Annotated in this window: 88 protein-coding genes and 4 tRNA genes (1 of these 92 only partly in view); 29 read left to right on the top strand and 63 right to left on the bottom strand. The window is 59.1% G+C overall.

All coding sequences use genetic code 11. From position 1 onward, the window contains the following. The 4 genes from CKW23_RS02045 to CKW23_RS02030 all read right to left on the bottom strand — a co-directional run. Positions 1-1,121, bottom strand: the 5' portion of a protein-coding gene (locus CKW23_RS02045) for a DUF3488 and transglutaminase-like domain-containing protein (RefSeq protein WP_025260598.1). 880 nt of this gene lie to the left of the window's left edge; only the first 1,121 of its 2,001 coding nucleotides appear in the window; its start codon is at positions 1,119-1,121; the stop codon falls past the left edge of the window. After that, positions 1,118-2,074, bottom strand: coding sequence for a DUF58 domain-containing protein (locus CKW23_RS02040; protein WP_025260599.1), 957 nt, complete (start codon positions 2,072-2,074; stop codon positions 1,118-1,120). Before CKW23_RS02040 ends, CKW23_RS02045 begins: the two co-directional genes overlap by 4 nt. After that, the gene (locus CKW23_RS02035; RefSeq protein WP_025260600.1) at positions 2,071-2,988 is read right to left on the bottom strand and encodes a MoxR family ATPase; all 918 of its coding nucleotides are present in this window, start codon (positions 2,986-2,988) and stop codon (positions 2,071-2,073) included. Before CKW23_RS02035 ends, CKW23_RS02040 begins: the two co-directional genes overlap by 4 nt. A gap of 185 nt (positions 2,989-3,173) precedes the next feature. Continuing rightward, the gene (locus CKW23_RS02030; protein WP_025260601.1) at positions 3,174-3,452 is read right to left on the bottom strand and encodes a hypothetical protein; all 279 of its coding nucleotides are present in this window, start codon (positions 3,450-3,452) and stop codon (positions 3,174-3,176) included. Positions 3,453-3,591: 139 nt separating this feature from the next. On the opposite strand from CKW23_RS02030, the gene CKW23_RS02025 reads away from it, so the two are divergent. Beyond that, positions 3,592-4,632, top strand: a complete 1,041-nt coding sequence (locus tag CKW23_RS02025) for a patatin-like phospholipase family protein (protein WP_025260602.1) — start codon at positions 3,592-3,594, stop codon at positions 4,630-4,632. 84 nt (positions 4,633-4,716) lie between these two features. On the opposite strand, the gene CKW23_RS02020 is transcribed toward CKW23_RS02025, so the two are convergent. The 6 genes from CKW23_RS02020 to kdpF all read right to left on the bottom strand — a co-directional run bounded on the left by CKW23_RS02020 (position 4,717) and on the right by kdpF (position 12,696). Further along, positions 4,717-5,406, bottom strand: a complete 690-nt coding sequence (locus CKW23_RS02020) for a response regulator (RefSeq protein WP_025260603.1) — start codon at positions 5,404-5,406, stop codon at positions 4,717-4,719. Between the two features lie 55 nt (positions 5,407-5,461). Then, entirely contained in the window at positions 5,462-8,116 is a 2,655-nt protein-coding gene (locus CKW23_RS02015) for a sensor histidine kinase KdpD (RefSeq protein ID WP_025260604.1), read from the bottom strand. A gap of 16 nt (positions 8,117-8,132) precedes the next feature. Then, the gene (kdpC, locus tag CKW23_RS02010) at positions 8,133-8,705 is read right to left on the bottom strand and encodes a potassium-transporting ATPase subunit KdpC (protein WP_025260605.1); all 573 of its coding nucleotides are present in this window, start codon (positions 8,703-8,705) and stop codon (positions 8,133-8,135) included. A 121-nt stretch (positions 8,706-8,826) separates the two neighbouring features. Further along, entirely contained in the window at positions 8,827-10,893 is a 2,067-nt protein-coding gene (gene kdpB / locus CKW23_RS02005) for a potassium-transporting ATPase subunit KdpB (RefSeq protein ID WP_025260606.1), read from the bottom strand. Between the two features lie 10 nt (positions 10,894-10,903). Continuing rightward, positions 10,904-12,598 (bottom strand): potassium-transporting ATPase subunit KdpA, encoded by a 1,695-nt coding sequence (gene kdpA / locus CKW23_RS02000; protein ID WP_095066941.1) that lies wholly within the window; start codon positions 12,596-12,598, stop codon positions 10,904-10,906. Positions 12,599-12,606: 8 nt separating this feature from the next. After that, complete coding sequence (gene kdpF / locus CKW23_RS01995) at positions 12,607-12,696, bottom strand: K(+)-transporting ATPase subunit F (RefSeq protein WP_074569008.1); 90 nt, start codon at positions 12,694-12,696, stop codon at positions 12,607-12,609. 315 nt (positions 12,697-13,011) lie between these two features. Between kdpF and CKW23_RS01990 the strand changes: the two genes are divergently transcribed. The 3 genes from CKW23_RS01990 (at position 13,012) to xopAW (ending at position 15,661) form a co-directional block, all read left to right on the top strand. Continuing rightward, positions 13,012-13,761, top strand: coding sequence for a response regulator (locus tag CKW23_RS01990; protein WP_095066940.1), 750 nt, complete (start codon positions 13,012-13,014; stop codon positions 13,759-13,761). Continuing rightward, positions 13,758-14,798 (top strand): cell wall metabolism sensor histidine kinase WalK, encoded by a 1,041-nt coding sequence (locus CKW23_RS01985; RefSeq protein ID WP_095066939.1) that lies wholly within the window; start codon positions 13,758-13,760, stop codon positions 14,796-14,798. Before CKW23_RS01990 ends, CKW23_RS01985 begins: the two co-directional genes overlap by 4 nt. Before the next feature lie 113 nt (positions 14,799-14,911). Continuing rightward, a complete protein-coding gene (gene xopAW / locus CKW23_RS01980; RefSeq protein WP_095066938.1) occupies positions 14,912-15,661 on the top strand; it encodes an EF-hand domain-containing protein in 750 nt (249 codons plus the stop codon). A gap of 257 nt (positions 15,662-15,918) precedes the next feature. On the opposite strand, the gene CKW23_RS01975 is transcribed toward xopAW, so the two are convergent. Then, the gene (locus tag CKW23_RS01975) at positions 15,919-16,410 is read right to left on the bottom strand and encodes a hypothetical protein (RefSeq protein ID WP_095066937.1); all 492 of its coding nucleotides are present in this window, start codon (positions 16,408-16,410) and stop codon (positions 15,919-15,921) included. Between the two features lie 438 nt (positions 16,411-16,848). On the opposite strand from CKW23_RS01975, the gene CKW23_RS01970 reads away from it, so the two are divergent. The 3 genes from CKW23_RS01970 to CKW23_RS01960 are packed head-to-tail and all read left to right on the top strand — an operon-like array spanning position 16,849 to position 20,538. Beyond that, a complete protein-coding gene (locus tag CKW23_RS01970) occupies positions 16,849-18,054 on the top strand; it encodes an ABC-three component system protein (RefSeq protein ID WP_095066936.1) in 1,206 nt (401 codons plus the stop codon). Continuing rightward, positions 18,051-18,557, top strand: coding sequence for a three component ABC system middle component (locus tag CKW23_RS01965; RefSeq protein ID WP_095066935.1), 507 nt, complete (start codon positions 18,051-18,053; stop codon positions 18,555-18,557). Before CKW23_RS01970 ends, CKW23_RS01965 begins: the two co-directional genes overlap by 4 nt. Continuing rightward, positions 18,541-20,538: a DUF3732 domain-containing protein gene (locus CKW23_RS01960; RefSeq protein WP_095066934.1), complete on the top strand. Its 1,998-nt coding sequence runs from the start codon at positions 18,541-18,543 to the stop codon at positions 20,536-20,538. The genes CKW23_RS01965 and CKW23_RS01960 overlap by 17 nt, the downstream gene beginning before the upstream one ends. Positions 20,539-20,703: 165 nt before the next feature. Here CKW23_RS01960 and CKW23_RS01955 read toward each other — a convergent pair whose 3' ends face one another. The 8 genes from CKW23_RS01955 to CKW23_RS01920 form a co-directional block, all read right to left on the bottom strand. Next, entirely contained in the window at positions 20,704-21,756 is a 1,053-nt protein-coding gene (locus CKW23_RS01955) for an AI-2E family transporter (RefSeq protein ID WP_025260611.1), read from the bottom strand. A gap of 47 nt (positions 21,757-21,803) precedes the next feature. Then, entirely contained in the window at positions 21,804-22,622 is an 819-nt protein-coding gene (locus CKW23_RS01950) for a DUF4892 domain-containing protein (RefSeq protein WP_025260612.1), read from the bottom strand. A 139-nt stretch (positions 22,623-22,761) separates the two neighbouring features. Beyond that, the gene (locus CKW23_RS01945) at positions 22,762-23,616 is read right to left on the bottom strand and encodes an alpha/beta hydrolase (RefSeq protein ID WP_025260613.1); all 855 of its coding nucleotides are present in this window, start codon (positions 23,614-23,616) and stop codon (positions 22,762-22,764) included. After that, positions 23,613-24,422: an alpha/beta fold hydrolase gene (locus CKW23_RS01940; RefSeq protein ID WP_025260614.1), complete on the bottom strand. Its 810-nt coding sequence runs from the start codon at positions 24,420-24,422 to the stop codon at positions 23,613-23,615. Before CKW23_RS01940 ends, CKW23_RS01945 begins: the two co-directional genes overlap by 4 nt. 121 nt (positions 24,423-24,543) lie before the next feature. Next, positions 24,544-24,987: a hotdog fold thioesterase gene (locus CKW23_RS01935; protein WP_095066933.1), complete on the bottom strand. Its 444-nt coding sequence runs from the start codon at positions 24,985-24,987 to the stop codon at positions 24,544-24,546. 133 nt (positions 24,988-25,120) lie between these two features. Next, positions 25,121-25,576 (bottom strand): phosphohistidine phosphatase SixA, encoded by a 456-nt coding sequence (gene sixA, locus CKW23_RS01930; RefSeq protein WP_025260616.1) that lies wholly within the window; start codon positions 25,574-25,576, stop codon positions 25,121-25,123. Then, positions 25,573-25,917 carry a DUF4389 domain-containing protein gene (locus CKW23_RS01925; RefSeq protein ID WP_025260617.1) on the bottom strand — a complete coding sequence of 115 codons (345 nt, stop codon included), beginning with the start codon at positions 25,915-25,917 and terminating at the stop codon, positions 25,573-25,575. Before CKW23_RS01925 ends, sixA begins: the two co-directional genes overlap by 4 nt. A 25-nt stretch (positions 25,918-25,942) precedes the next feature. Further along, entirely contained in the window at positions 25,943-26,968 is a 1,026-nt protein-coding gene (locus CKW23_RS01920) for an NAD(P)H-dependent glycerol-3-phosphate dehydrogenase (protein WP_025260618.1), read from the bottom strand. A 305-nt stretch (positions 26,969-27,273) separates the two neighbouring features. Here CKW23_RS01920 and CKW23_RS01915 point away from each other — a divergent pair, with 305 nt between their 5' ends. The 4 genes from CKW23_RS01915 (at position 27,274) to CKW23_RS01895 (ending at position 32,098) form a co-directional block, all read left to right on the top strand. Beyond that, positions 27,274-29,175 carry an ATP-binding protein gene (locus tag CKW23_RS01915; RefSeq protein WP_025260619.1) on the top strand — a complete coding sequence of 634 codons (1,902 nt, stop codon included), beginning with the start codon at positions 27,274-27,276 and terminating at the stop codon, positions 29,173-29,175. Between the two features lie 222 nt (positions 29,176-29,397). Then, positions 29,398-29,913 carry a 3-hydroxyacyl-[acyl-carrier-protein] dehydratase FabA gene (fabA, locus tag CKW23_RS01905; protein ID WP_025260620.1) on the top strand — a complete coding sequence of 172 codons (516 nt, stop codon included), beginning with the start codon at positions 29,398-29,400 and terminating at the stop codon, positions 29,911-29,913. Between the two features lie 10 nt (positions 29,914-29,923). Further along, positions 29,924-31,144 carry a beta-ketoacyl-ACP synthase I gene (fabB, locus tag CKW23_RS01900; protein ID WP_025260621.1) on the top strand — a complete coding sequence of 407 codons (1,221 nt, stop codon included), beginning with the start codon at positions 29,924-29,926 and terminating at the stop codon, positions 31,142-31,144. 99 nt (positions 31,145-31,243) lie between these two features. Beyond that, positions 31,244-32,098, top strand: a complete 855-nt coding sequence (locus tag CKW23_RS01895; protein WP_025260622.1) for a pirin family protein — start codon at positions 31,244-31,246, stop codon at positions 32,096-32,098. 71 nt (positions 32,099-32,169) lie between these two features. Here the strand turns inward: CKW23_RS01895 and CKW23_RS01890 are convergent, their stop codons facing one another. Together CKW23_RS01890 and htpG are read right to left on the bottom strand one after the other, a co-directional pair. Next, positions 32,170-32,898, bottom strand: coding sequence for a dienelactone hydrolase family protein (locus CKW23_RS01890; RefSeq protein ID WP_095066932.1), 729 nt, complete (start codon positions 32,896-32,898; stop codon positions 32,170-32,172). 82 nt (positions 32,899-32,980) lie between these two features. Further along, positions 32,981-34,888 (bottom strand): molecular chaperone HtpG, encoded by a 1,908-nt coding sequence (gene htpG, locus CKW23_RS01885; RefSeq protein WP_095066931.1) that lies wholly within the window; start codon positions 34,886-34,888, stop codon positions 32,981-32,983. A 356-nt stretch (positions 34,889-35,244) separates the two neighbouring features. On the opposite strand from htpG, the gene CKW23_RS01875 reads away from it, so the two are divergent. After that, a complete protein-coding gene (locus CKW23_RS01875) occupies positions 35,245-35,502 on the top strand; it encodes a hypothetical protein (protein ID WP_025260626.1) in 258 nt (85 codons plus the stop codon). A 109-nt stretch (positions 35,503-35,611) separates the two neighbouring features. Here the strand turns inward: CKW23_RS01875 and brnQ are convergent, their stop codons facing one another. The 10 genes from brnQ to sdhC form a co-directional block, all read right to left on the bottom strand. Beyond that, entirely contained in the window at positions 35,612-36,925 is a 1,314-nt protein-coding gene (brnQ, locus tag CKW23_RS01870; protein WP_025260627.1) for a branched-chain amino acid transport system II carrier protein, read from the bottom strand. A gap of 353 nt (positions 36,926-37,278) precedes the next feature. Continuing rightward, positions 37,279-38,163: a succinate--CoA ligase subunit alpha gene (sucD, locus tag CKW23_RS01865; protein ID WP_025260628.1), complete on the bottom strand. Its 885-nt coding sequence runs from the start codon at positions 38,161-38,163 to the stop codon at positions 37,279-37,281. Beyond that, a complete protein-coding gene (gene sucC / locus CKW23_RS01860) occupies positions 38,163-39,329 on the bottom strand; it encodes an ADP-forming succinate--CoA ligase subunit beta (protein WP_025260629.1) in 1,167 nt (388 codons plus the stop codon). The genes sucD and sucC overlap by 1 nt, the downstream gene beginning before the upstream one ends. 208 nt (positions 39,330-39,537) lie before the next feature. Continuing rightward, a complete protein-coding gene (gene lpdA, locus CKW23_RS01855) occupies positions 39,538-40,974 on the bottom strand; it encodes a dihydrolipoyl dehydrogenase (protein WP_095066930.1) in 1,437 nt (478 codons plus the stop codon). A gap of 169 nt (positions 40,975-41,143) precedes the next feature. Beyond that, positions 41,144-42,376 carry a 2-oxoglutarate dehydrogenase complex dihydrolipoyllysine-residue succinyltransferase gene (odhB, locus tag CKW23_RS01850; protein WP_095066929.1) on the bottom strand — a complete coding sequence of 411 codons (1,233 nt, stop codon included), beginning with the start codon at positions 42,374-42,376 and terminating at the stop codon, positions 41,144-41,146. A gap of 41 nt (positions 42,377-42,417) precedes the next feature. Then, positions 42,418-45,249 (bottom strand): 2-oxoglutarate dehydrogenase E1 component, encoded by a 2,832-nt coding sequence (locus CKW23_RS01845; protein WP_025260632.1) that lies wholly within the window; start codon positions 45,247-45,249, stop codon positions 42,418-42,420. A 259-nt stretch (positions 45,250-45,508) separates the two neighbouring features. Then, positions 45,509-46,213, bottom strand: coding sequence for a succinate dehydrogenase iron-sulfur subunit (locus CKW23_RS01840; protein ID WP_025260633.1), 705 nt, complete (start codon positions 46,211-46,213; stop codon positions 45,509-45,511). A gap of 11 nt (positions 46,214-46,224) precedes the next feature. Beyond that, a complete protein-coding gene (gene sdhA, locus CKW23_RS01835; RefSeq protein WP_025260634.1) occupies positions 46,225-47,997 on the bottom strand; it encodes a succinate dehydrogenase flavoprotein subunit in 1,773 nt (590 codons plus the stop codon). A 3-nt stretch (positions 47,998-48,000) separates the two neighbouring features. Beyond that, positions 48,001-48,369, bottom strand: a complete 369-nt coding sequence (sdhD, locus tag CKW23_RS01830) for a succinate dehydrogenase, hydrophobic membrane anchor protein (protein WP_025260635.1) — start codon at positions 48,367-48,369, stop codon at positions 48,001-48,003. Then, complete coding sequence (sdhC, locus tag CKW23_RS01825; protein ID WP_025260636.1) at positions 48,363-48,737, bottom strand: succinate dehydrogenase, cytochrome b556 subunit; 375 nt, start codon at positions 48,735-48,737, stop codon at positions 48,363-48,365. The genes sdhD and sdhC overlap by 7 nt, the downstream gene beginning before the upstream one ends. A gap of 364 nt (positions 48,738-49,101) precedes the next feature. Between sdhC and gltA the strand changes: the two genes are divergently transcribed. Beyond that, positions 49,102-50,391 carry a citrate synthase gene (gene gltA, locus CKW23_RS01820; RefSeq protein ID WP_025260637.1) on the top strand — a complete coding sequence of 430 codons (1,290 nt, stop codon included), beginning with the start codon at positions 49,102-49,104 and terminating at the stop codon, positions 50,389-50,391. A 59-nt stretch (positions 50,392-50,450) separates the two neighbouring features. Here gltA and CKW23_RS01815 read toward each other — a convergent pair whose 3' ends face one another. From CKW23_RS01815 to CKW23_RS01775, 9 genes are all read right to left on the bottom strand, one after another. Further along, positions 50,451-51,056 carry an START domain-containing protein gene (locus CKW23_RS01815; RefSeq protein ID WP_095066928.1) on the bottom strand — a complete coding sequence of 202 codons (606 nt, stop codon included), beginning with the start codon at positions 51,054-51,056 and terminating at the stop codon, positions 50,451-50,453. 71 nt (positions 51,057-51,127) lie between these two features. After that, complete coding sequence (locus tag CKW23_RS01810; protein WP_025260639.1) at positions 51,128-51,385, bottom strand: YkgJ family cysteine cluster protein; 258 nt, start codon at positions 51,383-51,385, stop codon at positions 51,128-51,130. 89 nt (positions 51,386-51,474) lie between these two features. Next, positions 51,475-52,125: a translation initiation factor 2 gene (locus CKW23_RS01805; RefSeq protein ID WP_074569012.1), complete on the bottom strand. Its 651-nt coding sequence runs from the start codon at positions 52,123-52,125 to the stop codon at positions 51,475-51,477. A gap of 98 nt (positions 52,126-52,223) precedes the next feature. Continuing rightward, a complete protein-coding gene (locus CKW23_RS01800; protein ID WP_025260641.1) occupies positions 52,224-53,663 on the bottom strand; it encodes a PLP-dependent aminotransferase family protein in 1,440 nt (479 codons plus the stop codon). A gap of 219 nt (positions 53,664-53,882) precedes the next feature. After that, positions 53,883-54,698: an OmpA family protein gene (locus CKW23_RS01795; protein ID WP_025260642.1), complete on the bottom strand. Its 816-nt coding sequence runs from the start codon at positions 54,696-54,698 to the stop codon at positions 53,883-53,885. Then, positions 54,695-55,048: a DUF4398 domain-containing protein gene (locus CKW23_RS01790; RefSeq protein WP_025260643.1), complete on the bottom strand. Its 354-nt coding sequence runs from the start codon at positions 55,046-55,048 to the stop codon at positions 54,695-54,697. Before CKW23_RS01790 ends, CKW23_RS01795 begins: the two co-directional genes overlap by 4 nt. Positions 55,049-55,058: 10 nt before the next feature. Further along, positions 55,059-55,889 (bottom strand): ABC transporter substrate-binding protein, encoded by an 831-nt coding sequence (locus CKW23_RS01785; RefSeq protein WP_095066927.1) that lies wholly within the window; start codon positions 55,887-55,889, stop codon positions 55,059-55,061. A gap of 103 nt (positions 55,890-55,992) precedes the next feature. Continuing rightward, positions 55,993-56,922 carry an electron transfer flavoprotein subunit alpha/FixB family protein gene (locus CKW23_RS01780; protein ID WP_025260645.1) on the bottom strand — a complete coding sequence of 310 codons (930 nt, stop codon included), beginning with the start codon at positions 56,920-56,922 and terminating at the stop codon, positions 55,993-55,995. After that, positions 56,923-57,672 carry an electron transfer flavoprotein subunit beta/FixA family protein gene (locus tag CKW23_RS01775; protein WP_025260646.1) on the bottom strand — a complete coding sequence of 250 codons (750 nt, stop codon included), beginning with the start codon at positions 57,670-57,672 and terminating at the stop codon, positions 56,923-56,925. It lies immediately after the preceding gene. Between the two features lie 519 nt (positions 57,673-58,191). Here CKW23_RS01775 and CKW23_RS01770 point away from each other — a divergent pair. Continuing rightward, positions 58,192-59,847 (top strand): electron transfer flavoprotein-ubiquinone oxidoreductase, encoded by a 1,656-nt coding sequence (locus CKW23_RS01770; RefSeq protein ID WP_095066926.1) that lies wholly within the window; start codon positions 58,192-58,194, stop codon positions 59,845-59,847. A 64-nt stretch (positions 59,848-59,911) separates the two neighbouring features. On the opposite strand, the gene CKW23_RS01765 is transcribed toward CKW23_RS01770, so the two are convergent. Further along, a complete protein-coding gene (locus tag CKW23_RS01765; protein WP_095066925.1) occupies positions 59,912-60,817 on the bottom strand; it encodes an AraC family transcriptional regulator in 906 nt (301 codons plus the stop codon). Positions 60,818-60,994: 177 nt separating this feature from the next. Here CKW23_RS01765 and CKW23_RS01760 point away from each other — a divergent pair, with 177 nt between their 5' ends. Continuing rightward, positions 60,995-62,047: an NAD(P)-dependent alcohol dehydrogenase gene (locus CKW23_RS01760; protein ID WP_025260649.1), complete on the top strand. Its 1,053-nt coding sequence runs from the start codon at positions 60,995-60,997 to the stop codon at positions 62,045-62,047. 46 nt (positions 62,048-62,093) lie between these two features. Here CKW23_RS01760 and CKW23_RS01755 read toward each other — a convergent pair whose 3' ends face one another. From CKW23_RS01755 to CKW23_RS01735, 5 genes are all read right to left on the bottom strand, one after another. Next, complete coding sequence (locus tag CKW23_RS01755) at positions 62,094-62,903, bottom strand: IclR family transcriptional regulator (RefSeq protein ID WP_095066924.1); 810 nt, start codon at positions 62,901-62,903, stop codon at positions 62,094-62,096. Positions 62,904-62,968: 65 nt separating this feature from the next. After that, positions 62,969-64,279, bottom strand: coding sequence for an MFS transporter (locus tag CKW23_RS01750; RefSeq protein WP_025260651.1), 1,311 nt, complete (start codon positions 64,277-64,279; stop codon positions 62,969-62,971). A gap of 93 nt (positions 64,280-64,372) precedes the next feature. Next, a complete protein-coding gene (gene dgoD, locus CKW23_RS01745; RefSeq protein WP_025260652.1) occupies positions 64,373-65,521 on the bottom strand; it encodes a galactonate dehydratase in 1,149 nt (382 codons plus the stop codon). Positions 65,522-65,572: 51 nt separating this feature from the next. Beyond that, positions 65,573-66,199, bottom strand: a complete 627-nt coding sequence (locus CKW23_RS01740; RefSeq protein ID WP_095066923.1) for a 2-dehydro-3-deoxy-6-phosphogalactonate aldolase — start codon at positions 66,197-66,199, stop codon at positions 65,573-65,575. Between the two features lies 1 nt (position 66,200). Beyond that, complete coding sequence (locus CKW23_RS01735; protein WP_025260654.1) at positions 66,201-67,205, bottom strand: 2-dehydro-3-deoxygalactonokinase; 1,005 nt, start codon at positions 67,203-67,205, stop codon at positions 66,201-66,203. 288 nt (positions 67,206-67,493) lie between these two features. On the opposite strand from CKW23_RS01735, the gene CKW23_RS01730 reads away from it, so the two are divergent. Next, complete coding sequence (locus CKW23_RS01730) at positions 67,494-68,660, top strand: acyltransferase (RefSeq protein ID WP_095066922.1); 1,167 nt, start codon at positions 67,494-67,496, stop codon at positions 68,658-68,660. Between the two features lie 57 nt (positions 68,661-68,717). Here CKW23_RS01730 and asd read toward each other — a convergent pair whose 3' ends face one another. From asd to leuC, 4 genes are all read right to left on the bottom strand, one after another. Beyond that, positions 68,718-69,830, bottom strand: coding sequence for an aspartate-semialdehyde dehydrogenase (gene asd / locus CKW23_RS01725; protein WP_095066921.1), 1,113 nt, complete (start codon positions 69,828-69,830; stop codon positions 68,718-68,720). A gap of 75 nt (positions 69,831-69,905) precedes the next feature. Further along, positions 69,906-70,988 carry a 3-isopropylmalate dehydrogenase gene (gene leuB, locus CKW23_RS01720; RefSeq protein ID WP_095066920.1) on the bottom strand — a complete coding sequence of 361 codons (1,083 nt, stop codon included), beginning with the start codon at positions 70,986-70,988 and terminating at the stop codon, positions 69,906-69,908. 111 nt (positions 70,989-71,099) lie between these two features. After that, positions 71,100-71,741 (bottom strand): 3-isopropylmalate dehydratase small subunit, encoded by a 642-nt coding sequence (gene leuD / locus CKW23_RS01715; protein WP_095066919.1) that lies wholly within the window; start codon positions 71,739-71,741, stop codon positions 71,100-71,102. 10 nt (positions 71,742-71,751) lie between these two features. Then, positions 71,752-73,176, bottom strand: a complete 1,425-nt coding sequence (gene leuC, locus CKW23_RS01710) for a 3-isopropylmalate dehydratase large subunit (RefSeq protein ID WP_095066918.1) — start codon at positions 73,174-73,176, stop codon at positions 71,752-71,754. A gap of 149 nt (positions 73,177-73,325) precedes the next feature. Here leuC and CKW23_RS01705 point away from each other — a divergent pair, with 149 nt between their 5' ends. Then, entirely contained in the window at positions 73,326-74,195 is an 870-nt protein-coding gene (locus tag CKW23_RS01705; RefSeq protein ID WP_095066917.1) for a LysR family transcriptional regulator, read from the top strand. Positions 74,196-74,302: 107 nt separating this feature from the next. Continuing rightward, positions 74,303-76,477 (top strand): bifunctional diguanylate cyclase/phosphodiesterase, encoded by a 2,175-nt coding sequence (locus CKW23_RS01700; RefSeq protein WP_095066916.1) that lies wholly within the window; start codon positions 74,303-74,305, stop codon positions 76,475-76,477. 41 nt (positions 76,478-76,518) lie between these two features. Here the strand turns inward: CKW23_RS01700 and CKW23_RS01695 are convergent, their stop codons facing one another. The 10 genes from CKW23_RS01695 to uvrB all read right to left on the bottom strand — a co-directional run bounded on the left by CKW23_RS01695 (position 76,519) and on the right by uvrB (position 83,608). Then, positions 76,519-76,962 (bottom strand): Hsp20 family protein, encoded by a 444-nt coding sequence (locus CKW23_RS01695; protein ID WP_025260662.1) that lies wholly within the window; start codon positions 76,960-76,962, stop codon positions 76,519-76,521. Between the two features lie 111 nt (positions 76,963-77,073). Further along, positions 77,074-78,033: a tRNA-dihydrouridine synthase gene (locus CKW23_RS01690; protein WP_025260663.1), complete on the bottom strand. Its 960-nt coding sequence runs from the start codon at positions 78,031-78,033 to the stop codon at positions 77,074-77,076. A gap of 29 nt (positions 78,034-78,062) precedes the next feature. Then, positions 78,063-78,521 (bottom strand): thioesterase family protein, encoded by a 459-nt coding sequence (locus tag CKW23_RS01685; protein WP_095066915.1) that lies wholly within the window; start codon positions 78,519-78,521, stop codon positions 78,063-78,065. Positions 78,522-78,574: 53 nt separating this feature from the next. Continuing rightward, positions 78,575-79,114, bottom strand: coding sequence for a TetR/AcrR family transcriptional regulator (locus CKW23_RS01680; protein WP_095066914.1), 540 nt, complete (start codon positions 79,112-79,114; stop codon positions 78,575-78,577). A gap of 200 nt (positions 79,115-79,314) precedes the next feature. Continuing rightward, positions 79,315-79,390, bottom strand: a tRNA-Glu gene (locus tag CKW23_RS01675). A 45-nt stretch (positions 79,391-79,435) separates the two neighbouring features. After that, positions 79,436-79,511, bottom strand: a tRNA-Ala gene (locus CKW23_RS01670). Between the two features lie 52 nt (positions 79,512-79,563). After that, positions 79,564-79,639: transfer RNA gene (locus tag CKW23_RS01665), tRNA-Glu, on the bottom strand. An 85-nt stretch (positions 79,640-79,724) separates the two neighbouring features. After that, positions 79,725-79,800 (bottom strand) — tRNA-Ala (locus CKW23_RS01660). A 179-nt stretch (positions 79,801-79,979) separates the two neighbouring features. Continuing rightward, a complete protein-coding gene (gltX, locus tag CKW23_RS01655) occupies positions 79,980-81,461 on the bottom strand; it encodes a glutamate--tRNA ligase (RefSeq protein WP_025260666.1) in 1,482 nt (493 codons plus the stop codon). 131 nt (positions 81,462-81,592) lie between these two features. Beyond that, entirely contained in the window at positions 81,593-83,608 is a 2,016-nt protein-coding gene (gene uvrB / locus CKW23_RS01650) for an excinuclease ABC subunit UvrB (protein ID WP_095066913.1), read from the bottom strand. 356 nt (positions 83,609-83,964) lie between these two features. Between uvrB and CKW23_RS01645 the strand changes: the two genes are divergently transcribed. The 5 genes from CKW23_RS01645 (at position 83,965) to CKW23_RS01625 (ending at position 90,519) form a co-directional block, all read left to right on the top strand. Beyond that, entirely contained in the window at positions 83,965-85,161 is a 1,197-nt protein-coding gene (locus CKW23_RS01645; RefSeq protein WP_095066912.1) for an amino acid aminotransferase, read from the top strand. Positions 85,162-85,352: 191 nt separating this feature from the next. Continuing rightward, positions 85,353-85,769 (top strand): hypothetical protein, encoded by a 417-nt coding sequence (locus CKW23_RS01640; protein ID WP_095066911.1) that lies wholly within the window; start codon positions 85,353-85,355, stop codon positions 85,767-85,769. A 201-nt stretch (positions 85,770-85,970) separates the two neighbouring features. Further along, positions 85,971-87,143 (top strand): efflux RND transporter periplasmic adaptor subunit, encoded by a 1,173-nt coding sequence (locus tag CKW23_RS01635; protein ID WP_095066910.1) that lies wholly within the window; start codon positions 85,971-85,973, stop codon positions 87,141-87,143. Beyond that, on the top strand, positions 87,144-89,117 hold the full coding sequence (locus tag CKW23_RS01630) for a MacB family efflux pump subunit (protein WP_095066909.1): 1,974 nt from the start codon (positions 87,144-87,146) through the stop codon (positions 89,115-89,117). A gap of 7 nt (positions 89,118-89,124) precedes the next feature. Beyond that, positions 89,125-90,519 (top strand): efflux transporter outer membrane subunit, encoded by a 1,395-nt coding sequence (locus CKW23_RS01625; protein ID WP_095066908.1) that lies wholly within the window; start codon positions 89,125-89,127, stop codon positions 90,517-90,519. Positions 90,520-90,665: 146 nt separating this feature from the next. Here the strand turns inward: CKW23_RS01625 and CKW23_RS01620 are convergent, their stop codons facing one another. Next, positions 90,666-92,309: a PvdJ/PvdD/PvdP-like protein gene (locus CKW23_RS01620; RefSeq protein ID WP_095066907.1), complete on the bottom strand. Its 1,644-nt coding sequence runs from the start codon at positions 92,307-92,309 to the stop codon at positions 90,666-90,668. Between the two features lie 183 nt (positions 92,310-92,492). Between CKW23_RS01620 and pvdM the strand changes: the two genes are divergently transcribed. The 6 genes from pvdM (at position 92,493) to CKW23_RS01585 (ending at position 103,151) form a co-directional block, all read left to right on the top strand. Next, a complete protein-coding gene (gene pvdM / locus CKW23_RS01615; RefSeq protein ID WP_095066906.1) occupies positions 92,493-93,836 on the top strand; it encodes a pyoverdine-tailoring dipeptidase-like protein PvdM in 1,344 nt (447 codons plus the stop codon). Positions 93,837-93,878: 42 nt separating this feature from the next. Next, on the top strand, positions 93,879-95,159 hold the full coding sequence (locus CKW23_RS01610; RefSeq protein ID WP_095066905.1) for an aminotransferase class V-fold PLP-dependent enzyme: 1,281 nt from the start codon (positions 93,879-93,881) through the stop codon (positions 95,157-95,159). A gap of 41 nt (positions 95,160-95,200) precedes the next feature. Further along, positions 95,201-96,061 carry a formylglycine-generating enzyme family protein gene (locus CKW23_RS01605; RefSeq protein WP_371856538.1) on the top strand — a complete coding sequence of 287 codons (861 nt, stop codon included), beginning with the start codon at positions 95,201-95,203 and terminating at the stop codon, positions 96,059-96,061. A gap of 42 nt (positions 96,062-96,103) precedes the next feature. Continuing rightward, positions 96,104-97,768, top strand: a complete 1,665-nt coding sequence (locus CKW23_RS01600; RefSeq protein WP_095066904.1) for a cyclic peptide export ABC transporter — start codon at positions 96,104-96,106, stop codon at positions 97,766-97,768. Between the two features lie 307 nt (positions 97,769-98,075). Further along, positions 98,076-100,514, top strand: a complete 2,439-nt coding sequence (locus CKW23_RS01590; protein ID WP_371856537.1) for a TonB-dependent siderophore receptor — start codon at positions 98,076-98,078, stop codon at positions 100,512-100,514. Between the two features lie 312 nt (positions 100,515-100,826). Next, on the top strand, positions 100,827-103,151 hold the full coding sequence (locus CKW23_RS01585; protein ID WP_236249367.1) for a TonB-dependent siderophore receptor: 2,325 nt from the start codon (positions 100,827-100,829) through the stop codon (positions 103,149-103,151). A 63-nt stretch (positions 103,152-103,214) separates the two neighbouring features. On the opposite strand, the gene CKW23_RS01580 is transcribed toward CKW23_RS01585, so the two are convergent. Both CKW23_RS01580 and CKW23_RS01575 read right to left on the bottom strand, forming a co-directional pair. Next, a complete protein-coding gene (locus tag CKW23_RS01580) occupies positions 103,215-111,842 on the bottom strand; it encodes a non-ribosomal peptide synthetase (protein WP_095066901.1) in 8,628 nt (2,875 codons plus the stop codon). A gap of 1 nt (position 111,843) precedes the next feature. Beyond that, positions 111,844-115,343: non-ribosomal peptide synthetase (locus tag CKW23_RS01575; protein ID WP_143498877.1), on the bottom strand; the 3,500-nt coding region annotated here is incomplete at its 5' end.

Genomic DNA, 115,343 nt, shown 5'->3' with positions numbered 1-115,343 from the left:
GCTTCCACCAGCGCATCGGGTTTTGGGTAGCGGCGCAACAAGTCCCTGGCCCATTGCCGGGCTTGTTCATTCCCCTTGGCAGGCAATTGCAGGTCCTGGCGCTGAATGTTTTCGGTCAGTTGCGCATCACGAACCGCCTGTGGCCATGAGGTCACGGCGAACATCATGGACTGATCGACAGGCCGCCTGCGCTGCAAACGGAAATCGCTCATCTGGCGCACCTCGGCCAGGGTCGTTTCGCCAACATCGAGAATCGGCAGCCACGGACGCCCACTGGGTTCCATGACAATGCTGTAGGCGATTGCATCCCCGCGTTTTTGCCACTGCGGCACCTGCACCGTCTGGGCGCGCAACGATTGCGACCAGCGACGACCATCGAACTGCTCAAGGGTCAGGCTGCGCCAGTACAACTGATTACGCGCCGGCACAGCCCCCTCGAAACTGGCGCGAAACACCAGGGCTGGCGATTTGCTCAATTCCGTCAGGTCACCCGGCGACATGCTGTCGGACAGGCCGGTCACGCCCTTGTTGCTCGGCTGCGGCAGCGCCCATAACGGATCGAGACGCGGAAAGAACAGAAACAGCAGCAACATCAGCGGCACGGCCTGGGCTATAAGTTTGAAACTCAGTTTCAGGCTGTTGACGGGCTTGCTGGCCAGATCCGATTGTTGCAGGCCGATCAGCGATGCCAGCAAGGCGGCAATGGGCAACAGGCTCAATAGCGCCCAGAGCAGGTTGTCCTCGAACAGATAACCCACTACCACGCAAAAGAATCCCAAAAAAATCAGCACCAACGCATCGCGCCGGGTCTGCATCTCCAGCATCTTGAGCACAAAGGCGGCAATCAGCAACGCGGCCCCGGCATCAAGCCCCACCAGACTGCCCCGCGCCAGGTACACACCACCAGCCGTCCCCACCAACAGGCCTGACTTGACCCAGTTGCCCGGCATGCGGGCCCGCATGCGCATGACTTGCACACGCCAGGTCATGCACCCCAGCCACAGCAGGATGATGGATACCGGCAGATGGGTGATGAACGGCAGGATGACCAGAGCCTGGGCCAGTAACAGCCAGATCAGGCCTGGACGCGGAACGGGTTGTCCGAGGCTGACGTTGTTCATGAGCGATTGCCGAACAGTGCCAGCTGGCGCAGGCAGGTTTCGCGATGAGCATCGCTGCTGTCCACCGCCGACAGGAAACCCGGCAAACGCAAGGCAAAGGGCTGCTGACGCTGTGACAGTTCCAACACCCAGTAACACAGACGCGACAAACGCTCCTCGATGTCGCCCCCCAACGCCATGAAATCCAGGCACAGCTCATGGCCGCTCAAATCAGTGAAGTCCTTGACCAGCAGGCCCTGGCCTCGGGAATACGCCTTCCAGTGCAGGCGTCGGCGGTTATCGCCGGGCTGATAGCTGCGCAATCCCTGATAATCATCAACCCCCGCGCCCTGAGTCGCCTGGCCATCGTCCTGGGCATGAGGCTGCACGCCCTGAAGCAGCGGCATCGCACCGGCTATCGGACGGGGATAAATCAATACGGTCTGCTCCAGATCCAGCCAGCTCCAGGCCCGGAAAATCCCCAGGGGAAACACGCTCTCGACACGCAATCGGGGAGCGCGCAGCCAGCCACGGGTTTCGGCGGGCAGTGTCAGCTCCACCTCCGTCAAGCCTTCGGCAGTCACATCGCCAGGCTGCAGTGCTTGCGCATTCCAGCCAAGCCCGAGGGCCTGATGGGCATGGCCGGCACTTTCCAGTCGCAGGCGCAACTGCACCGGCTCACCGACAAACACCGAACGCGCCAGACCGGCACTGAGCACCAGCCCGCCAAGATTGCGGTAGGTATGCAGGATGGCCAGTATCCCCACCGACAACAGCAGAAAGGTCAAGCCATAAGCCAGGCTGTTCTGGTAATTGATGGAAACCAGCAGCATCAGGAACACCACAAGCACGAACGTCGCGCCGGTACGGGTCGGCAGGATGAAAATACGCCGATGATCCAGCTTGATTCGCGCCGCCGGGGGAATCCGTCGCCCCAGCCAGCGCTGCCAGAGCGGTTTGAGCTGTTGGATCAAAGCACCGGCACCTCACGAAGCAACCACTGCACCAGTGCCCCGCCACCATGACCGGTCGGGTCGCTGCGCTCGCGCAGACGATGACCCACCACGGACGGCAACACCGCCTGCACATCTTCGGGGATCACATAATCGCGGCCCAGCAACAAGGCCCAGGCCCGCGCCGCCGAAACAATCGCCAGGCTGGCCCGGGGCGAAAGCCCGTAGGCGAACTGCGGCTGGCTTCGAGTCGCGTCCACCAGACGCAAGACATAATCCACCAGCGCATCGCTGACCCGCACCTGCCGGGCCTGGGCCTGCAACAGACCCAGTTCGGCATGGTTGAGTATCGGTTGCAGACGCGGCATCAGTTCGCGTCGGGATTGCCCCAGCAGCAAGGCTTTTTCAGCCGCCTTGGCGGGATACCCCATGGAAATGCGCATCAGGAAACGATCCAGCTGCGACTCGGGCAAGGCAAAAGTGCCGCCGGAACTGAACGGGTTCTGGGTCGCTATCACAAAGAACGGATCGGGCAACAGCCGCGTCGCGCCCTCGATGGAAACCTGCCCTTCTTCCATCGCTTCCAGCAAGGCACTCTGGCTCTTGGGCGTCGCCCGGTTGATTTCGTCGGCCAGTACCAGTTCAGCGAAGATCGGCCCCGGATGAAAGGTGAACTGCCCGGTATCACGATCGAACACTGATGTGCCCAGAATATCGCCGGGCAACAGGTCCGAGGTGAACTGGATACGCTGATAGCTCAAGCCCAGGATCCGGGCCAGAGCATGGCTGAGGGTGGTCTTGCCCATGCCCGGCAAGTCCTCGATCAACAGATGACCGCCCCCCAGCAGGCACGTCATTGCCAGACGCACCTGCCCTTCCTTGCCCAGCACCACTTCGTTTATGGCACTGAGACATGCATCGAGTTTTCTGCCCATCTGAAAGCCTCTCCAGCCGACTGCCTATAAAGCCATTGGGACTGCAAACGATGCCATCACGCATAACCACTTTAAGGTTAGCGTAGGCCTTTTCGCCAGAGGAGAGAGGAGAATTGCTTTTGGAGGTGTGGGGTTCGCGAATGAATTCGCCCCTACCGGGAGCCAATTCATTCGCGAAGGCCGGATCAGCGACCGGCGCGGGACTCGCGAATATAAAAGCGTGCTTTCTCGGCCTTTTGCGTACAACCTTCAAACGCCTCGAATTGCTGCTGAGTCTTGGCACCGGTCAGGAGCGACAGCGCCTTGGAGTAACTGACCGTACCGGCAAAACCTTCGGCCTTGGCCAGATCCAGCTCCTGCCAAGCGCTGTCGAGCTGACTGGCGCAGCTGTCCCGGTATCCGGTCTTGCCGGCACAACCTGCAAGGACCACGATGAACAATGGCAAACAGATCCAGGCTTTCATGGGGTGTTACCTCAGACGTGAAAAATAGAGTGTGCGGCTTTGACGATGCTGGCCACTAAAAGTGCCGTAAGCAACTGTTTTCATTGCATGGCATTCTGCATTACCCGGTCATGGATCGATACCTGTCAGGAGCATTCTGATGAAAAAACGAATAGCACTGGTGCTGGGCTCCGGCGGAGCTCGTGGTTATGCCCATATCGGCGTGATCGAAGAGCTGGAACGGCGCAATTATGAAATTTCCTGCATTGCAGGCTGCTCGATGGGCGCTGTAGTGGGTGGTATCTATGCTGCTGGCAAGCTGGAGCAGTATCGCAAATGGATCGAAAGCCTCGATTACCTGGATGTATTGAGGCTGGTGGACGTGAGTTTCCGGCTGGGGGCGATTCGTGGCGAGAAGGTTTTCGGACACATTCGCGATATCGTCGGCGAGATCAATATCGAAGACCTGCGCATTCCCTACACGGCTGTGGCGACCGACCTCACGAACCAGCAAGAGATATGGTTTCAGGAAGGCTGCCTGCATCAGGCCATGCGCGCCTCGGCAGCGATTCCCAGCCTGTTTACCCCGGTCATGCAGGGAGGCCGGATGCTGGTAGATGGCGGATTGCTCAACCCGCTGCCTATCGTGCCGGTGGTTTCCAGCCACTGCGATCTGATCGTGGCGATCAACCTCAACGCCACCAATCAGCAGCAGTATCAGCTACCGACGATTGAGCGCCCGCCGGCCGTGAAAAAACGTGTCGACTCGCTGATCAGCTCACTGGGCTCGCGCCTGCCGTTCCGGCGCAAGCTCGAAGCTGTCGAGGGAGGATCGAGCAGCCTGAAACCTGCAGCAGCGCTTATCGAAAACCCTTGGCTGGGCGAAGAATCCGCCGACCCGCTGGGCCAGCAACCCGCCGCCGCACCTCAGGCCACCGGCGCCCCGAAATCGGCCAGCGGCTCAGTCATTATCGACAATGTAGGGCCGGCCTCGTTGCTGGACCTGATCAACCAGAGTTTCGAGGTGATGCAGACGTCCCTGGCGCAATACAAGATCGCCGGTTATCCGCCGGACATTCTGATCAACGTTCCAAAACGGGTCTGCCGGTTCTTCGAGTTTTACAAGGCACCGGAACTGATCGCGCTGGGCCGTGAGATTGCCAGGGATACGCTGGATCGGTATGAAAGTGAGCATGAGTAGGAACGAATTCATTCGCGAGACGGCATTTCAGGCGCTGCATGTTCTTTGAGTGTACCGGCCTCTCGCGAATGAACTGGCTCCAGGTCAGCCGCCCATCAAGCGGTATCCGACCCCCGCCTCGGTCACGATAAATCGCGGGGCGGCAGGGTCATCGGCCAGTTTCTGTCGCAGGTGCCCTACCACAATCCGCAAATAGTGGCTGTCCTCGGTATGAGTCGGCCCCCAGATATCCTTGAGCAATTGCTGCTGGGTGATGACCCGTCCCGGATAGCGCGCCAGTTGCGCCAGCACCGCGTACTCTTTGCGGGTCAGCGACACCTCGACGCCCTCAAGCAACACACGCCGATAGGCAAGGTCCACCGTCAACGGGCCGATATTGACTGCCGCTTCCGGCTTATCGCCAACCGGCACCTGACGCAATAACGCACGAACCCTGGCCAGGAATTCCTGGATACCGAACGGTTTGGTCACATAATCATTGGCCCCGGCATCCAGCGCCTGGACCTTCTGCACTTCACTGGCCCGTACGGAAAGCACCAGCACCGGCACACTCGACCACTCGCGAAACTCGCTCAGCACCTGTTGACCGTCCATATCCGGCAAACCCAGGTCGAGCACCAGCAAGTCAGGCTTGCTCAGCGCCGCCTGGCTCAAGCCGTCGGTGCCGGTTGCCGCTTCAAGTACTTTGTACCCCTGCGAGACGAGGCTGATGCGCAAGAACTTGCGAATCTGCGGCTCGTCGTCGATCACCAGAATGGTCGCGGTCTGACTCATGATATCCCTGGGTGTTCAATGGCCGAGTGGGCCATAAGCCTAACGTAAAGCGTCCTCAAGACAACGATTCCGTTTCTGCTTCCGGCTGGGCTTGCAGTGGCAGGTGCAAGGTGATGCTGGTGCCCTGCCCGTCAATGCCCGCGCCGACGCTGACCCGTCCGCCATGGGCACCGACCATGCCTTGACAGATCGCCAGCCCCAGCCCCGTGCCCTGCCCGCCACGATCCCCTCGGGCGGCGGTGTAGAACATGTCGAAAATCTTCGACCGCTCGCTCTCGGGAATCCCCGGACCTTCATCGCTGACAGCAAATATCAGTTCGCCGTTCTCGACGGTGACCGCCATCTGCAGACGGCCATTGAGTGGCGAAAAGCGCGCCGCGTTTTCCAGCACATTGACCAGCGCCTGCTCGATCAGCGCCGCATGCACATACAACAGCGGCAGTTCGGCAGATACCTGGGCCTCGACCTGCAACGGCGCCATCACGGCACGCAAACGGCTGAGTGCGCTGCCGACGATATCACCGGGCGATACCCAGTCCCGTGCCAGCTTAAGGGCACCGTGCCCCAGGCGGGTCATGTCCAGCAGGTTCTGAATGTAGCGATCCAGACGCTCGGCCTCGTCCCGGGTGCCTTCCAGCAGTTCACGACGGTCCTCCAGAGAAATGGCCTCGCCCAGCGCCAGCAGGCTGTCGATGCTGCCGCGCATGGACGTCAGGGGCGTGCGCAAATCATGAGATACCGACGCCAGCAAGGCACTGCGCAACTGCTCGGTTTCCCCATGCAAGCGTGCTGCTTCAAGATCCTCGGCCAGCCGCGCACGGGCCAGCGCCTGGGCCAGTGGCTGGCTGAGCGCGATCAACAGACGGCGACGCTGGGCAGTGAATTCCTGGCCGTCGCGAGGACACACGCCCAGCAAGGCCAGCGGCCCGTTTTCACCGGACAATGGCCACCACCACCAACGACCGGACGGCAAGGTGCCGGTGCCGTAGCCCGCCGCCTGATCGTGCTGCCAGGCCCAGTCTGCCGCCGCACGCTCCGATTCGGACAGTGGCGCAATATCGTCGCTGAGTTTCCAGCCGCCCTGCCCGTCGCGGTCCAGCAGGCAGACTTGCAGCTCCTGCCAGCCATTCAAATGATGTTCGGCGGCGCTGAGCACGGCCTGACGATCCGTCGCGGCAGTCATCTTGCGGGACAGGTCCAGCAATTCGCTGGTCTGTTCCTGAGTATCGCGCAAGGCTTCCAGTTGCCGACGCTGGCGGGCCGCCAGATTACCGGTCAGGGCAGACATCAGCAGAAAGAACAGCAAGGTCAGCACGTCTTCTTCGCGCTGGATGATCAGGGAAAAACTCGGCGGCATGAACAGAAAGTCATAAGCCAGGAACGACAACACCGAACAGGCCAGCGCCGGGCCCACGCTGGTGCGTATCGCCACCAGCAGGACAGCCGCCAGAAACACCAGCGAGATATTCGGCAGATCCAGTACGTTCGACACCGCCCAGGCCACGGCACTGGCCAGTACGGTCGCAATCAGGGCCAGGAAATAATCGAACCATGGCGCAGGCCGGGACGAGCGAACCCGTGGCTGATCCGGCAATGGCTCGCTGTCCAGCACACTGATTTCAAGGCCATGGGCCTCACGCAAAAGACGCTCGGCAACCCCGCCGCCGAACAGCCGCCGACGCAGGCGCGGCTGCGACTGGCCAACCAGAACCACGCTGGCCCGGCGCTCGGCCGCATGCTGAATCAGGGTTCTGGCCACTTCACCTGCACGCAGTTGCACCACTTCCCCTCCCAGCCGTTCGGCCAGTTGCTGGGCTCGCTGCAAACGGGCGCGGGACTGTTCGTCGAAAGGCCGGCCATTGTCGACATGCACCAGCGTCCAGGGCAAATGCCGACGCTGGGCAACACGGCTGGCATGACGAACCAGACGCTCGGCATGGATGTCGCCATCCACACACACCAGCAACCGACCGCGCACAGCAGGCGCGTCCTGCCCCAACTGGCGGTAGCCTTGGGCGAGGTCATTATCGACCTGTGCCGCAGCCGTCTGCATCGCCAGTTCGCGCAAGGCCGTAAGGTTGGTCTGGGTAAAGAACGCATCGATGGCCGCCCGCGCCTGTTCCGGCACATAGACCTTGCCGTCGCGCAGGCGCTCCAGCAGTTCACGGGGCGGCAGGTCAATCAGCACCAACTCATAGGCTTCCTGCAACACCCAGTCGGGCAGGGTTTCCCGGACCTGCACGCCGGTAATCCCGCGCACCTGATCGTTGAGGCTTTCCAGATGCTGGACATTGACAGTGGTGTAGACATTGATGCCCGCCGCCAGCAGCTCCTGAATGTCCTGCCAGCGTTTCGCGTGGCGACTGCCCGGCGCATTGCTGTGGGCCAGCTCGTCCACCAGCGCCAGTTCCGGGCGCTGTTTGAGCAGGCCATCGAGGTCCATCTCTTCCAGGGTCACGCCACGGTATTGCGAGCGCAGCAGAGGCTGTTGCGGCAGACCGCCCAGCAATGCCTCGGTTTCTGCGCGACCATGGGTTTCAACCACACCTGCCAGCACCTTCACGCCCTGACGCAACTGGCCATGGGCAGCCTGCAGCATGGCGTAGGTCTTGCCGACGCCAGGCGCAGCGCCCAGAAACACTTTCAAACGCCCACGCCCGGCTCTGGGCATATCGGCTAACAAGGCATCGGCACGGCCGGAATCACTCATGGTTGTTACTACTCACTCAAAGTTGTGCCTGGCGTTGCGCAGACGTTAACTGATTCAGGGCACGATTCAAGTCCAGCACATTAACCACGGGCGGGCCAATCAGGGATCGCTCGGTGTTGGCCTCGATCAAGGCCTGAACCTGCTCCAGCGGCAACTTGCGCGCCGCCGCGACCCGTGCAGCCTGATAGGTAACGGAGGACGGCGGCAGGTGCGGATCCAGGCCGCTGCCTGAAGTTGTCAGCAAGGCCAGCGGCACTGCGCCCTGCCCTGCAACGGCCAGTTTGGCGGCCTCTTCGGTGACACGGGTCGCCAGGGCCGGATTACTCGGCGCCAGGTTGCTCGCGCTGCTGGAAACCGTGGCGAAGGCGCCGGCTGAGGGACGCGACTGGAACCATTCATCGCCGCTGAAGGCCTGGGCAATCAGCTCCGAGCCTTGCACTTTGCCGCTGGCGTCGTAAACCAGACTGCCATTGGCCTGCTCGGGGAAAGCCACCTGAGCCACACCGGTCACCGCCAATGGATAAGCCACACCGGTCAGCACAGTCATCAACACAATCAGGCTCAAGGCCGGACGCAATACAGTGGACATCATCAGTTCCTCATAGAGAATTGCAACACTTCATGCAGGAGCGAACTTGTTCGCGAAAGCGGTATTCCATAGAGCCTCTGTCTTTCGCGAATGAATTCGCTCCTACACATTGGGTCCGGTTTTACACCAGCCCCAATCCAACCAGCAGCATGTCGATCAGCTTGATCCCCACGAACGGCACGATGATGCCGCCCACCCCATAGATCAGCAGGTTGCGGCGCAGCAGATGAGCCGCGCTGGCGGCCTGGACTCGTACGCCGCGCAGGGCCAGCGGGATCAGCAGCACGATAATCAAGGCGTTGAAGACGATGGCCGAGACAATCGCGCTTTGCGGGCTGGCCAGTTGCATGATGTTCAGCACGCCCAGTTGCGGGTAGATCGCAGCGAACAGGGCCGGCAGGATCGCGAAGTATTTGGCGATATCGTTGGCGATGGAAAAGGTTGTCAGCGCCCCGCGGGTCACCAGCAGTTCCTTGCCGATCTGCACCACATCCAGCAACTTGGTCGGATCGCTGTCCAGATCGACCATGTTCGCTGCTTCCCGCGCCGCCTGGGTGCCGTCGTTCATCGCCATGCCGACGTCCGCCTGAGCCAGTGCAGGCGCATCGTTGGCACCGTCGCCACACATGGCAACCAGCCGCCCTTCGTTCTGCTCGGCGCGAATACGCTCCAGCTTCTTCTCCGGCGTCGCTTCAGCCAGCACATCGTCCACACCGGCTTCGGCGGCAATCGCCGCAGCGGTCAGCGGGTTGTCGCCCGTGACCATCACGGTGCGAATGCCCAGTTTGCGCAGTTCGGCAAAACGCTCGCGGATGCCAGGCTTGACCACGTCCTTGAGGTGGATGGCGCCCAGCAGTTTCTTGTCGACACACACCAGCAATGGCGTACCGCCAGTCTTGGCGATCTTGTCGATTTCCCGGGCCAGAGCCTCAGGCAGGTCGCGACGTTGCAGATCCACAAAGGCCAGCAATGAATCCACGGCACCCTTGCGGTACTGGTGACCTTGATAATCCACGCCGGACAAACGGGTTTCTGCGCTGAAAGGCACAGCCGTCAGTTGCGAAGGTTTTGGCTCGCTGATCGGGTGCAGGTTACGCAGGTATTCGACGATGGATTTACCTTCAGCCGTGTCATCAGCCAGGGACGCCAGCAAGGCGCCGTCGCTCATCTCTTTGGCCGTGACACCCGTCGCGGAATACAGCGCGCTGCAACGACGGTTACCAAAGGTGATGGTGCCGGTCTTGTCCAGCAGCAGCACGTGCACATCACCGGCAGCCTCCACGGCACGGCCGGACTTGGCGATGACATTGAGGCGCACCAGCCGGTCCATGCCCGCGATACCGATGGCCGACAATAAGCCGCCGATGGTGGTAGGAATCAGAGTCACCAGCAGCGCTACCAGAAACACCAGCGGCAGGCTGCCACCGGCAAAGTGGGCGAACGGCTGCAAGGTCACGACCACCAGCAGGAAGATCAGGGTCAGGCCGATCAGCAGGATATCCAGCGCCACTTCGTTGGGCGTTTTCTGACGTTTTGCACCTTCGACCAGGGCAATCATGCGGTCCAGGGTCGATTCGCCGGGGTTGGTGCTGATCTGTATCAGCAGCCAGTCGGACACCAGCCGGGTGTTGCCGGTCACCGCCGAACGGTCGCCGCCAGACTCACGGATGACCGGCGCCGATTCACCGGTAATCGCCGCTTCGTTGACCGCTGCAATACCTTCGATGACTTCGCCGTCACCGGGGATCATTTCCCCGGCCTCGACGCGCACCACGTCGCCTTTGCGCAAGGCGCTGGCATTGACCATGCTGAACGCGCCAGACTCATCGCGACGCCGCGCCTTGAGCCCTTCACTGCCCGCCTTTAGACTGTCGGCTCGCGCCTTGCCGCGCCCTTCGGCCAAGGCTTCGGCAAAGTTGGCAAACAACACGGTGAACCACAGCCACAGGGCGATCTGCAACGCAACGCCGATCGGTACAGCCGGGTCGGGAATCAGGCATAGAACCGTGGTCAGGATGGCGGTCAGTTCCACCACCAGCATCACCGGCGAGCGGGCCAGTTGACGAGGGTCGAGCTTGACGAAGGCTTGCACCAGCGCACCGCGCCAAAGCGACGAGAAACTGGTTTTTGCCGGATCGGCCACTGCTGGCGCTTCAGACGGCTTTGTCACAGGAATCTGCATATTCATCATCGGCTCCTCAGAAGCCCAGGCTCAAATGTTCGGCAATCGGCCCAAGTGCCAGGGTTGGCAGGAAGGTCAGGCCACCGACCAGCAAAATGGTCACAGTCAGCAAAGTCACGAACAGCGGGCCATGGGTCGGGAAGCTGTTGATACCCTGTGGCGCGGCCTTTTTCATCGCCAGGCTGCCCGCCAGTGCCAGAACCGGCACGATGTAGCCGAAACGTCCCAGGAACATCGCCACGCTGAGCATCAGGTTGTGGAAAACGGTATTGGCACTGAAGCCACCGAACGCCGAGCCGTTGTTGGCCGTGGCCGAGGTGTAGGCGTACAGCAACTGGCTGAAGCCATGGGGGCCGGGGTTGCTCACCGAGGCCAGCGGCCCTGGCAGACTGGCAGCCACGGCACCGAGCACCAGCACGCCGACAGGCATGACCAACAGGGTCGCGACCAGCAGGCGGATTTCTGTCGCTTGCAGCTTCTTGCCAAGGTATTCCGGGGTGCGGCCAATCATCAGGCCGGCCAAGAAGACGGCGATCAACACGTTGAGCAACATGCCGTTGAGGCCGACACCGACGCCGCCGAAGATCACCTCACCGACCATCATGTTGACCAGCGCGACCATGCCGGTCAGCGGGTTGAGGCTGTCATGCATGGCGTTGACCGAGCCGTTCGACGCGGCAGTGGTCGCTGTCGCCCAGAGCACGGTAGCGGTGGTGCCAAAACGGCTTTCCTTGCCTTCCAGCGGCGCGGTCTGCTCGACACCTGCAATATTCAGCGCCGGGTTGGGCTGATACTCGGCCCACAGCGAAACAGCACCGCCGATCAGCAGCATGATCAGCATGCAGGCCATGATTGCGCGGCTCTGGCGCATGTCCTTGACGTAATGGCCGAAGGTGAACACAAGTGCAGCCGGAATCAGCAGGATCGACACCAGTTGCAGCAGGTTGCTCAAGGCAGTCGGGTTCTCGAACGGATGCGCCGAGTTCACGCCAAAGAAGCCACCACCGTTGGTACCCAGTTGCTTGATCGCGATCTGGCTGGCGGCAGGCCCCATGGGCAGGCTTTGGTCAGCGCCTTGCAGGGTGACGGCATCGATGTAGTGGGCAAAACTTTGTGGCACTCCCTGCCAGACCAGCAACAAGGCCAGCACGATGCACAGCGGCAACAGGCCGTATAGAGTGACGCGGGTCATGTCGGTCCAGAAGTTGCCGAGACTTTCGGTCGAGCGACGGCTGATGCCGCGACAGAACGCCAGCAGCACAGCAATACCGGTGGCGGCGCTGACAAAGTTCTGCACGGTCAGGCCGACCATCTGGCTCAGGTAACTCAGCGAAGCTTCACCGCTGTAGCTCTGCCAGTTGGTATTGGTGACGAAACTCATCGCGGTGTTGAACGCCAGCGACCACTCCAGACCCGGCAACTGCTGCGGGTTGAGCGGCAAGGCGCCCTGCCCCAGCAACATGGCGAACAGCAGCACGAAGCCGGCCAGGTTGAACGCCAGCAAAGCCCACAAGTAGGCTTTCCAGTTCTGTTCGACCTTGGGGTCGATGCCTGACAGTCGATAGCAGATATTCTCTACCGGCCTCAGCACCGGGCTGAGCCAGGTGCGCTCGCCTTCAACGACCCGATAGTAGAAACGCCCCAGCAAAGGCGCGGGCAACACGACCAGTACCAGAAAAGCCAGAATCAGCAGATAGTCATAACTGTGCATGGCAGCTCCTAGTTCCGGCCTGCGCGTAGCAGCGCAACCAGCAAGTAAATGAACAGCCCGACTGCCAACAGCAGTGACACCCCATCCAGAACGCTCATCAAGATTCTCCGTCGCTACGGCGGTTGCCGCTTGGGAGCAATTGTCCTCAGGAGGGCTGTAAAGGAACGAGAGCGACAGGTAACGAGGGGCGTAAAGACGGCGTAAAGAATGACCCGTGCCCCGTCTGGAGTAGGAGCGAATTTATTCGCGAGACGGGTTTTGAGGATTTGTACCAACTTGAATACATTCACGACATGCCCACGACATTCTGCCGCGACACCCTTTCGCCGCGCCCCGTGGCGAAGTAGCATGACGGGAGCGTTGATCCTCAACAGCGGCCAGTGATGGCGGCATCACAAGGCAGCAGTCGCACTATGCAACCCATTCCAGACAGCAACACCGATCAATCTTCATCCGAACAGCGCTGGAACACCCGTGCCTTGATCGTCGATGACGACGTGGCCATTCGTGAACTGCTCTGCGATTACCTGTCCCGTTTCAATATCCAGTCCAGAGGCGTCACCGATGGCACGCAGATGCGTCAGGCCCTGACCGAGGAAACCTTCGATGTCGTGGTGCTGGACCTGATGCTGCCCGGCGAAGACGGTCTGTCGCTGTGCCGCTGGCTGCGCAGCACTTCGGATATTCCGATCCTGATGCTCACCGCCCGCTGCGAACCCACTGACCGTATCATCGGCCTTGAACTGGGTGCCGACGACTATATGGCCAAGCCCTTCGAGCCTCGCGAACTGGTAGCCCGCATCCAGACGGTCTTGCGCCGTGTGCGTGACGAACGCAGCGAACAGCGCACCACCGTTCGCTTCGATGCATGGCGACTCAACAGTGTCCTGCGCCAGTTGATTGCTGCCGATGGCCTGGTGGTGCCGCTCTCCAACGCCGAGTTCCGCCTGCTGCGGGTATTTCTGGAACGTCCGCATCGCGTGCTCAGCCGTGAACAACTGCTCGATGCCGCCCGTGGTCGCTCCATCGAAGCCTTCGACCGCAGCATCGATCTGCTGGTCTCGCGTCTGCGCCAGAAACTGGGGGACGACCCCAAGAACCCCCAACTGATCAAGACGGTACGCGGCGAAGGCTACCTCTTCGATGCCAAGGAACTCGCTTGATAAGATCAGCCGATACACTCTTCGCACGACTTTTTGGCGGCGCGCTGATTGCGATCCTGCTGGGGCATGTACTGGCATTTATCTGGTTCACCCAATACGGTCCACCGCCTCCACCGCGGGAAGCACCACCCGCGGCGCAGCAGCAGGCCAATGACATTCCTCAGGATCGTGAGCGCCGCAAACCCTCATTCTGGCGTGGCCCGCTGACCGTCGTGGGCTTTCAGTTGGTCACTCTGGTGATCGCCGCCTGGTTCGGGGCCAAAGCCCTGAGCCGTCCCGTGCAGCGCATGAGCGAAGCAGCCGAGCGCCTGAGCGAAAACCTCGACAGCCCGCCTCTGGAGCTCACCGGCCCTCTGGAGGCGCGCAATGCCGCACATGCCTTCAATCTGATGCAGCAGAAAATACGCGAACAGATGCAGCAACGCGGACGCATGCTGGCAGCTGTCTCCCACGACCTGCGCACACCGCTGTCGCGCCTCAAGCTGCGCGTCGAAAAGATCGATGACCTCAAACTGCACGACCAGATGACTCAGGATCTGGACGACATGATCAACATGCTCGACGCGACCCTGAGCTACCTCAACGAGCATCGCAAGAGCGAAGAACTGCAACAGCTGGACCTGCAGGCACTGATCGAATCACTGGCCGAGAACGCGCAGGACAATGGCGACGACGTGCAGTACCAGGGCCAGTGCAAGCCACTCAGGATCCAGCCCATGGCGCTGCGCTCCTGCCTGCATAACCTCATCGACAATGCCCTGCGCTATGCAGGCAGTGTGCACATCGCTATCGAGGATCAGCCCGGTCGCGTGAAGATCTCGGTCATCGATCATGGGCCGGGCATAGCACCCGAGTTTCACGAGACGGTTTTCGAGCCCTTCTATCGACTGGAAGGCTCGCGCAATCGCAACTCCGGTGGTGTCGGCATGGGCATGACCATCGCACGGGAAGCGGCCTTGCGCATGGGCGGTGAGCTGTATCTGGCCCAGACGCCGGGCGGCGGCCTGACGGTAGTGCTTGATCTGCCGCGGGCCTGACGAGCGCGTATCCCACCCGATACAAATCCCACATCCCCACGACAACTGCCGCCCCGAGGCTTCATAAGCCGATGTACCGCCATCGGCTCTATAAACCTCAGGGAGTCAGTCCAATGATCAGTGGCATCAGCAGCAGTTATTCGAGCTACACCAGCTCGACCAGTTTGACTTCAGGCACCAACAGCAAGAAATTTCAGGAAGAGTTACTGGCAAAGCTCGATACCGACGGTGATGGCAGCATCAACAAGGAAGAACTGAGCTCGGCGCTTTCTTCCGACAAGAAAGACGGGATTACCGTCAGCCTGAGCGAAGCGTTCAGCAGCCTGGACAGTAACGATGATGACAGCCTGGATGCCGATGAACTGGCAGCGCTGACTCCACCGCCGCCTCCACCCGCCACGGACCTGGCAGAAGACCTGCTCAGCTCGCTGGACACTGACGGCGACGGTTCGATCAACAGCGACGAGCTGACCACCGGCCTCACCAATACAGGCAGCACGGCCGACAGCACTAAAGTGTTCGATGCACTGGATACCAACGAAGACGGCACCGTCAGCCTTGAAGAACTGACCGCCAGCCTGCAACCTCAGCAGCCACCCGCCGGCCCGCCGCCAGCACAGAATGCCAATGTCAGCAGCACCGACAGCGCCGCCCTGTTCAGCGCTCTGGATACCGACAGTGACGACAGCATCAGCGCCACCGAACTGGCCACTGCCCTGAGCCAGAGCAACAGCAATAGCGAGCAGACCAATGCCAATCAAATGGCCGCCCAGGCCTTGAGCAAGATGATTGCTGCATTGGGTGAGCGTTATGACACCGAAGGCAGCAAGCCTATCGGCAAATACCTCGATACCGCTGCCTGACCGGGAGACCGCCGCTGACCAGTGTCATGCGGCGGGATCTTTTAGCGGTGATTCTTGATGATTCGCTCGCCTGCGACCCAGTCGGTCAACAGGCTGTAGGCAACCGCCAGTAGCGTCGGCCCGATGAACAGGCCGATGAAACCATGTATTCCGTTTTTTTGGCGAACTGGGAGATACGTGGCGGGTGATGATCGTGTTAACCCGCTGCTCACTAATGGGATTTTGATTGGTCCGTATCAAGCGTCATAAAGGGCAATCTATCGTTTCTGATACTGGCTGAATGTGTAAGTGACCGCAAGGAATAACACCATACCGATCACATCAGCCACGAAATTCTGGTACGCCTGGGTGAACGGAATTCCGTTGGTGATGGGGTCATTCCACATCTCATTGCCCATTGATAATGCGAGGACATACAGCACCCCCATAACAGGCTTCCAACTGACACCCACCTTGAAGTCTCGAACAGTCGAGTGCCCTACCGTACGAAGGAGGGCCAGCGGCCAAGCATACAAGGGCACCGCAAAGATGCGATTGACTGTTTGCCTCAGGTCAAGCAATTGGATATCCGAACGCTCGCAGGAGAGGTAACTCAGGACGAAGGGGAATGTAAAGCCGAACAGGACATGACAAACGTTGTAATTCCAAGCGATGACGTCGAACAAGCAAACCTGGATGTACAGGTAAGACAGGCTGATAGTGGAGAAAATCAGCCCTGGTAAAAAAATGTTGCTTCGTTTCAATCGCATACGTAGTTCTCCCCAGACCGAAGATGGCCTGACTAAGACATTACAGGGATTTCAAAGCAGGGCAAGCCAAAGTAGCCTGTCGATTTCTTGGGGACAAAGTTGGAGAGGCGTCAGTTGCTGAGATGCACATCCACCCTCGCCGGGGACATTGTGATTCGCAAGCCTTGGGCGAAGTAATTACATTACTGGGCAAACCAGCCCTCAACTCTGATCAGCCGTATCCAGTCGAAGTATCCATATTGAGGGAGCTACAAGCCTATAGCTATCTCTGCTGAGGGTATTTCGAACAACCTTCTACTTCAAATACGGCCATCTGCCACACTCAAAGCTATGGCCAAATGACATCTTCACCGGTACATTTCTCTCTCTGTTGCTCCATAGAACAAGGAATGGGGCTCGGCCCCGCCGTTATACGGGCATGGACTGAGAGATAGAAGGATGAAAGATCCAGATGCTAGCCCCAGCGCAGCGGGGTATGGCTACCAATACGAACGCGCACTGTTCCGCATCTTCACGGCACCCAACGCGCAGACCAGATTCGGCATTGAAACGGCTGATGATGTTGAAGAGATCAGCCAGACAGAGACAGGTTCTCGGCGTGTGTCAGAGCAAGCGAAGCTCTCTGTCCAACCTCGCAAAAACCCACTGCAAGACAGCAGTAAAAACCTGTGGAATACACTCCGCATCTGGTTGAATGGGTTGGCGGCTGCTCGAAAAGAGCATGAGGAATTGCAGTTTCTCCTCGTCACGAACCGCGTGCTTAAGAAAGGCACGCTGGCCATGCGGCTTTCTGATGCACTTTCAAAGCAAGATGTGGCAGACGCGGTCGTTGCGCTTCGAACACATGCCGGCGGCATGACAGGCAAGCCTGGCGAGATCGCTCAGGATGTCATCGCCTACTCCGACGCCGACTTGGCATTTCTGATAGAGCACATGTCCATTGAGGACGGCCAGCTCAATGCCCAGATGAAGCAGCGCGTAATCGCATCCCTCCACCTCCCCGAGGATGCGGTGGCGAATGCTGAGGACATATACCATGGTCTGGTCGGTTTCCTGTTCGACCGCTGCCAAAAGACCTGGGTAGCCCGAAAGCCTTTCTGGACAACCGCTCAGCCTTACTACAACAAGCGCCAAACGCTCGTTGAAGCGTTCATGAATGGCCCTTGGGAACCTCTGCCCTTCGAGAAAACCGAGTTCGCAGAGTGGGCCGAGAAAATCGACCCTGCGGACATGCTTTTCGTGGAGCAACTCAACAAAATCAACATGCCGAAAAAACTGCTGATGAAGCAATTCGGCTTCTACTGTGCCGCCTACTCTGAGCGCATCCGCCTTCTGGAGTCAGGTGGAGTTCTGGCCAAGGACTTTGATTTGGCTGAGCGTGTGCTTAGTGACCGTTGGGAGGCGATCAACGACCGCCACCAGTTGGACAACATGACATCGCTGGATGGCTACGGCACTGCTGATTACAGATCTGTGATGACCAAAACCTTGTTTCCAGAAACCTTTCCCATGAAGGTGGGACGGGTTAACTCCACGGCTCAGTACCTGTTCAGCGGCACCTATCACAGGATGGCCAACGCTGATGGAACACATTCGCCCATCCATTGGCACCGTGACGCACCGACCTCGGAGGATGAGTCATGAGTGGGGCGTATCTGGATCATCAATTGATCCACAACTCGTCATTGGCCTGCTTTCTCCTGACGCATTTCATAGTCGAATACCAAGAGGCAGGGCTTGGGCAAACCCCGGATCTACCGAAATTGATGTTGGTGCTGCCCCTGGTGTGGAATCAGCGCTCACGCGACGCGTTGAGCAAGCGCACCAGCCGCTCCACCCTGGGTGCAGTGTTCAGGGAGATCCCGGTGTTGAAAATTGATCTGCAGCGAAGGGTGTCCGCCCATGCGGCTACCACCCTGCAAGGGCTCAATCTCGCCGTCTCTTCGCGTCTGGTTGGAAAGATCGGTCCCAAGGGAAGTGAAACCAGCTTCCAAGTCTTGGTCGATCGTTGGCCACGAGGCATCAAGAACACCATCCCCTCGGCCATGCTGCAGACCACTGAGAAACTGGCGAAGTGGTTTGCCACCGACACGACAGAAAATCTGTACAAGCTCTTGTTTGGGATTCCCAATGAAATTCACGATTGACGCAGTCATCCTCTGGCCTCGCTGCCCTGGCTTGGAGCCACGAGTCATTCCCTTTCAAGACGGGAAGATCAACATCATTTACGGGCTGAGCGGCACCGGCAAGTCGTCAATTGTTCACATCATTGACTACGTGCTGGGCGCGACCAAGTGTCAGATTCCCATCGGCATCATCCGCGACACAGTCGATTGGTTCGGGATGAAGATACGCCTTCTCGATACGACCTACATCGTCGCGCGACGCACTCCGGGAAACTCCCAAGGCTCCAACGAGCTTTTCATGCTGGAGGTCGACGATGAACAGATCCCGGACTCCGTTTACCGTACCCATTCCTTGGGGCAGTACAAAGCCGCCTTCGATGGCATGGTTCGGGTCAGTGACCTCCCCCATTCAGATGAGGAAGAGCCGTCCAGCTTCGATCGCCGCAGCTCCTATCGCGACATGGCAGCGTTCAACTTCCTCCCTCAGCACATCGTGGCAAACCCCAACACCCTGTTCTTCAAAACTGACTCATTTGCTCACAAGGAGCGCCTGACGCGAGCCATGCCCTACGCGCTCGGCATGGTGGATGCAAACTACATCATGAATGAGCGGCGTCGCGATGAAGCACAGCGCGAGCAGGAACGGCTACGTAAACAGCTAGCAGTCCACGATGCGGCCAAGGCGAGCCATTACGCTGACGTCGACCAACTATTTGATCGCTGCATTCAGTTGGGCCTGCTTGAGCGCACCAGTACCCAAGGCGCTCAGAAAGTCGAACTGCTCAAGAAGGTCGTCATCGCTACCCATGAAGGTCGGCTTGAGCAGACACTCTTGGAACCTCAACGACTGCATATCTCAGAAAAGCTGAAGGTGGTCATCGAGGAAGTCGGGAAGCAACAACGTATCGTTGACGAATTTGATGCCCAGATCGATGGCTTCGACCACCTAGCGCGTAACAGCAAGCGATTCGTCGCAGCAATTGATACTGAGAAGTCCCATGTCATTGGGCTCGACTGGCTCAAGCAGAGCGTCTCTGAAGGTGGGCACTGCGTCGCCTGCGGCTCGTTCACCAACGCCTTGCCTATGGTGATCGAGAACCTGGAAGAGAAGGTCAAGAAGGTCACCCGGATTTCGGACGCGCTCAAGGACAACCCCGTTGTCGACAAGCAACTGGCAACGCTGAAACGGCAGCGCGCCAAAGAGGAACGTGAGCTGTCGCGTTTGATGCGAGAGCAGGCTCGCTTGATCCAAGAGAATGAGCGTACCCGAAATGCCATTGGCCAAATCTACTATGTGGCAGGCGAGATCAGTCGACTGATCAAACAACTGGACGGCTCTGAAGCGGACGAAGGTCTGAAGAAGCGCATGACCGAGTTGGAAAGCCTGATTCGGCATTACAACTTCCAGATGTCGTTGACCGACATGGCTGAGCAAGAGCGCAAGGTGGATGCCCAGTTAGCCCCGATGTTCGAGGACTATGCGGATCAGTTCGGCTTGAACGGAACGCCTGGCTCTGAGATTTATCTGGACAGGAAAGAGCTCACGCTTCGCTTCGATTCTCACGGCCAGCGGGATTTCCTCTGGGAAATCGGAAGTGGTGCGAACTGGATGGGTTACCACATCGCGACGTTCCTCGGCATTCATGAATACCTGTCGAAGGAGGAGAATCGCAAGCTCCCACCTTTCAGCTTCATCGTGATCGACCAGCCGAGCCAGGTCTATTTCCCAAGCAATACCGGTGGCATCAATGCATTGGATGCAGGTTTCGAAGCGGTGAATCAAGCCCGGCCAGCGGATGTCGTTGCCACGCGCCGAATCTTCGAAGTCTTGGCTGAAGGCCTCAAGCGTGCAGGCCATTTCATCCAGATCATTGTCCTTGAACATGCGGGTCCGGACATCTGGGGGCAGGTCGCTGACACCGTTCCCGTAGCGGCTTGGGAGACCAAGGACGATGGGCTCATTCCTGCCCACTGGATCCACCGACACAATGACTTAGCGTAGGTACGCTTGGCCATTTGTGCTGCCAGGGTAAACTGGTCAAGTCCCGGAGGTCTAAGCGCCTGCGCGCCGGTTGTTCGCAGCCCTGACGGCACGACTGACAAGCAGGCCGCGCGCGCACCTCAATAGCCTCCCCTCATCTTCGCTCGAAAACATTTCGTACAGAGCCTAACGGTGATTCTTGATGATTCGCTCGCCTGCGACCCAGTCGGTCAACAGGCTGTAGGCAACCGCCAGTAGTGTCGGCCCGATGAACAGACCGATAAAACCGAACGCCAGCAAACCGCCAAATACTCCCAGCAGCACGATCACCAACGGCAGGTTGCCGCCACGGCTGATCAGGTACGGCTTGAGCACGTTGTCCACGCCACTGATGATGAAGGTGCCCCACAGGCCGAGAAATACCGCCATGCCGTATTCACCCTGCCAGACCAGCCAGGCAGTGGCCGGGATCCACACCAGTGGCGGCCCCATGGGAATCAGGCTGAACAGGAAGGTCAGGATCCCCAGCACCAGCGCACCGGGAATACCCGCGATCAGGAAACCGATCAGGGCCAGGATGGCCTGGGCTGCGGCGGTGCCGATCACGCCATTGACCACTCGCTGTACGGTAGCGGCAACCAGATCCAGATAATACGGAGCCCGGTCACCGATCAGACGCTCCAGCAGGCTGAGCACGAAGGCCGCCAGCCTCGGACCGTCACGATAGAAGAAAAACGCGAACACGATGCTCAGGCTCAGCTCGAGAATGCCGCCTCCAATCTGTGCGCTGCGGGCCAGCAGCCAGTTGCCGACTTCCCCCAGATAAGGCCTGGCAGCAGTAATCAATGCCGCACCTTGCTGATCGATGGTGTTCCACATACCGACCAGCCGCTCGCCCACCAACGGAATCCCCGCCAGCCAAACCGGAGGATCGGGCAGCCCGTCGACCTGAACATCCTTGATGAACGCCGTTGCATCCCGCACATGATCGGCGAGGTTGAACCCCAGCCACACCAGCGGCGCGGCCACCAGTAGCAGCCAGCACAGACTCATCACCAGAGCGGCCAGCGATTCGCGGCCCTTGAACCAGTGAGTCAGCAAACGCATCAGCGGCCAGCTGGCAAACGCCAGCACAGCACCCCAGACCAGTGCAGACCAGAACGGGGCCATTACCCAGAGACAGGCACCCAATAGCACCAACAACAGGATCTGCACCAGCAGGCGGTCGTTATTGAACATGGAGGACACCTATGAAAACGAGAAAGCGAACGGCTTGTACAGAGAGACTAGCGGATCACTTCGATCACAAGCCCTGCCTTATCGACACTGCCCGTCTCCAATCGTGCCGTGCGCACGCCCTTGGCAACCAGTGCTTCGCGCCATGCATCGGCATGGACGCCCGAAACCGTGGCACGCAAGGTGCTGTCCAGATTCAGGCCACGAGACAGTAAAGTGACCCAGCGCTCCTCGGGCTCGCCACCAAGCCGTGGCAGATCCAGCCTGCCGGTGCTTCTGAGCTGGCGCAGCAAGGTAGCGGACGTCGGCAGCAATTCGCCCAGAGGTGCGGCAGCCGTGAATTGCTCGACATGCAGGTAAGCGCGGCGATTGCCGCGAGTGATGCCATACAGGGCCACCAGGGTTTCGCTATCAGGCTCGGCCAGTCTCAGCAGCAGATAGGCTTGCCTGTCATCGGCACCATAAAGCTTGGAGTTGCCAAAAACATCATTGGCCCACAGGCTGCTTTCGCCGCAATCGCGGGCCTGACACCAGAACAACAACTCGGCGCCCTTCTGCTGCAAGGCTTCACGGGCAGCCGTGAAGGCTTCATCGGACGTGTGTTCGACAGGTAACTGGTAGGTAACCGAGGTAAGGCTGCCACGGGTGTTGACCTGACCGTCAAAACGCAACTGGCCGCTGATCTTGCGGATCGACCCCATCGGGTAGACACGTTCCAGCTCGGCAGCAGGCCGGTAATCGACTATTTCCGCGTCAGCCAGACGCGGCACGATGCTCAGATCGTGGCTGTCCGGCACATCCGCGGCAGACACCAGAGCGCTGAACAGTGAAGCTCCCAGCATGACAAATGGAGCACAGGATAAACGCATGGATGCTCTCATCAACTTGCAAAGGATGAAATGGAATGGACAACGTCGCCACTGAGGCGAATATACAAGGCAATAGGTTGGTCCATCATGACTGACTCCTGTTTCGATCCTTGCAGCGTCGACAGTTGCCTGATGCAAGTCAAGGCGCAGCGAAGAAGCGATTGAAACAGTCTGCAACAGAGCCTGCGCCCTCTTCGTCATTCAAGTGCAGATGATGCCCGCCAGGCAAGCTCTTGACCTGAAATGGCAGCCCTGACAACAGTTCCCGATTTCGGGCCAGCATTCCGTCTTCAGCCATTACCAATTGTGTCGGACACTTGATTCCAGCGACAAAGTTCATGGCCTTCTGGTGACTGAAGCGCATGGCCGAGGGCAAGGTCAGGCGACTGTCGCTGCGCCAGGTGTAACCGCCGGGCACCGGCATCAGTCCACGCTGGGCCAGCAATTGCGCCGCTTCACGACTGACGGCCACCATGCCTTTCATACGCACCTCTACTGCGCGGTCCTGATCCGGATACACCGGCTTTTGCTTGCCGGGCAAGGCCAGTTGCGCCTCGATGGCCATGCGCATGCGATTCACTGCCTCATCGGCTTCGCCGGTCAGCGGCAGCAACCCGTCGATCAGGGCCAGACGCTGCACTCGTTCAGGCATCGAAGCCGCCAGAATCACCGAAATGATTGCCCCCAACGAATGCCCCAGCAGGGAAAAGCGCTGCCAGCCCAACTGCTCAGCCACCTGCAGCACATCAACTACATAATCAGCCAGATTGTAGCTCGCCCCTGCCGGACGATGATCGGAGTGACCATGGCCTGCCAGGTCCAGCGCCACGATGCGCAGGCCTTCAAGCCGCGGTGCGAGCCGGGCAAAGCTGTTGGCGTTATCGAGCCAGCCGTGCAAGGCGATCACCGGCTGCCCGTCTTCAGGTCCGAACAGATGAGCGGCCAGTTCGATATGCCCCAGACTCAGGCGAACTTCTTCTACTGCATGGCTCATGGGCCAGTGACCTCAATGCGTCGGGCGTCCCAACGGGTAAACAATGACTTGAGCATCTGCGCTGTTTCGGTGGGCCGCTCCAGGGGAAACATGTGCCCACCTGGCATCGACAGGTATTCACCGTCCCGCAGACGCCTGGCCTGATAACCATGATGAGGCAATACCACCCGGCTGTGCTTGCCGCGCACCATGGCCAGTGGCACGCTGAGTTGTCGTGACGGCTTGGGGCTGGTGTGCGGAATACTGCGATAGATGCTGATTTCCGTGGCCGCATCGAAACGTAGACGCAACTGTTCGCCATCGGCTTGCAGGCCATGCTGCAGATAGGCATCGAAACAGTCCGGATCGAAACGGCGGAACAGCGTCTTGCTGGCGAAATAATCACGGGCTGCTTCAGCATTGCTGAACGCTTCGCGACGCCCCAGGGTACGGCCTGCGGGCGTGATGCGATCGATGAAACCGAAACGCTTGGCGGCGCGAATCATCCATTGATCCACCAGGCTCAGGACCGGCGAATCGAGCATCACCACACCTCGATACAACTCCGGGCAGCGCAATGCCGCATGAAAGTGCAGCACACCACCCAGTGAATGCCCGACACCCCAGACTGGCGCCGGTTGTTCGCGCAAATGGTGGATCAGTTCATCCACCAGATTCAGCCAGTTGTCATCGACCGGGAAACGAGGGTCGTGGGCATGCTGTTCCAGATGGGCAACCGAGTACTCCGGTGCCAGCGCGGAGAACAACTTGCCGTAGGTCGCCGACGGAAAACCGTTGGCGTGAGCAAAGAAGATATGTTGCGACATGCCGACGCACTCGATGGCCGAATATGTGGCGATTGTGCGCACCCCGCCAGGGCTACGGCAACGATTGGAAGTGCCATCGAAGGTGACACTCCGGCCATAAAATTGGCCGGAGTGTCGGCATTCAACGTGCAGGCGGTTCCTGTCCATGGGGAACGACCGCGACGGTCAGGCGGGAGATGCAGCACAGCTTGCCCTCCTCGTTGCTGATGCGGATATCCCAGACATGGGTCGTGCGACCGAGATGAACAGGACGTACTACGCCCGTTACACGGCCACTTCGCACGCCACGCAGGTGGTTGGCGTTGACCTCCAGCCCCACGCAAAAGAACTTGCTGCTGTCGACCACCAGAAAACTGGCCATGGACCCAAGGGATTCCGCCAGCACCACCGACGCCCCGCCATGCAGCAGGCCGAAAGGCTGATGGGTACGCTGATCGACCACCATGCTGCCGGTCAGGGAATCTTCGGTAAACGAGTCGAGGCGAATATCCAGTACTTCGCCAATGGTGTTCTTCTGGCCTGCATTGAGGCTTTCGAGATTGGGGGTTTCACGCCATATGGTCATGCCTGATCCTTTTTATAGATGCACTCAATCATGCTGTAGGTACCGTCTTTGCCCCGCCGCAAGCACGCTCCCTCCTGCAACTCCGCGGGAGGAAGCGTGCTTGCGACGGCGGTAAGAACCACACAGCCGTAATTCAAACGTGGCGGACACTCAACAGTGTCATGCCGCCAGCCGTTGCAAATTCGCCTTCCAGCTCGGCAAGGCTGGCGGTGCTCATGGGTTGGGCATGTTGATAGCTGCCGTGCGCCAGCAAACCGATCAAGGCGCCAACCAGAGGCTGGTGACTGACCAACAGGACGTCATCGTCAGCCTGAAGATCAAGGTGACTCAGGACCTGACGGGGATCGCTGTCGGGTGTCAGCCAGGGCACGGTCACAATCGGCTCACTGAACCCTAGCGCATGACGAACCAGCTCGGCAGTCTGTTGCGCCCGCACGTAAGGGCTGGCCACGATTCGTTGCAGCGGCTTGCCTTGCAGATGCGCAGCGCTCTTTAGCACCTCTTCGCGGCCATGGGCGGTCAGCTCACGCTCAGCATCGCTGCGCGCCCGGGATTGCGCCTCTCCATGGCGCAGTACCCAGACCTTCACAGTTTTGGCTCTTCATCACGCACCGGATGCGGTGCAGGATCGACACGATGCGCAGCCTCGCCATCCGGAGCACGCGGCGTCGGCCAGTCGGCGAATGGCCAGGGCTTCTGGTCGCTGTGAAAGGTCCCGAAACGGCCGATCTGCGCCAGAAACTGGCTCAGGCTGTCACCGAAGTTCATCAGGCTGCCACTGGGTGCGCCATAAATCAGGCGATAGACCAACTGCACCAGCACGACACCTGCCAGGACAATCTCCGCGACCTGCCAGGCGATGACGAATAGCAGCATCCACAGAATGCGCAACAGAATCGACTCGTTCTTCTGGATTTTGGATTCGTTCAAGCTCTTCTCCCTGATGAAATGGAATTCAGTTGAAACCCGTGGTGGAAATGAAATCGACGTCTGTCTTGGGCTCTGCGCGCATCAGCGCTTCGATGACCTGATTGAGCGTACGACCTTCAAAAAGAATTGCATGCAGGCCCGCGACCAACGGCATATAGACCTGAACCTGCTGCGCCTTGACCTTGAGCACCTTGAGGGTGTTCACGCCCTCGGCCACTTCACCCAGCCGGCTCACCGCTTCGTCCAGAGTCAACCCCTGGCCCAGAGCGAAACCCACCTGATAGTTACGGCTCTTGGGCGAGGAACAGGTCACGATCAGGTCGCCGACACCGGCAAGTCCCAGAAACGTCATGGGGTTCGCACCCTGGCTGACCGCAAAGCGGGTCATTTCGGCCAGTGCGCGGGTAATCAGCATGCTCTTGGTGTTTTCCCCCATGCCCAGCGCCACGGCCATGCCGGCAATGATTGCATAGACATTCTTGAGGGCGCCGCCCAGCTCCACACCGAAGCGGTCGTTACTGGCATAGACCCGAAAGGTACGACCATGCAACGCCGCCTGAACCCGCTGGCACAGTTCTTCGTCTTCACTGGCGACCACCGTCGCAGTCAGCGCATCTTCGGCGATTTCCCGGGCCAGGTTTGGACCGGACAACACACCGATGCGGGCATCGGGAACGATTTCTTCGAGAATCTGGCTCATCAGCTTGAACGTCTGGGCCTCGATGCCCTTGGTCAGGCTCACCAGCATCTTGCCGTTCAAACGCTCGACATGGGGCGCCAGCACGGTACGCAAGGCACTTGAAGGCAGCGCGACGAAAATCAGCTCGCACGCTTCGACGGTTGCAGTGAGATCGGTGACAGGCTCGACTTCAGGCCTGACCTTTATGCCCTTCAGGTAACGAGGGTTTTCACGGTTGTCGCGAATCGCTTGGGCCTGCTCCGGGTCGCGCATCCACTGGCGCACCTGATGACCGTTCTGTGCCAACAGGTTTGCAATGGCAGTGCCGAAGCTGCCGCCACCAAGAACCGCTACAGGTTGCTGTGTGGTCATAAACCAATCCATCCAGGGCCATTCAACTGGCGATGACGCATTATACGGAGCGCTGACGCATCGGCCAGCGACAAACGTTTTCAGAAACACCATCAATCATTGACCTGAGCACATTGAAGTCACACAAGTTCCATGGAAATCGCTGTCATCTCGGTTAACATGCGCCGATGCAGCATGGATTATCGTGGCAAACGGCTTTTATGCTGTGCCGATGCAAATGCTATGACCCGAACCACAGAGCGCAGAAGCATGGACGCCACACTCCACTTCCTGGATTGCCACACGGCCCAGAAGGCACGCAGCCAATGAAACTGCGTCACTGGGACATCAACACCCGTACCCAGATCATCAGCCTGGGCCCTGCACTGATCCTGACATTCCTGCTGGTCAGCTTCTTTACCTTCGTGCGGATTCAGGACCTGCGTCAGGAACTCAATCATATCGGGCAACTGATCGCCAACCAGTTGGCGCCTGCGTCGGAAACCGGGGTCATTCTCGGGGATCTCGAAACCCTCAAGAGCCTGATGCGCGCAACCCTGTCCATGCCCAATGTCCGCTATGTGGAAATTCAGGACAGCGACAACAACGTACTGATTTACATCGAACAGCCACACCAGAGCGCCAACCACTCCTTGCAGACGGAAACCTTCCAGGCGCCCATCCACTCGCAACATGCGAGCGTGAACCACAATATTGCGACCTCTGAAAGCTATCTGGGCCGAGTGCTGGTGGGCATGTCCAGCGAGGCGTTCAGCCAGCGCCAGCAGGAGATCCTGCTCAAGGCCGGTATACTGGCGCTGTTCGCCCTTCTGTTTACCTTTCTGCTGGCCAGGCGGCTGGCCCTGAGCCTGTCGCAACCGATCAGCGACATGGGGGAAGCCCTCAAGGCAATTCAACAGGGCGACTACCACACGCCTCTGCCCGTCAGTGACGATGCCGAGCTGGGTGCGCTGGCCAGACACATCAACAACCTGGCCTTTAACCTGGACAAGGCGAGTACCGAGCAACAACGCTCCATGGCCCAGTTGATCCAGACCCGGGAAGAAGCCGAACAGGCCAACCGGGCCAAATCGGACTTTCTGGCGATGATGAGCCATGAACTGCGCACCCCCATGAATGGCGTGCTGGGCATGCTGCAATTGATGGAAACCACCCGCATGACCGATGAGCAGGCCGAATATTCGGCGCTGGCTACCGAGTCCACAGAACATCTGCTGCGGGTCATCAATGACATCCTCGACTTCTCCCGTATCGAACGCGACGCCCTGCAGATCGAAGGCATCACCTTCAACCTCGCCGAGCTGGTCAACGCCTCGATCCAGGCCTTCATCCATAGCGCCCAGCAACGCAACCTGCTGCTGGAGCGGCAGATACAGCCAGGCCTGGAGTCGCTGAATGTCGTGGGCGATCCCACCCGGATCCGACAAATTCTGGTCAATCTCATTGGCAACGCCCTGAAATTCACCGAAGTCGGCAGCGTACGCATTGAAGTGAGCTGGGAAAACCTGGGCAACGATCAGGTGCGCTTCATATGCACCGTGCGCGACAGCGGGATCGGCATTCATGCGGACCGGCTGGAGTCCATGTTCGATGCCTTCAAGCAGGCCGACAGCTCCATTTCCCGGCGCTATGGTGGCACCGGGCTGGGCCTGCCGATTGCCCGCACACTTGCCGAGCGCATGGGCGGCACTCTGCAGGCACAGAGCGAAGAAGGCACAGGTTCCATCTTCACCCTGCAGATCCCTTTGCCGCTGTGCAGCAAGACGGCCACTGCCAAAGCGCCACCACTGCCGGGTATCGACTCCTGCAACAAGGAACGCTGTGTATTGCTGGTGGAGGACAACCCGGTTAACCGCACCGTGGTCACGGCCATGCTGCACAACATGGGCTGCAAGGTGGATGTCGCGCTCGACGGCGCACAGGCCGTCATCAAGGCCGCCGCAGGAAATTACGCGCTGATTCTCATGGATTGCCGACTGCCGGTCATGGATGGTTATGAAGCAACCCGGCGAATCCGGCAACTTTCGGGGCTCGGCGAGTTGCCGATCATCGCGCTGACAGCTAATGTCCTGCAGGGTGATCGTGACGCCTGTTTACAGGCGGGCATGAACGACTATCTGGCAAAACCCTTCAAACATACTGATTTACAGCAGATTTTACAGCGTTGGCTATCCTTTCGAGCGGCTGCGACTGGCGATAAATGCTAAATTGCGGCAGTCTTGTGGATCGAACCGCCCAATGATATCGGTCGGATGACGTATTTCAGTGCACAGGTGTACTTTGATTTTCCCTTGCGCTGTGACTTTCACTTCAACGCAACAGTCTATGAGTAGGCTGCCGGACAGAGTCCTGGCGAATTAGTCCGCCAGGACTGGCGATAGGGCCAGTGGCGCCCCATCTTGCCGCACAAAGATTATTGAGGAGCTCGCATGACCAAACAACACGCCTTTACCCGGGAAGACCTGCTGCGCTGCAGTCGCGGCGAGCTGTTCGGACCAGGTAACGCGCAACTGCCTGCCCCCAACATGCTGATGGTTGATCGCATCACCCACATCAGCGAAGAGGGCGGCAAGTACGGTAAAGGTGAATTGGTCGCTGAACTGGATATCAATCCAGACCTGTGGTTCTTCGCCTGTCACTTCGAAGGCGACCCGGTAATGCCAGGCTGCCTGGGCCTCGATGCCATGTGGCAACTGGTCGGTTTCTTCCTGGGCTGGCAAGGTCTGCCAGGCCGTGGTCGTGCACTGGGCTCGGGCGAAGTGAAGTTCTTCGGCCAGGTTCTGCCAAGCGCCAAGAAAGTCACCTACAACATCCAGATCAAGCGCGTCCTCAAAGGCAAGCTGAACCTGGCTATCGCCGATGGCTCGGTTACTGTCGACGGGCGCGAGATCTACACCGCCGAAGGCCTGCGGGTCGGCGTCTTCACTTCCACTGAAAACTTCTAAGGGTAATCGCATGCGCCGCGTCGTTATCACTGGTCTGGGCATTGTTTCCTGCTTGGGCAATGACAAAGAGACCGTCACCGCCAACCTGCGTGCCAACCGCCCTGGCATCCGGTTCAATCCGGAATATGCCGAAATGGGTCTGCGCAGCCAGGTTTCCGGTTCCATCGACCTCAACCTCGAAGAACTGATCGATCGCAAGATCTACCGTTTCGTCGGCCACGCGGCAGCTTATGCCTACCTGGCGATGAAAGACGCCATTGCCGATTCCGGCCTGAGCGAAGATCAAGTCTCCAACGTGCGCACCGGCCTGATCGCTGGTAGCGGCGGCGCCTCCACGCTGAACCAGATGGAAGCACTGGACACTCTGCGCGAGAAAGGCGTCAAGCGTGTCGGCCCTTACCGCGTCACCCGGACCATGGGCAGCACCGTTTCGGCGTGCCTGGCCACTCCGTTCAAGATCAAGGGCGTGAACTACTCCATCTCGTCCGCCTGCGCCACCAGCGCCCACTGCATCGGTAACGCAGTCGAGCAGATCCAGCTGGGCAAACAGGACATCGTTTTTGCTGGCGGCGGCGAAGAAGAGCACTGGACCCAGTCGTTCCTGTTCGACGCCATGGGCGCTCTGTCCACCCAGTACAACGAAACCCCGGAAAAAGCCTCCCGCGCCTACGACGCCAAGCGTGACGGTTTCGTCATCGCCGGCGGTGGCGGCATGGTAGTTGTCGAAGAGCTGGAACACGCTCTGGCACGCGGCGCCAAGATCTACGCTGAAATCGTTGGCTACGGCGCGACTTCCGATGGCTACGACATGGTTGCTCCAAGTGGCGAAGGCGCCATCCGCTGCATGCAGATGGCTCTGTCCACCGTTGACGGCAAGATCGACTACCTCAACACCCACGGCACCTCGACTCCGGTCGGCGATGCCAAGGAAATGGAAGGTGTTCGTGAAGTCTTCGGCACCGACGCTCCAGCGATCAGCTCGACCAAGAGCCTGTCCGGTCACTCCCTGGGCGCTGCTGGCGTTCACGAAGCGATCTACTGCCTGCTGATGATGGAAAACAACTTCATCGCCGGTTCCGCTAACATCGACGAGCTGGACCCGGTTGTCGCCGACATGCCGATCCTGCTCAAGACTCGCGAAGATGCCAAGCTCGATCTGGTCATGAGCAACAGCTTCGGCTTTGGTGGCACCAACGCCACTCTGGTCATGAAGCGCTGGCAGGGCAAGTAATACGCCCATCGCCACGTGATAGAAAAGGCGCCTTTCGAGGCGCCTTTTTCATGTCTGCGATATGCTTGGGCATTGCCCCGCTCAGCAGAGACAAGCCCCATGCTCACCATCAAGCCACGCGCCGAAGACGTGGAAGGCCAACCGATCTTGCGCCCCCTGCCCTCCGCCAGATGCAGAAGCGTCGGCCCCTTCGTATTTTTCGATCACATGCTGGAAACCGATTACGCGCCCGGCAGCGGCATGGATATTCGCCAGCATCCGCATATCGGCCTGTCGACCCTGACCTATCTGCTTGAAGGCCAGCTACAGCACAAGGACAGCCTGGGCAGCGACCAGCTGGTGGGCCCCGGTGACGTCAGCTGGATGACCTCGGGCAACGCCATCGCCCATATCGAGCGCACTCCTCCCCCGCTTCTCGCCAGCGGCTCGCGCCTGCATGGCTTGCAAGTCTGGCTGGCATCACCCAAGGAACATGAACAGGGAAATGGCCAGTATGGCTATCACCCGGCGCAGAGCCTGCCTTGCAGCGAGACGCCGGGAATCCGCATCCGCATGATCGCGGGCAACGGCTTTTGCCTGACCTCTCCTGTAGAAGTGCTTTCACCGACCCTGTACGCCGAACTGCATCTGCAGACAGCCACGACATTGCAGATCCCTACCGAACACGAGGAACGAGCCCTGTATGTGCTGGAGGGAGAAGCATCGCTGGATGGCGAGCCTGTCACAGCACGAACCCTGGTGGTGCTGGACCCAGGCCAGACGGTGAACCTCTGCGCAGATAGTGACTGCCATGCCGTACTGATCGGAGGCTCACCACTGGACGGCCCGCGTCGCATGAACTGGAATTTCGTGGCCAGCGACAAGGCCCTGATAGAACAGGCAAAAGCTCGTTGGGCCAGCGGAGACTGGCCGACGGTGCCGGGGGAAGTTGGCAGGATTGAACTGCCTGAATGAGGTTCGCGACTGAAGTCGCTCCTACGCAATCGGGTAAGAGCGAATTTATTCGCGAAAAAGCCCTTTATGACTTAACCGAACACTTCATCCAGCAAGTTATGCATGGTCGTAAACGCACGCTTCGAGACTTTGGCGTCGTACATCATCATGCCGGGCACGTTGGCGCCTGGATCGGTGAACGAGTGGAAGGCACCGCCGTAGCTGTGCAACTGCCAATCCACGCCTGCCGCATTCATTTCTTCCTCGAAGGCTGGCAATTGCTCTTTGGCCACCAACGGGTCGGAAGCACCGTGCAATACCAATACCGCGCCCTTAATGTTGTTCGCATCGGCAGGGTTCGGGGTATCCAGGGTGCCGTGGAAAGAGATGGCCGCTTTCAGTTCTGCACCGGTACGCGCCAGCTCAAGGGAGCAGCAGCCACCGAAACAGAAGCCGAAGGTTGCGATCCGGCTCTTATCCAGCGAGACATCGCCCTGGGCCAGCAACTGGTCGAGAGCGACCTGCATGCGCTTGCGCAGCAAGGCGCGGTCATTCTTGAGGGGGGTCATGGCGGCGCCCGCCTCGTCATTGTTGGACGGACGAATGCTCTGGCCATACAGGTCGGCCAGCAATACGACGTACCCCTGTTCGGCAACCGACCTGGCGATGGTTTCAGCGCCCTGGCTGACGCCCATCCAGTTGGGTGCCATCAATAATCCCGGACGCGCAGAGGTTGCAGCCGCGTCGTATACCAGACGGCTTTCATAAGGCTGGCCATCGATCTGATAAACCACGGAACGGACAGTAATAGTGCTGCTCATTGCTGACTCCTGCTCATTAAGGGGAAGTGATAAACCGTAAAATCAGAAAACCCGCCGAAGCGGGTTTTCTTTCAACCGGTGATCAAACCGACAGTTCGACCAGCAACTTGTTCAGACGGCGCACGTAGGCAGCCGGATCTTTCAAGCTGTCGCCAGCGGCCAGGGCCGCCTGATCGAACAGGATGTGCGACAGATCGCCGAAACGCTCTTCGCTCTGCTCTTGATCGAGCTTGCCGATCAGAGGGTGAGACGGGTTGAATTCGAAGATCGGCTTGGAATCCGGGACCTTCTGGCCGCTGGCTTCCAGGATCTGACGCATTTGCAGACCCAGGTCCTGCTCGCCGATGGCCAGAATCGCCGGGGAGTCGGTCAGGCGATGGGAAACCCGGACTTCGCTCACGGACTCGCCCAAGGCAGTCTTGAGGCGCTCGATCAAGCCTTCCTTCTCTTTGGCGATCTCTTCCTGAGCCTTCTTGTCCTCTTCGGAATCAAGTTTGCCCAGATCCAGGTCGCCACGCGCTACATCGACAAAACCCTTGCCATCGAAATCGCTCAGGTAGCTCATCAGCCACTCGTCGATACGGTCAGTCAGCAGCAGCACTTCGATGCCTTTCTTGCGGAAGACTTCCAGGTGCGGGCTGTTCTTGACCTGAGCGTAGGACTCACCGGTGAGGTAGTAGATCTTGTCCTGACCTTCCTTGGCGCGAGCCAGGTATTCGGACAGGGAAACGCTCTGCTCGCCGCTGTCGTCGCCAGTGGAAGCGAAACGCAGCAGGCCGGCGATTTTTTCCTTGTTGGCGAAGTCTTCAGCCGGGCCTTCTTTCAGCACCTGACCAAAGTTCTTCCAGAAGCCCTTGTACTTCTCGGGCTCGCTCTTGGCCAGTTTCTCCAGCATGTCCAGCACACGCTTGGTCAGCGCGGACTTCATCGAATCGATGATCGGATCTTTCTGCAGGATTTCACGGGAAACGTTCAGCGACAGGTCATTGGAGTCGACCACGCCCTTGATGAAGCGCAGGTACAGGGGCAGGAAGGACTCGGCCTGATCCATGACGAATACGCGCTGCACATACAACTTCAGGCCGCGAGGCGCTTCACGCTGGTACAGATCGAACGGAGCACGCGCCGGGACGTACAGCAGCGAGGTGTATTCCAGCTTGCCTTCGACCTTGTTGTGGCTCCAGCTCAGCGGGTTCTCGTAGTCGTGAGCAACGTGCTTGTAGAACTCCTGGTATTCCTCATCCTTCACATCAGTGCGGGAACGGGTCCACAGTGCGCTGGCACGGTTGACGGTTTCCCACTCCAGCTCAGGAGCTTCTTCGCCTTCTGCAGCCGGAGCCTGCTCTTTGGGCAGCTCGATCGGCAAGGCGATGTGGTCGGAATACTTCTTGATGATGTTGCGCAGACGGTAGCCATCAGCGAACTCGTCTTCACCGTTTTTGAGGTGCAGAACGATACGGGTACCGCGCTCGGCCTTCTCGATGGTGGCAACTTCAAACTCGCCCTCGCCTTTGGAGGACCAGTGCACGCCTTCGCTGGCTGGCAAGCCTGCCCGGCGACTGAATACTTCAACCTGATCGGCAACGATGAATGCCGAGTAGAAACCTACACCGAACTGGCCGATCAGGTGCGAGTCCTTCTTCTGGTCGCCCGACAGGTTTTTCATGAAATCTGCGGTACCGGATTTGGCGATGGTACCCAGGTGGGTAATCACATCGTCACGGCTCATACCGATGCCGTTGTCTTCGAGGGTGACGGTCTTGGCGTCCTTGTCGAAGGTCACGCGAATCTTCAGCTCAGAGCCGCCTTCCAGCAACTCCGGACGGGACAGGGCTTCAAAACGCAGCTTGTCGACCGCGTCGGAGGCGTTGGAGATCAATTCGCGAAGGAAGATTTCCTTGTTTGAATACAGCGAATGGATCATGAGGTGCAGCAGTTGCTTTACCTCGGTCTGGAAGCCCAGGGTTTCCTTTTGAGTTTCCACACTCATGGTCATCAAACTCCAAGTGGATGATATAAGCCGCCACATCCAGACCAAGGCCTGCGTGGCAGCGGGTAGTCATCAAAGTGGGGGCTGGAGGCAGGATTTCAAGAGCGCAAAAACATCAACGGCAATTCTTCTCTACGAAGACGTCCTTGCAAAAGCGTCGATGCAAGGTGTGGACAGCCGGCCGTCTCATCGGCAAGACAGCCACCTCGGCCAATGCAATCCCGGCTCGTCGACAGCGAATTCGTGCCTGTAAGGGAGACGGAACAGGTGCATTGGATATTCCGATAATCCGTTGGAACTTAACTTACACGCCTGTGCTCTGAGGCAAGTAGTTAATCAATAAGGAGAAATACCCCATGCGTAAATCTTTAGCCTATGCCTTGATGCTTTCTGCCACCCTGGGTCTTGCCGCCTGCGACAAAAAATCCGAAAACACTCAGCAAGAAGCCAACAAGGCAGCTCAACAATCCCAGGAGTCGATGGAGAAGGCTCAGGAAAAAGTGAATGATGCGGCCAAGGAAAGCCAGGAAGCTGCCCAGAAAAATGCGGAAGCCGCACAACAGCGCGCCACTGAAGCTCCTGCCCAGACGCCAGAGACAGCACCAGCCAAATAAGGCACGCCCGAGGGTCTCCAATAGAAACAATAAAGCCCGTTATTCAGCGGGCTTTATTGTGTGCGACTGTAAAACAGTCATTACACCAGCGTATTAACTCATTACAGCATCATGCCAACGCTTCACTGCGCTTGCCGGCGATGCGATCGAATACCACAGCACCGAACAGGGTAATCACCGAAGGCACCAGCCAGGCCAACCCCTGCTCGCTCAGCGGCAGATTTGCCAGTACACCTGGCAGATACTCGGCAAGTCCGGCCCCCTTGAGGGCATCGATAATACCGAACAGCAGGGAAACCAACATGACCGGAGCGATGACACGCCCCTGACTGTTCCATAGCCCTTTGCAGAAGCTCAGACCGACCAGCACGATGCAAGGCGGATAGATCGCCGTGAGCACCGGAATCGAGAACTGGATCAGATTGGTCAGGCCAAGGTTGGATACCAGCAGGGAAAACAGCGCAAGGATGATGACCAGCGTCTTGTAGGACAGCGGCAGAACGCGACTGAAATACTCGGCACAGGCACAGGTCAGACCCACGGCAGTCACCAGGCAAGCCAACGAAATCAGCACCGCCAGGAAACCACTGCCCAACGAGCCCGAGGTATGTTGCACATAAGCATGCAGCACAGCCGCACCATTGCTCGCACCCGCAGCCACCGCATGGCTGCCGGAACCCAGGCGGAACAGGCTGATGTACACCAGCGCCAGACCCACGCCAGCGATTAGACCGGCAATGATTGCGTAGCGGGTAATCAGACGTGGCGACTCGACGCCTCGCGAACGGATGGCATTGACGATGACGATGCCGAACACCAGGGCCCCAAGTGTATCCATGGTCAGGTAGCCATTGATGAAGCCCTGGGAAAAAGGTGCAGCTACATAGGCAGCCTCTGCTGGTCCGACATCACCCGCCGGAAGCATGAAGGCTGCAACACCGAGCACCGCCAGCGCGATGATCTTCAGAGGGCCCAGGAAACGGCCAACGGTATCCAGCAGACGACCCGGGTACATGGAAACCCAGAACACCACCAGGAAATAAACCAGACTGTAGAGGAACAGCGCCAGCGGGCTCTCCCCTGTCAGCGGCGCCAGACCGACTTCAAAGGACACAGTGGCGGTACGCGGGGTCGCGAAGAGCGGGCCGACAGCCAGATAACAGACCGCTGCCAGAATGCCGCCGGCAATTTTGCCGATGGGGCTGCTCAGGTCGTCCATGGCACCCCCGACCTTGGCCAGGGCAATGACGGTGACGACCGGCAAGCCTACAGCCGTGACCAGAAAGCCCAGCGCAGCCATCCACACATGGGGGCCGGCATGCAGGCCGACGATAGGCGGGAAGATGATATTACCGGCGCCCACAAACAGGGCGAATGTCATGAAACCCAGTGCCAGGACGTCCTGGCCTTTCAAAACGTTCATCGAGGAAAACCACACTGCCAAATCAGGATTAAAAGAGAGGATTCCCGAGGGTCTGGGAAACAATGCCTACCCTTTTAAGGCTGGCAATAGGCGCCAGGTTTCCTTGTGGGAAACGGACGACGCGAAAAGGTTGCTAGCCTAACGAAATGGGCAATAAAACGCACTAGAAAAGAGCGCAGGAGCGACGAGCCGCACTCGAATGTAGCGATTTACGACTCATTCGTGCATGAAACTCGCGAAAATGCCGATACACCCAAAAGGCATGCGTCGCTTGGAATATGAAGTGACGACCCAGACGCACAAAGGCCACCCGAAGGTGGCCTTTGTTGAAGCATCAATCCGTCAGCCGAAGCTTACTTCTTGACTTCCCAACCAGTCAGCTCAGCCAGGGCTTTGCCGATGTCTGCCAGGGAACGCACGGTTTTCACGCCAGCGTCTTGCAGTGCAGCGAATTTCTCGTCTGCAGTACCTTTACCGCCGGAGATGATTGCACCTGCGTGGCCCATGCGCTTGCCCGGAGGAGCAGTCACACCAGCGATGTAGGAAACAACCGGCTTGGTCACGTTTGCCTTGATGTAGGCAGCCGCTTCTTCTTCAGCCGAACCGCCGATCTCACCGATCATGACGATCGCTTCGGTCTTCGGGTCTTCCTGGAACAGTTTCAGGATGTCGATGAAGTTGGAGCCCGGGATCGGGTCACCACCGATACCGACGCAGGTGGACTGACCGAAACCGGCGTCAGTGGTCTGCTTCACAGCTTCGTAGGTCAGGGTGCCGGAACGCGACACGATACCGACCTTGCCTGGCAAGTGAATGTGACCTGGCATGATGCCGATCTTGCACTCGCCCGGAGTGATGACGCCTGGGCAGTTAGGGCCGATCAGGACTACACCCAGCTCGTCGCACTTGACCTTGGCTTCCAGCATGTCGATGGTAGGAATGCCTTCGGTGATGCAGACGATCAGCTTGATACCGCCGAAAGCTGCTTCAAGGATGGAGTCCTTGCAGAAAGGAGCCGGAACGTAGATGACCGATGCGTCAGCGCCAGTAGCCGCTACAGCTTCTTTCACAGTGTTGAACACTGGCAGGTTCAGGTGAGTAGTGCCACCCTTGCCTGGAGTCACGCCGCCAACCATTTTGGTGCCGTAGGCAATGGCTTGTTCGGAGTGGAAGGTACCTTGCGAACCAGTGAAACCCTGGCAGATAACCTTGGTGTCTTTATTGATCAGAACGCTCATTACTTGCCCTCCGCAGCTTTGACAACTTGTTGAGCAGCGTCGGTCAGGCTGGTAGCCGCGATGATGTTCAAACCGCTTTCTGCCAGTACTTTAGCGCCCAGCTCAGCGTTGTTGCCTTCAAGGCGAACAACAACCGGGATTTTAACGCCGACTTCTTTCACTGCACCGATGATGCCTTCGGCAATCATGTCGCAACGAACGATGCCGCCGAAGATGTTGACCAGTACTGCTGCGACATTGGTGTCGGACAGAATGATCTTGAACGCTTCGGTAACGCGCTCTTTGGTAGCACCGCCACCCACGTCAAGGAAGTTGGCTGGCTTGCCGCCATGCAGGTTGACGATGTCCATGGTACCCATGGCCAGACCGGCACCGTTGACCATGCAGCCGATGTTACCTTCCAGCGCTACGTAGTTCAGTTCGAACTTGGCAGCGTGAGCTTCGCGCGGATCATCCTGGGATGGATCGTGGAAAGCCTTCAGCTTTGGCTGACGGTACATGGCGTTGGCATCGATGTTGATCTTGGCGTCCAGGCAGTGCAGATCGCCGTCAGCCTTGATTACCAGCGGGTTAACTTCCAGCAGGGCCAGATCGTGGTCCTGGAACAGTTTGGCCAGACCGATGAAGATCTTGGCGAACTGGGCAACCTGCTTGCCTTCCAGACCCAGCTGGAAAGCCAGCTCGCGACCCTGGAATGGCTGAGCGCCAACCAGTGGATCGATGGTGGCCTTGAGAATCTTTTCAGGAGTGTCGTGAGCGATCTTCTCGATGTCCACGCCACCTTCGGTGGAAGCCATGAACACGATACGACGGCTGGAACGATCGACTACAGCGCCCAGGTACAGCTCTTTGGCGATGTCAGTGCAGGATTCAACCAGGATCTTGGTCACTGGCTGACCGTTGGCGTCGGTCTGGTAAGTCACCAGACGCTTGCCCAGCCATTGCTGTGCGAAAGCTGCTGCGTCTTCTTTGCTGCGAACCAGCTTGACGCCGCCCGCTTTACCGCGACCACCAGCGTGAACCTGGGCCTTGACGACCCACTCGGTACCACCAATCTTGTCGCAAGCTTCTGCTGCTGCTTCGGGGGTGTCGACTGCGTAGCCTTTGGATACTGGCAGGCCGTATTCAGCGAACAGCTGCTTACCCTGATACTCGTGAAGATTCATGCTTATTACCGTCTTCGTTTAGGTACTGCGCATTCGGTGCTGCACATTCATTGTGCCGCACCACCTGTGACCGCTACTCCTGGAAGGCTCCAGGGTGTCATTCAACACACCTGAAGCCGCCTGAGAGGTCGAGTCCGGCGGACTTTCCGCGGTGAGTCTTGCTCGCAAGGCTCACGACGGGCAGTCCGTCGTGGTTTCTCTTGTTGTCTTAGCGTTTTTTACGGTTCTGGATGTGGATGGCACCGCCATTCACAGCCAGGGCCGCTTCGTGAAGCGCTTCGGACAGAGTCGGGTGCGAGAAGACCATCATGCCGATGTCTTCTGCACTGCTACCGAATTCCATTGCAATCGCGCCCTGCTGTACCAGCTCGGCAGCGCTTGGACCAATGACGTGAACGCCCAATACGCGGTCGGTCTTGGCATCAGCGATGATCTTGACGAAACCGCCGGTGTCGTTGGCTGCCATGGCACGGCCACTGGCTGCGAACGGGAAGGTGCCGACGTTGACTTCAACGCCTTCGCTCTTCAGGGTCTGCTCGGTTTTACCAACCCACGCGATTTCCGGGTGAGTGTAGATAACCGAAGGAATCAGGTTGTAGTTCATCTGGGCCTTGTGCCCCTTGATGCGCTCGACAACCATGATGCCCTCTTCCGACGCCTTGTGCGCCAGCATCAGACCACGAACCACGTCACCGATGGCGTAAACGCCCGGTACGCTGGTGGTGCAGTAGTCGTCGACATAGATGAAGCCACGCTCATCCAGGTCCACGCCGCTGTCGGCAGCCAGCAGGTCGGTGGTCACAGGACGACGACCAACGGCAACGATCAGGCGATCGAAAGTGATCGACTGTTCGCCGGTTGCGTCGGTGTAGCTGACCACAACTTCTTCACCGTTGACCTTGGAACCGGTCACGCGAGCGCCCAGTTTTACGTCCAGGCCTTGCTTGGTGAAGGTTTTCAGCGCTTCCTTGGAAACGGCTTCGTCAGCAGCAGGGATGAACTTGTCCAGAGCTTCCAGAACAGTTACCTGAGCACCCAGACGGGCCCATACCGAACCCAGCTCCAGACCGATAACGCCAGCGCCGATCACGCCCAGACGCTTTGGTACTGCCTGGAATTCCAGGGCGCCGGTGGAGTCGACGATGACTTTCTGGTCGACCGGAGCCGGTGGAATGTCGATCGGACGCGAACCGGAAGCCAGGATCACGTGTTCGGCTTCGATGATTTCAACGGTGCCGTCAGCAGCGGTCAGCTCGACCTTCTTGCCGGCCAGCAGTTTGCCGTGGCCTTGCAGAGTGGTCACGCCGTTGGCCTTGAACAGGCTGGAAACGCCGCCAGTCAGGTTCTTGACGATGGTGGACTTGCGGCCAACCATTGCAGGAACGTCGATGGAGACGTCAGAAGTCGAAATACCGTGAACGCCGAAGCCGTTCTTGGCTTCGTAGAATTTCCAGGAGCTGTCCAGCAGAGCCTTGGAAGGAATGCAACCAACGTTCAGGCAGGTACCGCCCAAGGCCAGTTTGCCTTCCTTGTCCTGATACTTCTCGATGCAGGCAGTCTTGAAACCAAGTTGCGCAGCCTTGATGGCGGCAACATAACCGCCAGGGCCTGCGCCAATCACTACCACGTCGAATTTCTGGGACATAAAAAAGATTCCTTTTAGCTGCGAGCTTCAAGCTGCAAGCTGCAAACCGATCAGTGGCTTTCCACACAACCGGCTTGCAGCCCTTCATTAGATGCTACCTGCGAACCCCGTGCCATACGCCAAACTGCTTTTTCTTGCAGCTTGCCGCTTGCAGCCCGGAGCTGCTCCATCAGATATCCAGCAGCAGACGAGCCGGATCTTCCAGCAGGTTCTTGATGGTAACGAGGAAGGTTACCGCTTCTTTACCGTCGATCAAACGGTGATCGTACGACAGAGCCAGATACATCATCGGACGAATCACGACCTGACCATTGACCGCCATAGGACGCTGCAGAATGTTGTGCATGCCCAGAATCGCGGCCTGTGGCGGGTTGACGATCGGAGTCGACATCATCGAACCGAAGGTACCACCGTTGGTGATAGTGAAGGTACCACCTGTCATCTCGTCCAGGGACAGCTTGCCGTCACGGGCCTTCTTGCCGAAGGTGGCGATGCCGCCTTCGATTTCAGCCAGGCTCATCAGCTCGGCGTTACGCAGAACCGGTACGACCAGACCACGATCGCTGGAAACGGCAACACCGATGTCGGAGTAACCGTGGTAAACGATGTCGTTGCCATCGATCGAAGCGTTGACTGCCGGGAAGCGCTTCAGCGCTTCGGTAGCTGCCTTGACGAAGAACGACATGAAGCCCAGGCGCACGCCATTGTGGGACTTCTCGAACAGGTCCTTGTACTTGGAGCGCAGGGCCATGACTTCGGTCATGTCCACTTCGTTGAACGTGGTCAGCATCGCCATGTTCGACTGGGCTTCAACCAGACGCTTGGCAACGGTGGCACGTACACGAGTCATCGGTACACGCTTCTCGACACGATCGCCAGCAGCCAGCACAGGAGCAGCAGCGGCTGCAGCAGGCTTGGCAGCAGGAGCTGCGGCCGGTGCGGATTTCTTGGCTTCAACAGCGGCAACCACGTCTTCCTTGGTTACGCGACCGTCCTTGCCAGTGCCTTTGACGCTGGCCAGATTGATACCGTTTTCTTCAGCCAGCTTGCGAGCGGCAGGTGCTGCGATCGCATCTTCGTCAGCAGCCGATGCAGCGGCCTGGGCCGGTGCAGCAGCAGGAGCAGCAGGTGCAGGCGCAGGCGCAGGCGCAGCAGATGCGGTAGCACCGGCATCCAGGGTTGCAATCACTTCGTTGGACAGGACGATGTCGCCCTCGCCTTTCACGATCGATGCCAGCACGCCGTCAGCTTCGGCCAGGACTTCAAGTACAACCTTGTCAGTCTCGATATCGACCAGCAGCTCGTCACGTTTTACCGCTTCGCCCGGTTGCTTGTGCCACTTGGAAATGGTGCCGTCGGCAACGGATTCCGGGAAAGAGGGGGCTTTGATCTCGATAGCCATTATCTGTAATTCCTTAATTCGGTTTCTAATGCTCGAAGGCGTTAAACAGTGAAGGCATCTTGCAGGAGTTTTTCCTGCTGCTCGGCATGCATCGAAGCATAACCACAAGCTGGCGCTGCAGAAGCATCACGACCGGCATACTCGAGAACGAGGCTGCGGTTATGGTTGCTCATGCTGCGACGCAAGTGGTGCTGACTGCTGTACCAGGCACCCTGGTTCATCGGCTCTTCCTGACACCACACTACGTTCTGCAGGTTGGTGTAAGGCGCGATCGCTTCCATGAGATCGTCTTCAGGGAACGGATACAGCTGTTCGATACGTACGATTGCGATGTCTTCTCGGCCTTCGGCACGGCGTTTTTCCAGCAGGTCGTAGTAGACCTTGCCGCCACACAGAACCAGACGGGTCACTTTGGCCGGATCGAGCGCATCGACTTCCGGGATCACGGTCTGGAACGAGCCTTCGGCCAGTTCTTCCAGAGTCGAGATCGCCAGTTTGTGGCGCAGCAGCGACTTTGGCGTCAGCACGATCAGCGGCTTGCGCAGCGGACGAATGACCTGACGACGCAGCAGGTGGTAGATCTGCGCCGGCGTAGTCGGCACACACACCTGAATGTTGTGCTCGGCACACAGTTGCAGGTAACGCTCAAGACGTGCGGACGAGTGCTCAGGCCCCTGCCCTTCATAACCGTGAGGCAACAGCATGGTCAGACCGCACAGACGGCCCCACTTGTGCTCGCCACTGGTGATGAACTGGTCGATGACCACTTGCGCGCCGTTAGCGAAGTCGCCGAACTGGGCTTCCCAGATGACCAGAGCGTTAGGCTCGGTGGTCGAGTAGCCGTATTCGTAAGCGAGTACCGCTTCCTCGGAGAGGAACGAGTCGTACAGGTCAAAACGCGGCTGACCGGCGAACAGGTTCTTCAAAGGAATGTAGGTGCTTGCGTCTTTCTGGTTGTGCAAGACGGCGTGACGGTGCGAGAACGTACCGCGACCGATGTCCTGACCCGTCATGCGGATCGGGTGACCTTCGAACGCCAGGGTCGCGTACGCCATGGTTTCGGCGTAACCCCAGTTGATCGGCAGGCCGCCGGCTTGCATCTTCTGACGGTCTTCGTAGATCTTCTGGACCTGACGCTGAACGACGAAACCTTCTGGCAGTTCCATCAGCTTGGCAGACAGTTCCTGCAAGGTCTTGAGATCGAAACGGGTGTCGTGACGCGCAGTCCAGGCATGGCCCAGGTACGGACGCCAGTCGACGAACAGTTCCTTGTTCGGCTCCTTGACCAGGCTTTTCACAACGTGCTGACCATTGTCCAGCGCATTGCGATAGTCGTCGATCTTGGCCTGCACACGCTCTTCAGTGAGAACACCGGTCTTGATCAGTTGCTCGGCGTACAACTCGCGAGTCGTGCGCTGCTTGGTGATCTGCTGGTACATCAACGGCTGGGTGCCGCTAGGCTCGTCCGCTTCGTTGTGACCGCGACGACGGTAGCAGACCAGGTCGATCACGATGTCACGCTTGAACTGCATGCGGTAATCGATAGCCAGCTGGGTCACGAACACCACGGCTTCCGGGTCATCGCCATTCACATGGAGAATCGGAGCCTGGATCATCTTGGCAACGTCGGTGGCGTACTCGGTGGAGCGCGAGTCCAGCGGGTTGCTGATGGTGAAACCAACCTGGTTGTTGATGACGATATGGATCGTGCCGCCAGTCTTGAAGCCGCGGGTCTGCGACATCTGGAAGGTTTCCATGACCACGCCCTGACCTGCAAACGCAGCGTCACCGTGGAGGGAAATCGGCAGAACCTTGTCACCGTCCGGATCGTTGCGACGATCCTGACGCGCACGCACGGAACCCTCGACCACCGGAGAAACGATTTCCAGGTGGGACGGGTTGAATGCCATGGCCAGGTGAACTTCACCGCCTGCGGTCATTACGTTGGAAGAGAAACCCTGGTGATATTTCACGTCACCGGAGCCCAGCTCCACTTTCTTCTTGCCTTCGAACTCGTCGAACAGCTCGCGCGGGTTCTTGCCGAAGGTGTTGACCAGCACGTTCAGACGGCCACGGTGGGCCATGCCGATCACGACTTCCTTGGTGCCGTAGGAGCCGGAGCGCTGGATCAGCTCGTCCAGCATCGGAATCAGGCTTTCGCCGCCTTCCAGACCAAAGCGTTTGGTGCCTGGGTATTTGGTGCCCAGGTATTTTTCCAGACCTTCAGCGGCCGTAACACGCTCAAGCAGATGACCCTGGATTTCAGCAGAGAACGCAGGACGGCCACGCACGCTTTCAAGACGCTGCATGAACCAGTTGCGTTGCTCGGAATCAACGATGTGCGTGAACTCCGAACCGATGGTGCGACAATATGTCTGCTGCAACGCTTCGAGAATTTCGCGTAGGCTCGCTTCCTCTTTGCCGATGAACAGGTCGCCGGCACGGAAAGTCGTATCAAGATCGGCATTGGTCAAGCCGTAGTGATTGATCGACAGATCGGCCGGGGCAGGACGCTGCCACAGGCCCAGCGGATCGAGCTGGGCAACCTGATGGCCGCGCATACGATATGCCTGGATCAGTCGCAATACTTCAACTTGCTTCTTCTCGTGCTCGCTGCTCACGCTTCCGGCAGATACCGGCTGGGCGCGGCGCTGGTTTTTGGCCAGCAACACGAAATGATCGCGAATCGTGGAATGCGATACATCGGTGGCAGAGTTGCCGTCTGCTGGCAACTTCTGAAAGTAGGTGCGCCATTCTTCTGGCACAGCGTTAGGGTCGTGCAGGTAGAGCTCATAAAGCTCTTCCACATAGGCAGCGTTACCACCGGAAAGGTGGGCACTGTTCCACATGCGCTGCATCACGCTTTCTTGCATGCTTGGTCACCCTCGGTAAGGGGACACCACCGGCGAAGACGCCATAGCAAACATGAAACAGTCGTGTGCAGCGACCATATCAAGTCACTAAGGATCACGCAGATAGCCCGGGTACCAGCCCGGATGCCCCTGCTGGTCTCATTTCTTCAAAAGAAGAGCGGCAGCCTTGCGAGCCACTGCTCAGGTTAAAGCCACGACGCCGGTTGAAGCCTGCGCCGCGGCTACTTTACGTGCAACGGTATTGCGGTACTGCGATAAATCAGACGCCGCTTTGCAGAAGCATGTTACGTACGTGGCCGATTGCCTTGGTCGGGTTGAGACCTTTAGGGCAAACGTTCACGCAGTTCATGATCCCGCGGCAGCGGAAAACACTGAACGGGTCATCAAGCGAAGCCAGACGCTCTGAAGTCCGGGTATCACGGCTGTCAGCCAGGAAACGATAGGCTTGCAGCAGTGCAGCCGGGCCCAGGAACTTGTCCGGGTTCCACCAGAAGGACGGGCAGGAAGTCGAGCAGCAAGCGCACAGAATACACTCGTACAGACCATCCAGCTTCTCACGCTCTTCCGGAGTCTGCAGACGCTCGATGGCCGGAGCCGGAGTATCGTTCTGCAGGAAAGGCTTCACCTTCTCGTATTGCTTGTAGAAGATGCTCATATCCACTACCAAGTCACGAATAACCGGCAAACCAGGCAGTGGGCGCACTACCAGCTTGTTATTCTTGACCACGGACGACAATGGAGTGATGCAGGCAAGACCGTTCTTGCCGTTGATGTTCATGCCATCGGAACCACACACGCCTTCGCGGCAGGAGCGACGGTACGAGAAACCTTCATCCTGTTCCTTGACCAGAGCCAGCACGTCAAGAACCATCAGGTCCTTGCCACCGGTATCGACCTGGAACTCCTGCATGAACGGCGCAGCGTCCTGATCAGGGTTGTAACGATAAACACTGACTTGCAACATATCGGTCACCCTTAATAAGTCCGAATCTTAGGCTCAAAAGTCGGAACAGTTTTTGGCGAGAAGTTCACGGCACGCTTGGCTACGCGCTTGTCACCCGGGAAGTACAGGGTGTGGCACAGCCAGTTTTCGTCATCGCGATCTTCAAAGTCTTCACGGGCGTGGGCGCCGCGCGATTCCTTACGATGTTCTGCAGCAATCGCCGTGGCTTCGGCAACTTCCAGCAGGTTTTGCAGTTCAAGCGCTTCGATACGAGCAGTGTTGAATGCCTGGCTCTTGTCGTTGATCTTGACGTTGGCGATGCGTTCACGCAGACCAGCCAGTTGGGCAATACCCTTCTGCATGTATTCGCCGGTACGGAATACACCGAAGTAGTTCTGCATGCAGCTTTGCAGCTCTTTACGCAGCGAAGCGACGTCTTCACCGGCAGTACGCTCGTTGAGGCCGGACAGACGCGCCAGGGCAGCGTCAACATCGGACTCGGAGGCACGACGGTAGTCGACACCTTCACGCAGGCTCTGCTCCAGGTGCAGGCCGGCAGCGCGACCAAAGACCACCAGATCGAGCAGCGAGTTGCCGCCCAGACGGTTGGCGCCGTGCACGGATACGCAAGCCACTTCACCTACAGCGAACAGACCAGGAATGATCTGATCGGTGCCAGCAGCGTCCTGAGTGATCGCCTGACCGTGAATGTTGGTGGCGATGCCGCCCATCATGTAGTGGCAAGTCGGAACAACCGGGATCGGAGCCAGAGCAGGATCGACGTGAGCAAAGGTCTTGGACAGCTCCATGATGCCTGGCAGGCGGCTGTGCAATACTTCTTCACCCAGGTGATCAAGCTTGAGCATCACGTGGTCGCCATCAGGACCGCAACCGTTACCGGCGATGATCTCTTTAACCATGGAACGGGCAACAACGTCACGACCGGCAAGGTCCTTGGCGTTCGGAGCATAACGCTCCATGAAACGCTCGCCGTGCTTGTTGATCAGGTAACCACCTTCACCACGGCAACCCTCGGTAACCAGTACACCTGCGCCGGCAATACCGGTCGGGTGGAACTGCCACATTTCGATGTCCTGAACAGGAACACCGGCACGCAGGGCCATGCCGACACCGTCACCGGTGTTGATCAGGGCGTTGGTGGTGGACGAGTAGATACGACCTGCACCACCGGTCGCCAGTACGGTTGCATTGGCGCGGATGTAGGAGGTTTCGCCTGTTTCGATGCAGATAGCGATGATGCCGACAAAGGCGCCATCCTGGTTCTTCACCAGATCCACTGCATAGTATTCGTTCAGGAATACGGTGCCAGCTTTCAGGTTGGCCTGATACAGGGTGTGCAGCAGAGCATGACCGGTACGGTCGGCAGCGGCACAGGTACGTGCAGCCTGACCACCTTTACCGAAGTCCTTGGACTGACCGCCGAAAGGACGCTGGTAGATGCGGCCCTGTTCGGTGCGGGAGAACGGCAGGCCCATGTGCTCGAGCTCGAAGACCGCTTCCGGACCTACGGAACACATGTATTCGATAGCGTCCTGGTCACCGATGTAGTCGGAACCCTTGACGGTATCGTACATGTGCCAGCGCCAGTCATCGTTCGGGTCGGCCGAAGCGATTGCGCAGGTAATGCCACCCTGTGCGGAAACGGTGTGCGAGCGAGTCGGGAATACCTTGGTGACAACAGCGGTCTTGTGACCACCCTGAGCCAGCTGCAAGGCAGCGCGCATGCCAGCGCCGCCGCCACCGATGATGATGGCGTCGAAGGAAAGTGTATTTGTGTTAGCCATGAATCAGATACCCCAAAGAATCTGCACGCCCCAGACGAAGTAAGCGAACATCGCAACGCCGCTGACTGCCTGGAAGAGAAAACGAACTGCAGTCGCGGACTTGCCCAGCGCCATTGGCGTCAGGTAGTCGGTCGCGATGGTCCACATGCCGACCCAGGCGTGAGCGCCAAGGGCAACGAAGGCCAACAGACTGAAGATACGCATCCCGTTGTGCGAGAACAGCTCATGCCACTGGGCATAGGTCAGACCAGGGTGAGCGACGAGGTAGCCGATCAGGAAAATGAAATAAGCCGCGAGAACGACCGCTGAAACGCGCTGCGCCATCCAGTCATAGAGGCCCGAACGCGACAGGTTAGTGACGTTGGTTACCATATCCATACTCCCGCCAGGATGATCACCACCACGGAGACGGCGATAACGATTTTCGAGCCCAGTTTCCCGCCTTCCAGCGTTTCACCGACACCCGCGTCCATGATCAGGTGACGAACACCCGCCACCAGGTGATACAGCAGGGCAGACAGCAGCGCCCAGATTACAAACTTGGCCAGCGGGCTGGTCAGACACGCTTTTACTTCACCGAAGGTTTCTTCGGAGGCCAGCGACTTGTCCATTGCATACAGCATGATTGCAATACCGACAAAGAGGATGACACCGGAGATACGGTGAAGGATGGACGTGTAAGCAGTGACTGGGAGCTTGATGGTCCTTAGGTCTAGATTTACAGGTCGTTGGCTTTTCACGGCTTTTTTTTCACACTGAAGAGCCCCTAACAATCAGGGCAAGTTGTTGGGAAGTGCACTGGTCAGGTACCCACCACCCAGGAAGTGACAACCCCCTCAAAACGGGCCAAAAAGCCCTTGGCGGTCGGACGCCGAGTATAGACAGTTAGGGAACTAATGACAACGCGCAGACTTGCAGCCAATAGCGGATTGCGCGGATTGAATAAAAGGCGTAAACGGCAGCAATGGCTTGAAGAAACATCGACATAAAGGCCTTGCGGAACACGACTTTAGGCAAATTGACTTTAGAATTTATCTAACTATAGTGGTGCGGGCCCTGCGTGGGGGGCCTGTCTGATGATTTGAAGCATAAATAGGAGGCCACATGGCTGACAAAAAAGCGCAGTTGATCATCGAGGGCACAGCCCCCGTCGAGCTGCCCATACTGACCGGCACCGTGGGTCCTGACGTGATCGACGTGCGCGGACTTACCGCCACCGGCCGCTTCACATTCGACCCCGGATTCATGTCGACCGCCTCTTGCGAGTCGAAGATCACCTACATTGATGGTGATAACGGCATTCTGCTGCACCGCGGTTATCCGATCGAGCAACTGGCCGAACAGTCCGATTATCTGGAAACCTGCTACCTTCTGCTCAATGGCGAACTGCCAACCAGCGAACAGAAAGCCCAGTTCGTTGCCGTGGTCAAAAACCACACCATGGTCCACGAGCAGCTCAAGAGCTTCTTCAACGGCTTCCGCCGCGACGCCCACCCGATGGCTGTCATGTGTGGCGTAGTCGGTGCCCTGTCCGCGTTCTACCACGACTCGCTGGACATCAATAACCCGCAGCACCGCGAAATCTCGGCAGTACGCCTGGTCGCCAAGATGCCGACCCTGGCAGCGATGGTTTACAAGTACTCCATGGGCCAACCCATGATGTACCCGCGTAACGACCTCAGCTACGCCGAAAACTTCCTGCACATGATGTTCAACACCCCTTGCGAGATCAAACCGATCAGCCCGGTGCTGGCCAAGGCAATGGACAAGATCTTCATCCTGCATGCAGACCACGAACAGAACGCTTCGACCTCTACCGTGCGCATGGCCGGCTCGTCGGGTGCAAACCCGTTCGCCTGTATCGCAGCCGGTATCGCGGCACTCTGGGGCCCGGCTCACGGCGGCGCCAACGAAGCCGTACTGACCATGCTCGATGAAATCGGTGATGTCTCCAACATCGACAAATTCATCGCCAAAGCCAAGGACAAGAACGATCCGTTCAAGCTGATGGGCTTCGGTCACCGCGTCTACAAGAACCGCGACCCACGTGCCACGGTCATGAAAAAGACCTGCGACGAAGTACTTCGCGAACTGGGCATCACCAACGACCCACAACTCGAACTGGCCATGCGCCTGGAAGAGATTGCCCTGACCGACCCGTACTTCATCGAGCGCTCGCTGTACCCGAACGTCGACTTCTATTCGGGCATCATCCTGAAAGCCATCGGCATTCCAACCAGCATGTTCACCGTGATCTTCGCCCTGGCGCGGACTGTCGGCTGGATCTCGCACTGGAAAGAAATGCTCTCCAGCCCGTACAAGATTGGCCGCCCACGCCAACTGTACACAGGCAACGTGACACGCGACATCGTTCCACTGGAAGATCGCAAGTAAGCGACCTGCCAACGAAAAGGGCTGCCATTGGCAGCCCTTTTTATTGCGCAATCAAAAATCTACTTCTGCGACCGCTCCTTCAGCGCTTTCAGGGTATTGAACGGCGCATCCACGACAAACTTGTTGGCCACCCAGGACGGCACACTGCCGCCCGGGTCGGTATGCACCTGATAGGTGACTTCTGTCAGACTCGGGCCTTTGGGCACCAGCTTCCAGAAACCCTTGACCTCGGCGACCCGCACAAAACCCTTTTCTTCAGGCAAATAGCTTGATTGCTCATCAATATTGCGGGTCAGGCTGCCATCTGCGCCCTCCTCGCTGGTAATCAGCAGAATCGAATCACGGGGCGTTACGGGCCATGGTGTGTTGAATCGCGTGTAGGTCCAGGCTTTGTTGCCTTCATGCTTAAGCAGCTTCTGTGACTGGCATTCATGAATCCAGGCGCAGGCCCCCACGACATCTTCCTGCAGGGCGCGCAGCTTGGCCACACTGGCATTGATGGTCGTCACACCGCGATAAGCCTTGTACTTGGAGCCCGGCACATCACTCAGGGATACCTTGATCCCCTCCTCGTCCTTGGCCACCTGCCAATCTTCAGCCTGGGCCACACCTGTCAACAACACAGTCAACCCACAGACAACAGCCATGCGATGTAGCGTATTCATTGTTTATTCCTTGTTGTTGATATTCCGCCCAGCGACACTCTTGGTTCAACTGCATCTGATTCAGTTGCAGCTCATGCAACCGCAGTTGCTTTTTCCCACCAGCCAATCAGACGAATAGCCTCGGCCTGATCAACGCCACAAACATCTTGCGCCGCCTTGAACTGACTGCACACAGCAGGCCGCTCGGCCATGCCAAACAGACCACAGAGCAACTCGATGGATAAATGCAGGCAACGCTCACCCGCCGGCTTGCCATCTGGCATGCCCGGAATGGGAGAAGTAATAGACGGAGCGATGCAGCAAGCACCACAACCGGAGCGGCAGTCCATGACCAGACACCCTTGCTGAATATTAAAAGGAAGATTTTAGCGGCTAAAACGGACGTTTCAAAATGCCATATCAGACGAGAAACAGGGCCTTACTGCTTGAATTTGAAATCCAGCGCAGCCCCTTCGATATCGCGACGACTTTCATTGCGCATTTGCAGCTGCATTTCATTGCTCAGCAGGCGCCCATTGAGCTCGAAAGGACTGGGATCAGATGATGACCCCTTGCTGCCAAACATCTGCGGCAGCAAAGGCTTGCGCTTGGCAGTAATCACATTGGCAGGAGGAGAAAGCTCTTTGACCATTTCTGGCGGCAGGCTCAAGTCAAGCTTGGGCTGAGGCAAACGGACATCCTTGACCGAAGCTTTAGCCGTCTTGTTCTTTTCGCGCCTGGCGGTAACAGCAACGGCCTTCTCTTTAGCAGGAGCAGCCTTGACCGCTGGAGTCTTTGCAGCCTCTCTGGAAGCAGGCGATTTAGCGACAGAAACAGGGCGCGGCGGCGTTACCTCCCCCTTACCCGCAACCACAGGAACAACCGGGACACCAGGCTTCAACTCATGCACTGGCGCAGCAGGCCTGGACACTGCCGGCTCAACGGCGGCAGCTGGCGGCTGAACAGCAGGCGCAACAGGCGCAGCCACGCCTGCCTCAACCTTCGGCTTTGGAACCGGCGCGTCTTGAGAGTCGCAAGCGCTCAACAACACAACGACGAACAATCCGAGACAACGAAACGCATTATTCATAATAAGTAAATGGCTGAGGCATAGAGGTCACATGCTGTCCCTTTGAGGCACACCTGACAAGACAAGAGTTCCAACGATGAGACAAAAAACATGTGCGCTCAATAAGCCGGCACAGTTTCTTGACACAATTGTTTGGCCAGCATCCCCAATGTCATCAGCGCACGCTCCGCTTCACGATTCCAGGGCATGCCACAGTTCAGACGAATACAGTGATTGAACTGTTCTGTATTACTGAAAATAAGACCCGGCGCGATACTGATACCCTGCTCCAGCGCCCGCACATGCAATTCCTGGGTATTGACGCGCCCCGGCAAGCTGACCCAGAGAATAAAGCCACCTACCGGACGACTCATCTGAGTCCCCTCGGGGAAGAACTGCTGCACCGCCAACTGGAAAGCACTCAGATTCTTGCGATACTCCAGGCGAATAAAACGCAAATGCCGGTCATAACCACCGTTTTCCAGATAAGCCGCGATAGCCATCTGCGTCACACTGCAGGCTGAATGAGTGCTGAAGGTCTGCAAGCGCTGGATTTCCGCCTGATATTTCCCGGCAATCATCCAGCCAATGCGCACACCCGGCGACAGTGTCTTGGAAAAACTGGAGCAATAAATCACTCGACCAAGGCGATCGAAGGCTTTCAAGGCCTTGGTACGCCCCACTTCAAACATCAGCTCGCCGTACACATCATCTTCAACGATCTGGATATCAAAGTCCGATGCCAGTCGCAGCAGGTTCTTCTGCCGCTCTTCCGGCATGGTGCCACCCAGCGGATTACTCAAGCGTGCGGTCAGCACCAAAGCCTTGATCGACCACTGGTTGGCCGCCAGCTGCAGAGCCTCCAGGCTAATACCCGTCGATGGGTCACTGGGAATCTCGATGACCTTGAGCCCCAGCAGATCCGCCAGTTGCAGCAGACCGTAATAAGCCGGTGACTCGGCCGCGATCAGGTCGCCGGGCTGCGTCAGCACCCGCAGGGCCATTTGCAGGGCATCGACGCAACCGTGGGTAATCACCACTTCATAAGGATCTACCACAACGCCCGCATCACGCATGCGGATGGCAACCTGTCTGCGCAATGGCTCGAAACCGGGGCTGAACATATAACTGAACGCCCGAGGGCTGTGAAAGCGCGTCACCTTGGCCAGTTGCTGATGCAGGGCACGGACCGGCAGATAATCCACGTGCGGCACCGCTGCCCCGAGGGCAAACACACCTTCACGACGAGATTCTTCAAGCACCTGCTGGATGATGCTGCTGCGGGTCACCAGACCTGGACGCTCCACTCGCGCAATATCTGGCGTCGATGCCGTCAGCGCAGGTGTCTGATGCACGTAATACCCGGACTGCGGGCGAGCCCGGATCAGGCCCTGATCTTCAAGATTGGCGTAGGCCTGCAATACCGTTGCATGGCTGACATTGAGCTGCGAACTCATTTTGCGGACCGATGGCACACGCTCGCCGGGCTGATAGACGCCCCGGCGGATGTCTTCCGCCAACTGCTGAGCGATGCGTTGATAAAGCAAAAGATTGGTCATGACACAGCCTCGAACCGACCCGCAATTTGTTTTTGTAGGGGAGATGATAGCCTAAAGACCGGAACAGTCGAAAAGTGTACGGGGACAGTTTCTCTTCAGGCCCATCATTGTGCGCTCTGACAAAAAATATTGTCGGGTAAAGATGCCAAGTTCACGGCTTTTTAAGCCAAAAAAAGCCCGGGGCCGTTTCCGACGCCGGGCTTTTTTTCAGATTTTTTCTTACCGGGCAGCGCCTAGCTGGCCCTTGTCGTCGGAAAAGACGATTTCTACACGACGATTTTGTGCTCGCCCACGCTCGGAGGCGTTCACATCGACCGGATATTGCTGACCATAACCCTCGACCTGAATGCGCTTGTCGTCAACACCCAGGTCGATCAGCACATCGGCGACCGACTGTGCGCGATCACGGGACAGTTTCAGGTTTTCCTGCCGGTCACCGGTACTGTCGGTGTAGCCTTCGATCCTTACCGTGCGGCGAGGATTGAGCAACAGGAACTGTACGACTTTGAGCACCGTGCGATTGGCAGAGCTTTTCAGTTCGGCATGCCCCGGATCGAACAGCACATCGCCCAGGGTCATGACCAGGCCACGGTCGGTCTGCGTAGTCGCAAGGCTGAGTATCTGATCTTCCAGCCACTTGCCATGCTGCTGCGCACTGGCCAGCTTGGCCTCGCGCAACGCCAGTTGCAGGCGTTGACGCTCCATCTCCAGTTTGGCCAGTTGCTCCTGGGCCAGCATCAGGTTGCTGTGCTCACGGGCAATCTCGCTGTACCGGGTACTCAGGTAGGCGTAATGACTGACATCGGCTCCGCTGCCCAGATAACTCGACAGGCGCTCTGCCCTCGCCAGCGATTCGCCTGAACGGATCACGTCCTTGGGCGCACTGCGCAGTACATTCGGGTCTTCTTTCACTTTCTGGAAATCTGTACCGGCCTGACGCAGCGCCTGCTCACTGTCCTGATGACTCGCACAACCAGACAGGCCTGCAACGCCCAGCAAAAGGCATCCGCTCAATACACGGGTAACACGGTTCATTGAGCTTCCCCCAACTGTTTGCGCAGACGATTGAGGCGAACATTCAACTGATTGATCTGCTCCTGACTTTTCAGGGTCAACACCCTCGCTTCCGCCAGGCGCGCATCAAGCTCGGCACGCTCGGCGTTCATGCGCGCATCCTTGTAGGATTTATCGGCCATGTCGGCACGTGCCTGGGCAAATGCGGATTGCGCATTGACCAGTTCGGGCTGCTCATCGCTGGCGCCGACGGCCTTGGCCTGCTCCAGAGCCTGCTCGGTCAGCTTGAACTGTTCGGTCGGTGCCGGATCGCTGGCACAACCGACCAACGTGGCGATGGCCATGAATGCAACTAAAGGGCGAATACTCACAAAAACATTCCTACTTGTTTGGGACGCTGGTGCTGGCAGGTTGCAGCAACTGAGCTTTCCACACATCCAGATTGCGCTGGATAGCTTCACCCGCAAGGCCCGAAGACGCCAATTCTGTCATCTTTTTCACCAACTGTCCGCGCAACCATGGATCGTTACAGGCCGAATTCACTGATAACGCCAGATACAGGCCCGGTTTATCAAGGGGTTCAGGCTGAGCGACCAGATCAGACGACAAGCCAAGGGTTTGCATCATGACCATGCCTGCATAGCGTCCAGCCAGTACATATTCGACCTGCCCCAGCGCCAGTTTCTGAAAGGCCAGGGTCAGATTGGGCAAGCGCTCCAGCGTCAGGTGTTCTTTAGCCGTTGCCTCGAATGACTGGGTAAGACGAGTCCTTTCAGAGATAGCGCCCGACCGCCCGTGCAGGTCGGCGAGAGAACTGAAGGGCAAGGCACGATCGTGACGGGTCCAGACCAGGATTTCATTGTGGGTGATTGGCGGCTGGATATAGTCGAACGAATCAAGCTGAGCCTGATTCAGTGGCGCATCGACCAGCATGTCCATACGACCGGTGCGCGCCTCTTCCAGCGCCTGGCTGCGCTTGCCCGCATACAGAAACTCGACATCCAGATCCAGAGAATCGGCCGCCCGCCTGAGCAGGTCGGCATTGGCACCCATCAAGTGCCTTGGGTCCTGCGGATCGCGCCACAGGTAAGGCGGTGCATCCGGGCTGCCGGTGACGATCAGTCGCTCGCACTTGCCTGCCGCCGATGCAAACGACGGCAGCACCATCAGCCCCAGAAGAAGCGAAGACAAAAACAGCCTTGGCTGGCCCATGAATAATCCTTTTTCAGCACAACAAAAAACCCGTTCACTCAGGCCACGCACCCTGTCAAGGACAGGTATGCACGGCCGGATTGAACGGGTTCTCGAAACTGGTTTAAACCAGCTTTTCCAGCTCAGGCACCGCTTCAAACAGATCAGCCACCAGACCGTAATCAGCCACCTGGAAGATCGGAGCTTCTTCGTCCTTGTTGATCGCGACGATCACCTTGGAGTCCTTCATGCCCGCCAGATGCTGGATCGCACCGGAAATACCCACCGCGATGTACAACTGAGGAGCAACGATCTTGCCGGTCTGCCCGACCTGCATGTCGTTGGGCACGAAACCGGCATCGACCGCGGCGCGGGATGCGCCCACCGCAGCACCCAGCTTGTCCGCCAGGGCGTACAGGTGCTTGAAGTTATCGCCGTTCTGCATGCCGCGACCGCCGGAAACGACGATTTTGGCAGCGGTCAGTTCTGGGCGATCGGACTTGGCCAGCTCTTCGCCAACGAAGGAGGACTTGCCTGCATCATGAGCAACAGAGACAGCTTCGACCGCAGCCGAACCACCTTCTGCAGCGACCGGATCGAAACCGGTCGCACGGACGGTGATGACCTTGATCGACGCACTCGATTGCACGGTGGCAATAGCGTTACCGGCGTAGATCGGACGCTTGAAGGTGTCAGCCGATTCAACCGAAACGATTTCGGAGATCTGATCCACATCCAGCTGTGCTGCAACGCGAGGCAGGATGTTTTTGCCATTGGAGGTCGCGGCCGCCAGAACATGGCTATAACCAGTTGCCAGCTCGACGACCAGCGGTGCTACGTTTTCCGGCAACTGATGCGCGTAGGCAGCATTGTCGGCAACCAGTACCTTGGTAACACCCGCGATCTTTGCAGCAGCTGCGGCGACAGCACTTACGCCGGAACCGGCCACCAGGACATTGATATCGCCACCGATCTTCTGGGCAGCGGCAATGGTGTTCAGCGTGGCTGGAGCCACAGCTGCATTGTCATGTTCAGCGATAACCAGGATCGTCATTTAGATTACCTTCGCTTCGGTTTTCAGTTTTTCGACCAGTTCGGCCACCGACTTCACTTTGATACCGGCGCTACGTGCTGCCGGCGCTTCAACCTTGACAGTCTTGTTGGTCGAAGCGGTGGAAACGCCCAATGCATCCGGGGTCAGCGTTTCAAGCGGCTTTTTCTTGGCCTTCATGATGTTGGGCAGCGAAGCATAACGTGGCTCGTTCAGACGCAGGTCTGTGGTCACGATAGCCGGCAGGCTCAGGGATACGGTTTGCAGACCACCGTCGATTTCGCGGGTCACGGCAACCTTGTCACCCGACACTTCGACCTTGGAAGCAAAGGTACCTTGCGGGTAACCGCTCAGGGCAGCCAGCATCTGGCCAGTCTGATTGTTATCGCTGTCGATGGCCTGTTTGCCCAGGATCACCAGTTGTGGCTGCTCCTTGTCGACAACAGCCTTAAGCAGCTTGGCCACGGCCAGGGAGGTCAGGTCCTCGGCAGACTCGACCAGTACGGCACGGTCGGCACCCAGCGCCAGAGCAGTACGCAGCTGCTCCTGAGCGGTGGTCGGGCCGATGGTGACCACGACGATTTCGCTGGCCACGCCCTTTTCTTTCAGGCGGACAGCCTCTTCCACAGCAATTTCGCAGAAGGGGTTCATGGACATTTTGACGTTGGCAAGATCGACGCCGGAGTTGTCCGCCTTGACGCGAACCTTGACGTTGTAGTCGACCACTCGTTTGACAGCTACAAGAACCTTCATGGATTCCTCACTCTCCGGTGAAAAGAAAGTCGCCCGGAATGACCAGGCGATCGATAGGTGTGTCCTCAACAAGCAATCGCTTCAGTGCAGGCATCGGGGCTGTTTATCAGAACAGCCGCCAAAAAACCGTATATAAGGCCAGATCACACCCATCAAGCGCCTCAAGGGTGTGTAAAATGCGCCGCGCGCGATGGCCGGACTGCCTGCACTACGCTCACCTGATACCTTTTCGGAGGTTTCATTGAACCTCGCTTCAGCCTACGGCGAGCGCAAAACCGCCCGTATCTTGACCGCAACGCCTTTTCCGGTCAATACGACAGATCGGCCAGTCCTGAGTCTCGCGTCTTTGATTTATCTGGCCTGCGGCCAATTCAAACGAACGTTTGTATTGGACCTGCAAAGTGGTGTAGATATAATGCGCTCCTTAATAAAGACGGGCAGGCATCTCACGCCTCCGCACGTCGGCCTGTACGCTTCATATAAAAAAATACCGTGAGCCTTGAGAGTAGGAGATAGCCTGTGGAACGCGAATACATGGAATTCGACGTCGTCATCGTCGGAGCCGGCCCTTCCGGGCTTTCTGCCGCGTGCCGTCTTAAACAGAAGGCAGCCGAAGCGGGCCAGGAAATCAGCGTCTGCGTGGTAGAAAAAGGCTCCGAAGTCGGCGCACATATTCTGTCCGGCGCGGTATTCGAACCTCGCGCCCTGAACGAGCTCTTCCCGAACTGGCAAGAACTTGGCGCGCCACTCAACACGCCGGTCAAGCGTGATGACATCTATATGCTGCGCAGCGCCGAAAAGTCCGTGAAAGTACCGGACCTGTTCGTGCCCAAGACCATGCACAACCAGGGCAACTACATCATTTCCCTGGGCAACCTGTGCCGCTGGCTCGCCCAGCAGGCCGAAAACCTGGGTGTCGAGATCTATCCGGGCTTTGCCGCCCAGGAAGCCCTGTTCGACGAAAACGGCGTGGTACGCGGGATCATCACCGGCGACCTGGGCGTTGACCGCGAAGGCAATCCGAAAGAAGGCCTGTACACCCCGGGCATGGAACTGCGTGGCAAGTACACCCTGTTCGCCGAAGGGTGCCGCGGCCATATCGGCAAGCAACTGATCAAACGCTTCAACCTCGACAGCGAAGCCGATGCCCAGCACTACGGCATCGGCCTGAAGGAAATCTGGGAAGTCGATCCGGCGAAGCATGAGCAAGGACTGGTGGTGCATACCGCTGGCTGGCCGCTGGACGACGAGAACATGGGCGGCTCTTTCCTGTATCACCTGGAAAACAATCAAGTGGTCGTCGGTCTGATTATCGACTTGTCCTACAGCAACCCTTACCTGTCGCCTTTCGACGAATTCCAGCGTTACAAGCACCATCCGGTCATCAAACAGTACCTGGAAGGCGGCAAACGCATCAGCTACGGCGCCCGCGCCATCTGCAAGGGCGGCCTGAATTCCCTGCCGAAAATGGTTTTCGCGGGCGGCGCACTGATCGGTTGCGACCTGGGCACCCTGAACTTCGCCAAGATCAAGGGCAGCCACACAGCCATGAAGTCCGGCATGCTGGCTGCAGAGTCGGTGGCCGACGCCCTGCTCTCAGGCAAGGAAGGCGGCGATGTGCTGACTTCTTATGTAGACGCCTTCAAGGCCAGCTGGCTGCATGAAGAACTGTTCGCCAGCCGTAACTTCGGCCCGGCGATGCACAAGTTCGGCGCGGTCATGGGCGGTGCATTCAACTTCATCGACCAGAACATTTTCGGTGGCAAGATCCCGTTCACCTTGCACGACACCAAGCCGGACTATGCCTGCCTCAAGCTGGCAGCCGACTCGAAGAAGATCGACTACCCCAAACCGGATGGCAAGCTCAGCTTCGACAAGCTCAGCTCGGTATTCCTCTCCAGCACCAACCATGAAGAGGAACAACTTTGCCACCTGAAGCTGACCGATCCGAGCATTCCGATCACCAGCAACCTGCCGCTTTATGACGAACCTGCCCAGCGTTACTGCCCGGCTGGCGTTTATGAAGTGATTACCCAGGAAGATGGCGAGAAACGCTTCCAGATCAACGCCCAGAACTGCGTGCACTGCAAGACCTGCGACATCAAGGATCCTGCGCAGAACATCACCTGGGTGGCGCCGGAAGGGGCTGGCGGGCCGACTTATCCGAATATGTAGGGAACAACAAGCTGCAAGTTTTTAGCGGTAAGCTGCAAGAAAGCCCCTTTTGGGGCTTTCTTGTTTATGCAGGAATGCGCAGGTAGGTACTTTCTTCCACGGGATTGCGCTCGAAGTAGCGTTTGTATTCGCGGCTGAACTGGGATGTGCTCTGGTAGCCGACAGCGTGCGCAACCTGGGCCACGCCCATTCCCTGGGCGACCAGCATGTGCTGGGCCTTGAGCAGGCGCAGGCGTTTGAGGTACTGCACGGGCGACAATAAGGTGCTGCGCTTGAAATGCTCATGGAAGGTCGAGGCACTCATGTTTGCCTGACGTGCCAGGATGTCGATATTCAAAGGCTCGGCATAATGGCTGTGCAGGTAAGCCAGAGACGCTGCGACACGGGCGAAATGGCTCTGCTGCGCAACCAGCGCCCGCAATACACCCGCCTGAGGGCCGCGCAGGGCCGCATAGAGCACTTCCCGCAACCGTGACTGGCCCATGACGTGACAATCCAGCGGATCATGCAGGCAGCGCAACAACCGCTCCACACTCTCACGCATCGACGCATCCAGCACAGCAGATGTCATTGATTCAGGCGTTTGTGCCTCGACGGTGTGATCAGGCACCGGCCCCATCAACTGCACCAGTTCGCCCAGCATGACCCGGTCAATCGCCACCGAGACACCGAGCAATGGCGCTTGAGGCGTGGCAAAGGTTTCGCACATGAACGGCACGGAAAGCGCCTGCACCAGATAGTGTCCGGCACCGTAATCCAGCGTGCGCGACCCCAGACTGGCCAGCTTGCCGCCCTGAGCGACGATCATCAGGCTCGGCTCATAAATCTGCGGGCTGCTGGCCACATACTCATAGGCCGAGACCACCTTGACCTCCGGCAATAACGTCGTCACAAATCCGGGACTCGTGGCCAGAGGCTTTATCAAGGAAACAAGAGTGGCATTGGCATCATGGGGATGAAGTCGCGACATGGAACACCAGGTAGAGAATCAGACATGTGCATCATCGCAGAAATGAGCGTTTCAGCCATGGACGATTAACCATATCCGGAGAAATAGGCATGACTCGCGGAGGAATGCTCATGGCCCTCAGCGCCCGGTCCCCGGAAAATAGTCACCACTATTCACCCTTGATCCGCGAGGAACATCATGTACAAAGCTATCGGTTACGCCGCCCAGTCCGCCACCGCTCCCCTCGCCCCCATGACCTTTGAACGTCGCAGCCTGCGAGCCAACGACGTTGCCATCGAAATTCTCTACTGCGGCGTCTGCCACTCCGACATTCACCAGGCCCGCAACGAATGGGGCATTGCCGTCTACCCGCTGATGCCGGGCCACGAGATCGTCGGCAAGGTCACAGCCACCGGCCCGGACGCTGGCAAATATAAAGTGGGCGATCTGGTGGGCGTCGGCTGTATGGTCGACTCATGTCAACAGTGCTCGGCCTGCCAGTCCAATCTGGAGCAGTACTGCCTGGAAGGTCCAACCATGACCTACGCCACACCTGACCGCGTGGACGGCAGCAACACCATGGGCGGCTACTCCAGCAGCATTGTGGTTCGCGAAGAGTTCGTGGTCAGCATCCCGGAAAAACTCGACCTGGCGGCTGCCGCACCGATTCTCTGTGCAGGCATCACCACCTACTCGCCTCTCAAGCACTACGGCGTAAAAGCGGGCGACAAGGTCGGGATTCTCGGCATGGGCGGCCTGGGCCATATGGGGATCAAGTTCGCCAAGGCCATGGGCGCCGAAGTCACCCTCTTCACCCGCTCGGCATCAAAAGCCCAGGAAGCCCGTCGCCAGGGTGCGGATCATGTGATCGTCTCCACCGACGCCGAACAGATGAAAGCCGCCGCAGGTCGCTTCGACTTCCTGCTGGACACCATTCCTGTGCAGCACGACCTGAACCCCTACCTGGAAACCCTGAGTTTTGACGGCGTCCATATTCTGGTCGGCCTGATCGAGCCGGTAGAACCGCCAATCCACGCCGCCCATCTGGTCATGAAACGTCGCGTGATCGCAGGTTCCCTGATCGGCGGGATTGCAGAAACCCAGGAAGTGCTGGACTTCTGCGCGGCAAATGACATTACCTGCGATATCGAAATGCTGGATATCCGCAATATCAACGAGGCCTACGAGCGCATGCTCGCGGGTGACGTGAAATACCGCTTCGTGATTGATATGGCGACTCTGCAAGCGTAACCCCCGCAGGAGCGAATTCATTCTCGAATGAATTCGCTCCTTGCCGTTACCCGCCCAGCTCCGCCGAAAGCCTCGCCGCCGCCTGTTTGATAACCGGCACCAGATCGGCCATTTTCTCCAGCGGCATGTATGGAACAGTGCTGGCAATGCTGATGCCCGCGACAATCTGTTTGCCCGCATCGCGAACCGGCGCAGCCACGCAGCGAATCGACGGTTCGTTGTCCTCCAGATCGAAGGCATAGCCGCCCTGCACATACTCTTGCCTGCGCTGACGCAACTGTTCCCAGGTCTGCTGCTCGTGAGTCGGCCACTGCGGGTTCTTTCCTGCAACCGGCAGGCTGATTTCATACAACCTTTGCCACTCCTGCTCTGGACTATCCAGCAGTAGCGCCTTGCCGATGCCTGTGCGCACCAGCGGCATGCGATGCCCTACCCGGGAACGCATCTCCGGCCCGTTACGGCCAGGGTTCTTGTGCAGATAAAGCACCTCGTCACCGTCGCGAATCGCCAGATGCACGGTGTCGCCCGTCAATTCCGACAGCTCATCGAGATAAGGCCGGGCCAGAATGGCCAGTGGCACCTCTTCCCGAGCCTGGAAACCCAGTTCGATCAACTTGGGCCCCAGCAGATAACCCACCTGAGGCAACACCCGAAGATAACGCTCATCCACCAGGCAACTGACCAGCCGATGGGTCGTGCTGCGGGTGGTGCCGATCAGGCTGGAAATCGCTTTCAGGTCACGGGCACCACTGGCCACGGCCTGCACCACCGCGAGGCCGCGCAACAGGGTTTGCGTCCCGGTCGGTGCGGAGTCCTTGCCCGTGGCGCTCACTGGTGTGAGTGGATCATTGTGCATATCAGCCCTTATCAGATCGGAAAGCTGACGGCATTATCGTCGCCAGCCCTTCTGCATGCCAGCCATCACAACTCGATACGTTCCACCTTGCCCACCAGCAGGATGTAAGACAGCGCACCAATCAGCGCCAGCACGGCGATGTAGGTGATGGCAGGCGCAAAGGAATCACCCGACGCCAGGAAGCCGATCACGATGGGTGTGGCAATCGCCGCCAGGTTACCGATGAAGTTGAAGGTGCCACCAGTCAACCCCAGCAGACGGGCCGGAGCCAGTGTCGACACCAGCGACCAGGTGATCGACGCCAGACCATTGCCGAAGAACGCCAGCGCCAGGAACGCAATCACCAGCGGCGTGGACTCCACGTAGTTGGCACCGATGATCGAGGTGGAGATCAGCAGACCGGCAATGATTGGCAGCTTGCGCGCCAGACCAACGCTATGGCCGCGACGGATCAGCCAGTCGGAGAAGAACCCCGAGCAGAGTACGCCGACAAAGGCCGCCAGAAACGGCAACGACGCCAGCAGTCCGGACTTGATGAAGTCCATACCGCGGTACTTGACCAGATAGGTCGGGAACCAGGTCAGGAAGAACCAGAGGGTCGAATTGAGGCAGAACTGCCCCAGATAAATGCCCCACAGCTTGCGCTGGCTCAGCACCACACCCAGATCCTGCCAACTGAAGCCACGCTTCTGCTTTTCGGTATCGACCTGGATATCCACCAGCCCGCCACCTTCGCGGATCAGGTCGATCTCTTCCTTGTTGATGCCTTTGAAATCACGCGGCTCGCGATACACCGCATACCAGATCACAGCCCAGAGTATGCCGACGCCACCGGTGACGACAAACACCATATGCCAGCCGTAATGAGCTTGCAGCCAGGCCAGAACCGGTGTCAGGAACGCCAGCCCGACAAACTGCCCCGAGGTGTAGAAACCGATGGCCGTGGCACGCTCACGCTCCGGAAACCAGGTGGTGACCACGCGGCTGTTGATCGGGTAGGCAGGCGCTTCAAGCGCACCCACGGCCATGCGCAGCACGAACAGCGCAATGAAACTCGCCGCAAAGCCCAGCATGACGGTAGCGATCGACCACAGCAGCAACGCGGCGGTGTAGAGAATGCGCGGCGGAACACGATCCACCAGCCAGCCGCCAGGCAGTTGCATGGCGGCATAAGTCCAGCCAAAAGCCGAGAAAATCAGGCCGACATGGACCGGGTCGATGCCCAGTTCGCTGGTCAGGGCCGGCGCCGCGATGGACAGGTTGCTGCGGTCCAGATAGTTGATGACCACCGTGATAAACAGCAGCACCATGATGAAGAAACGCTTGCGAGTAGGCGTGACTAAAGACGCCGCCCCTTCGAGAGTGCGGGTTTGCATGAAGATTGCCCCTTGTTGGATTTATGTGAGGACTGCGTTCTGCAATGCCTGATCGTGCAGCGATAGAACGCTGCACGATCATTCAGATCTCTATCACCACTCGGCAAAACTGCCGTCGGCATGGCGCCAGATCGGGTTGCGCCAGCGATGACCGATGGCAGCACGCTCCTTGACGTACTCTTCATTGATCTCGATGCCCAGGCCCGGACCGTTGGGGATCTTCACCATGCCCTTGTCGTAATCGAACACTTCGGGGTGCTTCACATAATCCAGCAAGTCATTGCTTTCGTTGTAGTGGATACCCAGGCTCTGCTCCTGAATGAAGGCGTTGTAACAAACCGCATCCAGTTGCAGGCAGGCCGCCAGTGCAATCGGCCCCAGCGGGCAATGCAAGGCCAGCGCGACGTCGTAGGCCTCGGCCATATTGGCGATCTTGCGGGTTTCGGTGATGCCACCTGCGTGAGAGGCATCCGGCTGGATGATATCGACGTAGCCTTCGCTCAAGACCCGCTTGAAGTCCCAGCGCGAGAACAGCCGCTCACCCAGGGCAATAGGCGTGCTGGTCAGTGGCGCCAGTTCCTTGAGCGCTTCGTAGTTCTCGCTGAGGACCGGCTCTTCGATGAACATCAGCTTGAAGGGGTCCAGCTCTTTCATCAGTACCTTGGCCATGGGTTTGTGAACCCGGCCATGGAAGTCCACGCCAATGCCGACATTCGGCCCGACCGCATCACGCACCGCCGCAACGTTGGCCAGTGCCAGATCGACCTTGTCGAAGGTATCGAGAAATTGCAGCTCTTCGGTGCCGTTCATTTTCACGGCAGTGAAGCCGCGCCCTACAGCCTCTTTGGCTGCACGAGCGGTATCGGCTGGCCGGTCGCCGCCGATCCATGAATAGACGCGGATCTTGTCCCGCACCTGACCACCCAGCAGATCGCTGACCGAAACACCCAGGGCCTTGCCCTTGATGTCCCATAGCGCCTGATCGATACCGGCCAGCGCGCTCATGTGTACGGCGCCGCCACGGTAGAAACCGCCGCGATACAACACCGTCCAGATATCCTCGATATTGCGCGGGTCCTTGCCGATCAGGTAATCGGAAAGCTCCTCCACTGCCGCAGCGACGGTATGGGCACGGCCTTCGACAACCGGCTCGCCCCAGCCGATGACACCGTCATCGGTTTCGACTTTCAGAAAGCACCAGCGTGGCGGAACGATAAAGGTCGTGAGCTTGGTGATTTTCATGTGTGCAATTTCTCTCTTATTAGGTAGGGGAAGAAGCGCTCGGCGCGCCGGTCAGTTGGAAGTCAGTTCACGCCAGGCACTGACGTAAGCCTTGGCACGCTGCTCCACATCTGCCGCGCTCATGCCCGGCTTGAACAGCCCGGAGCCCAGGCCAAAGCCTTTGACGCCGGCCTCAAGGAAGACCTTCATGTTCTCCGGCGTAATGCCACCCACTGGCAGCAGCACCGTTCCGGCTGGCAATACCGCCAGCCAGGCCTTCACTACCGCAGGCGACATTTGCTCGGCGGGGAACAGCTTGAGCACATCAGCCCCTTCGGCCAGAGCCGCAAAGGCTTCGGTCGGCGTGGCGACGCCTGGCGACAGGAACAATCCGGCAGCCTTGGCCGCACGCAAGACCTTCGGGTCGCTGTGCGGCATGACAATGACCTGACCGCCCGCCTCCTTGACCTGATCGACCTGCTCCGGCGTCAGCACGGTTCCGGCACCGACCAGACAATCGGCAGGCAGGTACTGGCGCAACAGAGTGATGCTGTCATAAGGCTGTGGCGAGTTGAGCGGCACCTCGATCACCCGGAAACCGGCCTGATACAAGACCTCGCCAATGGCTGGAGCTTCTTCGGGACGCAGGCCGCGCAGAATCGCGACCAGTCCGTTTTCCTTCAGAGCTTGCTTGAGCATTTCACACCTCGTAGGGATCTGTTGAAGGCCCGGACGCGATCAGGCCGGCCTGAACGGCCACTTGCCACAAACCCCGCTCGGTCGCCTGCGTGGCTGTGGTCACCTGATCGAAACCGCAAGCCGTAAGGCCGCGTGTGTAACGTGTGCAAAGCGACTCGCTGCCGATCAGGATCACAGCAGGCAGTTGCTTCAGGCTTTTTTGCTGGATTCTGGTCAGGGCATCCAGCTCATGCCCGATCAATAGACCGGACAGATAGTCAGGCTGGGCGCTGGCATCGAGCTGACCGGTCAGGCCCAGGGTCCGGGAACTGAAAATGGTCGAGAGCAGACCGGACGCGCCCTCTGGCGACAGGGCAATGGACAGCCCGCAGTCGAACGCATGGATATCGAAGGTTTCGCCGGGCCGCATGGTGCGGCCGAGAATGGTGTGCCCGCACAAGGCCGCGTATACCTCACCGGTCATGAAGGTATCGAAATGAACGATGCAGCCTTCCACCACATGCACCCATTTGGAGTGGCTGCCAGGAAGGCCGATCAACAGGGGCCGACGGGTCGCCGACTCATCGAGGGAAGCCAGTACACCGAGCACCTGGGTTTCTTCACCGCGCATCACATTGGGCAGGGTCGAGCGCTGCAGTACACCGGGGATGATATGGATATCGACGCCGCGCAGGCTGCGCACGGTCTGCAAGGCTGCGCTCAGTTCACCGACGCTGGCAGGCGTTTCCCGGTACACCGCCTCGCGCCAGCCCTGGGCACTGCCCACCATGCCGCAGGCAATCACCGGCAGATCCGGTTGCGCATCGAGCCAGTCGCCACAGGCCTGATCAAAGGCCAGTTCAAAACCATCGCTGCACAGAGCGCCTGCGATCAGCCGGGGAGTATCCGGCAATTGCATGATGCCTGCGCTCAAGGAGCGTTGTTCCAGGACCTGGCCGTGTTCGCCAAGTCGATAAGCACGAAGTGAGGTTGTCCCCCAATCGAGCGCGATCAATTGCGCCGCCATCGCTTCACCTGTTGTTTTTTTAAAAGTGAGTGCGAGGCGGACTATAAGCCCATCGAAAGACAAATCTCAATATGTAATTTTCAATCCCATATATAGGGATTAATTTAAACCCTGCCTTGCTTCTTAATGCGCTAATGTTGGTAACGTCTCTCTAAATACCCGGCACTCCCCCTTTCCCTCGGCAGCTTTGCCGCAGTGGTAACGTGCCCGGCATATCGACGCCCCATCCCTCAGTACTGCCCTCCTGCGCTGTTTGCAGCCTCAACCGCCCTTCAAGGAACCCAAGCCATGAAGCGATTTCTCGTGCTCGACAGCTTTCGCGGGCTTTGTGCCCTTGCGGTGGTGCTGCATCACTTTCATGCAACGCAAAGCGTTACTGAACTGGCGTTTTTCAAGCATGCCAATTACCTGGTGAATTTTTTCTTCGTGCTCAGCGGCTTTGTGCTCTATCACATTTACGCCGACCGACTGGGCAGCACGGCACAACTGAAGCGCTTTGTCATTGCGCGGGTCTGCCGTCTGTACCCGCTGCATTTGGCGACCCTGCTAGCGGCTCTGCTGTTCGAGTTCCTGAAGCTGGCCGCCGAACAACAGGGCATCCTTTTTGCCGCGGGCAGCTTTACTGGTCCACGGGCTGCCGACGAAATCCTGCCCAATCTGTTGCTGCTGCAATCCTGGTGGCCTGGCTTCAACCACTTGTCGTTCAACTTCCCGTCCTGGAGCATCAGCGTCGAGTTCTATCTGTACCTGCTCTTCGCCCTGATTGCCGTCGGGCTGCCCGGGAGGTCGCGGCAGATATTCTCGGCCATCGCTGTCCTGGCCTTCGTCGCGCTGTACTTCAAAGACACCTTCCTCAACGAAGGCGCCCTGACAGGCCTGGCGTGCTTCTTCAGCGGAGTAATGACTTATCGGCTCTACTCAAGATTCAAAGGGCTTGAGCTACATAAAGGCTGGGCGACGCTGCTGGAAGCGCTGGCCCTGCTGACGGTCTACATGGCGATCACCTACAGCGGCCCCTCACAGAATATTTCCCTGAGCCTGTTGTTCTGCGCGGTGATCGGGCTGTTTGCCTTCGAGGCAGGCGGGATTTCGAGAGGGCTGTGCGCCCGGCCGTTCAAGTGGGCAGGCACCCTGTCCTTTTCGATCTACATGACTCACACCATCGTACTGTTCTTCGTGACAACGAGCCTGATGCTGTTCGGCAAAGTCACCGGCCATGACCTGCTGATCGACCTTCCCAGTGAGATCCCCAATGTTGCCCTGCGCTACATCCATACCCAAAGCATGCTGCTGGACAATCTGATCATCGCGATCAGCGTCGGTATGGTGTTGCTGCTGTCGGTACTGACGCATCGCTATATCGAACTGCCGGGCATTGAGCTGGGCAAGGTCTGGGGTCGCAAAGCCTCCGGCATTGCGGGGCCCCGAGCCCAGCACCAGGAAACGGCACCCTGAATCGCAGCCATAAAAAACGCCCCTGATGAGGGGCGTTCTTTTGACAGCTTCAGCGAATCAACGCTCCAGCAGGATCCGCAGCATGCGACGCAACGGCTCGGCCGCGCCCCACAGCAGCTGGTCGCCTACGGTGAAAGCGCCCAGGTATTGCGAACCCATGTTCAGCTTGCGCAGACGCCCCACCGGAACGCTCATGGTGCCGGTCACGGCAGTCGGGCTAAGCTCGCGGATGCTGTCTTCGCGATGGTTCGGGACCAGCTTGACCCAAGGGTTGTGCTGGCTGATCAAACCTTCGATGTCCGCAATCGGCACATCCTTGTTCAGTTTGATGGTCAGAGCCTGGCTGTGGCAGCGCATGGCGCCGATACGAACACAGATACCATCCACCGGAATCGGGCTCTTGAAGCGACCCAGAATCTTGTTGGTCTCGGCCTGGCCTTTCCACTCTTCACGGCTCTGGCCGTTTGGCAGTTCCTTGTCGATCCAGGGGATCAGGCTGCCAGCCAGTGGCACACCGAAGTTCTCGGTAGGGAAAGCCTCGCCGCGCATGGCTTCAGCGACCTTGCGGTCGATGTCAAGGATGGCGCTGGCCGGGTTGGCCAGGTCATCGGCGACCGAAGAATGGACAGTGCCCATCTGCTTGATCAGCTCACGCATGTTCTGCGCGCCGGCACCGGATGCCGCCTGATACGTCATGGCGTTCATCCACTCCACCAGACCGGCCTCGAACAGACCACCCAGGCCCATCAGCATCAGGCTGACGGTGCAGTTGCCGCCGATGTAGTTCTTGGTGCCCGCGTCCAGTTGCTGGTCGATGACCTTGCGGTTCACCGGGTCCAGCACGATCACGGCATCGTCCTGCATGCGCAGGCTGGAGGCCGCGTCGATCCAGTAGCCCTGCCAACCGGCTTCGCGCAGTTTAGGGAACACCTCATTGGTGTAGTCGCCGCCCTGGCAGGTCAGAACCACGTCGAGGGTTTTCAGTTCGTCGATGCTGTAAGCATCCTTCAGCGGCGCAACATCCTTGCCTACCGACGGAGCCTGGCCACCGACATTGGAGGTAGTGAAGAACACCGGCTCAATGAGATCGAAGTCCTGCTCTTCCCGCATCCGCTGCATGAGCACGGAACCAACCATGCCACGCCAACCGATCAGACCTACACGTTTCATCGCAACTACACCTTGAATAAAAGTGGGACCGCTGCCGCACATGTGCCATGCACAGCGAGCAGCGGGCCAGAGAGATTACAGATTCCGCAGCGCGGCGACTACTGCGTCGCCCATTTCCTGCGTGCCGACCTTGACGTTACCGGCCGACCAGATGTCGCCGGTACGCAAACCCTGATCCAGAACCAGACTGACAGCCTGTTCAATGGCATCAGCGGCAGCGGTCAGGTTGAAGCTGTAACGCAACATCATCGATACCGACAGGATGGTCGCCAACGGGTTGGCAATGCCTTGACCGGCGATATCCGGCGCCGAACCGTGGCAAGGCTCGTACATGCCCTTGTTGTGGGCATCCAGCGAGGCCGACGGCAGCATGCCGATGGAACCGGTCAGCATCGAAGCTTCGTCGGAGAGAATATCGCCGAACATGTTGTCGGTCACTATCACGTCGAACTGCTTGGGCGCGCGTACCAGTTGCATGGCGGCGTTGTCGACGTACATGTGGCTCAGTTCGACTTCAGGGTAGTCCTTGGCGACCTGCTCGACCACTTCACGCCACAATTGGCTGGAAGCCAGTACGTTGGCCTTGTCCACCGAGCACAGCTTCTTGCCACGAACCATGGCCATGTCGAAACCGACACGCGCAATACGGCGAATCTCGCTTTCGCTGTAAGGCAGTGTGTCGTAGGACTGACGCTCGCCGTTTTCCAGTTCGCGGGTGCCACGTGGCGCGCCGAAGTAGATACCGCCGGTCAGCTCGCGAACGATGAGGATGTCCAGGCCTGCAACGATTTCCGGCTTGAGGCTGGAAGCATCGGCCAGTTGCGGGTACAGAATCGCCGGACGCAGGTTGCCGAACAGGCCCAGTTGCGAACGGATCTTCAGCAGACCGCGCTCAGGACGAATGTCACGCTCGATCGTGTCCCACTTCGGACCACCCACGGCACCCAGCAACACCGCATCGGCAGCACGGGCACGGTCCAGGGTTTCGTCAGCCAGAGGCACGCCATGCTTGTCGATGGCGGCACCGCCGATCACGTCGTGGGTCAGCTCGAAGCCCAGTTGATACTTCTCATTGGCCACTTCCAGCACCTTGACCGCTTCGGTCATGATTTCCGGACCAATACCATCGCCTGGGAGAATCAGAATCTGCTTGCTCATAACATCCTCAATTTTGTGCATCGGTGCCTTGGGCGGCACCTGACATGTCGCTTTTCGCGAATGAATTCGCTCCTACGGGTGTGTGGGAGCGAATTCATTCGCGATCAAAGATCAGCCACGAAACAACCAAGGCTGGCTGGCGCGGTGCTTGCTCTCAAAGGCCGCGATGGCATCGCTGTCCACCAGGGTCAGGCCGATATCGTCCAGACCGTTGAGCAGGCAGTGTTTGCGGAAGGCGTCGATCTCGAAGCTCAGGACCTTGCCGTCAGGACGGGTCACGGTCTGTGCCTGCAGATCGATGCTCAACTGGTAGCCTTCATTGGCTTCAACCTGCTGGAACAACTGATCGACTTCGTCTTCAGCAAGAATGATCGGCAGCAGGCCGTTCTTGAAGCTGTTGTTGAAGAAGATGTCGGCATAGCTTGGCGCGATGATTGCGCAGAAACCGTATTCTTCCAGCGCCCATGGCGCGTGCTCACGGCTGGAGCCGCAGCCGAAGTTCTCGCGGGCCAACAGCACGCTGGCGCCTTGATAACGGGCATGGTTGAGCACGAAATCGGTGTTCAGCGGACGCTTGGAGTTGTCCTGATAAGGCTGACCCACATCCAGGTAACGCCACTCATCGAACAGGTTCGGGCCAAAACCCGTGCGTTTGATCGACTTGAGAAACTGCTTGGGGATGATCTGGTCGGTGTCGACGTTGGCACGATCCAGAGGAGCGACAAGGCCGTTGTGCTGGGTAAACGCTTTCATGCTGGGCTCCTTAGTGCTGGATCAAGTCACGGACATCGATGAAACGACCGTTGACCGCTGCCGCTGCCGCCATCGCCGGGCTGACCAGGTGAGTACGACCACCGGCACCCTGGCGTCCCTCGAAGTTACGGTTCGAGGTGGAAGCGCAATGCTCGCCGGAACCCAAACGGTCCGGGTTCATGGCCAGACACATCGAGCAGCCCGGCTCACGCCATTCAAAACCGGCTTCGATGAAGATCTTGTCCAGACCTTCCTTCTCGGCCTGCTCCTTGATCAGGCCCGAACCCGGAACCACGATGGCCTGCTTGACGGTCGCAGCCACCTTGCGGCCCTTGGCGACATCCGCCGCGGCGCGCAGGTCTTCGATCCGCGAGTTGGTGCAGGAGCCGATGAACACGCGATCCAGCTGAATATCGGTGATCGGCTGGTTGGCTTTCAGGCCCATGTATTTCAAGGCGCGCTCGATGGAGCCACGCTTGACCAGATCCGCTTCCTGGGCAGGATCGGGCACGTTCTGATCGACGGCCAGCACCATTTCAGGCGAAGTACCCCAACTGACCTGCGGCTTGATCTGCGCAGCGTCCAGCTCGACCACAGTGTCGAACACCGCATCAGGATCGGAAACCAGGTCCTTCCAGGCCTCGACAGCCAGGTCCCACTCTGCGCCCTTGGGCGAGAACGGACGACCCTTGACGTATTCGACGGTTTTCTCGTCGGTGGCCACCATGCCGACGCGAGCGCCCGCTTCGATGGACATGTTGCAGATGGTCATGCGGCCTTCGATGGACAGGTCACGAATCGCGCTGCCAGCGAACTCGATGGCGTAACCGTTGCCGCCTGCCGTACCGATCTTGCCGATGACCGCAAGCACGATGTCCTTGGCTGTGACGCCAAACGGCAACTGGCCTTCGACCGATACCAGCATGTTTTTCATTTTCTTGGCGACCAGGCACTGGGTCGCGAGCACGTGCTCGACCTCGGAAGTGCCGATGCCGTGGGCCAGCGCACCGAATGCACCGTGGGTCGACGTGTGCGAGTCGCCGCAAACGACACTCATGCCCGGCAAGGTAGCGCCCTGCTCCGGGCCAACCACGTGAACGATGCCCTGACGCGGGTCGTTCATCTTGAATTCGGTGATGCCGTATTCGTCGCAGTTGTCGTCCAGGGTCTGGACCTGCAGACGCGAGACTTCGTCTTCGATGGCACCGATACCGCCCTTGCGCTCCGATGTGGTCGGAACGTTGTGGTCCGGGGTCGCAATGATGGAGTCGATGCGCCATGGTTTGCGCCCGGCCAGACGCAAGCCTTCGAAGGCTTGTGGCGAGGTCACTTCATGGATGATATGGCGGTCAATGTAGATCAGCGCCGAACCATCGTCGCGCTGTTTGACCAAATGCGAATCCCAGAGCTTGTCGTAGAGCGTTTTGCCGGCCATCGGACGTACTTCCTCATCAGCTTTCTTTCTATGCCTTGGGCAATCGGACATCGATGACCCCTTGGCTTGTGCGGACAATGCTATGGAATATGCTTAAATAACTCAAATTCATATTTTTTATGCTTTGGATAACCAACTGGAATCCGACCATGGATCTCGCCAACCTCAACGCCTTTATCGCCATTGCCGAAACCGGCAGCTTCTCGGGAGCAGGCGAACAACTGCATCTGACCCAGCCAGCCATCAGCAAACGCATTGCCGGTCTGGAACAACAATTGAATGTGCGCCTCTTCGATCGCCTGGGCCGGGAAGTCAGCCTGACCGAGGCTGGCCGCGCCCTTCTGCCTCGCGCCTATCAGATTCTCAATGTCCTGGATGACACCCGCAGGGCACTGACCAACCTCACTGGCGAAGTCACCGGCCGTCTGACCCTGGCTACCAGTCATCACATCGGCCTGCACCGTTTGCCGCCTTTATTAAGGGAGTTCACTCGCGCCTATCCCGAAGTGGCACTGGACATTCAGTTCCTTGATTCCGAAGTGGCCTATGAAGAGATTCTCCATGGCCGCGCAGAACTGGCGGTCATAACCCTCGCCCCCCATCCACACGCACTGGTGCGTGCCGTGCCGGTCTGGGATGACCCCCTGGATTTCGTCGCCGCGCCGGAACACCCGCTGACCAACAGCGGCCCGATGAAACTCGAAGACATCGTGCGCTATCCGGCCGTATTTCCCGGAGGCAACACCTTTACCCACCACATCGTCAGCGGCCTGTGCGAAGCCCAGGGCCTCAAACCGAATATCGCCATGAGCACCAACTATATGGAAACCATCAAAATGATGGTTTCCATCGGTCTGGCCTGGAGCGTTCTGCCGCGCACCATGCTCGATGAACAGGTGGCGCGCATTCCGTTGCCAGGCGTGCAACTCAATCGCCAGCTAGGCTACATCCTGCACACCGAGCGCACGCTCTCGAATGCCGCCAAGGCGTTCATGGCGCTCCTGGATGCCCAGGCCTGACAGCCGGCCGTTTATTTCCAAGACAGAACACCGTAACCCTGATATATGGGTTACATGATGTAACTCGATCGTTTTAGTGGCTTTATTCGTTAAAGGCTCGTGATCACATGTCCATCCCAGTAGATAGCTCCTCCCTGACGCACATCAGTGCGCAACAAACGTTAAAGGAACTGCGCGACCGTCTGGAGATGGCTCTGGGGGCTGCACAGATGGGAACCTGGGACTGGGACATTCCCAGCGACATGCTGCATGCATCGGCTCAGGCAGCCCAGCTGCACGGGATGTCGGCACAGCCATTCAACGACACCCTGCATATCTTTTTCACTGACGTTCCTGCCGAAGAACGCAACCGCATGCGCCAGGCCTACAACGCCATGCTCGACAGCCAGGACGACAGTTTCCAGATCACCTACCGGCTGCAACTGAAAAATGGCGCACTCCGCCTGCTGGAAGGCCGCGCCCACCTGTATCGGGATGAAAACGGCGCGCCCCTCAAGTTATCCGGCACTCTGCTGGATATCACCCAACAGCATGCACGCTCGGCACTACTGGCCAGCGAAGAGAAATTCGCCAAGGCGTTTCACTCAAGCCCGGACTCGATCACCATTACCGAACTGGAATCCGGCCACTATGTAGAGGTCAATGACGGTTTCTGCCGCCTTACCGGCTTTACCAGCCAGGAAGTCCTGGGGCGTACCGCCCTTGAAGCAGGCCTCTGGGTAGAGCCGGAACAACTCAGGCAAGTGACCGATCAATTGCGCACGACGGGCAAGATCCATCACATGGAAATGTCCGGGCGACACAAGAATGGCACGCCGCTCGTTCTGGATATTTCTGCCGAACTCATCACCCTGAATGAAACCGCCTGCCTGCTGGTTACCGCCCGCGACATCAGTGAACTGAAGCACGCTCAGGCTCAGGTCCAGCACCTGGCCTATCACGACCCGCTGACCAACCTGCCCAACCGCGCCATGCTGATGGAAAGGCTCAGCCAGCAACTCACTCAGCTCAAACAGGACAACCTGCGCGGCGCCCTGCTGTTTCTGGATCTGGACCACTTCAAGCACATCAATGATTCCCTGGGCCATCCGATGGGCGACTGCGTGCTGACCATCGTCACCGCCCGCCTTGAAGCCAGCGTACGCCTTGAAGATACCGTTGCCCGACTGGGCGGCGATGAGTTCGTGGTCCTGATCGGCGGCCTCGAAGGCTCCCGGCATGAAGTCGCCACTCAGGTACAGGACCTCGCCGACAACCTGCGCAAGCTGCTGGCAGAACCCATGTTCATTGACCGGCAGCGCCTGCAAGTGACACCGAGCATCGGTATTGCCCTCATACCCGATCATGGCTCCAACCCCGCCGATATCCTCAAGCGCGCCGACATTGCGCTGTATCGCGCCAAGGACTCGGGGCGCAATGCCGCACAGCTGTTCCATCGCTCCATGCAGAAAGCCGCCAGCCAGCGCCTGCGCATGGAAAACGACCTGCGCATGGCCCTGACCCGCAACGAACTGCACTTGTACTACCAGGCTCAGGTCAACACCCAGAGCGACAGGATCATTGGCGCAGAAGCCCTGCTGCGCTGGCAGCATCCCGATTACGGCCTGCTGGCACCTACGCAGTTCATTCAGATCCTCGAAGAAAGCGGGATGATTCTGGAAGTTGGCGGCTGGGCCCTTGAAGAAGCCTGCAAAGTGGGAGGCAGGTTATTGCAACAAGACCTGCTGCCGCTGAACGATTTTTTGCTGGCCGTGAATATCAGCCCGCGCCAGTTCCGCCAGACTGACTTCGTCGAGCAAGTGGAAAGCTGCCTGAAGCGCCATCGCCTGCCACCCACCATGCTCAAGCTGGAAATCACCGAAGGCATTGTCATCGAGAACCTGGACGACACCATCGCCAAGATGCTGCGCCTGAAAAAGATCGGCGTCAGCTTTGCCATGGATGATTTCGGCACTGGCTATTCATCCCTGACGTATCTCAAGCGACTGCCGGTAGACGTTCTGAAGATCGACCAGTCGTTCGTCCACGAAGCCGCCACCGACCCCAACGATGCCGAGATCGTTCGCGCCATCGTTGGCATGGCCAACAGCCTCAACCTCAGCGTCATCGCCGAAGGGGTGGAAACCGTGGAGCAACTGGCGTTTCTCGAACAACTGAATTGCCACACCTATCAAGGCTATCTATTCAGCGAGCCACTGCCCCCTGCAGAGTTTGAAGCCCTGCTGTGCCTTGAAAGAGGCTTGCCGGAAACCAACGTGCAAACCTTGCTGGCTCAGGAATAGAAAAAAGGAAGGCATCCGTGGATGCCTTCCTGAATACGTGATTAATGCTGCAGCACTTTCTGCTGATTGATCGGGATGCGCTTTGGCTTGGCCTCTTCCGGCACCAGACGAATCAGATCGATATTCAGCAGACCGTGAGACAGGCTGGCATTCTTGACTTCGATATGGTCCGCAAGACGGAAGGACAACTTGAACTCGCGACGGGTAATACCCTGGTGCAGATAGGTGATGCCTTCGACTTCATCACCCCGCTTGCCAGCACTGACGGTCAGCACGCCGTTTTCGATCTGCAGTTCAAAATCTTCTTCCTGCATGCCGGCAGCCGCAATCACGATGCGATAGTGATCATCGGAGTGCTTTTCCACGTTGTAAGGCGGATAACTGCTGGTTGAATCATTTCGGGCCACCGACTCGAACAAGTCATTGAAGCGGTCGAAGCCCACTGAATGGCGAAAGAGTGGGGCCAAAGAGAATGCAGTTGCCATAATGGTTCTCCTTAATCAGTGAGACGGTAGTCATGCGATCCGTATCCGGTATCGCTTAACCACCAAATTAAGGTCTGTCCTGCAGATTTCAAGAGCCGTTTTTTACAGCGTTTACGACCGTTCGTCGGGAGAAAAACCGATCAAGGTACTGATGCGTTCGCAGTCCGTTTCACGGCGCAAGGTATCGAACATGACCACTGCCTCCGGGTAGCTTTTGGTCAGGAGCACCAGCCATTGCTTGAGGCGTCCCGGCGCCTGGATAAGGGTCATCTTGGCCAGGCAGTCCTTCCAGAAAGTGCGCAACATCGGCTGCAGCTCGGCCCAGGTCATCTCGACAACCTCTTCGCCCGCATTCGCCGCAGCGATCTGCCGGGCCAGATCCGGACGTGCCACCAGCCCGCGACCGATCATGATGTCCCGCGCACCGCAAATCTCCTTGCAGCGCCGCCAGTCATCCACCGTCCAGATTTCGCCATTGGCAACCACCGGAACCTTGACCACTTCCTGAATCTTGGCAATCCACTCCCAATGCGCAGGCGGCTTGTAGCCATCGACCTTGGTCCGTGCATGAACCACGATCCGCTCGGCACCGCCATCCACCAGCGCCCGGGCGCAATCCAGGGCGCCGTCGGTATTCTCGTACCCAAGACGCATCTTGGCCGTGACCGGAATCCCCTTGGGCACGGCACGTCGCACATGACTGACGATGGAATGCAGCAGCTCAGGCTCCCTGAGCAGAATCGCACCACCACGAGAGCGATTGACGGTCTTGGCCGGGCAACCGAAGTTCAGGTCCAGCACCGGCGCCCCCAGCTCACAGGCGAACGCGGCATTTTCTGCCAGACAGACCGGGTCAGAACCCAGCAATTGCAGATGCAATGGCACGCCTGCGGCTGTTTTCGCATCGGTGTGCAGCTCGGAAGCCAGCTTGTAGAAATAGGCGGCAGGCATGACCCGCTCGGTCACCCGGATGAACTCGGTCACACACCAGTCAACGCCGCCGACGCGGGTCAGCACATTACGCAGGATGTCGTCGACCAACCCCTCCATGGGCGCCAGAGCAATTTGCATGGGTCACACTCGAAAAAAAGTCCGGCAGTTTACTGCCCGGCGCCGGGATTTGGAATGTCGCCCGACAAGGCGCTGCCATAACCCTCGATGAATTCATTCGGCATACGCTTTGGCTTGCCACTGGACAGCTCGATACAGACAAAAGTGGTCCGCGCGCGCAGCAGGGTCAAGCCGTCCACCGGGCGCTTGAGCTGAAAGCAGCGGGTCATTTTCAGGCGCTTGTCCCAGTCGACAATCCAGGTGGCCAGTTGCAGTTCGTCATCTTCGTAGGCACTGGCCAGGTAATCGATTTCATGCCGCACCACCGCCATGGCCCGGTCCAGGCGCCGATACTCGCTCAGGTCCAGCCCCAGATGCTGGGAATGCCGCCAGGCGCAACGCTCCAGCCAAGAGACATACACCGCGTTATTGGCGTGTCCCAGGCCATCGATATCATCGGCTGCCACATTGAGGTCGATTACAAAAGGCGTTGCCCGATCCCAGACCATATTTGCTCCTGTTGTCGTATCGCGAGAGGACTCATGTCCACAAGGAGCTCAGTCTAAACCACCGCCGACTTGGCCGCCCTCAACAGACGATCCGACAACTCGCCGGTACCCAGCGCACGGGCCAGCACCAGGCCGCCCACCATCAATGCGAGATCAGCCAGGACCTTGTCCGCCTCTTCAGGGCTCGAGGACAGCTGCGCCACCATCAACTCCACATGCTCAGCCAAAGAGGCCTGAAAGCCCTCCGGCAAGCGCGGCATATCCCCTGCCGTGGAAGGAAGCGGGCAGGCCTCGCCCTGGGCATCACGGTGCTTGCGTGACAGATAAAACGCCGCCAGCAAGGCACGCCGCTCATGACAGGGAAGCTGCTCGTCGATTTGTGCAATGGCAGACCTTCGCTGCTTCAGCAACCGGTCGAAGGCTTCAAGCATCAGCGACTCCTTGCTGTCGAAGTGAGCGTAGAAGCCCCCTACCGTCAGCCCCGCAGCGCTCATGATCTCACTGACGCTCGGTTGTTCCGGACCACGGCTGATGAGGGCCGCACTGGCAGCGTCGAGAATCCGTTCACGAGTTTGCGCTTTTTTATCGGTCATGCCGCTCTCCAGAAATTACGCAGATAATATTATTCGCATAATCCTGAATGACAAGCGCAACGCGGCTTATCTGCCAAAGGCAGAGCAATTGCGCGAGAAGGAAGGACTTACAGAGGAACGGGCGAAATTAAAAAAGGCCCAAAAAACAAAAGGGCCATTCAATAATCGAATGACCCTTGGTCTCGCAGAGCGAGAAATCGTGGCGTCCCCTAGGGGACTCGAACCCCTGTTACCGCCGTGAAAGGGCGGTGTCCTAGGCCACTAGACGAAGGGGACGCAAAACCTTCGAGCAAATTCGCTAAAAGCGAATCCTGGCAAAATTGGTGGAGCTAAGCGGGATCGAACCGCTGACCTCCTGCATGCCATGCAGGCGCTCTCCCAGCTGAGCTATAGCCCCGGATTTATCGCCTCGCGGCGGAGATCAACCTTGCGGAATCACTCTTTGAATATGGCGTCCCCTAGGGGACTCGAACCCCTGTTACCGCCGTGAAAGGGCGGTGTCCTAGGCCACTAGACGAAGGGGACAAAACCTTCTTTCGTACATGACAGGCGCTGGTTCCTGTCATCGTACTGTTTCAAGGCAATGTAGCCGACCTTGAAACGCTTTGTTTGGTGGAGCTAAGCGGGATCGAACCGCTGACCTCTTGCATGCCATGCAAGCGCTCTCCCAGCTGAGCTATAGCCCCACATCAGTGGACGGGGCGCATGTTAAGCGTGAGTCGCTAACCTGTCAAATTTATTTTCAACATTTTTGAAAATTTTTCGTCGACATAACAAACACTTAACGCTTCGCCCCCGTAAAACCGAGGTCGAATCGATCACTGTGCACCCCTGCCCTGCGAGCACACAGTGATCCTTCACTGCATCAGGCTATGGCACCCAGCAGCTTTTCCCACTCTTTGTTTTCTTTCTTGGAAACTCCGCCGAGCAGATCGATAGCCTGCCGCAGGCGGAAACGGGTGAGGTCCGGCCCGAGGATTTCCATTGCATCGAGCACCGAAACCGAACTGGCCTGACCGGTAATGGCGGCGAACATCAGCGGCATGGCATCGCGCAGTTTCAGCTCCAGATGATCGACCACCGCCTGGATACAGGCAGTAATCGGGTCTTTCTCCCACTGACGCAGGGATTCGAGCTTCCACAAGATCAACTGCATCAACTGGCGGACCTGATCGCCCGACAGCTTCTTGTGCTCGAACAGCTTCGCATCCGGCGTCACGCCGCCCGCGAAGAAGAAGCTGGCCAATGGCGCGATCTGGCTGAAGGTTTCGACACGGCCCTGAACATGCGGCGCGATCTTCATCAAGTATTCGGGGTTCAGCGCCCAGTTCTGCACCCGGCTGGCAAACTCTTCGACCGGCAACTCGCGCAGCCACTGACCATTGAGCCAGGACAGTTTCTCGATATCGAAGATCGGACCGCCCAGGGAGACGCGGGACAGGTCGAAGTTATCGACCATTTCCTGCAGGGAGAACTTCTCGCGCTCGTCCGGCATCGACCAGCCCATGCGACCCAGGTAGTTGAGCATGGCCTCAGGCATGAAGCCCATGCGCTCGTAGAACGTCACCGACGTCGGGTTCTTGCGCTTGGACAGCTTGCTCTTGTCGGGGTTACGCAGCAGCGGCATGTAGCACAACTGCGGCTTGTCCCAGCCGAAATACTCGTAGAGCAGAATCAGTTTCGGCGCGGACGGCAGCCACTCTTCGCCACGCAGTACGTGGGTGATCCCCATCAGGTGGTCATCCACCACGTTGGCCAGAAAATAGGTCGGCAGACCGTCAGTCTTCATCAAGACCTGCATGTCCATGCGATCCCACGGGATCTCCACTTCGCCACGCAGGATGTCCGGCACCACGCAAACGCCCTCGGTCGGCACTTTCATGCGGATGACGTGCGGCTCGCCGGCGTCCAGGCGACGCTGCACTTCTTCCTTCGAGAGCAGCAAGGCGCGGCCGTCATAGCGCGGCGTCTCGCCCTTGGCCATCTGCTCGGCGCGCATCTCGTCCAGCTCTTCGGCAGTGCAGAAGCACGGGAAGGCGTGGCCGAGATCGACCAGTTGCTGAGCGTACTTGCGATAGATGTCGCCTCGCTCGCTCTGACGATACGGGCCATGTGGGCCGCCCACATCCGGACCTTCGCTCCACTCAATGCCCAGCCAGCGCAATGCATCGAAAATCTGCTGCTCGGACTCGCGGGTCGAACGCAACTGATCGGTATCTTCGATACGCAGGATGAACTCACCACCGTGCTGCTTGGCAAAGCAGTAGTTGAAAAGCGCGATGTAGGCGGTGCCAACGTGGGGATCGCCAGTGGGTGATGGCGCAATGCGAGTGCGAACGGTGGTCATGAAAAATTCCGAAATAGATCGATCAAGCGCGGAATCTTAACAGGCCGAACCCTTTTGGCTCCATGCTTCGCGAATGAATTCGCTCCTTCAACCCGTGCAGGAGCGAATTCATTCGCGAAAAAATCGATGAATCAAACCGCCAGTAACCGCTCACGCAATTTGGCGATCTCGTCGCGCATCTGCGCCGCGGCCTCGAACTCCAGATCGCGGGCCAACTGGTACATTTTCTCTTCCAGTTGACGAATGCGCTTGGTGATTTCGCTGGGTGAGCGCAGTTCGTTCTCGTAGCGTGCGTTTTCTTCGGCGGCCTTGGCCATGCCTTTGCGCTTCTTGCTGCGCGAGCCAGGGACCGTCGCGCCTTCCATGATGTCCGCCACGTCCTTGATGACGCCCTTTGGCGTGATGCCATTGGCCAGGTTATGGGCGATCTGTTTCTCACGACGCCGCTCGGTCTCGCCAATGGCCCGCTCCATGGAACCGGTCATGCGATCGGCATAGAGAATCGCGCGGCCATTGAGGTTACGAGCAGCCCGACCGATGGTCTGGATCAGGGAGCGTTCGGAACGCAGGAAACCTTCCTTGTCGGCATCGAGAATCGCCACCAGCGACACTTCCGGCATGTCCAGGCCTTCGCGCAGCAGGTTGATCCCCACCAGCACGTCGAACGCCCCGAGGCGCAGGTCGCGGATGATCTCGACCCGCTCAACGGTATCGATGTCCGAGTGCAGATAACGGACCCGCACGCCATGGTCGCCCAGATAATCGGTCAGATCCTCGGCCATGCGCTTGGTCAAAGTCGTGACCAGCACCCGCTCTTCCAGCGCCACACGCTTGTTGATTTCCGAAAGCAGATCATCGACCTGAGTCAGCGCAGGACGAATCTCGACCTGCGGGTCCACCAGCCCTGTCGGGCGCACCACCTGTTCGATGATTCGCCCGGCATGTTCGGCCTCGTAATTTCCAGGTGTGGCCGAAACAAAGATGGTCTGCGGGCTGACCGCCTCCCACTCGTCGAAACGCATGGGCCGGTTATCCAGCGCCGAGGGCAGCCGGAAGCCATATTCCACCAGGGTTTCCTTGCGCGATCGGTCGCCTTTGTACATCGCACCGACCTGCGGCACGCTGACGTGGGATTCGTCGATCACCAGCAAGGCGTCAGGCGGCAGATAGTCGTAAAGCGTGGGCGGTGGCGCTCCCGACGGGCGGCCCGAGAGATAGCGGGAGTAGTTTTCGATGCCGTTGCAGTAACCCAGCTCCAGAATCATTTCCAGATCGAAACGGGTTCGTTGCTCCAGACGCTGGGCTTCCACCAGCTTATTGTTGTTGCGCAGGTATTCCAGACGCTCCTGAAGCTCGACCTTGATGCCTTCCATCGCTTCGAGCAGCGTTTCGCGGGGAGTCACATAGTGGCTCTTGGGGTAGAAGGTAAAACGTGGCAGCTTGCGGATCACCTCACCCGTCAGCGGATCGAACGCCGACAGGCTTTCCACCTCGTCGTCGAACAGTTCGACGCGGATCGCTTCCAGATCGGACTCGGCCGGGTAGATATCAATGACATCGCCTCGCACCCGGAAGGTCGCACGGGCAAAATCCATGTCGTTGCGGGTGTACTGCAGATCCGCCAGACGGCGCAGCAAGGCCCGCTGGTCGAGTTTGTCGCCACGGTCGATATGCAAGACCATGCGCAGATAGGTTTCCGGACTGCCCAGACCATAGATGCAGGACACCGTGGTGACGATAATGGCGTCCTTGCGCTCCAGCAGGGCCTTGGTCGCTGACAGGCGCATCTGCTCGATATGGTCGTTGATCGAAGCATCCTTCTCGATGAAGGTGTCCGACGACGGCACATAGGCTTCGGGCTGGTAGTAATCGTAATAAGAGACGAAATATTCCACCGCGTTGTTGGGGAAGAACGTCTTGAACTCGCCATACAACTGGGCTGCCAGGGTCTTGTTCGGCGCCAGCACCAGCGTCGGGCGCTGCACCTGGGCGATGACGTTGGCAATGCTGAAGGTCTTGCCCGAGCCGGTCACACCCAGCAGGGTCTGATGCGCCAGCCCGGCCTCGATCCCTTCCACCATCAGGCGAATGGCCTCGGGCTGATCGCCGGCTGGCTCAAAACGGGTGACGAGCTGAAACTCGGACATGACCTACCTCTTGATTCGTTTACGCCAAGGGTTCGTCTGCGCAGGCCATACCCGCAAAAACGAAATCACCGCCAACGCCCGATCCCGCCGGGAAAGACGTGCAGTGTTTGAAGTGATGCACTGTAGATGGAGCCATATACTCGTCTTTCAAGTCATGGATTGCATCACCGATTGCCGGTCGGTCAGACGAACGTTGTCCCCGGAGCCGGAAAAACCTTGAAAAAACCTGTCACGCCCTGTCGCTCCCCAGCTTGATGCTCTTTATACTGACTCCCCGTTTGTGCACCGCTCTGGCGCATTGTGTTGGAGCCTGCACTGCACTCCCCTTCACTCTTCATTCAGAGCTGCCGCAAACAATGAGCCTGTTCTCCGCTGTCGAAATGGCGCCCCGCGATCCGATCCTGGGTATCAACGAAGCATTCAACGCCGACACCCGCACCAACAAGGTCAACCTTGGGGTGGGTGTCTACTGTGACGAAGACGGGCGCATTCCATTGCTGCGCGCAGTGGCCGAAGCCGAGAAGATTCGCGTGGCGCAACACGCCCCTCGCGGCTACCTGCCAATCGACGGCATCTCGGCCTACGACCTGGCCGTGCAGAAACTGCTGCTGGGCGCCGACTCGCCGCTGATCGCCTCGGGCCGCGTGCTGACCACCCAGTCCGTCGGCGGCACTGGCGCTCTGAAAATCGGTGCAGACTTCCTCAAGCGCCTGCTGCCCGATGCCGTAGTCGCCATCAGCGATCCAAGCTGGGAAAACCACCGCGCCCTGTTTGAAGCGGCGGGCTTCCCGGTTCAGGACTATCGCTACTACGACGCCCCGACCCACGACGTGAATCGTGCCGGCATGTTGGAAGACCTGCAGAACCTGCCGAACGGCTCCATCGTTGTGCTGCACGCCTGCTGCCACAACCCGACCGGTGTCGACCTGACCCTGGACGACTGGAAAAAGGTTCTGGAAGTGGTCAAGGCCAAGGGCCACGTACCTTTCCTGGACATGGCTTACCAGGGCTTCGGCCAGGGTATCGACGAAGATGCACTGGCTGTGCGCCTGTTCGCGGATTCGGGCCTGACCTTCTTTGCCTCCAGCTCGTTCTCCAAATCCCTGTCGCTGTACGGCGAGCGTGTCGGCGCCCTGTCGATCATCACCGAGTCGAAGGAAGAAACCGCCCGCGTCCTGTCCCAGGTCAAGCGCGTGATTCGTACCAACTACTCCAACCCACCGACCCACGGTGCAATCATCTCCGCTGCGGTCCTCAACGACCCGGCACTGCGCGCCATGTGGGAAGAAGAACTGGGCGAGATGCGCGTACGTATCCACGGCATGCGCAAAGCCATGGTAGAGCGCCTGGCCACTAACCCGGCCGGTCAGGACTTCAGCTTCGTCGGCCGTCAGTGCGGCATGTTCTCCTACTCGGGCCTGACCGCCGAACAGGCCCAGCGCCTGCGCAGCGAGTTCGGTATCTACGCGCTGGATACCGGCCGTATCTGCGTGGCAGCCCTGAACCAGAAGAACATCGACGCGGTCTGTGACGCGATCAAGCAAGTGCTGTAATTCATCGTTGCAAATGAAAGGGAGGCCAGACGCAAGTCTGGCCTCCCTTTTTCATGCCCGGGGCAAAAAATATCTCAAGTTATTTCAAGACGCGCCGCTAAAGCTTTCGTGGTTTTCCGGATGAAAACCCACATGGACATGCAGACGATATTGCCTGCATCAGGATGCATTCAGGACTACACGGAGATTACATGAAGTTCCAGTCTTTCAAACTCCCCCTCACTGCAGCAGCTCTGGCACTTTCGCTGAGCCCCCTGGCATCGATGGCCGCGGTCATTGAAGTCACCATGCAGAACAACACGCCAAAGACCTTGAAGCTTGTTTCTTCGACCGGTGGCTTCCCGGCTACTCTGACACCTTATCAGACCGTCACCTTCATCGCGCCATCGGGCTTCAGCAGCAGCGACGTGCAGGCTGATTATACGAGCGGCCAAGTCACCGGCGGATGCAAGTTTCAGGCAGGTCACAAGGAATACTCGACCGGCCCGCAATACACCAGCAGCGCGACTGGCTATGGCCAGGTATCGTCCGGTTTCTGCTATGAATACGTCACCAAGAAATGGTCGGCACCTTACAACTACAAAATCCATTTCATGATGTCGCAATAAGTATCGGCCCACGTCGATAAAGGCAACAAAGGGAAGCTGGCGCAAGTCTGGCTTCCCACCAGGAACAATAGAGAACGCCCACCACCAAAGCCCTTCTCTCAAATATGTACCGCTAAATTCCCGCCCCCGTTCCTCGTTTAATGGACAGTTCCCGTGGCCGTCGCCTGCCGACGGGCTGAATTCTCCGAGCAGGAACCCTGCATGAAACGCTCTCGACACCCTGGACGCGCCGTCCTTCTGGCGCTGTGCATGTTTCCGGTCATTGCCGTGTGCGCCTGGCAAATCATGCCTTCGGGCAACAACGATGCCGTGACCGCCCTCGTCACCCGCAGCGACATACAAAGCAGCGTGACCGCCCTGGGCACTCTGCAACCACGCAGTTATGTGGATGTGGGCTCCCAGGCCACCGGCCAGATCATGAAGATCCACGCGCAGGTCGGGGATCAGGTCAAGGAAGGTCAACTGCTGGTGGAGATCGATCCGTCCACGCAAAAAGCACGGCTCGATGCCGCCCGCTACGCCATTGAAAACCTCAAGGCCCAGCTTCAGGAACAACGTGCCCTGCACGAACTGGCCCAGCAGAAACAGCAGCGCCAGCGAAGCCTCGCAGCCGCAGGCGCCACACGCGCCGAAGATGTACAGGCCGCCGAATCCGAGTTTCGCGCCACTCAGGCACGGGTCGACATGTTCAAGGCGCAGATTCTCCAGGCCCAGGCCAGCCTGCGCAGTGACGAAGCCGCGCTGGGCTATACCCGCATCTACGCGCCGATGTCCGGAACAGTCGTGGCGCTGGATGCAAGGGAAGGTCAGACACTCAATGCCCAGCAGCAGACCCCGCTGATCCTGCGCATTGCCCGACTCTCGCCCATGACGGTGTGGGCCGAAGTGTCCGAGGCCGATATCGGCCATGTCAAACCCGGCATGAACGCCTACTTCACTACGCTCAGTGGCGGCACCCGGCGCTGGAACAGCACGGTGCGGCAGATTCTTCCTGTACCGCCCAAGCCGCTGGAGCAGGCCAATCAGGGTGGCGGCAGCCCGAGCAGTTCAGGCAAGAGCGGCAGCGGTCGCGTGGTGCTCTATACCGTGCTGCTGGATGTCGACAACGCCGACCAGGCACTGATGGCGGAAATGACCGCGCAGATCTTCTTTGTCGCCAACAGCGCTCAAAACACCCTGACCGTCCCGCTTGCCGCCCTCAAAAGCGGGCCACAGGCCGACCTGCAAACCGCGCGTGTCCTCACCGCCAGCGGCGACGTGCAGGACCGCGAGGTCCGTACCGGAATCAGCGACCGCTTGCGGGTGCAGATTCTCGAGGGGCTGAATGAAGGTGATCGGCTGTTGATCGGCCCGTCCGTCGGCAGCGGAGGCTGAATGCAGACGCCACTGATCGACCTGCGGGATATCCGCAAATCCTACGGGGGTGGCGACAGCCCGCTGGTCAACGTACTGCGGGGCATCGACCTGTCGATCCATGCCGGAGAGTTCGTGGCCATTGTCGGTGCCTCCGGCTCGGGCAAATCGACCCTGATGAATATCCTCGGCTGCCTCGACCGACCCAGCGCCGGGCAGTACCTGTTCGCCGGGGAAGATGTGGCCGGGCTGGACAGCGACGAACTGGCCTGGCTGCGGCGTGAAGCCTTTGGCTTCGTGTTTCAGGGCTACCACCTGATTCCGTCAGGCTCGGCGCAGGAAAACGTCGAGATGCCAGCCATCTACGCCGGAACGCCCGCACAAGAGCGTCATGCCCGCGCCACTGCCCTGCTCGACCGACTGGGTCTGGCCTCGCGCACCGCCAATCGCCCCCATCAACTTTCCGGTGGCCAGCAGCAACGGGTTTCCATTGCCCGGGCGTTGATGAATGGCGGGCATATCATCCTCGCCGACGAACCTACCGGCGCACTGGACAGCCACAGCGGCGCAGAGGTCATGACCCTGCTGGACGAACTCGCCAGTCAGGGGCATGTGGTGATTCTGATCACCCACGACCGGGAAGTCGCTGCACGCGCCCGGCGCGTCATTGAAGTCAGTGACGGCCTGATTGTCAGCGACACGGCATCCGGCAACCCGCAAGTACAAGCCCCGACCAATCCGGCCGCCTTGCAAGCCGTTGACCTGCGCCAGCGCCTGAGTGAAGGCAGTACCCGCAATGGTGCCTGGAAAGGTGAATTACTCGATGCCATTCAAGCTGCCTGGCGGGTGATGTGGATCAACCGGTTCCGTACCGCACTGACCTTGCTGGGCATCGTGATCGGCGTTGCCTCGGTGGTGGTCATGCTAGCCGTGGGCGAAGGCAGCAAGCGTCAAGTCATGGCGCAGATGTCGTCCTTTGGCTCCAACATCATTTACCTCAACGGCAAATCCCCCAGCCCGCGCACTCCCAAAGGCATCATTACCCTGGAAGAAGTCGCCGCACTGGGCGAACTGCCCGAAGTGAAAATGATCATGCCGGTCAATGGCGGACAGGCAGGCGTGCGCTTTGGCAACCTTGATCACTCCAGCTACGTGGGCGGTAACGACACGCACTTCCCGGCCATCTTCAACTGGCCGGTGGTCGAGGGCAGTTACTTCACCGAAGCCGACGAAAGAAACGCCGCAGCCGTGGCAGTGATCGGCCATAAGGTCCGGCAAAAGCTGTTCAAGGATAGGGCGAGCCCCATCGGCCAGTACATCCTGATCGAGAACGTGCCCTTCCAGGTGGTCGGCGTCCTTCAGGAAAAAGGCGCCAGTTCCGGCGACCTGGACAGCGACAACCGCATTGCCATTCCCTACTCCTCAGCCAGCATCCGGCTGTTCGGCACCCAGAACCCGGAATACATCGCCATCGCCACCAAGGATGCCGGCAAGGTCAAGGAAGCCGAACGTTCGATCAATGACCTGATGCAGCGCCTGCACAACGGCAAGAACGATTACGAACTGACCAACAACGCCGCGATGATCCAGGCCGAAGCCCGGACCCAGAACACTCTGTCGCTGATGCTCGGCTCGATTGCCGCCATCTCGCTGCTGGTGGGTGGTATCGGCGTAATGAACATCATGCTGATGACCGTACGGGAACGCACTCGGGAAATCGGCATCCGCATGGCCACCGGCGCGCGCCAGGGCGACATTCTGCGCCAGTTCCTCACCGAAGCCGTGATGCTCTCGGTGGTCGGCGGGCTGGCGGGCATCGTACTGGCCCTCGGCATGGGCGCAGCGCTGCTGCTCGGCAAGATCGCCGTGGCGTTTTCGCTGTTCGCCGTTGTCGGCGCCTTTGCCTGTGCATTGGTGACCGGCGTGATCTTCGGTTTTATGCCTGCCCGCAAAGCTGCCCGGCTCGATCCGGTTGCAGCCCTCACCAGCGAATGATCGATCGATGAAGCCAACCCTCACCTTGCTGACCAGTTGTCTGCTTCTGGCGGCCTGCAACACTTCTGCACCCTCCATCGACAGCGGTATCCAGCCACCGCCAAGCTGGGAATTCGCCCAAGGCGCCGCCTTGCAGCGCACTGATGCTCAGTGGTGGCAACAATTCGGCAGCCCGGACCTGAACCGCCTGATCGAACAGGCCCGGGTCAACAGCCATGAAGTCGCCGCCGCCATGGCCCGTGTACGTCAGGCTCAGGCAACGGCGACCATCGCCGGAGCCCCCACGCGCCCTGAGCTCACCTACGACATCCGGGGCGAGCGTAACAAATTCCTGCGCAGCAGCGACCGCAAGGCCAGCCCTTCGGATGACAACAATACCGACGCCTTTACCACCAGCCTGACCGCCAGTTACGAAGTGGATTTCTGGGGTGGCGTAGCCGCCGCCCGGGACAGTGCGCTACACCGTTTGAAAGCCAGCGAGTTCGACAGGGCCACAGTGGAACTGACCCTGCTCAGCAGCGTGGCCGATCGCTACGCGCAAACCCTGTCAGCCAGAGAGCAGAGCCATATCGCCGAGCTGAACCTGGCCAATGCCCGCAACGTGCTGAGACTGGTGCAGACTCGCTACGACTCGGGCTCCGCCACGGCACTGGAACTGGCTCAGCAGAAGAACCTGGTTGCGACTCAACAACGTGAACTGCCGCGTATTCAGCAACTGGCCAATGAGCAACAGATCACCCTCGCGGCCCTGCTCGGCCAACCCGTGCAACATCTGCAATTGGGCAATCAGGATTTCGAGAACCTGAGCTGGCCACCGATCGGCACAGGGCTGCCCAGCGAACTGCTGACCCGTCGCCCTGACATCGCCAAGGCCGAAGCCGAGCTGGTCGCCGCCCAGGCCGATGTCACCGTAGCCCGCGCGGCCCTGCTGCCCAAATTGACCCTGAGCGCTACTTTAGGCACGGAAGTGGTCAGGGCCGAAGACTGGCTGCGAGCGCCCTTCAGCAGTCTGGCTGCCGGCCTGACCGGACCGATTTTCAATAACGGACGCTTGAGTGCAGAGCGCGACAAGGCCACTGCCCGTCAGGAAGAACTGCTGGAAATCTACCGTGGCGCGATCATCAACAGCTTCGCCGACGTGGAGAAAGCCCTGAACAGCATCAGCGGCCTGGACCAGCAAAGGCACTGGCACGACGAAGAACTCAAACAGGCCCAGACCGCATTCCGCATCGCCCAGAGCCGTTACGAGGCTGGCGCGGAGGATTTGCTGACCGTGCTGGAAACCCAACGCACGCTGTATCTGGCCCAGGATGTGAGCGTACAGCTTCGGCTGTCGAGGGTGCAGGCGAGTATTGCGTTGTACAAGGCCCTGGGTGGCGGTTGGACACAAACCCTTCACTAATGTCTCGCGAATAAATTCGCTCCTACAGATTTGCACCGTACTAGAGTAGGACCGGATTTATCCGGGAAAGGGCCTGTACATCCGCCGCATCTTTATCTGAAGAAATAATGCCTTCCCGAATAAATTCGGTCCTACAGATTCAGGAATCAAACCCCGCCAAACCACTTCTCCGGCAGCAGGTTCCTCGCATACCACGGCCGACGCGGCACGCGGCGCAGGAGGTTGCCGAGCTTGTCATCGGCCGCAAAAGTAATGCGCAGCGCCAGTTTCATGACCTCCGGGTCCATTTCCATGGTGGTCCCGGCATTCAGGCCCGGTGTGGTGCTGCATCCATGAGTCTGCGGGCCGAGCCAGGGATCGCTGATCTCAACCCAGCGCCCCGGCGCGAACCATGGCACGCCATTGACTTCAAGACGGCTCACCTCTCCCGGATGAAAGCGCTCATGGGCACGGAACCAGTCGTCGATCCGGTCATCGATCCAGCCATGGAACATCCAGAACACCGGATGCACATGGGATGAAAACGGGTCAGCGAGAAAATCGTTTTCCGGCTCGAACCAGCGTGCCGCGAAATCCGCCGAGTCACGGGCCATGGGCACCGGCTCGCCATTTGAAGGGTCTCGCGCAACGGACGCCCAACGCATGTGCAACCAGTCATGCAGCTCCAGCTCAACCTGGGAACCGAACTGGCCAAGGGTCAGTTTCGACAGAAAGCGCGGGTCCCTGTATTGGGATTCCCACGCCTGAAAATGCGTGCTGAATGTCTCGTCGCTTTTGATATCGCTGACCAACTGGCTATATTCCGCATCACCATTGGCCTGCCAGGGCGGTGGCAACGCGCAGCCATCGTGATTATCGAAGTATCGGGCAAAGCCCTGACGGTCCCGCTCAAGCTCCGGCTGCGGCAAAGGGAAGCGCGGCCAGGAAGGCAGCTCCTGAAACTGCCGGGCCTGGATCAGCATGTGCCGATGCATATAGAAAAAGTCGATGCCCGAGCCATTACGGTCCTTGCGCTCGCCACGGGCATCGCGCTCCTTGTCTCTCGGGCCTGGCTGCCAGCCGATACCGCGCAGGGCATTGCGTTTTTCTTCGGGCAGGCGATGCCACTTATCGCGGCTGGCATGCCAGAGCTGGTGAAACAGGCGATGCTCCTTTGAAACCAGCCAGGCCAGAAACGGAGGCGTCAGCCCGATACGGTCACGGGCTTCGGGAAACACCTGCTTGGTGGCAATAAAACGATTTTCCAGCTCAGGCAACGCCAGCGGACGATCCAGACGCTCGATGCGCCCACTCAAAGTGCCGCTGCCCGCATTACCGAAGCTGCCCCAGACTTCATCCAGAACCATGCTGAATTCATAGTCCGGCGCATCGCTTTGCGGGCTGTCATCGAGATGGCCGTCAATGACCCGAAAATACAGCGTCGAGGCATCGGCAGAACGCAGGTCGCCGATCACCCGAAAGCGCGGTTCAGCATCGCCACGCAGACGCTCAGCGGTGTCGATATAACCCCGCAGGCCACGGCCACGCGGGGCAATGTCCAGGAACATTTCCAGGCCCTTGAGCGGCGCTCCGGCCAATCCTGCATCACGCCCCTCGAAACGGATATCCCATATCCCGCGCAGCTTGTCGGCCAGCCGCTGGGTAGCGGTATCGGCCGCAGCGGCAGTCGCTTCCCCCGGTGTAACGGGCTCTTCGACGCGCGTGAGTTCGCGGTGTGCGTAATAAGCAGCCGGTACCGCAGCACCGGTCAGCGCCAGGCCCGCTATAAAACCTCGTCGAGAAATCGTCATTGCCCTACCTGTTAACGCCCCGAAACGGTCTTTATCCAAGCTAGGACGTAGCATCAATGCAGAAATTTAGGGACAGAACCGCGAACGGCATCCGCGTTAAATTTTTCCGCCATCCGCTCGTTCTCCCCAGATAGCAAAGGCCCTTGTGCCTGCTTCTGAACGGCGAACCTGAAAGAGATGGCAATGACAAAACCGCGTTGGAAAAAGGCTCTTTTCATTGGCCTGCCCCTGGCTCTGGCGATCAGTGCAGGCGCAGGCTGGCTGGCCTGGAATTACGGGTCGCCATCGGGCTACCCGATCAAGGTGATGAAACAGGCCGAAGAGCTGCAGGAACGAATCATTTCCTTTGATAGCCACATCACCGTGCCTTTGAAATTCGGCAGCGAACGCCATGAAGCGGACAAGGACGGCTCCGGGCAATTCGATCTGGTGAAGACCGCACGCGGGCGTTTGTCGGGTGCGGCACTGACCGTGTTCGGCTGGCCGGAAATCTGGAACGGCCCCAATGCGCCCCATCGCCCGACGCCGGGCTTCGTGGATGAAGCACGCCATCAGCAAGAGGTCCGCTACAAGATCATCACTGGCATGGTCCGCGATTTTCCGAATCAGGTCGGCATCGCCTACACCCCGGACGACATGCGCCGCCTGCATGGCGAAGGCAAGTTTGCGATTTTCATCAGCATGCTCAACGCCTACCCGCTGGGCAACGACATCAATCTGCTGGACCAGTGGACTGCACGCGGCATGCGCATGTTCGGCTTCAGTTATGTGGGCAACAACAGCTGGGCGGACTCTTCTCGTCCGTTGCCGTTCTTCAATGACTCCCAGGACCCTCTGGGCGGGCTTTCCGAGATCGGCAAGCAGGCCGTACACCGCCTGAACGATCTGGGCGTGATCATCGATGTGTCACAAATGTCGACCAAAGGCCTGGAACAGGTCAGTCAGCTGAGCCGCACGCCTATGGTCGCCTCACACTCTGCTCCAAGGGCGCTGGTGGACATTCCACGCAATCTGAGCGACGAGGAATTGCAGCTCATCAAGCAGAGCGGCGGCGTGGTGCAGGTCGTGGCGTTCCCGGCCTACCTGAAACCCCTGACCCAGAAGACCCAGGACAAGCTCAACAAGCTTCGCAAGGACTTCGACCTGCCGCCACTGCCGAACCTGGCCATGGCGCTGATGCCGGGCGACGCGATCATTACCGTCTGGCCGGAGCAACGTTTCGGTGCTTACGCCAGCAAGCTGTACGCCATCCTCGAAGAAGAGCCCAAGGCCACCGTCAAGGATTTCGTCAATGCCATTGACTACACGGTGAAGAAGATCGGCATCGATCATGTGGGCATCAGCTCCGACTTCAACGATGGCGGCGGCGTGGACGGTTTCAAGGATGTCAGCGAAATCCGCAATGTGACTGCCGAACTGATCGAGCGCGGCTATGCCGAGGCCGACATTGCCAAGCTCTGGGGCGGCAACTTCCTGCGGGTATGGGAGCAGGTGCAGAACTCGGCCAGACCGGTCACCCGCCAATGAACCCCTTTCGCTTGCACACCGACATTTCAGGTATGGCCGCTCATGACTGACCGCAGAACCTTTCTCAAACAGGCTGGCCTGCTCGCGGCTGCACTGCCCATGGGTGCCAGCCTGACCCACTCGGCCACGGCGACCGCTATCGAACTGGCTCCCAAGGACAAATGGGCCACCTTGCGTGGCCTGTTCAATCAGGACCCGGACTATATCCACTTCGCCAACTTCCTGATTACTTCGCACCCCAGGCCGGTGAGCGATGCCATCGAGCAACACCGGGCCAATATCGACCGCAACCCCGGCCTGGCCATGGACTGGGACCTGCAGGAAACCAGTCGCCGCGAAGACAAGGTTCGCGAGTGGGCCGGCAAGTACTTCAATGCCAGGCCCGGCCAGATTGCGTTGACCGGCAGCACAACCGAAGGTCTGGCCATTATCTATGGCGGCATTCATGTACGGCCGGATCAGGAAATCCTCACCACCGAACATGAACACTTCTGTACCCGCAACATCCTGAACTCGCGCAAGAAGAGAGAAGGCACACAGGTCCGCAAGATCCGCCTGTTCAAGGACTCCAGCACCGTTTCGACCGACGAAATCATCGGCAACATCGCCCAGGCCATTCGCCCCGAAACCCGCGTACTGGGAATGACCTGGGTGCAATCGGGCAGCGGCGTCAAGCTGCCGGTCGGTGAGATTGGTGCCCTGGTTCAGGAGCAGAACCGTCATCGCGACGACAAGGACCGCATCCTGTACGTGATCGATGGCGTACACGGTTTCGGGGTCGAGAACCTGGACTTCCCGAGCATGAACTGCGACTTCTTCGTCGCAGGGACCCACAAATGGATGTTCGGACCACGAGGCACCGGCATCATTTGCGCCCGCTCGGAGCAGTTGAAAGATGTCACCCCGCTGATCCCCAGTTTTTCGGAAGCGACCCACTTCGGCACGATCATGACACCCGGCGGCTACCACTCATTCGAGCACCGCTGGGCGGTAGACAAGGCCTTTGAGTTGCACCTGCAACTGGGCAAGGCCGATGTCCAGTCGCGCATCCACCAGCTCAACACCTACATCAAGCAACGTCTGAAAGAACAGCCGGGCATCGAACTGGTCACGCCCATGGCGCCCGAGCTGTCGTCCGGATTCAGCTTCTTCAGAGTCAAGGACCGCAACTGCGACGACGTGGCCGCCTGGCTGATGAAAAACCATGTAGTGGTCGATGCCGTGGATCGAGATATAGGACCGGTCGTGCGCACCGCTCCGGGCCTGCTCAATAACGAGGCCGAAATAGATCGCTTCCTGGCCGTCCTCGGCCAACGTCCATGACGCTTGTCACCCGCTTTCAGTTTTCTGCCTTGAGGCCCGTTATGAACAACATGCTGTCCACCCTGTCCCTGACCGCCCTGCTGGGTGCGCTGTTGCCCGCAGCCGCCATGGCCGCCACGCCCGAACCGGGCAAGGTGTTCAAGGACTGCAAGGACTGCCCGGAAATGGTCGTGTTACCTGCCGGCACCTTCACCATGGGCGCACCGGAATCCGAACTCGGCCGCCAGCCCGACGAAGGCCCGCTGCATGAAGTGACCTTCGCCAAGCCGTTCGCCATCAGCCAGTTCCAGGTGCTGAGCGGCGAGTGGAAGGCTTATATCAAAAGCACCGGCTACAAGATGCCCGATGGCGATACCCGTCCGGGTCGCGAGTGCAAGGCCGGACAACCGCGCTATCCACTGACCGACCGCCAGCCGGCGGTGTGCATGGACTGGAACGAAGCCAAGGCCTACGCCGCCTGGCTGTCGAAGAAGACCGGCAAAACCTACCGACTGGTCAGCGAGGCCGAGCGCGAGTATGCAGCCCGTGGCGGCAGCACCGGCCCGTTCCCCTTCCCCATGGATGAAGGCAAGCAATACGGCATCGCCAAGCATGCCAACACCTACGGCCCGGAAGACGGCTTCAGCGTCACAGCCCCCGCGGGCAGTTACAGCCCCAATGACTTCGGCATCTACGACGCTCACGGCAATGTCTACGAGTGGACCGCCGATTGCGAAACCAGCAACTACAACGGCGCACCCACCGATGGCAGTGCCTGGCTGGCCGGTGATTGCAGTTGGAAGATGATTCGCGGCAACGACTGGACCGAAGCGCCGATCTTCTCCCGCTCCGGCAACCGCAACAGCCGCAAACCCGATGTACGTGGCGACTGGCTGGGCTTTCGGGTCGTTCGCGAACTCTGACGCTTTTTCAGGCCGATCAACGGATAATCACGAGACAACAGCATGACACCCAAATCAGAAAGCCTCGCCCGGGAAACCCTGAGGATCCTCAAGCCATTCTGGTGGCTGGTGGCTCTCTCCACTGTGCTGGGGGTTGTCAGCGGCCTGAGCGTGACCGCCCTGCTGGCCACCATCAACAACGCAATGAACATGGCAGGCGGACCTGACACCCACACCGCGCTGCTGTTCGCCGGCCTGTGCGTGCTGACCCTGGCCTGCTCCACCGTCTCGAACCTGTCGACCAACTATGTCGGCCAGCGCGTGGTCGCCAACCTGCGCCGCGAGCTGGCCGCCAAGGTGCTGGTCGCGCCCATCGAGCAACTGGAGCGCTACCGCTCCCATCGCCTGATCCCGGTGCTGCTCAATGACGTGAACACCCTCAGCACCTTCGCCTTGTCGATTGCGCCGATGGTGATTTCGTTCACCGTCACTCTGGGCTGCCTGACTTATCTGGCCCTGCTGTCGTGGCAGATCCTGGCGCTGACGGTACTGACCGTGGTGCTGGGCACTGGCGCGCAGTACCTGGCTCATCATTTCGGCACCCGCAGCATCATCGCGGCCCGTAACGGCGAAGACGAGTTGCAAAAGCACTATCAGGCCCTGTCGGCCGGTGCCAAGGAACTGCGCATCCAGCGCAAGCGTCGCCAACACATGCTCGACGAGCAGATACATGGCGCGACCGAGCGCATCTGCAAATCCAACGTGCGCGCCGCCAACATTTTCGTCAGCGCCGAAACCTTCGGTTCGATGCTGTTCTTCGCCGTCATCGGCATTGCCATTGCCTTTCAGGCGCTGTGGCCGAGCACCGAAAAAACCGTGCTGGGCGGTTTCGTGCTGGTCATGCTGTACATGAAAGGCCCACTGGAACGCCTGATCACCGCCCTGCCCGGCATCAGCCGCGCCCAGATCGCCATGCGCCGCATTGCCGAGCTGTCGTGGAAATTCTCCAGCCCCGAGCCGCACCTGCTGGTCAGCGACCGCCCCAATACCCTGGCGAACATGCAAACCCTGGAACTGCATCAGTTGCGTTATGACTACCCACCTGTGGAAGGCAGCGAGTCCTTCCATCTCGGCCCGGTCAACCTGAGCATCAAACAGGGCGATATCGTGTTTATCGTCGGTGAGAACGGCTGTGGCAAGACCACACTGATCAAGCTGCTGCTGGGCCTGTACAACCCCCAACAAGGCGAAATCCGCCTCAACGGCAAAGCGGTCATGCCTGAAGAGCTGGACGATTATCGCCAGTTGTTTACCACCATCTTCGCCGACTACCACCTGTTCGACGAACCGATGCAGGGCGAAGCGAAACTGCCTGCCGATGCGGGCAAATACCTGGAGCGCCTGGATATCGCTCACAAGGTCAGCATTCGCGATGGGGCGTTCACCACCACCGACCTATCGACCGGCCAACGCAAGCGCCTGGCCCTGATCAATGCCTGGCTGGACGAGCGTCAGGTGCTGGTGTTCGACGAATGGGCCGCCGATCAGGACCCGGCTTTCCGCCGCGTGTTCTACACCGAGCTGTTGCCCGAACTCAAGCAGCAAGGCAAGACCATCATCGTCATCTCCCACGACGACCGGTATTTCCCGATTGCCGACCAACTGGTGCGCATGCAGGCCGGCAAAATCGAAGTGGAACAGGTGCAGGCCGAACAGGTCTCTGCCTGAATCCAGCCCGTTATCCATGACATGGCCACGCCCGGTTCAGACCGCGAGCGGGGCTTCTTTTTGCCCATGGGTCAACCGCCTCGCCACCACCGATAGCCTTGCGCCATCTTTTTCAGGGCAAATGTGAAAAATTCATTAAATAACTGAGAGGCATTTTCGTTCTCTTTAACAGCACACCTGCGCGGGCATCTGCAGTCAGCCTGGCTCCCCGTAAAAAGTCGAACAGCTTCTGCCCTGATTCGCCTCCGGACAGACCTGAACGACGCTCTTTATCTCCTTGCCAATACCAACTAGAAAGAGCCACTCCATGTACACACCGTCACGACTCACCCCTCTCAGCAAGGCCTTGTTGATCAGCCGGATGTTGCGTCCAAGACCCGCCATGGCGGCCATTGGTCTGGCGCTGAGCATGCCGATGGCTGCTCAGGTACAAGCCCAGGAAATCGAGTTCAATATCCCGGCTCAACCGCTGAGCAGCGCTCTGAGTCAACTGGAAAGCCAGGGCGGCCTGCGTGTGGCTTACAGCCCCGCGGATGTACAGGGCAAGACCGGCGGCGCGGTACAAGGCAAGTTCACTTCGGCACAGGCAGCGGGGAAACTGCTGGCCGGAGCGGGCCTGACCTACAGCTTGCAAGGCAATGCCCTGACGTTGGGCGCTCAGGACTCATCGGCGGCCATCAACCTGGCACCGACCGCGATTGACTCCCAATATCTAGGCACCACCACTGACGGCACAGGCTCCTACACCACCGGCGCGACCACTATCGGCAAGGGCGCAGCGCAATCGTTGCGAGAAACACCACAGTCGGTCACGGTCATGACCCGTCAGGTCATGGACGACAATAACCTCACCAGCCTGAGCGAAGTGCTGGAAGACACACCCGGCATCAGCTTCCAGTACCGCAACTTTGGTGGCCACGTGTATACCTCCCGTGGCTTCTCGTTGCTGGCGGAAAGCTTTCTGGTCGATGGCATTAGCGGCCAGGGCTACCAGATCACCGGCTGGATGCAGCCGGACATGGCGATTTATGACCGCGTTGAAGTATTGCGCGGCGCGTCGGGCCTGCTGGTGGGTGCAGGCCAGCCCGGTGGTGCGGTGAATCTGGTGCGCAAGCGTCCGACTGCCGAGAACAAGTTCTCGATCACCACCCGTGCGGGTTCATGGGATCAGTACCGCGTCGACCTGGATGGCAGTGGCAAGCTCAATGACTCGGGCACTGTCCGTGGTCGCATGGTGGCCGCCTATGAAGACAACGGCTCGTATCAGGATAACCGCAACAGCCGCACGCCCCTGCTGTACGGCATCCTCGAAGCCGACGTGACCGACGACACCACGTTGACCATGAGCCTGCGTCGTCAGGAAAAGGTCATCAACGGCTACTCGATCTACGGCCTGCCGCGTTATAGCAACGGGCAGTCGCTGGATCTTTCGCGCTCGACGAACCTGGCTCCCAAGTGGAACCGGCTCGAAACAGACATGAGCGAAGCTTTCTTTGAAGTCGAGCATCGCTTCAACGAAAACTGGCTCAACAAGACCTCCCTGACCTACTCCGAAGGCGGATTCGATCAGGCCATCGCCTATGCACGTGGCACTGTTAACCCGACAACGCTGGCAGGCTCACGCTTCCAGAGCACGCTGTTCCGTAAAGATGAAGTCAACAGCCTGGGCTTGAACAGCCAGCTGGAAGGCAAGTTCGACGCCTTCGGCCTGTCCCATGAGGTCACTTTGGGTGCTGACTGGTCGAGACAGAGAGCCGACAACAAAAACGTCACAATCGCGACGCCTCTTGCCATCAATATCTTTGATGTCGACACCCGTTCACTTGCCAAACCGGTGAATACAGGCTGGACAAGCAATTACGTCTCGACTGAAGAGCGCGCCGGCCTCTATGCCAATACCCGCATCCACCTGACCGAGCCTTTGAGCCTGGTACTGGGCGGGCGCCTCAGTTGGTTCGAGTATGACTACAACGCCAAATACGGCCCGGCCCTTTCCTATGAATCCAAACAGACTCAGGAATTTACCCCGTTCGCCGGCCTGATCTACGACATCAACGACAACTGGTCCTGGTACGCCAGCTATGCGGATATCTTCACCCCGCAAGCCGCTTACAGACAGGTCGGCGGCGCCCCGCTGGACCCGGCCATTGGCTCCAACTACGAAACGGGTATCAAGGGTGAACTGTTCGACAAGCGCCTGAATCTGTCGATGGCCCTGTTCTATATCAAGCAGAAAGACGTGGCCTACGTCGACCAGACGACAGAAGAACTCTGCCCAGGCGGCTCCGACAACACCTGCTACGTCCAGGGCGGCATCAAACGCAGCAAAGGTGTTGAAATCGAAGCAAGCGGCGAAGTACTGCCAGGGCTTCAGGTCTTTGGCGGCTACACCTTCAACCAGTTGGCAAACAGTTCCGATATGGAAGTGGCCTACGAGACACCAAAACATATGCTGCGTCTGAACACCAGCTATAACCTGCCCGGTGCCTGGAACCGTCTGACGCTGGGCGCTGGCGTATCGGCTGACTCCGGCTACACCGTGCCGTCCAACGATCAACTGGGTGTTGCAGGCCGCGCCATCTGGGATGCACGCGCCTCCTGGAAGCTCGACGAGCACTGGACCGTCGCTCTGAACGCCGACAACCTGTTTGATCGCAAGTACTACACCACAGCCGTGGCTCTGGACCGCTCCAACCTGTACGGCGAACCACGCAGCTACGTCCTGACCCTGCGCGGCGACTTCTGATCCTGCGCAGAATCTGCGGATAAACCGATCCACAGGGCACCACAAAAAGACCAGAGGGCAGCCTCTGGTCTTTTTTATTGAAAGACTTACTAAATTAATTCCTGCCTCATTCGTATGAATTCCTTATGAGCCACGTTGAAAAATCGCCTGGTAAAGGATGACCAGAGGCAGTGCCCCATACGACGGTATGGTTTACCCTGCGTCATTGATCGAAGAGCCATCACCATGCAATCACGCACCCGCCCTCCACTGCCTGTCCGCCTGCTGCTCCAGCCAAGGCCTGCGATAAGAGTGATAGGGTTTGCGCTGCTGATGACGTTCAAGGCAGAGGCCTTGGCGCAGGAGATCGAATTCGATATCCCAGCCCAACCCTTGAACAGCGCCCTGAATGAACTGGGGCGCCAGGGTGATCTGCAGGTGCTGTACAACCCGGACGATATCAAGGGCAAAAGCAGCCAGGCCGTGCGCGGCAGATTTACCCTAGAGCAGGCAGCCAGAAACCTGCTCGATCAGGCCAGAGTGCCTTATAGCCTTGAGAACAACACCCTGACACTGACCGCCATTATTCCTCCGGTCAGCCTCAAGCCCCTGTCGATTCAGGCACCACCGGCAGGTCTGATTACCGAAGGTTCGGGCTCTTACACCACGTCCGCAGTGAGCATCACCAAAAGCGCCCAGTCCCTGCGTGAAATTCCGCAGTCGGTGAGTGTCGTGACCCGCCAGTTGATGAACGACAAGAACCTCTACAGCCTGGAAGACGTGATGGCCCAGGCCACCGGCGTCACTTTTTCCCAACGCAATTTCGGCTCCCATGTCTTCAGCTCACGCGGCTTTGCCATGGAAGACGAGAGCTACACCATTGATGGCATCTCCGGTCAGGGCTACAGCGTGACCGGCTGGATGACGCCCGATATGGAAATCTACGACCGGGTGGAAATCCTGCGGGGCGCGGCCGGGCTGCTGATCGGCGCGGGCAACCCCGGCGGCACGGTGAATCTGGTGCGTAAACGCCCGACCGCCATACCGCAGTTTTCAATAACCACCCGCACCGGCACCTGGAACAACAACCGGGTGGATCTGGACGGCAGCAGCAAACTGAACGACTCGGGCAGCATCCGGGGCCGCTTCGTGGCGTCTTATGCCGACCGTGACTACTTTATCGATGGCCTCAGCAAATCCGCCCCGCTGTTGTACGGCATCCTCGAAGCCGACCTGAATGACGACACCACCCTGGCTGTGGGCGTTCGCCGTCAGGAAGCCGATATCAAAGGCTTCACCATCTTCGGCCTGCCCCGCTACAGCGATGGCAGTGCCCTGGACGTACCACGCTCGACTTCACTGGCCCAGGACTGGAACCGTCACCAGACCCGCACGGACGAAGTGTTCACGGAACTGGACCATCACTTCAGCGAGAACTGGTCGGGCACACTGTCTGCCACCCATTCAACGGGTTCGTTCGAGCAGAAAGTGGCCTATGCCCAGGGCGCCATCGATCCGGCGACATTGACCGGTTCCCGTATCGCCCGAACCCTGTTCCGCTCCGACCAATTGCACAGCAACGGTTTCGATGCGCACATGGACGGTCATTTCGAGGCGTTCGGCCTGGAACACCAGCTAACCTTCGGCGGCAACTGGTCGGAGCAGATGCGTAAGTCCAGCCAAGTCAATGTGACATCCAACCAGCCCATCGATGTATTCGACCCCGACAGCCACCTGATTGCCGAACCGGCCCAGCCCGACTGGACCTCCATCACCGACTTCAGTGACAAACGCTATGGCGCTTACGCCAATCTGCGCCTGCATCTGTCGGAGTCGTTGAGTCTGGTCATGGGCGGTCGCCTTAGCTGGTATGACTACCAGACCCAGGCAGCGAGCGTCACTCGTAAATCCATAGAGCAACATGAACTCACGCCTTTCATAGGCACGATCTACGACCTGAATCCCGACTGGTCCCTGTACGCCAGTTACACCGATATCTTCCTGCCGCAAAGCGTGTACCGGGATGCTGCTGGCAACCTGCTGAAACCGGCCATCGGCGCAAACTACGAAACCGGCATCAAAGGCGAACTCTTCGAGCAACGCCTGAATCTTTCCTTTGCGATGTTTTACGTCAAGCAGAAGGATGTGGCGGTGGAAGACAACGCCAATCCTGGCGAATGCCTGATGAACGATATCTACGGCACCTGCTACCTGAACGGCAATATCCGCCGCAGCAAGGGGTTTGAAGTAGAAGCCAGCGGCGAACCCCTGCCCGGCCTGCAAACCGTGGCGGGTTATACCTTCAATATGACCCGTGGCAGCGACGGCCAGTCCATTTCGGCCGAAACACCCCGACACCTGTTTCGCATGACCGGCAACTACACCCTGCCCGGCACCTGGAACCGCCTGACCCTCGGCGCCGGGGTTTCCGCACAGAGCGGCTATTCGGAAGCCGAATCATCAGCAGAAATCAAAAACCCCGGCCGCGCCATCTGGGACGCCAGAGCCTCCTGGAAAATAGACGAACACTGGAGCGTGGCCCTCAACGGCAACAACCTGCTGGATCGCAAGTATTACAAGGCGACCGGGGATGTGGACCGAGGAAATTATTACGGAGATCCGCGCAATTACATGCTGACATTGCGCGGCGAGTTTTAGAGCTGCCGAAGGCAGCAGCTACAAGAGTTTGAGGCTTGCAGCTTGCGGCTTAAAGCTTGCTGCTCATTTCCCCCTCAGCCTTTCTACAACCCCGTCCAGAAACCCCTCCCCGATCACGATATTGTCGTGCCGCTCCTGAATGACGATCGAAGAACCCAGCCCGTTTACCGAGCATTGTTCTTCAACCACGGCTTGCGCCTTGAGGATCTGGTCCGGTTCGCGGCTTTGTCCTGCCCACCAGCAATCCACTTTTACGTCCAGTGTCTTGAGGGTGAAGGCTTCGGCCAGTACGGCATTGGCGTGCAGCAGTTTGTAGCCGGTTTCGATTTCATCCTGGATCGCGATGTCCTGGAACACGCTACGCAGGCTTTCGACGCCGATACCGGCATCCTGTGCAACCTGTTCGATCACCCGGTCAGCGATTTCACGTTCATCCTTGAGCGATACCCTGGCGCTTGCGATCAACTCGATCACACGCTCACGGGCCAGCCCCGGCACGAACGCCACCAGGCTCTGGATCAGACTCTGGAAGAGATTCTGGTCCTGATTCCGTGCCCGGACTTCAGGGTCCTCCTCGATCCAGCTCAGGCCTGCGGAAGCCGGCAGCATCGTGTCCACCAGCGCCAGGAAATTCACCTTGTCACCATCGCGCTCCAGAATATGCGCGACATCGATGGCCAAGGCTCCGCCCAGGGACCACCCCAGCAGGTTGTATGGCCCGACAGGCTGGGTGAGCCTGATCTGCTCGACGAAGTAACCGACCATTTCCTCCCAGGATCTGTCGAACCAGCCCGGCACCACATAGGCCTTGTTGACCAGACCATACACCGGCCGATCTTCGCTCAGCCTGCCTGCCAACGGGTAATAGGAGTAAGTGCCGCCGCCACCCGGCGGCAGGCAGAACAGCGGGGTTTTGTCAGACGGGCTGTTGTTCATGCGGATGACCGCAGACTTGACCTTCGCCTCGCCTGCCCGCAGGAAGTCAGCCAGTTCGCCCAGGGTCTGCATCAACAGGAAATCATGCAGTTTGATGGAGATATCGAACGCTTCGCGAATCCTGCCCGCCAGGGACACCGCCAACAGCGAGTGGCCGCCCAGGGCAAAGAAATTGTCGTTGAGGCCCACACGCTCGACTTTCAGCACGTCCGCCCAAAGAGCGGCAAGCCGCTCTTCCAGTTCGGTACGTGGCGCCACATAACCTTGTTGCAACTGGCTGGCATCCGGCTTTGGCAGGGCCTTGCGATCCAGCTTGCCGTTGGCAGTCAGCGGCATGACGTCAACGGCTACAAAGTGCGTCGGCACCATATAATCCGGCAGCAGCGTCTTGAGATGCTCCTTCAATCCATTCACATCCTGCGCGCCATCGTTCGCTACCCAGTAGGCTGCAAGCTGCTTGCCGCTCGGGCCGTCGATATCGATCACATGGGCTTCGCGCACGCCCGGATGTTCATTGAGCCGCGCCTCGATTTCACCCAGCTCGATGCGCAACCCGCGGATCTTGACCTGATGGTCGATCCGGCCTGCATAGTCGATCACCCCATCGGCACCGTAGCGCGCCAGGTCGCCGGTACGATACAGGCGACCGCCATTGGCCGAAAACGGATCGGGCACGAAGCGTTCGGCAGTCAATGCAGCACGCTGGTGATAACCCCGCGCCAGGCCGACACCGCCCAGATACAACTCGGCTGCCGCGCCACGGGCTGCCGGTAGCAGGCCATCGTCCAGAATGTGCGTCTTGAGGTTATCGATAGGCCGACCGATCGGCACGCTCAGGGTATCGTCCGGCGTGCAGGTCCAGTGGGTCACGTCGATGGCCGCTTCGGTCGGGCCATAGAGGTTGAACAGACCTGCTTGCGGCAAACGCTTGAGCACTTGCGAAGCCAGCTCAGCGGGCAAGGCCTCACCACTGCACACCACGCGGCGCAGGCTGTGGCCGTTTTCCACCCGCTCATGGGTCATGAAGGCCTGAAGCATCGAGGGTACGAAGTGCAGGGTCGTGACGTTGTAGCGGGTAATGGTCTGCAGCAGACGATCAGGGTCCCGATGATCCCCCGGCAAAGCTATCGCCAGACGTGCGCCGGTCAGCAGCGGCCAGAAAAACTCCCAGACCGAGACGTCGAAACTGAACGGGGTTTTCTGCAACACGGTGTCGCTGGCATCCAGCCCGTAGGCTTTCTGCATCCAGTGCAGGCGGTTGACCAGGGCGCGATGGCTATTGCCCGCGCCTTTGGGTTTACCCGTCGAGCCTGAGGTGTAGATCACATACGCCAGGTTTTCGGGATGGGTGCGATTGACCGGGTTGTCCTGGCTGTAAGCTTCCAGCCAGTCACCCTCCTGATCCAGGCACAACGACTGAACATGATCGGGCACCGGCAGGCCTTGCAGCAGTGACGTCTGGGTCAGCAACAGGCCAATGCCGCTGTCGGCCAGCATATAGGCCAGACGGTCCTGAGGATAATCCGGGTCCAGCGGCACATACGCCCCACCGGCCTTGATAATCGCCAGCAAGCCGATTACCAGTTCCAGACTGCGCTCGACGCAGATCCCCACCCGCGCATCCGGACCGATACCTGACCCGCGCAGTTTGTGGGCCAACTGGTTGGCGCGGGCGTTCAGTTGCGCATAGCTCATCTGCTGATTGTCGAAGATCAACGCCGGAGCATCGGGGGTCGCCAGCACCTGGGCTTCGATCAGGGTGTGTACGCACTGCTCGCCCGGGAACTCGGCAGCGGTGGCGTTCCATTCTTGCAGAATCTGTTGCTGCTCCTGCTCATCCAGCAACGACAGCTCGCCGATGGCAGCAGCCGGATCACGCACCAGCGCCTGAAGCAGGTGCTGGAAGTGGGTGGCCAGTTGCGTCACCACCTCTTCGTTGAAGTGCTGGCGGGCGTAGCTCAGGCGCAGGGACAGCGTCTCGCCCAGATTCACCACCAGGGTCAGCGGATAATGGGTCTGCTCCTGGTTGATCAGGCCACTGAAGGCCAGACCGTCCGGCGAAGCCTGTTGCAGGGCTTCGGACACCGGGTAGTTCTCGAACACCAGAATGTTGTCGAACAGCGCTTCGCCACCGCTGCCTGCCAGACGCTGGATTTCGTACAACGGCGTGTGTTCGTACTCGCGCAGGGCAATATTCTTGCCCTGCACCTGCTGCACCCAGTCCGCCACCGACTGCTCGGGACGCGGACTGGCAATGACTGGCAAGGTGTTGATGAACAGGCCAAGCTGCTCTTCAACCCCCGGCAAGTCCGCCGGGCGACCTGCCACGGTTGCGCCAAAGGTCACGCTGGCTTGCCCGGTATAACGCTGCAACAGCAACAACCACGCCGATTGCACCAAGGTGTTGAGCGTCACGCGCTGCTCGCGGGCAAACTCGCTCAGGCGCTGGGTGCCGGCAGCATCGATCAACTGGAAGTAATCGCCATGGCCCTGCCCGCCTGCATTGGACTTGAGCGCCTGCACCAAGCGGGTCGGCTCGTCCAGCTCGGCCACCTGTTCGGTCCAGAAACGCTCGCTGGCCTGGGCATCCTGACGTTGCAGCCACTCGATGTAATCACGATAACGGCTGCTCTGCTGCGGTATTGGCTGACCGCTGTAGCGTTGCAGCACTTCGCCCAACAGGCGCGAACTGCTCCAGCCGTCCATGAGGATGTGATGGCTGGTGTAGATCAGGTGATGAGTGTTGGCTCCAGTGCGCAATACCGCCAGACGCAACAGCGGGCCTTGGGTCAGATCAAAACCTTTCTGCCGATCGGCGTGCGCCCAGTCATCTAGCCAGACAGAGGATTGCCCCTGAGCATCCAGCTCGACAAACGGCACGTTCACCGTGCGCTGCACCACTTGCAGCGAGTGTTCCAGATGGCTGACGAACCCGCTGCGCAGCACTTCATGGGCATCCACCGTCGCCTGCCACGCCGCCTGGAAGCGCCCGACTTCAAGGCCGGTCACATCGACGCGCATCTGGTTGATGTAGTTGCCCGCTTCTTCCTCGAACAAGGTGTGGAACAACATGCCTTGCTGCATCGGCGACAGCGGATAGATGTCTTCGATTTCACGCGGATTGATCGACAGTTGCCCCAATTGTTTCTGACTCAAACGGGCCAGCGGGAAGTCGGACGGTGTCACCCCGGCGCCACCCTCGGTGGTGCAATGGGCGATCAGTTGCTGCAATTCCCGGGCGTATTCATCGGCCAGGCGCTGTACGGTATCGGGCTCGAAAACCGCCGCACTGAAACTCCAGCTCAGGCGCAACTCGCCGTTGTAGACCTGACCATTGATGCTGATCGGGGCCGCCAGCGGGGCCTCGCTGCTCTGGGACGCGCCGCTGCTTTCCCCCGAGGGTGCGAACAGCGCATCGCTGGCATCGAAACTGCCATCGAACTGGCCCAGGTAGTTGAAGACAATGCTGCCCTGCGCCAGGTGTTGCAGGCTCTGCCGCACAGGTTCTGCGCCGAGATAACGCAACACGCCGTAACCGATGCCCTTGTTGGGGATGGCGCGCAGTTGCTCCTTGATCGACATGATCGAATCGGCAAGAGCTGCATGCGCAGTGAGCCTGACCGGATACAGGCTGCTGAACCAGCCAACGGTGCGGCTCAGGTCAATGTCGTCGAACAGGTCTTCGCGACCATGCCCCTCCAACCGGACCAAGGCATCGGGCTGGCCAGTCCAGCGGCTGATCACGCGGGCCAATGCGGTCAGCAACAGGTCGTTGATCTGGGTGCGATAGGCGGCCGGAGCGTCTTGCAGCAATTGCCGGGTCAGGTCGCTGTTCAAATGGGTGGTCACAGAGGTGGCATGTTTCTGCTGCTGCCCGCCGTCCGGATGATCGCTTGGCAAGGTATCGCTGACGTCCTGCAACTGCGCTTGCCAGTAAGCCAGCTCCGACGCCAGCGCCGGGCTTTGGGCGTAAGTGTGCAACTGCGCAGCCCAGGCCTTGAGGGAACTGGTCTTGGCGGGCAGCGCCAGGGCCTTGCCGGTATTCAGGGCGACATAGGCTTGTTGCAGGTCCTCCAGCAACACACGCCATGACACCCCGTCCACCACCAGATGATGGATGACCAGCAACAGGCGCTGCTCGCCTTCAGGCAGGTTCACCAGCACGGCTCGCAGCAGAGGGCCGTTTTTCAGGTCCAGGCTGCGCTGGGCTTCGTCAGCCAGTTCGGTCAGGCGTGACCGGTCATTGAGTTCGTGTTCCCACAACAAGTCGCGGGTGTTCAGCGGCCCGAAGGTCGCCTGCCATTGGCCGTCCTGCTGGGCAAAGCCCAGGCGCAGAGCGTCATGCTGCTCGATCAGAGCCTGCAAGGCTGCCAGCAGATGACTGGCTTCCAGCGGGCTGTTGGGCTTGAGCATCACCGACTGGTTCCAGTGATGGCGCTCGGGAATGTTCATCTCGAAGAAACGCGCCTGAATCGGCAGCAACGGCAAGTTGCCGCTCACCTGCTCGACGACTGCTGCGGGCTTCTTCTGGATCAGTTTGGCCACCGTCGCCAACTGGGCGATGGTCTGTTTCTCGAACAGTTGCTTGGGGCTCAGCTTGAGGCCCTGACGCTTGGCACGGGCGATGATTTGCAGGCTGAGGATCGAATCCCCGCCCAACTCGAAGAAGTTATCGGTCGTGCCAACCTTCTCCAGCTTGAGTACATCGGCCCAGACGGCGGCGAGCTTTTCCTCGATCTCGCCGACCGGTGCGGTGTAGCGCTGTTTGACCACACCCGGCGTGGGCAACGCACGCTTGTCCAGCTTGCCGTTGGCGGTCAGCGGCAGACGCTCCAGCACCACGAACTGCGCGGGCACCAGGTATTCCGGCAGGCTGGCAGTCAGTTGTTCGCGCAGAGTTTCGACCTGCAGCGTCGTGCCCGTAGCGGCCACGCAATAGGCCACCAGTTGCAGGCGGGATTCGTCGCTTTCCAGTGGCAAGGCCAGCACCACGGCTTCGGCCACGCCATCCAGCGCTTGCAGCACCTGGCCGACCTCACCCGGCTCGACCCGATAGCCGCGAATCTTTACCTGATCGTCGGCACGGCCCAGGTATTCCAGCAAACCGTCTACCCGGCGCGCACGGTCACCGGCGCGATACAGACGCTCGCCATCGCCTTCCGGGTCCGGCACGAAACGCTCGGCCGTCATGGCCGCACGCCCCAGATAGCCCTGCGCCAGGCCGCGACCACCCAGATACAACTCACCGGCCACCCGCTCGGCCATCGGGTTCAGCCAGGCATCCAGCACCCGCGCCTTGCCGTTGGCCAGGGGGTGTCCCACCGGCACGCTGCGACAGGCCTCCAGTTTTTCCTGCACTTCATGGGTCAGGATGCCTACCGTGGTTTCGGTCGGGCCGTAGTGGTTGACGATCCGGCAACCCGGTTTGAGGGTTCTGATCTGTTCGATCAAGGACCAGGAACTGGCCTCGCCCCCCAGGATCAGCATCTGCTCCGGCAGCACGTCGGAAGACCTTGTGGCCTGCAACAAGCCTTGCAGATGGCTCGGCACGATCTTCAACACTGCCACCTGATGCTCGGCCATGTACGCGGCGAAACCATCGGGATCGAATGCCTGTTCATGGGACAGCAAATGCAGTTGACGACCGGATGCCAGGGCGCCGAACAACAGGGTATGGCCCAGGTCGGCGGCAACGGTGGACACCATGGCCATGCTCGCCTCGGCGCTCAGGGAAAGACGCTGGAGCACGCCTTGCAGGTAGTTGGCCAGCGCGCCATGGCTGATGACCACGCCTTTGGGCTGCCCGGTGGAGCCGGAGGTATAGATGATGTAGGCCGGTTGCTGCGGCAGCACTTGAATATTCAACGGGCTCGTATCGACATCGGCCCACAGGCTGGCGTCATAGGCCAGCACCGGGCAGACACCCAGGCTGGCAGCCTTGTCATCGCCTCGGGCGTGGATCAGCAGCACCGCGCCGCTGTCCCTGGCCAGTTGCTGCAAGCGTTCGGCAGGTTGCGCAGTATCCAGCGGCAGGTACACCGCACCCAGTTTCAGTACGGCCAACAGGCTGACCACCCACTCCACTGAACGGTCCTGACACAGTGCCACGGTCATGCCATCGGCAATGCCTTCGCCTTGCAGGTAACGGGCGAACTGGCTGGAGCGCTGTTCCAGCTGGTCATAGCTCAGCACGTGCTGACCAACACGCAATGCCGGCTTGCCCTGCCCGGCGTGCAGGCCTTTTTGCCACAGGGCCAGGAAATCGGAACTGGCGAAATCGACAGTCCGGGGTGCAACCGGAGCCGTCACGGCAAGCGGATGATCCGCCAGGCGCTCGCCGGAATGCACCACCAGCGCTTCCAGCACGTTCTGCAACGACGCCGCGATACGCTCGATGGTCGACGCCTCGAACAGGTCGGTGGCGTAGGTGAAATAACCGCGCAACCCCGACGGGGTGTCGGTGAAGTCAAAGGCCAGGTCGAAACGCGCATCACCGCCGCCCACCGGGAACTCGGCCACGGTCAACCCGGCCACAGCCGTACCGGCGCTGCCTTCATCACCGGCAAACACATGCTGGTTGATCTTGAACTGGAACAGCGGGTTGTGGCCCAGGTTACGCTCTGGAGCCAGGGCATCCACCAGATGCTCGAACGGCAGCTCCTGATGGGACTGCGCGCCCATCACCACGCTCTTGACCTGGTCCAGCAGCTCGACGAAGGTCTGGCGCTCATCCACCTGAATGCGCAGCACCTGGGTATTGATGAAGAAGCCGATCAGGCCTTCCAGCTCATTGCGGGTACGACCGGCATTGGGCGCGCCGATGCGGATATCGGCCTGACCGCTGTAGCGCGACAGCACCACCGACAACGCAGCCAGGGTCAACATGAACACCGTCTGGCCGTTGTTGCGCGCCAGGGTCTTGAGCCGGGCAGAGAGCCCTTCCGGCAGGTCCGCCCGCACGATTGCTCCGCGATAACTCGGCTGGACAGGCCGTTCATGGTCCAGCGGCAATTCCAGCAATGGATGCTCGGTGCCCAGTTGTTGCTTCCAGTATTCGAGTTGACGCTCACCCTCCCCGGCTTCCAGCCAGGCGCGCTGCCAGATGGCGTAGTCGGCATATTGAATCGCCAGTGGCGGCAATTGAGCAGGCTGTCCGGCGACCTGCGCCTGATAGAGCTGAACGAATTCGCGAATCAGCAACTCACCCGACCAGCCATCGGAGACCACGTGATGCATGCACACGGTCAACACATGCTCGGCGTCGCTCAGGCGGAACAGTTTCACCCGCAGCAGCGTGCCACTCAGCAGGTCAAAGGGCGCCTGCAATTCGGCTTTGACCTGCGCCTCAATGTCGTCGTGGCTGGCATAGGCGACGTCCAGTGCGACGGTCGCCTGCTCAAGAATTTCCTGATGAAACTCGCCCTCCACCGACACGAACCGGGTACGCAGGGTTTCATGGCGTTGCACCAGCCGCTCAAGGGCCTGTGCCAGAGCGCGCTCGTCCAGCGGGCCATTCAGGCGCACAGCCAGCGGCACGTTGTAGGCGATATTGCCCGGCTCCAGTTGCCAGAGGAACAGCATGCGTTGCTGGGCGTAGGACAACGGGATGCGTTGCACGTCATGGCGGGTCACCGCAATGGGCAACAACCTGAAGCTTTGCCCGGTCTCGCTCATCTTGGTGAGAATCTGGCGGCGCTGCTCCACGGGCAAACCGACGAAGCGCTGGGCAATACGTTCTGCTGCAGACTTTTCCATGTCAGATACCCGCCATTTCATTCATCATTTTTTCGATATCGGACAAGCCGTCCTCGGTCAGCGACAAGCCGCTGCTCTCCAGTGCCTGGATAAAGTCGTTCAATTGCGGTTTCTCGAAAACAAGGCGCAGGGGCACATCGACCCCAAGGCCTGAATGGATTCTGGAAATGAGCCGGGCTGCCAATAGCGAGTGCCCGCCCAGCTCGAAAAAGTCATCAGTCAGGCCGACACGCTCGACCTTCAGCACCTGCGCCCAGATCTCGGCGATCTGTCGTTCCTGCTCGGTGGATGGCGCGACATAACTACGCTGCAACTGGCTGGCATCGGGCTTGGGCAAAGCCTTGCGGTCCAGCTTGCCGTTGGGGGTCAGCGGCATATGCGGCAAGCAGACGAAGTGGCTCGGCACCATGTAATCCGGCAGACCGGCCCGCAAATGCGCCTTCAGCTCGTCACGCAGGGTATTGGGGTCTTGCCCCTCTTCGGCAGGAACCAGATAAGCCACCAGTTGCTGGCCCGCCGGCCCGTCGATATCGATGACCACCCCTTCATGCACCCCAGGGTGTTCTTGCAGGCGTGCTTCGATTTCTCCCAGTTCGATACGGAAACCGCGAATCTTCACCTGATGGTCCAGGCGCCCGACGTACTCGATCACTCCGTCGGCGTGATAGCGCGTCAGGTCGCCGGTGCGGTACAGCCGCGAACCGGGCGGGCCGAACGGATCGGGAATGAAGCGCTCGGCGGTCAACGCAGCACGCTGGTGATAACCGCGAGCCAGGCCATCGCCACCGATCAGCATCTCGCCTCGGGTGCCGATCGGCAACACATTGATATCGTCGCTGACGATGTGCAGACGGGTATTGGCCAAAGGCCGACCCAGCCAGATATCGTCACAGCGGGTCAGGTCATGGCGCGCCGACCAGATGGTGGTTTCCGTCGGCCCGTAGACGTTCCAGACATGCCCGGCCTGATCGATCAGCCGTTGGGCCAGTTCGACGCTCAAGGCCTCGCCACCACACAGCAAGGTCTTGCCCTGCAAAGCGCCTGCCGGAGCGCTGTCCAGCAGCATGCGCCAGGTAGACGGTGTGGCCTGGATCACGCTGACAGCCTGTTGTTCGATCACCGCCAGCAAGGCTTGCGGGTCCTTGTTTTCATCGGGACGCAACAGCACCACCGAAGCGCCGCGCATCAGCGGCAGGTACAGCTCCAGCCCGGCGATATCGAACGACAGCGAGGTCAGGGACAAGACTTTATCTTGAGCGCTCAGCCCCGGCTGCTCCGCCATGCTATGGAGGAAGTTGACCAGCGCCTGATGGCCGATGGTCACGCCTTTTGGCAGCCCCGTGGAGCCGGAGGTGTAGATCACATAGCCCAGGTTTTGCGGATGCGCCGGGTTGATCGGGTTTTCGCTGCTGTAGCCTGCCAGCCAGTCACCGGCCTGATCCAGGCACAGGCTCTGGACAGATGCCGGGATCGGCAGACGCTCGCGCAGCGCCGTCTGGGTCAGCAACAATTGCAGGCCGCTGTCTTCGATCATGTAGGCCAGTCGGTCCTGAGGGAAATCCGGGTCCAGCGGCACATAGGCGCCGCCCGCCTTGAGGATCGCCAGCAGGCCGACCACCTGCTCCAGGCTGCGCTGCACCGCGACACCCACCAGCACATCCGGGCCAACGCCCAGTTCGCGTAGCTTGTGGGCCAGTTGATTGGCGCGGCTGTTGAGCTGGCGATAGGTCAGTTGTTCGCTGCCCAGCATCAGCGCCGGCGCATCAGGCGTGGCCTGTACCTGAGCCTCGATCAGTGCAGGCAGGCATTGCTCGCTCGGGTAAGCGGCAGCACTGTCGTTCCAGCCCTGCAGAATCTGCTGACGCTCGGCCTCGCTTTGCATCGGCAGTTCGGTAATTCGCTGGCGGGTGTTGATGCAGATGGCTTTCAGCAAGGTCAGCCAGTGCTCGGCCATGCGCTCGATGGTGGCGATGTCGAACAGCGCCGTGGCGTAGGTCAACCCGACGCTCAGGCCACCTGCATGCTCCGTGGTGCCAAGGGTCAGGTCAAACTGCGCCGCATGGCTGTCCGACTCAAGGCCCTGAACACTCAGCCCGGACAACTCGCGAACCTCGGCATTACCTTGGCTCTGATGATTGAACATCACCTGGAACAACGGGCTATGGCTCAGGCTGCGCTGCGGCTGCAAGGCTTCCACCAATTGCTCGAAGGGCAGTTCCTGATGAGCCTGGGCCTGCAAGGCAGTCTGCTTGACCTGCTGCAACAGCTCCCTGAACGTGGTGTGCAGGTCGAATTCGGCGCGCAGCACCTGAGTGTTGACGAAGAAACCAATCAACCCTTCGGTTTCAGCGCGGGTACGGTTGGCAATCGGCACGCCAACCCGAATATCGTTTTGTCCCGAATGGCGATGCAGCAGGCTCTGGAACGAGGCCAGCAGCAACATGAACAGCGTCACGCCTTCCTGGCGCGCCACGTCTCTGAGGTTATCGAGCAGAGTACTTTCCAGCTCAAGGCCCAGCCTTGCTCCGGCATGGTTCTGCACCGCTGGCCGTGGCCGGTCCGCAGGCAATTCCAGAATCGGCTGCTCGTCGCCCAGTTGTTCCTTCCAGTAGGCCAGTTGCCGAGCCTGCTCGCCAGCCTCCATCCAGGTGCGCTGCCACAGGGCGTAATCGGCGTATTGAATCGCCAGCTCACCCAGATCGACGTCATGCCCCTGGCTGTAGCCTTCGTACAGACGCACCAGTTCATCGACCATGATCGGCATCGACCAGCCATCGGAGACGATATGGTGTTGAGTCAGGACCAACACATGCTCGTTTTCGCCCAGGTTCAGCAGCTTGACGCGCAACAAAGGCCCCTGCTCCAGATCGAAGGGGCGCTGCACTTCCTGTTGCACGCAGACGCTCAGGGACTGGCCCGCAGGCAAATGCTCCACCACCAGCCTGAAGGCCGACGCCGGATGGACAACCTGTACCGCCTGCTCACCGTTCTGGCGGAAGGTCGTGCGCAGGGTTTCATGGCGGGCAATCAGCGCCGTGAAGCTCTGCTCCAGCGCCTCGAGATCCAGCGAACCGTTAAGGCGCAGGGCAACCGGCATGTTGTACGCGGTGCTTTCCGGCTCCAGTTGCCAGAGGAACCACTGACGTTGCTGGGCATAGGACAAGCCCAGCGGCTGGCTTCGGTCTGCTTTAACGAATCCCGGAGCCTGACTGCTCTGCCCTTGATCAGCAGCCTGAGCAAAACTGGCCAGACTCTGGGCTTCAAACAGATTGCGCAATGACAGCTCGAGGTTCAGTTGCTGACGAATCCGGGAAATCACCTGAGTCGCCAGCAGCGAGTGGCCGCCCAGCTCGAAGAAATTGTCGTTCAGACCGACCCGTTCGACTTTCAGCACGTCCGCCCAGATGGCCGCCAGTTGCTGTTCCAGCTCGCTGTGCGGTGCCACATAGCTGTTCTGCAACTGGCTGGCATCCGGTTTCGGCAAGGCCTTGCGGTCCAGCT

Source organism: Pseudomonas sp. Irchel 3A18 (assembly GCF_900187465.1).
Classification (GTDB): Bacteria; Pseudomonadota; Gammaproteobacteria; order Pseudomonadales; family Pseudomonadaceae; genus Aquipseudomonas; species Aquipseudomonas cichorii.
The sequence above is the reverse complement of the archived record's forward strand: the minus strand, read 5'-3'. Positions and strand labels throughout refer to the sequence as shown.

Coding starts and splice junctions, on each gene's coding strand:
- CKW23_RS02035 (WP_025260600.1), bottom strand. CDS start 2,988: ATGGGCAGAAAACTCGATGCATGTCTCAGTGCCATAAACGAAGTGGTG.
- CKW23_RS02030 (WP_025260601.1), bottom strand. CDS start 3,452: ATGAAAGCCTGGATCTGTTTGCCATTGTTCATCGTGGTCCTTGCAGGT.
- CKW23_RS02025 (WP_025260602.1), top strand. CDS start 3,592: ATGAAAAAACGAATAGCACTGGTGCTGGGCTCCGGCGGAGCTCGTGGT.
- CKW23_RS02020 (WP_025260603.1), bottom strand. CDS start 5,406: ATGAGTCAGACCGCGACCATTCTGGTGATCGACGACGAGCCGCAGATT.
- CKW23_RS02015 (WP_025260604.1), bottom strand. CDS start 8,116: ATGAGTGATTCCGGCCGTGCCGATGCCTTGTTAGCCGATATGCCCAGA.
- kdpC (WP_025260605.1), bottom strand. CDS start 8,705: ATGTCCACTGTATTGCGTCCGGCCTTGAGCCTGATTGTGTTGATGACT.
- kdpB (WP_025260606.1), bottom strand. CDS start 10,893: ATGAATATGCAGATTCCTGTGACAAAGCCGTCTGAAGCGCCAGCAGTG.
- kdpA (WP_095066941.1), bottom strand. CDS start 12,598: ATGCACAGTTATGACTATCTGCTGATTCTGGCTTTTCTGGTACTGGTC.
- kdpF (WP_074569008.1), bottom strand. CDS start 12,696: ATGAGCGTTCTGGATGGGGTGTCACTGCTGTTGGCAGTCGGGCTGTTC.
- CKW23_RS01990 (WP_095066940.1), top strand. CDS start 13,012: ATGCAACCCATTCCAGACAGCAACACCGATCAATCTTCATCCGAACAG.
- xopAW (WP_095066938.1), top strand. CDS start 14,912: ATGATCAGTGGCATCAGCAGCAGTTATTCGAGCTACACCAGCTCGACC.
- CKW23_RS01975 (WP_095066937.1), bottom strand. CDS start 16,410: ATGCGATTGAAACGAAGCAACATTTTTTTACCAGGGCTGATTTTCTCC.
- CKW23_RS01970 (WP_095066936.1), top strand. CDS start 16,849: ATGAAAGATCCAGATGCTAGCCCCAGCGCAGCGGGGTATGGCTACCAA.
- CKW23_RS01965 (WP_095066935.1), top strand. CDS start 18,051: ATGAGTGGGGCGTATCTGGATCATCAATTGATCCACAACTCGTCATTG.
- CKW23_RS01960 (WP_095066934.1), top strand. CDS start 18,541: ATGAAATTCACGATTGACGCAGTCATCCTCTGGCCTCGCTGCCCTGGC.
- CKW23_RS01955 (WP_025260611.1), bottom strand. CDS start 21,756: ATGTTCAATAACGACCGCCTGCTGGTGCAGATCCTGTTGTTGGTGCTA.
- CKW23_RS01950 (WP_025260612.1), bottom strand. CDS start 22,622: ATGCGTTTATCCTGTGCTCCATTTGTCATGCTGGGAGCTTCACTGTTC.
- CKW23_RS01945 (WP_025260613.1), bottom strand. CDS start 23,616: ATGAGCCATGCAGTAGAAGAAGTTCGCCTGAGTCTGGGGCATATCGAA.
- CKW23_RS01940 (WP_025260614.1), bottom strand. CDS start 24,422: ATGTCGCAACATATCTTCTTTGCTCACGCCAACGGTTTTCCGTCGGCG.
- CKW23_RS01935 (WP_095066933.1), bottom strand. CDS start 24,987: ATGACCATATGGCGTGAAACCCCCAATCTCGAAAGCCTCAATGCAGGC.
- CKW23_RS01920 (WP_025260618.1), bottom strand. CDS start 26,968: ATGACCACACAGCAACCTGTAGCGGTTCTTGGTGGCGGCAGCTTCGGC.
- CKW23_RS01915 (WP_025260619.1), top strand. CDS start 27,274: ATGAAACTGCGTCACTGGGACATCAACACCCGTACCCAGATCATCAGC.
- fabA (WP_025260620.1), top strand. CDS start 29,398: ATGACCAAACAACACGCCTTTACCCGGGAAGACCTGCTGCGCTGCAGT.
- fabB (WP_025260621.1), top strand. CDS start 29,924: ATGCGCCGCGTCGTTATCACTGGTCTGGGCATTGTTTCCTGCTTGGGC.
- CKW23_RS01895 (WP_025260622.1), top strand. CDS start 31,244: ATGCTCACCATCAAGCCACGCGCCGAAGACGTGGAAGGCCAACCGATC.
- CKW23_RS01890 (WP_095066932.1), bottom strand. CDS start 32,898: ATGAGCAGCACTATTACTGTCCGTTCCGTGGTTTATCAGATCGATGGC.
- htpG (WP_095066931.1), bottom strand. CDS start 34,888: ATGAGTGTGGAAACTCAAAAGGAAACCCTGGGCTTCCAGACCGAGGTA.
- CKW23_RS01875 (WP_025260626.1), top strand. CDS start 35,245: ATGCGTAAATCTTTAGCCTATGCCTTGATGCTTTCTGCCACCCTGGGT.
- brnQ (WP_025260627.1), bottom strand. CDS start 36,925: ATGAACGTTTTGAAAGGCCAGGACGTCCTGGCACTGGGTTTCATGACA.
- sucD (WP_025260628.1), bottom strand. CDS start 38,163: ATGAGCGTTCTGATCAATAAAGACACCAAGGTTATCTGCCAGGGTTTC.
- sucC (WP_025260629.1), bottom strand. CDS start 39,329: ATGAATCTTCACGAGTATCAGGGTAAGCAGCTGTTCGCTGAATACGGC.
- lpdA (WP_095066930.1), bottom strand. CDS start 40,974: ATGTCCCAGAAATTCGACGTGGTAGTGATTGGCGCAGGCCCTGGCGGT.
- odhB (WP_095066929.1), bottom strand. CDS start 42,376: ATGGCTATCGAGATCAAAGCCCCCTCTTTCCCGGAATCCGTTGCCGAC.
- CKW23_RS01845 (WP_025260632.1), bottom strand. CDS start 45,249: ATGCAAGAAAGCGTGATGCAGCGCATGTGGAACAGTGCCCACCTTTCC.
- CKW23_RS01840 (WP_025260633.1), bottom strand. CDS start 46,213: ATGTTGCAAGTCAGTGTTTATCGTTACAACCCTGATCAGGACGCTGCG.
- sdhA (WP_025260634.1), bottom strand. CDS start 47,997: ATGGCTAACACAAATACACTTTCCTTCGACGCCATCATCATCGGTGGC.
- sdhD (WP_025260635.1), bottom strand. CDS start 48,369: ATGGTAACCAACGTCACTAACCTGTCGCGTTCGGGCCTCTATGACTGG.
- gltA (WP_025260637.1), top strand. CDS start 49,102: ATGGCTGACAAAAAAGCGCAGTTGATCATCGAGGGCACAGCCCCCGTC.
- CKW23_RS01815 (WP_095066928.1), bottom strand. CDS start 51,056: ATGAATACGCTACATCGCATGGCTGTTGTCTGTGGGTTGACTGTGTTG.
- CKW23_RS01810 (WP_025260639.1), bottom strand. CDS start 51,385: ATGGACTGCCGCTCCGGTTGTGGTGCTTGCTGCATCGCTCCGTCTATT.
- CKW23_RS01805 (WP_074569012.1), bottom strand. CDS start 52,125: ATGAATAATGCGTTTCGTTGTCTCGGATTGTTCGTCGTTGTGTTGTTG.
- CKW23_RS01800 (WP_025260641.1), bottom strand. CDS start 53,663: ATGACCAATCTTTTGCTTTATCAACGCATCGCTCAGCAGTTGGCGGAA.
- CKW23_RS01795 (WP_025260642.1), bottom strand. CDS start 54,698: ATGAACCGTGTTACCCGTGTATTGAGCGGATGCCTTTTGCTGGGCGTT.
- CKW23_RS01785 (WP_095066927.1), bottom strand. CDS start 55,889: ATGGGCCAGCCAAGGCTGTTTTTGTCTTCGCTTCTTCTGGGGCTGATG.
- CKW23_RS01780 (WP_025260645.1), bottom strand. CDS start 56,922: ATGACGATCCTGGTTATCGCTGAACATGACAATGCAGCTGTGGCTCCA.
- CKW23_RS01775 (WP_025260646.1), bottom strand. CDS start 57,672: ATGAAGGTTCTTGTAGCTGTCAAACGAGTGGTCGACTACAACGTCAAG.
- CKW23_RS01765 (WP_095066925.1), bottom strand. CDS start 60,817: ATGTCGCGACTTCATCCCCATGATGCCAATGCCACTCTTGTTTCCTTG.
- CKW23_RS01760 (WP_025260649.1), top strand. CDS start 60,995: ATGTACAAAGCTATCGGTTACGCCGCCCAGTCCGCCACCGCTCCCCTC.
- CKW23_RS01755 (WP_095066924.1), bottom strand. CDS start 62,903: ATGCACAATGATCCACTCACACCAGTGAGCGCCACGGGCAAGGACTCC.
- CKW23_RS01750 (WP_025260651.1), bottom strand. CDS start 64,279: ATGCAAACCCGCACTCTCGAAGGGGCGGCGTCTTTAGTCACGCCTACT.
- dgoD (WP_025260652.1), bottom strand. CDS start 65,521: ATGAAAATCACCAAGCTCACGACCTTTATCGTTCCGCCACGCTGGTGC.
- CKW23_RS01740 (WP_095066923.1), bottom strand. CDS start 66,199: ATGCTCAAGCAAGCTCTGAAGGAAAACGGACTGGTCGCGATTCTGCGC.
- CKW23_RS01735 (WP_025260654.1), bottom strand. CDS start 67,205: ATGGCGGCGCAATTGATCGCGCTCGATTGGGGGACAACCTCACTTCGT.
- CKW23_RS01730 (WP_095066922.1), top strand. CDS start 67,494: ATGAAGCGATTTCTCGTGCTCGACAGCTTTCGCGGGCTTTGTGCCCTT.
- asd (WP_095066921.1), bottom strand. CDS start 69,830: ATGAAACGTGTAGGTCTGATCGGTTGGCGTGGCATGGTTGGTTCCGTG.
- leuB (WP_095066920.1), bottom strand. CDS start 70,988: ATGAGCAAGCAGATTCTGATTCTCCCAGGCGATGGTATTGGTCCGGAA.
- leuD (WP_095066919.1), bottom strand. CDS start 71,741: ATGAAAGCGTTTACCCAGCACAACGGCCTTGTCGCTCCTCTGGATCGT.
- leuC (WP_095066918.1), bottom strand. CDS start 73,176: ATGGCCGGCAAAACGCTCTACGACAAGCTCTGGGATTCGCATTTGGTC.
- CKW23_RS01705 (WP_095066917.1), top strand. CDS start 73,326: ATGGATCTCGCCAACCTCAACGCCTTTATCGCCATTGCCGAAACCGGC.
- CKW23_RS01700 (WP_095066916.1), top strand. CDS start 74,303: ATGTCCATCCCAGTAGATAGCTCCTCCCTGACGCACATCAGTGCGCAA.
- CKW23_RS01695 (WP_025260662.1), bottom strand. CDS start 76,962: ATGGCAACTGCATTCTCTTTGGCCCCACTCTTTCGCCATTCAGTGGGC.
- CKW23_RS01690 (WP_025260663.1), bottom strand. CDS start 78,033: ATGCAAATTGCTCTGGCGCCCATGGAGGGGTTGGTCGACGACATCCTG.
- CKW23_RS01685 (WP_095066915.1), bottom strand. CDS start 78,521: ATGGTCTGGGATCGGGCAACGCCTTTTGTAATCGACCTCAATGTGGCA.
- CKW23_RS01680 (WP_095066914.1), bottom strand. CDS start 79,114: ATGACCGATAAAAAAGCGCAAACTCGTGAACGGATTCTCGACGCTGCC.
- gltX (WP_025260666.1), bottom strand. CDS start 81,461: ATGACCACCGTTCGCACTCGCATTGCGCCATCACCCACTGGCGATCCC.
- uvrB (WP_095066913.1), bottom strand. CDS start 83,608: ATGTCCGAGTTTCAGCTCGTCACCCGTTTTGAGCCAGCCGGCGATCAG.
- CKW23_RS01645 (WP_095066912.1), top strand. CDS start 83,965: ATGAGCCTGTTCTCCGCTGTCGAAATGGCGCCCCGCGATCCGATCCTG.
- CKW23_RS01640 (WP_095066911.1), top strand. CDS start 85,353: ATGAAGTTCCAGTCTTTCAAACTCCCCCTCACTGCAGCAGCTCTGGCA.
- CKW23_RS01635 (WP_095066910.1), top strand. CDS start 85,971: ATGAAACGCTCTCGACACCCTGGACGCGCCGTCCTTCTGGCGCTGTGC.
- CKW23_RS01630 (WP_095066909.1), top strand. CDS start 87,144: ATGCAGACGCCACTGATCGACCTGCGGGATATCCGCAAATCCTACGGG.
- CKW23_RS01625 (WP_095066908.1), top strand. CDS start 89,125: ATGAAGCCAACCCTCACCTTGCTGACCAGTTGTCTGCTTCTGGCGGCC.
- CKW23_RS01620 (WP_095066907.1), bottom strand. CDS start 92,309: ATGACGATTTCTCGACGAGGTTTTATAGCGGGCCTGGCGCTGACCGGT.
- pvdM (WP_095066906.1), top strand. CDS start 92,493: ATGACAAAACCGCGTTGGAAAAAGGCTCTTTTCATTGGCCTGCCCCTG.
- CKW23_RS01610 (WP_095066905.1), top strand. CDS start 93,879: ATGACTGACCGCAGAACCTTTCTCAAACAGGCTGGCCTGCTCGCGGCT.
- CKW23_RS01605 (WP_371856538.1), top strand. CDS start 95,201: ATGAACAACATGCTGTCCACCCTGTCCCTGACCGCCCTGCTGGGTGCG.
- CKW23_RS01600 (WP_095066904.1), top strand. CDS start 96,104: ATGACACCCAAATCAGAAAGCCTCGCCCGGGAAACCCTGAGGATCCTC.
- CKW23_RS01590 (WP_371856537.1), top strand. CDS start 98,076: ATGTACACACCGTCACGACTCACCCCTCTCAGCAAGGCCTTGTTGATC.
- CKW23_RS01585 (WP_236249367.1), top strand. CDS start 100,827: ATGACGTTCAAGGCAGAGGCCTTGGCGCAGGAGATCGAATTCGATATC.
- CKW23_RS01580 (WP_095066901.1), bottom strand. CDS start 111,842: ATGGAAAAGTCTGCAGCAGAACGTATTGCCCAGCGCTTCGTCGGTTTG.